Origin of the sequence: Arcicella rigui (assembly GCF_034929435.1) — a bacterium.
Taxonomy (GTDB): Bacteria; Bacteroidota; Bacteroidia; order Cytophagales; family Spirosomataceae; genus Arcicella; species Arcicella rigui.
Genome location: NZ_JAYFUM010000021.1, coordinates 57672 through 141418 on the forward strand (window position 1 = coordinate 57672; position 83747 = coordinate 141418).

The 83747-nt window shown below is 35.9% G+C and carries 72 protein-coding genes and 1 tRNA gene (1 of these 73 only partly in view); 47 read left to right on the forward strand and 26 right to left on the reverse strand.

The features are described from left to right. The 7 genes from VB248_RS16925 to VB248_RS16955 all read left to right on the forward strand — a co-directional run. A protein-coding gene (locus VB248_RS16925) for a winged helix-turn-helix domain-containing protein (RefSeq protein ID WP_323297993.1) crosses the window boundary here: on the forward strand, positions 1–25 show its 3' end. Its footprint begins 275 nt before the window's first position; only the last 25 of its 300 coding nucleotides appear in the window; its start codon lies beyond the left edge, outside the window; it ends in the stop codon at positions 23–25. 94 nt (positions 26–119) lie between these two features. After that, on the forward strand, positions 120–1541 hold the full coding sequence (creD, locus tag VB248_RS16930; RefSeq protein WP_323297994.1) for a cell envelope integrity protein CreD: 1422 nt from the start codon (positions 120–122) through the stop codon (positions 1539–1541). Between the two features lie 139 nt (positions 1542–1680). Next, positions 1681–2331: a DUF1361 domain-containing protein gene (locus VB248_RS16935; RefSeq protein WP_323297995.1), complete on the forward strand. Its 651-nt coding sequence runs from the start codon at positions 1681–1683 to the stop codon at positions 2329–2331. A gap of 16 nt (positions 2332–2347) precedes the next feature. After that, complete coding sequence (locus VB248_RS16940; protein WP_323297996.1) at positions 2348–2710, forward strand: diacylglycerol kinase family protein; 363 nt, start codon at positions 2348–2350, stop codon at positions 2708–2710. 114 nt (positions 2711–2824) lie between these two features. Beyond that, positions 2825–3574, forward strand: a complete 750-nt coding sequence (locus VB248_RS16945; protein ID WP_323297997.1) for a DUF4290 domain-containing protein — start codon at positions 2825–2827, stop codon at positions 3572–3574. A 65-nt stretch (positions 3575–3639) separates the two neighbouring features. Next, entirely contained in the window at positions 3640–4947 is a 1308-nt protein-coding gene (gene murA / locus VB248_RS16950) for a UDP-N-acetylglucosamine 1-carboxyvinyltransferase (RefSeq protein WP_323297998.1), read from the forward strand. 223 nt (positions 4948–5170) lie between these two features. Then, positions 5171–5962, forward strand: coding sequence for a sterol desaturase family protein (locus VB248_RS16955; protein ID WP_323297999.1), 792 nt, complete (start codon positions 5171–5173; stop codon positions 5960–5962). 129 nt (positions 5963–6091) lie between these two features. On the opposite strand, the gene VB248_RS16960 is transcribed toward VB248_RS16955, so the two are convergent. Beyond that, positions 6092–6727, reverse strand: coding sequence for a LolA family protein (locus tag VB248_RS16960; protein ID WP_323298000.1), 636 nt, complete (start codon positions 6725–6727; stop codon positions 6092–6094). A 251-nt stretch (positions 6728–6978) separates the two neighbouring features. On the opposite strand from VB248_RS16960, the gene VB248_RS16965 reads away from it, so the two are divergent. The 3 genes from VB248_RS16965 to VB248_RS16975 all read left to right on the forward strand — a co-directional run bounded on the left by VB248_RS16965 (position 6979) and on the right by VB248_RS16975 (position 10493). Further along, the gene (locus VB248_RS16965) at positions 6979–9423 is read left to right on the forward strand and encodes a hypothetical protein (RefSeq protein ID WP_323298001.1); all 2445 of its coding nucleotides are present in this window, start codon (positions 6979–6981) and stop codon (positions 9421–9423) included. A gap of 63 nt (positions 9424–9486) precedes the next feature. After that, on the forward strand, positions 9487–10293 hold the full coding sequence (locus VB248_RS16970) for an inositol monophosphatase family protein (protein ID WP_323298002.1): 807 nt from the start codon (positions 9487–9489) through the stop codon (positions 10291–10293). A gap of 23 nt (positions 10294–10316) precedes the next feature. Then, positions 10317–10493 (forward strand): FeoB-associated Cys-rich membrane protein, encoded by a 177-nt coding sequence (locus VB248_RS16975; protein WP_323298003.1) that lies wholly within the window; start codon positions 10317–10319, stop codon positions 10491–10493. 69 nt (positions 10494–10562) lie between these two features. Here VB248_RS16975 and VB248_RS16980 read toward each other — a convergent pair whose 3' ends face one another. The 3 genes from VB248_RS16980 to VB248_RS16990 all read right to left on the reverse strand — a co-directional run bounded on the left by VB248_RS16980 (position 10563) and on the right by VB248_RS16990 (position 14492). Then, positions 10563–12719, reverse strand: a complete 2157-nt coding sequence (locus tag VB248_RS16980) for a carboxy terminal-processing peptidase (protein ID WP_323298004.1) — start codon at positions 12717–12719, stop codon at positions 10563–10565. A 4-nt stretch (positions 12720–12723) separates the two neighbouring features. Next, positions 12724–13479, reverse strand: a complete 756-nt coding sequence (locus VB248_RS16985; protein ID WP_323298005.1) for an FKBP-type peptidyl-prolyl cis-trans isomerase — start codon at positions 13477–13479, stop codon at positions 12724–12726. Between the two features lie 170 nt (positions 13480–13649). Then, complete coding sequence (locus tag VB248_RS16990; RefSeq protein WP_323298007.1) at positions 13650–14492, reverse strand: MBL fold metallo-hydrolase; 843 nt, start codon at positions 14490–14492, stop codon at positions 13650–13652. Positions 14493–14612: 120 nt separating this feature from the next. On the opposite strand from VB248_RS16990, the gene VB248_RS16995 reads away from it, so the two are divergent. From VB248_RS16995 to VB248_RS17010, 4 genes are all read left to right on the forward strand, one after another. Further along, positions 14613–15359 carry a patatin-like phospholipase family protein gene (locus VB248_RS16995; RefSeq protein ID WP_323298008.1) on the forward strand — a complete coding sequence of 249 codons (747 nt, stop codon included), beginning with the start codon at positions 14613–14615 and terminating at the stop codon, positions 15357–15359. A gap of 629 nt (positions 15360–15988) precedes the next feature. Further along, complete coding sequence (locus tag VB248_RS17000; RefSeq protein ID WP_323298009.1) at positions 15989–19273, forward strand: SusC/RagA family TonB-linked outer membrane protein; 3285 nt, start codon at positions 15989–15991, stop codon at positions 19271–19273. Positions 19274–19336: 63 nt separating this feature from the next. Continuing rightward, positions 19337–21022, forward strand: a complete 1686-nt coding sequence (locus VB248_RS17005) for a SusD/RagB family nutrient-binding outer membrane lipoprotein (RefSeq protein ID WP_323298010.1) — start codon at positions 19337–19339, stop codon at positions 21020–21022. An 89-nt stretch (positions 21023–21111) separates the two neighbouring features. Further along, positions 21112–21798 carry a hypothetical protein gene (locus tag VB248_RS17010; RefSeq protein ID WP_323298011.1) on the forward strand — a complete coding sequence of 229 codons (687 nt, stop codon included), beginning with the start codon at positions 21112–21114 and terminating at the stop codon, positions 21796–21798. Between the two features lie 155 nt (positions 21799–21953). Here VB248_RS17010 and VB248_RS17015 read toward each other — a convergent pair whose 3' ends face one another. From VB248_RS17015 to VB248_RS17030, 4 genes are all read right to left on the reverse strand, one after another. Further along, the gene (locus tag VB248_RS17015) at positions 21954–23216 is read right to left on the reverse strand and encodes a monooxygenase (protein ID WP_323298012.1); all 1263 of its coding nucleotides are present in this window, start codon (positions 23214–23216) and stop codon (positions 21954–21956) included. Positions 23217–23218: 2 nt separating this feature from the next. Beyond that, positions 23219–23818, reverse strand: coding sequence for a thioredoxin domain-containing protein (locus tag VB248_RS17020; RefSeq protein WP_323298013.1), 600 nt, complete (start codon positions 23816–23818; stop codon positions 23219–23221). Between the two features lie 181 nt (positions 23819–23999). Then, positions 24000–24350, reverse strand: coding sequence for a LytR/AlgR family response regulator transcription factor (locus VB248_RS17025; protein ID WP_323298014.1), 351 nt, complete (start codon positions 24348–24350; stop codon positions 24000–24002). A gap of 134 nt (positions 24351–24484) precedes the next feature. Next, positions 24485–26650 carry a helix-turn-helix domain-containing protein gene (locus VB248_RS17030; RefSeq protein WP_323298015.1) on the reverse strand — a complete coding sequence of 722 codons (2166 nt, stop codon included), beginning with the start codon at positions 26648–26650 and terminating at the stop codon, positions 24485–24487. Between the two features lie 235 nt (positions 26651–26885). Here VB248_RS17030 and VB248_RS17035 point away from each other — a divergent pair, with 235 nt between their 5' ends. Then, positions 26886–27572, forward strand: coding sequence for a helix-turn-helix transcriptional regulator (locus VB248_RS17035; RefSeq protein WP_323298016.1), 687 nt, complete (start codon positions 26886–26888; stop codon positions 27570–27572). Between the two features lie 76 nt (positions 27573–27648). Continuing rightward, positions 27649–28152 carry a DinB family protein gene (locus VB248_RS17040; protein ID WP_323298017.1) on the forward strand — a complete coding sequence of 168 codons (504 nt, stop codon included), beginning with the start codon at positions 27649–27651 and terminating at the stop codon, positions 28150–28152. A gap of 43 nt (positions 28153–28195) precedes the next feature. Here VB248_RS17040 and VB248_RS17045 read toward each other — a convergent pair. Continuing rightward, positions 28196–28269: transfer RNA gene (locus tag VB248_RS17045), tRNA-Ile, on the reverse strand. Positions 28270–28419: 150 nt separating this feature from the next. Here VB248_RS17045 and VB248_RS17050 point away from each other — a divergent pair. From VB248_RS17050 to VB248_RS17105, 12 genes are all read left to right on the forward strand, one after another. Next, on the forward strand, positions 28420–28836 hold the full coding sequence (locus VB248_RS17050) for a hypothetical protein (RefSeq protein ID WP_323298018.1): 417 nt from the start codon (positions 28420–28422) through the stop codon (positions 28834–28836). Between the two features lie 172 nt (positions 28837–29008). Beyond that, entirely contained in the window at positions 29009–30241 is a 1233-nt protein-coding gene (locus VB248_RS17055) for an HD domain-containing protein (protein WP_323298019.1), read from the forward strand. A gap of 54 nt (positions 30242–30295) precedes the next feature. Beyond that, positions 30296–31330 carry a UDP-3-O-(3-hydroxymyristoyl)glucosamine N-acyltransferase gene (gene lpxD, locus VB248_RS17060; RefSeq protein WP_323298020.1) on the forward strand — a complete coding sequence of 345 codons (1035 nt, stop codon included), beginning with the start codon at positions 30296–30298 and terminating at the stop codon, positions 31328–31330. Next, positions 31323–32717, forward strand: coding sequence for a bifunctional UDP-3-O-[3-hydroxymyristoyl] N-acetylglucosamine deacetylase/3-hydroxyacyl-ACP dehydratase (locus VB248_RS17065; protein WP_323298021.1), 1395 nt, complete (start codon positions 31323–31325; stop codon positions 32715–32717). Before lpxD ends, VB248_RS17065 begins: the two co-directional genes overlap by 8 nt. A gap of 108 nt (positions 32718–32825) precedes the next feature. Further along, a complete protein-coding gene (gene lpxA, locus VB248_RS17070; protein ID WP_323298022.1) occupies positions 32826–33602 on the forward strand; it encodes an acyl-ACP--UDP-N-acetylglucosamine O-acyltransferase in 777 nt (258 codons plus the stop codon). A 63-nt stretch (positions 33603–33665) separates the two neighbouring features. After that, the gene (locus VB248_RS17075) at positions 33666–34286 is read left to right on the forward strand and encodes an ABC transporter ATP-binding protein (protein WP_323298023.1); all 621 of its coding nucleotides are present in this window, start codon (positions 33666–33668) and stop codon (positions 34284–34286) included. A 111-nt stretch (positions 34287–34397) separates the two neighbouring features. Continuing rightward, positions 34398–34787: an SMU1112c/YaeR family gloxylase I-like metalloprotein gene (gene gloA2, locus VB248_RS17080; RefSeq protein WP_323298024.1), complete on the forward strand. Its 390-nt coding sequence runs from the start codon at positions 34398–34400 to the stop codon at positions 34785–34787. A 117-nt stretch (positions 34788–34904) separates the two neighbouring features. Continuing rightward, positions 34905–35684: a DUF3298 and DUF4163 domain-containing protein gene (locus VB248_RS17085; protein WP_323298025.1), complete on the forward strand. Its 780-nt coding sequence runs from the start codon at positions 34905–34907 to the stop codon at positions 35682–35684. Between the two features lie 404 nt (positions 35685–36088). Continuing rightward, on the forward strand, positions 36089–36427 hold the full coding sequence (locus tag VB248_RS17090) for a tRNA-binding protein (RefSeq protein WP_323298026.1): 339 nt from the start codon (positions 36089–36091) through the stop codon (positions 36425–36427). A gap of 87 nt (positions 36428–36514) precedes the next feature. Next, positions 36515–36835, forward strand: a complete 321-nt coding sequence (locus tag VB248_RS17095) for a hypothetical protein (protein ID WP_323298027.1) — start codon at positions 36515–36517, stop codon at positions 36833–36835. A 47-nt stretch (positions 36836–36882) separates the two neighbouring features. Next, entirely contained in the window at positions 36883–37317 is a 435-nt protein-coding gene (locus tag VB248_RS17100) for an SRPBCC family protein (protein ID WP_323298028.1), read from the forward strand. 125 nt (positions 37318–37442) lie between these two features. Continuing rightward, the gene (locus tag VB248_RS17105; RefSeq protein ID WP_323298029.1) at positions 37443–38675 is read left to right on the forward strand and encodes a dicarboxylate/amino acid:cation symporter; all 1233 of its coding nucleotides are present in this window, start codon (positions 37443–37445) and stop codon (positions 38673–38675) included. 61 nt (positions 38676–38736) lie between these two features. Here the strand turns inward: VB248_RS17105 and VB248_RS17110 are convergent, their stop codons facing one another. Both VB248_RS17110 and rbfA read right to left on the reverse strand, forming a co-directional pair. Next, on the reverse strand, positions 38737–39957 hold the full coding sequence (locus VB248_RS17110) for an ABC transporter permease (protein WP_323298030.1): 1221 nt from the start codon (positions 39955–39957) through the stop codon (positions 38737–38739). 66 nt (positions 39958–40023) lie between these two features. Then, the gene (gene rbfA / locus VB248_RS17115; RefSeq protein ID WP_323298031.1) at positions 40024–40407 is read right to left on the reverse strand and encodes a 30S ribosome-binding factor RbfA; all 384 of its coding nucleotides are present in this window, start codon (positions 40405–40407) and stop codon (positions 40024–40026) included. A 146-nt stretch (positions 40408–40553) separates the two neighbouring features. Between rbfA and VB248_RS17120 the strand changes: the two genes are divergently transcribed. Further along, positions 40554–41960 (forward strand): hypothetical protein, encoded by a 1407-nt coding sequence (locus VB248_RS17120; RefSeq protein ID WP_323298032.1) that lies wholly within the window; start codon positions 40554–40556, stop codon positions 41958–41960. A gap of 214 nt (positions 41961–42174) precedes the next feature. On the opposite strand, the gene rpiB is transcribed toward VB248_RS17120, so the two are convergent. Then, positions 42175–42615 (reverse strand): ribose 5-phosphate isomerase B, encoded by a 441-nt coding sequence (rpiB, locus tag VB248_RS17125; protein WP_323298033.1) that lies wholly within the window; start codon positions 42613–42615, stop codon positions 42175–42177. Positions 42616–42720: 105 nt separating this feature from the next. On the opposite strand from rpiB, the gene VB248_RS17130 reads away from it, so the two are divergent. From VB248_RS17130 to VB248_RS17155, 6 genes are all read left to right on the forward strand, one after another. Beyond that, positions 42721–43452, forward strand: coding sequence for an LOG family protein (locus VB248_RS17130; protein WP_323298034.1), 732 nt, complete (start codon positions 42721–42723; stop codon positions 43450–43452). A gap of 352 nt (positions 43453–43804) precedes the next feature. Continuing rightward, positions 43805–46219, forward strand: a complete 2415-nt coding sequence (locus VB248_RS17135) for a TonB-dependent receptor (protein ID WP_323298035.1) — start codon at positions 43805–43807, stop codon at positions 46217–46219. Between the two features lie 24 nt (positions 46220–46243). Next, positions 46244–47167 carry a DUF4249 domain-containing protein gene (locus VB248_RS17140; protein ID WP_323298036.1) on the forward strand — a complete coding sequence of 308 codons (924 nt, stop codon included), beginning with the start codon at positions 46244–46246 and terminating at the stop codon, positions 47165–47167. A 147-nt stretch (positions 47168–47314) separates the two neighbouring features. After that, the gene (locus tag VB248_RS17145) at positions 47315–47572 is read left to right on the forward strand and encodes a VF530 family protein (protein WP_323298037.1); all 258 of its coding nucleotides are present in this window, start codon (positions 47315–47317) and stop codon (positions 47570–47572) included. 218 nt (positions 47573–47790) lie between these two features. Beyond that, entirely contained in the window at positions 47791–48960 is a 1170-nt protein-coding gene (locus tag VB248_RS17150) for a glutathionylspermidine synthase family protein (protein ID WP_323298038.1), read from the forward strand. Positions 48961–48973: 13 nt separating this feature from the next. After that, complete coding sequence (locus VB248_RS17155) at positions 48974–50005, forward strand: YheT family hydrolase (protein WP_323298039.1); 1032 nt, start codon at positions 48974–48976, stop codon at positions 50003–50005. 120 nt (positions 50006–50125) lie between these two features. Here the strand turns inward: VB248_RS17155 and VB248_RS17160 are convergent, their stop codons facing one another. From VB248_RS17160 to VB248_RS17190, 7 genes are all read right to left on the reverse strand, one after another. Beyond that, positions 50126–52327: a B12-binding domain-containing radical SAM protein gene (locus VB248_RS17160; protein ID WP_323298040.1), complete on the reverse strand. Its 2202-nt coding sequence runs from the start codon at positions 52325–52327 to the stop codon at positions 50126–50128. Between the two features lie 39 nt (positions 52328–52366). Beyond that, positions 52367–53011, reverse strand: coding sequence for a hypothetical protein (locus VB248_RS17165; RefSeq protein ID WP_323298041.1), 645 nt, complete (start codon positions 53009–53011; stop codon positions 52367–52369). Between the two features lie 13 nt (positions 53012–53024). After that, positions 53025–54488, reverse strand: coding sequence for an AAA family ATPase (locus VB248_RS17170; RefSeq protein ID WP_323298042.1), 1464 nt, complete (start codon positions 54486–54488; stop codon positions 53025–53027). Between the two features lie 83 nt (positions 54489–54571). Beyond that, on the reverse strand, positions 54572–55894 hold the full coding sequence (locus VB248_RS17175; RefSeq protein WP_323298043.1) for a DEAD/DEAH box helicase: 1323 nt from the start codon (positions 55892–55894) through the stop codon (positions 54572–54574). A gap of 134 nt (positions 55895–56028) precedes the next feature. After that, positions 56029–58371, reverse strand: a complete 2343-nt coding sequence (locus VB248_RS17180; protein ID WP_323298044.1) for a M1 family metallopeptidase — start codon at positions 58369–58371, stop codon at positions 56029–56031. 54 nt (positions 58372–58425) lie between these two features. Continuing rightward, positions 58426–59346, reverse strand: coding sequence for an HNH endonuclease family protein (locus tag VB248_RS17185; RefSeq protein WP_323298045.1), 921 nt, complete (start codon positions 59344–59346; stop codon positions 58426–58428). Between the two features lie 2 nt (positions 59347–59348). Next, complete coding sequence (locus tag VB248_RS17190) at positions 59349–60455, reverse strand: AAA family ATPase (protein WP_323298046.1); 1107 nt, start codon at positions 60453–60455, stop codon at positions 59349–59351. A 136-nt stretch (positions 60456–60591) separates the two neighbouring features. Between VB248_RS17190 and VB248_RS17195 the strand changes: the two genes are divergently transcribed. Then, entirely contained in the window at positions 60592–61080 is a 489-nt protein-coding gene (locus VB248_RS17195) for a hypothetical protein (protein ID WP_323298047.1), read from the forward strand. 153 nt (positions 61081–61233) lie between these two features. Next, entirely contained in the window at positions 61234–61833 is a 600-nt protein-coding gene (locus VB248_RS17200; protein WP_323298048.1) for a HupE/UreJ family protein, read from the forward strand. Positions 61834–61917: 84 nt separating this feature from the next. Here the strand turns inward: VB248_RS17200 and VB248_RS17205 are convergent, their stop codons facing one another. Then, complete coding sequence (locus VB248_RS17205) at positions 61918–62982, reverse strand: phosphotransferase family protein (RefSeq protein WP_323298049.1); 1065 nt, start codon at positions 62980–62982, stop codon at positions 61918–61920. Between the two features lie 310 nt (positions 62983–63292). On the opposite strand from VB248_RS17205, the gene gcvP reads away from it, so the two are divergent. Beyond that, positions 63293–66178, forward strand: coding sequence for an aminomethyl-transferring glycine dehydrogenase (gcvP, locus tag VB248_RS17210; protein WP_323298050.1), 2886 nt, complete (start codon positions 63293–63295; stop codon positions 66176–66178). A 143-nt stretch (positions 66179–66321) separates the two neighbouring features. Here the strand turns inward: gcvP and VB248_RS17215 are convergent, their stop codons facing one another. The 5 genes from VB248_RS17215 to VB248_RS17235 form a co-directional block, all read right to left on the reverse strand. Beyond that, complete coding sequence (locus VB248_RS17215; protein WP_323298051.1) at positions 66322–67881, reverse strand: ADP-ribosylglycohydrolase family protein; 1560 nt, start codon at positions 67879–67881, stop codon at positions 66322–66324. Positions 67882–67932: 51 nt separating this feature from the next. Then, positions 67933–68835, reverse strand: coding sequence for a ribokinase (gene rbsK / locus VB248_RS17220; RefSeq protein ID WP_323298052.1), 903 nt, complete (start codon positions 68833–68835; stop codon positions 67933–67935). 132 nt (positions 68836–68967) lie between these two features. Continuing rightward, entirely contained in the window at positions 68968–69363 is a 396-nt protein-coding gene (locus VB248_RS17225) for a DUF1398 domain-containing protein (RefSeq protein WP_323298053.1), read from the reverse strand. Between the two features lie 103 nt (positions 69364–69466). Further along, positions 69467–70231: a helix-turn-helix domain-containing protein gene (locus VB248_RS17230; protein WP_323298054.1), complete on the reverse strand. Its 765-nt coding sequence runs from the start codon at positions 70229–70231 to the stop codon at positions 69467–69469. 33 nt (positions 70232–70264) lie between these two features. Then, on the reverse strand, positions 70265–72211 hold the full coding sequence (locus VB248_RS17235) for a tetratricopeptide repeat-containing sensor histidine kinase (protein WP_323298055.1): 1947 nt from the start codon (positions 72209–72211) through the stop codon (positions 70265–70267). 228 nt (positions 72212–72439) lie between these two features. Between VB248_RS17235 and VB248_RS17240 the strand changes: the two genes are divergently transcribed. From VB248_RS17240 to VB248_RS17275, 8 genes are all read left to right on the forward strand, one after another. Next, a complete protein-coding gene (locus VB248_RS17240) occupies positions 72440–73039 on the forward strand; it encodes a hypothetical protein (RefSeq protein ID WP_323298056.1) in 600 nt (199 codons plus the stop codon). 10 nt (positions 73040–73049) lie between these two features. After that, a complete protein-coding gene (locus VB248_RS17245; RefSeq protein WP_323298057.1) occupies positions 73050–73319 on the forward strand; it encodes a hypothetical protein in 270 nt (89 codons plus the stop codon). Between the two features lie 170 nt (positions 73320–73489). Next, the gene (locus tag VB248_RS17250) at positions 73490–74479 is read left to right on the forward strand and encodes a sensor histidine kinase (protein ID WP_323298058.1); all 990 of its coding nucleotides are present in this window, start codon (positions 73490–73492) and stop codon (positions 74477–74479) included. Continuing rightward, positions 74476–75234, forward strand: a complete 759-nt coding sequence (locus VB248_RS17255) for a LytR/AlgR family response regulator transcription factor (protein WP_323298059.1) — start codon at positions 74476–74478, stop codon at positions 75232–75234. Before VB248_RS17250 ends, VB248_RS17255 begins: the two co-directional genes overlap by 4 nt. A 147-nt stretch (positions 75235–75381) precedes the next feature. Then, positions 75382–76779 carry a DUF3500 domain-containing protein gene (locus VB248_RS17260; RefSeq protein ID WP_323298060.1) on the forward strand — a complete coding sequence of 466 codons (1398 nt, stop codon included), beginning with the start codon at positions 75382–75384 and terminating at the stop codon, positions 76777–76779. 241 nt (positions 76780–77020) lie between these two features. Beyond that, positions 77021–78556, forward strand: coding sequence for a subtype B tannase (locus VB248_RS17265; RefSeq protein ID WP_323298061.1), 1536 nt, complete (start codon positions 77021–77023; stop codon positions 78554–78556). 114 nt (positions 78557–78670) lie between these two features. Beyond that, positions 78671–79840 carry a dipeptidase gene (locus tag VB248_RS17270; RefSeq protein ID WP_323298062.1) on the forward strand — a complete coding sequence of 390 codons (1170 nt, stop codon included), beginning with the start codon at positions 78671–78673 and terminating at the stop codon, positions 79838–79840. A 40-nt stretch (positions 79841–79880) separates the two neighbouring features. Then, on the forward strand, positions 79881–81059 hold the full coding sequence (locus tag VB248_RS17275) for a HupE/UreJ family protein (RefSeq protein ID WP_323298063.1): 1179 nt from the start codon (positions 79881–79883) through the stop codon (positions 81057–81059). Positions 81060–81167: 108 nt separating this feature from the next. Here the strand turns inward: VB248_RS17275 and VB248_RS17280 are convergent, their stop codons facing one another. Further along, positions 81168–81506, reverse strand: coding sequence for a zinc ribbon domain-containing protein YjdM (locus VB248_RS17280; protein WP_323298064.1), 339 nt, complete (start codon positions 81504–81506; stop codon positions 81168–81170). 448 nt (positions 81507–81954) lie between these two features. Between VB248_RS17280 and VB248_RS17285 the strand changes: the two genes are divergently transcribed. Next, entirely contained in the window at positions 81955–83610 is a 1656-nt protein-coding gene (locus VB248_RS17285; RefSeq protein WP_323298065.1) for a carboxylesterase/lipase family protein, read from the forward strand. The last annotated feature ends 137 nt before the right edge of the window (positions 83611–83747 follow it).

Genomic DNA, 83747 nt, shown 5'->3' on the forward strand with positions numbered 1-83747 from the left:
AGCACTTATTAAAGGTACTTTATAAAGTCATTCAACGAATTTTGAGATTCGTTTTTTAAATCAATTTTAACTTTGAATTTCAAAGTAATTTGCAAGTAAAATCAAATAATATAATAATTATGGAAACAACTGAAAAAACATCGCTCATTGAACGCTTTAATAATTGGATTAAAAGCTCAGTTATGCTAAAGCTTATTACCATTTTTTTCCTCATTTTGCTACTGATGATTCCTTCATCAATGCTACAAAGTTTGGTATTTGAACGCCAAGCCACCAGAGATAATGCCGTAGAAGAAATTACTTCTAAATGGGGAGGTAACCAAACCATTGGTGGAGCGGTAATAACGATTCCATACACGGTTATTGAAGAGGATGACAATGGGAAAAAATCAACGGTGATTAAGTATGCCCACTTTTTGCCTGAGCAGCTTAACATTACTGGAAAACTAATTCCAGAAAAAAGATACAGAGGAATTTATGTAGTAATGCTTTACAACGCACAACTACACTTGCAAGGTTTATTCAAAAAGCCTGATGTTACGCTGTTGAAAATTCCCAAAGAAAGATTTTTGTTTTCAGAAGCTTTTATCTCATTTGGCATTTCAGATATGAAGGGGATTAAAGAAGCCATTCAACTGAAAATCAACGGAGTAAATACTGAAATGAATTCTGGAATTGAATCGAACGATTTATTTATTTCGGGTGTCAGTTGTCCAATCAATTTAGCGGCTGAAACTATCAATTTTGATGCTTTAATCAACCTAAACGGTAGCAAAGAAATTGATTTTTTACCTTTCGGCAAAACGACTAAAGTATCGCTCGAATCAGCTTGGGGAACACCAAGTTTTGTTGGAGCGTCCTTGCCAGACGAGCGAGAGGTAACTGAAAAAGGTTTTAAAGCTATTTGGAATGAATTGCACCTTAATAGAAATTATCCACACCAAGGTGTAGGTGATTTCATTGGTTTGAAACGGAATGTTGTAAAAAATCTTCCAAACGACCGCTCAGACCTGACCTATACTGATGGTGAAGTTGTAAGAAGTGTTGCCGAAGAGCAAAGTTCATTTGGAGTAAAACTGCTTTTGCCTGTTGATGAATACCAAAAAACAATGCGTTCGACTAAGTATAATTTGATGTTTATCGTCATCACTTTTATTGCTTTTTTCTTTGTTGAAATCCTTAATCGAAAACGCCTCCATCCTATTCAATACCTTTTGGTTGGCTTTGCTATTTGTCTTTTTTATGTGCTTTTGTTGGCTATTTCAGAGCATCTTTCATTCAATTTCGCCTATCTTATCGGATGTGTTTCTATTCTCACCTTAGTTACTTTCTACACCATTGGCATCTTTAAAAATACTCGTACTACACTGATATTCAACGGAATTCTCACCTTACTTTATGGTTTCTTCTACTCTATATTACAACTGGAAGATTATTCTTTATTGCTCGGAAGTATCGGTTTATTGATCATCTTGGCGGTTGTCATGTACCTAACACGCAATATCGACTGGTATCGTGCTTATAATGGTAAAGAAGAATAATTTAAACATTAAGAGTTAGTAAAAATGTAGCTTTTGGATTTGTGATTTCGGATTTAAAAAATTTACGAAATCCAAAATCATAAATCCCAAAAAGCCTTTAACTCTTCATTCAACAGCCTGTTTATAATCCCCCAAAAACATGAAAGCATATTTATTTTCAAACAATCGTAACAAAGTACTTTTTACTTGTGGCATGATGTCGGCTTTGGCTTTTGCTCTGTTTCTTTTTGAAGCTGTTTTTTTGCATAATTTATCTTCATTTGGGTTGAACTGGAATTTATTTCTGGCTTGGATTCCTGTTTTCATTGTTCTGTACATGAATACACAAAACATATTTCTTTCAAAAAAGAAAACCCTGATTTATAGTTTATTATGGCTTTTGTTTTTCCCGAATGCACCCTATATCATTACAGATTTAGTACACCTTTCTCCCTACAAGGGCAATTCTTATTGGCATCATCAAATCATGATTTATACTTATGCCTTCGTAAGTTTGATTTGTGGTTTACTTTCTTTGTATTGGATTCAGAAAATCTGGACTCGTACTTTCAATCCCCGTTGGAGTATATTTTTTACGCTCAGTTCTATTCTATTATCGGGTTATGGCGTATTTTTGGGCAGAATTGAACGATTTAATTCTTGGGATTTTTTTACTCATCCTATGGCTTTACTAAAATATGTTTTACATTCGTTTAGTAATTCCACTGCAATTTTAATGACGGTTGAATTTTCTGTTTTTATTGGCATTGCATACACGATACTTTACAGTCTGATTCATTTAAACGACTAATCTTTTTAAATAAAATATGATTGATTTTCAGAAATTTATCAAAAGTACCACTTTCGCCATTAAAGGAATTGGCTCGATGATAAAGTCTGAAAACAACGCAAGGATTCACCTGCTGGCAAGTGTTTTGGTCATTTCAGCAGGTTTTTATTTTCAACTTAATCTTCAAGAATGGCTTTGGATTTCGCTTGCTATCACTTTAGTTTGGATTTTAGAAGCCCTCAACACTGCCATTGAAGCCATTATTGATTTAGTTTCGCCCGAATTTCACCCATTAGCGGGTAAAGCGAAAGACATAGCCGCAGGAGCAGTTTTAATCGCTTCTATTTTTGCCCTAATCGTCGGTACAATTATCTTTTTGCCAAAAGTATTACTCTTATGAAGCTTCTTTCTGAAAGTTTTGGGGCTTTCAGATATTCATTGAATAAATATTCCTATTTTTGCCTTTTAGCAAGAGCCATTCGAGACGAAAACCGAAATCGTCGTATTACATAACATGAAAGAATACGGAACCAACGTCCAGAAATTAGTGAACCACATTCTTACGGTTCAAGACAGGGAAAAAAGAACAAAATATGCGTATTTGTTGGTAGAACTGATGCGTCAGGTTCACCCAAATATGCGTGATTCGCAAGATTATACCAACAAGCTTTGGGATGATTTGTACATCATGTCTAAATTCAAATTGGATGTTGATAGTCCATTCCCTCCGCCATCGCCCGATGCTGTCGGAAAACTACCCAAACCAGTTCCTTACAATACTCATCAATTGCGTTACCGTTATTACGGACGCAATGTAGAATTGTTGATTGCAAGAGCTATCGCAGAAACTGACGATAATGAAAAGCGTATTTTGGTAGCTCATATCGCTCGTTTGATGAAAACTTTTTATCAAAACTGGAATCGTGAGGTTGTGGACGATGAAGTAATTTGGGGGCATATCTTAGAAATCTCAAACAATAGCCTTTCGTCGGTTGTTCAAGCTATCTCTGGTAATTCTTCTTTGGGTAATTTACGTAATGCCAACAATCGCCCAACTACGCCAAATATGAACAGCAACGGAGGCAACGGCAGAAACGATAGTCGTAATAATAACGGCGGTCGCCAAAACTTCGGCAGTAGAAATGACGGCAGTCGTGGTGGCAACGATAACCGCAACAACAACGGAAGAAACGATAATCGTAATAACAATAACGGCAGAAACGATAATCGCAACAATAATAACAATAACCGAAATAGAAGATAGTTTTTGATTTAGATAAATCCAAAATACTTATCTCAAACTATAAATAGACAATTTAAGGTTTAAACATGGCATCATTCAAAGTAACAGGTAGTCGCCAAATGAAAGGCGAAATCATCCCACAAGGAGCAAAAAACGAAGCTTTACAAATTCTATGTGCGGTTGTCTTGACCAAAGACCCCGTAACGATTCATAACATTCCTAACATCAGAGACGTAAATCAATTGATTGATTTATTGGGTGATATGGGCGTTCGTTGTACAAGAATTGCGGAATCTTCTGTAAAATTTGATGCCTCAGAAGTAAATTTAGATTACTTAAATTCTGAAACTTACAAGAAAAAAGCCGCTGCTCTTCGTGGTTCGGTAATGTTACTTGGGCCTACTTTGGCACGCTTCAAAAAAGGAAGAATTCCTTCACCGGGCGGCGATAAAATTGGTCGCCGTAGATTAGATACACACTTCTACGGTTTTATGAAATTGGGTGCAAAATTCAATTATAGCCAAGAAGACGGAGGAATTTACGAAGTAGATGCTTCACAACTAAAAGGTACTTATATGCTTTTAGACGAAGCTTCTGTAACAGGTACAGCCAATATCGTAATGGCGGCAGTGTTGGCAGAAGGCACTACTACCATTTATAATGCAGCTTGCGAACCCTACCTACAACAGCTTTGTAAAATGTTGAACAGAATGGGAGCGAAAATTTCGGGTGTTGGTTCAAACTTATTGACGATTGAAGGTGTAGAATCTTTGACGGGTACAGAACACACAATGCTTCCAGATATGATTGAAATTGGTTCATTTATCGGAATGGCAGCCATGACTCAGTCGGAAATCACTATTAAAAACTGTTCAGTACCTGATTTAGGAATTATTCCTTTAGTGTTCCAAAAATTAGGGATTAAATTAGAAATCAGAGGCGACGATATTTATGTGCCTTCACAAGAACATTACGAATTAGATACTTTTATTGATGGGTCGATGCTAACGGTTTCAGACCATCCTTGGCCGGGTTTCACGCCAGATTTACTAAGTATCGTTTTGGTGACGGCAATTCAGGCAAAAGGAACGGTATTGATTCATCAAAAAATGTTTGAAAGCCGTTTGTTCTTTGTAGATAAATTAATTGAAATGGGTGCTCAGATTATCCTTTGCGACCCACACCGTGCAACAGTAGTTGGTTTGAATCGCCAGCAACAATTAAGAGGTATCAGAATGACTTCACCAGATATTCGTGCAGGGGTTTCACTTTTGATTGCCGCAATGTCTGCAAAAGGTACTTCAATCATTGAAAACATCGAGCAAATTGATAGAGGTTATCAAAACATTGATACTCGTTTGAATGCTATCGGTGCTGAGATTGTAAGACTTTAGCGTGAGGAGTTTTGAGTGCGGAGTGCTGAATTGAGAATTATGAATATAAAAAATCTCATAGCTCATCGCTTTAAGCTTATAGCTTTTTAAAACATTTTCGGTTCAGTAAAGTTGATTGTATTAAGCATACGTAAAATATGGAGTGACAAAATTGAAATTAATATATTGATATTCAATTATTTAAATTCATAATTCACCACTCGTAATTCATAATTCTTACTACATGATACCAAATGTATTTAATTTCGACTTTACTGAACCGATTGTTTTTTTCTGGCTTACCGTTTCGATTTTTGCCATTGTTGTCTTTCGCTACTTTTTGTTAGCAAGTATTTTTCACCTGTATTTTTATGTGTGGAAATCAAAAGAATGGGAAAAACGAAAACTGAATAAAAAACAATATCCCCCAAAACAATTCAGAGAAGAAATGTTTTGGTCGATGCTGACAGCTTTGATTTTTTCAGTGATTGGCTCTTTGGCAGCGATACTTTGGCAAAAAGGTTTCACTCGCATTTATCTTGATGTCAACGAATTTCCGATTTGGTGGATTCCTGTCAGTATTATTGTTTCAATGTTTATTCACGAAACGTATTATTATTGGCTTCATCGTTGGATGCACCAACCCAAGATTTACAAAATTGTACACCATGTTCACCACGAAAGTAAAATTACTTCTGCTTGGACAGCCTTTTCTTTTCATCCTATCGAAGGAGTATTAGAAGCTCTGATTATGCCCGCTATCGTTATGGTACTTCCCATGCACATTTATGCAATTGTGATTCACCTAACCATTATGACCATCACAGCGGCAATCAATCATTTAGATATAGAAATTTATCCGAAAAATTTTTTCGGAAATCTTGTTGGGAAATACATGATCGGAGCTACTCATCATAGCCATCATCACAAGTATTATCGCTACAATTACGGACTTTACTTCACTTTTTGGGATAAATTAGGCAAAACCGAAAGCCCAAATTTTGTAAAAGAGTTTGAGGAGAGAAAAGAGATATAAACAAAAAGAGTAAAGGTTTAAATTTGAAAGAATAATCTATTCAAATTTAAACCTTTACTCTTTTTATACTTTTATTCTATACTTTTATCTTGAATCTTGTTTCTTGTATCTTTCTACTCCTCTCAAAATCTATCTCAAATCATTCACTTCAACACCCGGATATTTACTTTTGTCGAATACAAAGAATTTATCATCTACTGGCACGTTGGCTACAAATTTACTTACTTTAAAAGTCTGACGTTTTCCGTTTTTATCAGTGATTGTCCAGCTTTTTACAGATTTATCAGCTTTTCCCAATTTGATTTTAATTTTTGAAACCTGAGTACCCTTTTTTTCTGGCGAAAGTTCAATTACTTCACAAACTTCGTTACCTTCTTTTACTTCTTGAACGAAAGTATAGCGGAAACCTTTTTTATCAAAACTATAAATTTTAGAAGGATTCAAATCGCTTTCAGAAGCTTCATAATCTGAAATATTTACTTCATTCGTTTCTTTGATATAAGTAGAAATTTCTTTGCCGTTATTAAATATTTCTTGTCCTCCAGTTTTCAAACGATACTTCTGTCCTTTTACCGTAATGCTTCCTTGAATTGCTTGACTTGAACCATCAGCACCATACGAAAACGATGCACTAAAAGCTTTCATACCTTTGTATTTTTTCTGCATGGCATCAATAATTGCTCCCGCTTTTGCGTCTTGAGCTTTCGCACTTACAACACTTACCACTAAAGCGATGGCAAGCAACAAAATGTTTTTGTTCATCATTATATAATCTATTTAATTAGTATGTCGTTTTGAAAAGGATTAAAGATTATTTTCAACAACCATTACAAAACACAAAGTTGCTCAAAAAGTTCGTGATTTCCATAAAACCAACTTTGAAATGGCAAATTAGCTTCTTAATTCTTGAATCATTCCTATTTTCAAGTCGAGGATGTGTCTTTCATGCAAAATTTCAATTTAGAAACTTTATCTTTGCAAACGAGCAAATCTAAGTCAAAATCTCACAAACAACTATGCAGTTTTCATTCAAAAAGTTCCTTCCGCATTTATTCGCAGTACTTGCGTTTGTAGTGCTTGCAGGAATTTATGCAGCCCCTGCCCTTCAAGGAAAAAAATTACAACAACACGACATCACGATGTCGTTGGCTTCCTCTCATGAATCTACCGAATTTACAAAAGCGACAGGTACTGTACCGTGGTGGACAAACTCAATGTTTGGAGGAATGCCAGCCTACATGATTCACGGTGCTTATCCTAATAGTATTGGTTCTACAATCGGTGGAAATATCATGGGAGTTTTACCTACTCCAATTAACATGATTTTCTTAATGATGTTGGGAATGTACATTTTGTTAATAACCTTTGGAGCAAATACTTGGCAAGCCATTTTAGGGGCCATCGCATACGCATTTTGTTCTTGGAACATGGTTATTATTCCTGCGGGACACACTTCTAAAGTATTAGCTTTGGCTTATGCTCCAATGGTGGCAGCAGGTGCAGCTTTATGTTTTAGAGGAAAATATATGCTCGGAACTGCTCTAACGGCTTTGTTCATGAGTCTTGAAATATATGCCAATCACATCCAAATAACATATTATTTCGGCTTATTCTTAGGAGGTTATATAGTAATAAAAACCATAGAAAAGATAAAAGCAGGCGAATTTAAACCTTTAGTTTTTGCACTCATGGCTTTTGGTGGTGGTGCATTAATTGGTTTAGGAAACCATACTATGCGTTTGTGGAATAACGCTGTTTATTCTGCCGAAACCATCAGGGGAAAATCTGAATTGACTACTAATACTCAGTCGAAAGGTGGCTTAGACCGTGACTATGCCTACAATTGGAGTTACGGAATTGGAGAATCTGGAACACTTTTGATTCCTAATTTTTATGGTGGCTCTTCTGGTGGAACTTTAGGTGGAAAGAAATCTGCAACATTAAAAGTAATGGTTGAGGCAGGTATTCCAGAAGAAAGTGCTTTAGGGTTTGTAGAACATGGCCCTGCTTATTGGGGTGACCAACCAAGCACAGGTGGTCCAGCGTATGCGGGTGCAATTATCATTTTCTTATTTGTTTTAGGTGCATTTTTAGTAAAGGGAGGAATAAAATGGTGGCTTGTAGCTTCTGCAATAATTTTCACAATGCTGTCTTGGGGTAAAAATTTTCCTGCACTGAACTACCTGATGTTTGATTATTTCCCGATGTTCAATAAATTCCGTGCCGTTACCATGATTTTATCGCTTACTCAGTTGGCAATGGTAATACTTGGCATATTAGCACTGAAACAAATTGCGGATAATAAATTAAAGTTTGAAGAACTTAAAAAACCTTTAACATACAGTTTAGCGTTAACCGCTGGTTTATGCCTTATTTTTGCACTTGTACCAAGTTTGTTTTTCAGCTTTAAATCGGCTAACGACGCTGCAATGCAAATCACTGGCGACAAAGGTGTGGATGCTCAAATTCTTAGGGCTATCGTACAAGACCGTGAGTCGTTGATGCGTTCGGATGCTTTCCGTTCGTTGGTATTTATTTTATTAGCGACTGGTCTTTTGTGGGCTTGGGTTTCTGGGAAAATCAAAGAAGCGGTTTTTTATCCAATCATTACTTTGTTGATTGTAGTTGATTTATTTGGTGTGGATAAAAGATATTTTAACAACGACAATTTTGTATCGAGTTCAGAATACGAGGAAACCTTTACTCCTACGCCTGCCGACCAAGAGATTTTGAAAGATAAAAGTATTTATAGAGTATTCGACGCCGCAGCACAAGGAGGCTTTAGCAGCGATGCCAAAGCGTCTTACTATCATCAGTCTATTGGTGGTTATCATGGAGCTAAACTTCGTCGTTATTCAGAAATCATTGAAAACCAAATTGCTAAAAACAATATTCAAGTACTGAATATGTTGAATACGAAGTATTTCATTATGCCAAATCAACAAGGCGGACAACCTATTGCACAGCAAAATCCAGATGCTTGTGGTAATGCTTGGTTTGTGAAATCATTCCAAATCGTTGAAAATGCAGATGCTGAAATGAAAGCTTTGGATAAGTTTAATCCTAAAGATGTAGCATTTATAGACAAGCGTTTCGCCGACCAAGTAGCAAATTTGAAAATTCAACCAGATAGTCTTTCAAATAAAATAGTATTGACTTCTTATAAACCAAACGACTTGGTGTACCAGTCTGAGGCTAAAACTGAACAATTAGCGATTTTCTCAGAGATTTTCTATCGTGGAAATCAAGATTGGAAAGCTTATATCGACGGGCAATATAAACCTCATTTAAGAGCCAATTATATTTTGAGAGCGATGGTAATTCCTGCAGGAAAACACACAATTGAGTTCAAATTTGAACCTGAGTCTGTTGTGAAAGGAACAAAAGTAGATTTGATTATGTCTATTGTATTAGTAGGCTTTTTGGGTTTAGCTATCTTTTTTGAAGTAAAGAAAAAATAGATTTTGGATTTCTGGTATCGGAATTCAGTTTTCTGATTTTATATACTAATCAACAATTACGTTTTGAATTTAGAACAATTAACCTCAGAAGTAGCAAATTTAGCCCGTCAGACGGGAGAGTTTGTTAGAAAAGTAACCTCAGAATTCAGTAAAGAGAGTATTGAATATAAAGGATTGAATGATTTGGTTTCTTATGTAGATAAGCAAACTGAAGAAAAATTAGTAGCAGGACTTGCAGCCATTCTTCCAGAAGCTGGTTTTATCGCAGAAGAAGGAACAGCAGAACAAGCCGAAAACCACGAACTGGCTTGGATTATCGACCCTGTGGACGGAACAACCAATTATATTCATGGAGTACCCGTTTTTGCTATTTCGATTGCCCTTATCAAAGAAAGTAAAATTGTTTTGGGCGTTGTATATGAAATTAATCGTGACGAATGCTTCTCGGCTTGGCTTGGTGGTGGTGCGTACCTCAACGGAAATGCCATTAAAGTTTCTTCTGCAAAAACACTTGGAGAAAGTTTAATTGCCACAGGTTTTCCTTATTATGATTTTGAATTGATGGAAAACTACATCAATATTCTAAAAGAATTAATGCAAAAGTCACACGGATTGCGTCGTTTTGGTGCAGCAGCCGTAGATTTAGTTTACACAGCTTGTGGTCGTTTCGATGGTTTCTTTGAGTACAACCTCAAACCTTGGGATGTAGCGGCTGGTACTTTAATCGTACAAGAAGCTGGTGGCTTTGTTTCTGATTTTAGAAAAGGAGATGATTTCGTATTCGGTCGTGAACTTATTGCAGGCTGTGGAATGTTTCCAGAATTACAGGAGGTAATTATCCGAAACTGGAATCAAGGAAAAGCTCTTTAAGGATTTCTTAACTATTGAATATCATGGAAAATGTCATTATTGCTTGTATTTTTTTAGGAGCAGTCATTTACTTAGGTAATATTGTTCGTAAAAATTTTAGCCTCAAAAATAAAGCGGGTTGTTCAAAAGGATGTGGCTCTTGTGGTGCAATAGATTTTGATAAAATCTCAGCCCAAATAGATGCTCAGAACCACGCTTAATAATTGAATTTCCATAAAAAAGCCTTCGATTTAGTAAATCGAAGGCTTTTTTTATGGATGAAAGAATGGCTACTTTTTATTCTCAACCTGAGTAACTTTTACTTGATTGCTTGAATTCAACAAGATATAATCTGTAAGAATACGCTCGCATTCTTTTAGATAAACATCTTTACTTCTTCTTTCTTTTAAAATTTTCAATTTTGCTTGAGCAATACTTGTAGAATCCGTAGCAACTTTTTCTGGTTCTTTCGTTTCGTTTGCTAAATCATCGCCAAGTTCTGCGATATTCTTTTTCTTTTGCTCATCTATTTCTTTACGTCTTTTGTCTTCTTGCAAAGAAATCGTCTTTTTCTCTTTAGACTTCTTGATAAAATTAATGTCAGCAACTAATTTTTTCAGTTCTGCATCAGATTTCAAACGGTCTTGATACAAAGCACGTAATTTCGTCAATTCATTATCCTTAATGTCTGAAGTAGGAGAATATTTAGTTGAAGCAATCATATCCCAAGGCAAAGCACTTGGTTGAGAGCTTTCGCCAAATTCAGAAGCACTGAACGATGATGGCAATTCAATATCTGGCGTTACACCTTTGTGCTGAGTACTACTTCCTGTAATACGATAGAATTTCTCCATCGTGATTTTCAATTGTCCTACTCCTTCGGGTTCGCCTTTCAAGAAACGGTCTAAGTCAACTAAACTTTGAACAGTACCTTTTCCATAAGTTTGTTCACCGATGATTAAGCCACGTTTGTAATCTTGAATAGCACCTGCAAAAATTTCAGAAGCAGAAGCAGAAAAACGGTTTACCAATACTGAAACTGGGCCATCATAAGTAACAGATGGGTCTCTGTCATTTTCAACACTAATTTCTCCATCAGACTGGCGACGTTGTACCACTGGCCCCTGTGAAATAAACAAACCTGTTAAACTAACAGCTTCTGTCAAAGAACCTCCACCATTATTTCTAAGGTCAACAATTACGCCATCTACTTTTTCGGCTTTCAATTCATTTAAGAATTTCTTCACGTCTGCAGTAGTACTTTTATAACCTTGCTCGCCATTTCTTGCTCCTTCAAAATCACGATAGAAAAGAGGAATCGTAATTAAACCTAATTTGTATTCTTTTCCGTCTTTATTGAAATTGAGTACTTCTTTTTTAGCTGTACCTTCTTCCAACTTGATTTTTTCACGAACCAAACGTACTTCTTTCGGAACTGAACCCACAGGAGCATTTGAAGGTAAAATTTTCAAACGAACTACAGTATTTTTAGGACCTTTTATCAATTTTACGGCATCATCAGTAAACCAACCAACGATGTCTTGGTAAGGCTTATCGTCGCCTTGTGCCACAGCAACAATTCTATCTTTCGGATTCAATTGTTTACTTCTGAAAGCAGGTCCACCTACAATACAATCCACAATCATCACATAGTCACCTTCATTTCTTAAAGTAGCACCAATCCCTTCAAAAGATTGTGCCATTTCTTGATTGAAAGTAGAAGCAGTTTTAGGAATGAAGTAAGTTGTATGAGGGTCAACACTTTCAGTGAATGAATTCATAAATTGCTGAAATACATCCTCACTTTTAGTCTTATCGAAATATTTCTCGGTACGTTTATAGCGTTCTCTCAAATCTTTGATAGCCGAAGTATCAGCTTTACCACTAATTTTCCAGTCGAGCAAAGTACTTTTTACAGCTTTTCTCCAGATGTTATCCAATTCATCTTTCGACTTCGCCCAAGAAGCATTTTCACGGTCAGGAGTATAAGTTTCATCTGCTTTGAAATCAACAGGCTTTGATAACATCGAAGCCACAAAAGCAAAACGTTCTTTTGCACGATTTCTGAAAACATTATAAATCTGATATGCGGCCGTTAGTTCACCATTTTTCAATTGGTCATCCAATTCAAAACGGTATTTTTCAAAATTCTCTATATCAGTACTTGTGAAATTCATTTTATTGAAATCCAACTCTTTGATATAATTATCAAAAATTTTAGATGAGAGAGAATCATTCAAAGGCACACGACGATAATGATAGTTACTTAGGATTTCAGTAACTAAGTTTTCGACTTTCTTTTGCGTAGCAGTTGGTTGAAGGTCATCTGCTGCAAATTTATAATCAGCACTCGCAGTGCCGCTATGCGAGAAAGATTGCAAACCAAAAAACGCAAGTAGCGAAATTGGCACAAGAGCAAGAATGTATTTCATCATCTTATTTTTCATTATACTATTGTTCTATACCCAACAATTCTACTTCAAAAACTAAAGTAGAGTATGGTTTGATAGCACCACCGCTACCACGTGTTCCGTAAGCTAATTCATAAGGAATAAACAATTTCCATTTAGAACCCACTGGCATAAGTTGAAGTGCCTCAACCCAACCCGGAATTACACCTGTGACTGGAAACGAAATTGGTTCACCACGCTGTACTGAACTATCAAACACAGTTCCATCAATCAATGTTCCGTGATAGTGCGTTTTTACTTTATCACTTGCTTTTGGAATTGGTCCATCACCTTTTTTAATAATACTATATTGTAATCCACTTGGAAGAGTAATCACTCCTTCTTTTTTCTTATTCTCTGCTAAAAACTTCTCACCAGCTATTCTGTTTGGTTCAAACTGTTTCGACTGCTCTTTTTGTAAATATTTTTGAAGTACTTGGTTGGCTTGAATATCACTAATCAATGTACTTGTTCCGTTCAAAACTTCACTACAAGCTTTTTGTAATAAATCTACATTTATATCAATGTTCTGCATTTTAAAGTTCTGAGCCACCAAAATTCCTAAACTATAACTGGCAGAGTCTTTCAAAGAAGTAAGTGCTACGGCTGGCTTATTTACAGCAACAGCAGCAGGTTTTACAGCACTTTTAGTTGGGCTTGAAACTTTCTTGACAGTAGCTGAGGGCTTAGTTTGTGCATCTGCTAAAAAGGGAACTAAAACAATACTTGTGGAAAGGATGATATTCTTTAATTTCATTGTATATATAGAACGAATCAAAATTGAAAATTTAAAATATCTTCACAACGATTCGTTCTTTAGTTCTGAAGATATTTTATAAATAGTATAAAAGAATTAAAATTTTACAATTCTTAAAGTTAAGAACGAAAATTGATGCTACAAAATTATTTGTCTTTGGTATTTCCAATTCAGACAAAACTCTTGAGCGTTCCTTTATCTTTTACTTTTATTCCCTTATCTGTTAGTTGAACATTGGCACATTCAAACTGCGGGTCATGGTCGAAAAACAAAAGCCAATCTTTTTCTATGGCTTGTGTAAGTAACGAGGCCTTTTCTTCCATCGTCTGCAATGGACGAACATCATAGCCCATTACATAAGGCACAGGAATATGAGCATGTGAGGGAATAGTATCAGCGATAAATAGGATTTCTTTTTCTTTGTACGACACCAAAGGCATTAGCATCTTTTCTGTATGACCATCCGCCGTAAGAATCTGAATATTTTCAAAAGGTTTTTCTACTTTATCAACAAAGTATAATTGACCAGCTTCTTGCATTGGAAGAATATTTTCTTTGAAAAATGTTGCCTTTTCACGTTGATTAGGTTTCAAAGCAATTTCTAAATGAGCAGAGTGAGTCCAGTAGCGAGCATTCGGAAAAGTCATTTCAAATTTTGTTCGGTCGCTGTTCCATTTTACGGCACCTCCACAATGGTCAAAGTGTAAATGACTTAAAATTACGTCCGTCACATCATTTTCAGAATACCCTTTCTCTCGAATAGATTTCACCAATTCGCCCTCGCCGTGTCGATAGTAATAACTTTGCCATTTTGCTTCTTGCTTGTTACCCATTCCGGTATCAATAAGAATTAATCGGTTACCGTCTTCTATTAAAAGACATCGCATTGCCCACGAACATAGATTGTTCTCATCGGCAGGATTCATTTTGTTCCAGAAACTTTTTGGCACTACGCCAAACATAGCACCGCCGTCTAATTTAAAATTTCCAGCATCTATTGTATGTAATTGCATGGTTTGATGGTTTTGTTTTGTTAAATTATTGCAAGTTATTAGAAGTTGTGTACTTTGAGAAGTTTTCGAGATATATTCATTTGTAAAAAACATTGAAGAATAAAGCTAAACGATATTTATATGAAAGCAGCGATTGTTTTATCAGGTGGAGCGGCCAGAGGAATTGCCCATTTAGGAGTACTCAAAGCCCTTCAAGAACAAAAAGTAGAAATTACTGCTATTTCAGGTTGTAGTGCGGGAGCAATAGTTGGAGCAATGTTTGCCGCAGGATATTCACCTGAGCATATTTTTGAGATTGTAGTTTCCACAAATACCTTACGAGCTTTGCGACCAGCTTGGAGTAGAGTTGGCTTACTCAACATGAAAAAAGCAGAAGAAATATACTCTGTTTATTTACCGCACAACTCCTTTGAAAACCTAAAAATTCCTCTAACAGTAAATGCTACCGACTTGTACAATGGCGAAATTATCTATTTTTCAACAGGCGAATTACTAAAACCAGTCATGGCATCATGTTGTATTCCCGGTCTTTTTGAGCCTATTATACACAATCACAAGACCTTAGTAGATGGTGGAGTATTGAATAATATGCCAATAGAGCCACTTTTAAATCAAAATGAGTTTATTATTGGTAGTCATTGTAATCCCTATGGACTATCCAAATCGCCAAAATCAATGGCAAGTCTTGTACAAAAAGCCCTGTTCTTAGCAATAAATAATAACTCACAAAGTAGAATTAAACAATGCAATTTAGTTATCGAGCCACCACTTCTAAAGAACTTCGACCCATTAGACATTAGAAAAGCTAAAGAAATTTTCAAGGTTGGTTACGAATTTGCCAAAACACTAAAAGTGGGCGAAAACTAAAAATAAATACGTGATTTCTCGAAAAAATACTATTTATCTAAAACCAAGTAAATATACGTAATAGCTTCATTTCCTTTAAATAAAGCCAAATAATCAATTAACCAAATCAACAATATACGTAAACATTGTAAATACTCTATATAAATGGTCTCAATTATCAATGAAAAGGCCTTAATATGTATTAAAAGCATCGTTTATCACAAAATAAATGAAATGATATTAAAGTTCGTATATTATCATATCTAAGAATTTTGCACAAACATCAATTAGAAAGATTTAAAAATAAATTAGAATATTTATATTTTTAAATTAATTTTAAACTAAGTAATTTTTCGTACCATATTTTTGTGTAAAACATCTAAAAAAACACATCAGTCGTCGAATTTTCTCTTCTAATCTAAATAAAGGCAATATGGCTTTTTACCTATTAAAAGAACAGTAATGATAAAAAAATCAGAATAAAATATTGCCAAATACCCATGTTGACATGAATTTTATTCTGATTTTTGACAAAAATTAAATTTTAATTAAATTTTATTTTGATTGCCTGTTACAATTTTTTAAATTCATCAGTGTTTAACACGATTAAACTTTCATTAAACAAATTTCAACCAAAACTAAATTAGTACATGAACAAAAAATTACTAACAGTTTTCCTGTTTACTATGTCTTTTTGTATGAGTATTTTTGCTCAAGACAGAAAACTTACGGGGAAAGTGACCTCAGCCGAGGATGGTTCAGGTCTTCCAGGTGTATCGGTACAATTGAAAGGTAGTACAAAAGGGACTACAACTGATGCAAGTGGAAATTATTCACTTATATTACCTTCTCAAGGAGGTGTAGTTGTCTTTTCATTCGTAGGGATGACCACTCAAGAAGTTTCAGTTGGTACAAAATCGGTAATTGATGTTAAATTAGGAGCCGACACCAAACAACTATCAGAAATCGTTGTTACAGCGATTGGTATCCAGCGTGATAAAAAAGCCTTAGCTTATGCTGTTTCTTCTGTAAAAGGTGATGCTTTGGCTCAAAGATCAGAACCTGATGCCCTACGTTCTTTGAATGGTAAAGTTCCAGGAGTAAACATTATCAGTGGTGGTGGAGCTCCAGGACAAGGAACTAAAATTACCATTAGAGGTAACAATTCATTTACTGGTAATAACCAGCCTTTATTTGTTGTTGATGGTATTCCGTTTGATAACTCTGTTAATGCTACTGACGGTTACAACAATAATACGGTAACTTCAAACAGAGCTTACGATATTGACCCTAACAACATCGAATCAATGACTGTTTTAAAAGGGGCTGCTGCTGCTGCACTTTATGGGTCAAGAGCATCAAATGGTGTAGTGGTTATCACTACAAAATCTGGTAGTAAATCTGTGAAGAAAGGCTTGGAAGTAACTGTCAACTCTTCAGCTTCAATTGAAAATCTTTCTACTGTTCCAGACTATCAAAATGTTTATACTCAAGGTTCGAACCAAATCTACAATGGTGGATTTATCGGAAACTGGGGTACAGTTTTCCCTTCGGAAGTAGATAGAATTAATGCTCAGTTAGGCTTTGAACGTTATTCAAAAACTATCGTTAGTGGTTATCCAGAAGGAACAGTACCTCATCCATTGGTAGGTGTTGCTTATGGTGCTGCAAGATATAAGTCTGTTTTCCCTGAATTACTTGATGCAAATGGTAATGCCATTGCTGTTCCATTACAATCTTATGACATTGTGGGAGGATTCTTCAAGCAAGGGAAAGTAATTGAAAACGGTATCAATATCTCTTCGACTGGTGACAAAACTTCATTAAACGCAGGTATTTCAAGAATGCAAAATGATGGTATTGTACCAAACTCAAATACTTCACGTACAAGTTTGAACTTTGGTGGAAATGCTACATTAACTAATGGCTTAATTGTGAGTGGTAACGTAAACTACGTTTTAACTACTCAGCAAAGTCCTCAATCTGGTGCTTCATTCTTCAGTGATTATGGTAGTGGTTCAACTGGTTCGATTTATGACCGTCTTTTCTATCTCCCAAGAAACTACAATTTGAATGGTTACCCATTTGAAAACCCAGTGGATGGAACAAACGTTTTTTATCGTGCATTGGATAACCCTTTAAGAGTTGTAAAGTACAACCTATACAATAGTACTGTAAACCGTGTGTATGGAAACATGGCTCTAAGTTATGACGTTACTCCATGGTTAAACTTATTGGCAAAAGGTGGTATTAACACTTACTCTGAAGCAAGAAGTAATGTGATTCGTCCGGGTGGTGTTGCTTATATCAATGGTCAGGTATCAAAATCAAACTTAGTAAATACAGAAACAGATTTTACATTTTTAGCTACGGTAAATCATGATATTAATGAAAAAATTGGTCTGAAATTCTTAGTTGGTTTTAATGCTAACGAAAGAGAATTTAGCAGAGTAAGTACAACAGGTCAGAATGTTATTGACCCTAACTTATTAACGCTTTCAGGTACTAAACAACAATCAAGTAGCCAGTACAACTCTTTAAGAAGACTATATGGTATTTTTGGAGAGGCAACAATTTCTTATAACAACTATGCTTATCTGACTGCCAGCGTAAGAAATGACCACTCTTCAACACTTCCTGTTGCTAACAATAGTTATATGTATCCAGCTGTTAGTGGTTCATTTGTATTTACAGATGCTTTCAACCTACCTAAAAATGTATTGAATTTTGGTAAGATTCGTGCAAACTATGCTACGGTTGGTAAAGATGCTTCTCCATATTCTGTTAATACAGTTTATAACCTTGGAACAACTTATATCCAAGACAACGCTATCGCTCTTGCCAATATCTCAAGTACTTTGAATAACGTCAATTTAAAACCTGAGTTTACAACCGAAACTGAAATTGGAACTGAACTTCAATTCTTCAATAACCGTATCGGTGTTGACCTTGCTTACTTTAACAGAAACTCAACTGATTTGATTGTATTAACAAGAGTTCCTTCTTCATCAGGTTTTTCTTATAGAAACATCAACGCAGGTAAAATCAACAACAACGGTATTGAGTTAGGTTTAACATTAGTTCCGATTAAAACTAAAAGTGGATTTACATGGACTTCTTTTGCCGCATTTACCAGACTACGCTCTAAAGTAGTTGATGCTGGACCTGCTGGAGAAATTTACTTGGGGGGAACAGGCTCATCTAACTTGGGAACTATGCACAGAAATGGTGAACCTTTTGGTATGATTTACGGTAGCCAATATGCTCGTGATTCTAATGGAAATTTATTGATTAATGAAAGTACTGGTAAACCAATTTATCAGCCTCAATCAACATTATTAGGAAACCCTGCTCCTGACTATACTTTAGGTTGGACAAACACTTTCACTTATAAAAACTTTACTTTATCTGCCTTGTTGGATTACAGAAAAGGTGGAAAAATGTATTCTGTGACTGCTGCTTCATTGTTATTACGTGGTCAATTGAAAGGAAGTGAAGACAGAGAAGGTTTACGTGTAATTCCAGGTGTTTACGGAGACCCGCAAACTTATGAACCAATCTTGGATTCAGAAGGAAAAGTAATTCGTAATACTACTGCAATGTCTGCTTTTGAATACCACTTCTCAGATGGATTCGGTGCTTATGGAGCAGATGAAACGAATGTTTATGATATTACTACAATTAGAGTAAGAGAAGTAACCTTAGGATACACTGTTCCTAAAGCATTCTTAAACAAAAATCTTGGCTTTATCGGTTCTCTTAGAATTTCAATGTCTGGTCGTAACCTTTGGTTTTATGCACCAAACATGTTAAAAGGCTTGAACTTTGACCCTGAAGTACTTTCAAGCTTTCCTGATTCAAACGTTCAAGGCTTTGACTTAGGTGCAGCACCTTCAACTCGTCGTTTTGGGGTAAATATTTCAGCAACATTCTAATTCAACTCTTTTTCTTGATTAATAAAGCAAGTTGTCTTTTTATCATTAAAAAATACGATTCTTATGAAACATACATATAAAATAATTAAAAGGCTTATTTGGGGAATTGCACTCGTTACTTCTGTTGGTTCTTGTAGTATTACAGAATTAGACATAAATAATGACCCTAATAACCCTGTCCAAGCAACCCCGGATTTGTTACTTCCAAATGCTGAATTAGCAGCAATTAACAATATTGATATTTACAATACCGCTGGATTTGCTGGACAGTTAAACAGTGCTGATGACTTCAACTTAAACAACAGTTCATACAACGGTACTTGGAACTTCTTTTATCAGTCAACTCAAAATATTGAAGGGTTGATAAATGCAACAAAAGATGTTAATAGTCCACATTACTTGGGTATAGCACAAACGTTAAAAGCATTTGCGGTTGGCAACTTTGTGGATACATTTGGTGATATTCCATATACTCAGGCTTGGTTAGGAAATAGTGCTGATCCAAATTTTGCACCGGTATTTGATAAGGATAGCGATGTATATGAAGCTTTAATCAAATTGTGTGATGCAGCAATTGCCAACTTTGCAAAATCAAGCCCTGTAACTGTAAAAAATGATATTATTTACAGCGGTAGTATTACAAAATGGGTAAAATTGGCAAAGTCTGTTAAATTGAGACTTTTACTAAACTCACGCAAAGGTAGAGCAACAGGCAACAGCGATTTGATTGCAGCTTTTAACGCTGGAGGATATATTACTTCTTCAGCAGATGATTTTACATTCAAATACGGTTCTCAGTTAAATGCTGATGGTAGTGATGGCAGACATCCATGGTTTCAAAATGCGTACTTAGGAGACAACGGCTTTAGTTATATTTCGCATCAATTGATGTCTGAAATGATTCTCAACAAAGACCCTCGTTTACCTTTCTATTTTTATCGTCAAACTTCTACCGTTTTAGACCCTGCTAACCCTACTGATAGAGGTACTATTCCGTATGGTGGAACATACTTAGCTCTAAAAACAACTTTCTTAAACAACTACAAGAAAGTTTATGGTACTTTGACAAGTGCAGATTTGGCTTATATTGCTGGTTTCTTTGGTAGAGATCGTGGAGATAACACTGGTGCTCCACAAGATGGTGCTTTACGTACTGCTCCAGGATGTTACCCTGCTGGAGGTTTATACTCTGGTCGTGAAATTGCTGCAAAAGCTTTAACGGGTGGTACTAAAGGTGGCAATGGTATTTTACCATTAATCACAAGTAATGATATTAAATTCTATCAAATTGAAGCTATCTTAGACGCTGGTCTTACTGGCGATGCCCGCTCAATCTTTGAAGCGGCTATTCGTGAACATATTACCCGTGTTGTTAATTTAGGTTTAACAGTTGACCCTACTAATGCTAAAGCACCAGCAAGTACAGATATAACTGATTATGTTAATTCTTGGTTAGCTCAATATGATGCAGCTCCAACTAATACTGCTAAATTGAATATCGTAATGAAACAAGCTTGGTTCTGCCGTTGGGGACAAGGAACGGAAACATGGAATGGACTCAGAAGATTAGGCTATCCAACTGCTATACAGAATCCAATTCTTAAACCAATCCGTCAGTTTGCATTACGTAAACCTTATCCATCACAAGAAGGTAACTTAAACCCTAATGCTGTCGATAAAGTAACTAATGTTATTTTTGACCGTGACCCTATCTTCTGGGATAAAGTAAAATTGAAGTGGGAATTTTAAGCTGAATTGTTATTTTTATTGGTGTTATTATAGTGCATCAATTAATATGAAGTACTGTATAATCATCTTTCAACAAAAAAAAAGAGAATATGAAAAAATTAGTAACATATTTATTCGTACTTGGTTTGCTTTCAGTAATTTATGCTTGTAGAGATGAAAGTCTAAACCCCGTACCACAATGGGAATATGCTGTCCATGGTTTTACAGTTTTTGATGGCATTGCATTTAACGGCAATATCAATAGTAGACCACAAAAGTATGAGTCGGATTACGCAGTAAACTTCCCAGCAAGTGGTCAAGATAATGCAAAAATTAATTTTAAAACTCGTTGGGTTTCACTTGACAATAAACTCACTGTAAATAAAATTGAGTTATACATTAATTTCACAGAAGACTATACAGACCCTGATGGTAACCCTAAAACTGCTGATTTAGGAAGTGGTGTAGGTAAATTATTAGCTACCATTTCAAATGTACAGGGAAATCGTGTTTGGAATTCATATAGTGTAACTCCTAAGCAAATTTATGACCTTTATAAAGATGCAACAGTTAAATATGATAAAGTTAATGCTGTAAAGGTATTCAGTAACCCATCACACCCACGTCCAACAGGAAAATGGTTTGATGGTAATACTGATAACTTTATTTTGACTTGGAGACTTTATACTACCGACGGGAAAGTATTCAAAACTTGGAATCAAGCTTCTGTTTGTGCAGATTTAACATCTGTATCAGAAGCAAACTCGAATTGCCAATTAGTTTGGTCTGTAAACTAATTGCACATATTTGGTGAATGCTACTAATTGCTTTAAAACCCATAAGAGTCAAAATAGACTTTTATGGGTTTTTTATTTTAGCAATTTGTATTTTGTTGTGTGTATTACAAAATCTGTTAATTGTTATTTCAGAACGAACTTTTAAAAAGTAGTTCTTAAAAAGTATATTGAAAAATCACATTCATCATTTCCTGTGTTGAATTCCAGCCATAAGTAATTTTTTGAGGAGGATTAAATCTATTTTCGGGATTTTTAGAAGTATTGTCATAAGTAGCCTCGGCATATATTACCGACTCTGCAGGAATTAGTAAAGGTTCTTTATACTGATAGGTCATCTGCCAGTTAAAATCCCATTTTGAAATTTTAATAAGTGGAATCATTTCTCCATTAGGGGTAATTGCAAAACATCGCAATGACTTGCCCAACAAATGTAAATGTGGTTGAACTGAAAGTAAATGTATTGGATAAGGTATCTTTTGTGATTTTGCAAAAAATGTAATAACAGTATCAGGAGCTATCTCAAAAGGTTTATTGGTTATGTCTTCTTCATGTAAAATGAAGGTCTGAATCTTTTTTTCAATTGTATCTTTTGCAAAATACAAATTGACTACTGAGCTATCTTGCTCATTTTCAAGATTGTTAGGAGCATAATGAACATTTAGAAGTAAATCACTTCCCGCCTTTAAAAACTTTGCAGTCCCTTTAGGATACTCTATCGGAGTATTTCCGGGAACCCAACCTACCCAAAACTCTTCTTTCATCCTAACTTTAGCAAAGTCAGCAATACTTGGATCATCAATTGATTTTGCATCTGTTTGTCTCATTAATTGTGTTGTATCCACAGAAAGACGTGCATGATGAACATATTTCTTGTTACCAGCACGAAACTCAATTGATTTTATAAAAGTGTCTTCTTTTAAATTAGTAGGTAATGAAAATAAAATATAGTCCTCTTTGTTCTGAGAAGACAATGTAAACTTCTTGTTCCAACTTAGTACCAAATCAGGTTTTTTGTTCAATTGGCTGTTTTCTTCAAAAATAGGTAATTGAAATTTTTCTTTAGGACCTTCAGGCATACCGTCTTGAATCCAGACTTTAATGGTAGCAATTTGCCCAACCGTTAATCTTCTTACATTTTTAAATTCACCAAATCCATGATCTGCTTTCCAAGGAGGCATATATCGCATCTCTGTTACTTTTAATATGAATTGTGCTCTTTTAACAACATCACCGTAAGTAAGCAAAGAAAAAGGAGCAGATTCACCTTTTCGGTGGCAAGGACTACAATTTTGATGAATTATAGGAGCAATGTGTTCAGTGAAGTTTATTTTTTGTGATAACACCAAACAAGAATTACTCAAGACTAATAGTATAATAAACACTACTCTTTGTACATCATTATTCAATAAAGCTTTCATAATTATCTTTCAATATCACAGCCAACGGCTTTTGTTAGATTGGGATCTACTTTCTTCTTATTAAATACAGATAAAATTGCATTTTTTAGATATAAACTATCGGCTTTAGCTCTGGCTTTGCCAAGTTGATAATACCAATTATCTATCGCTCCTTGGTATTCTAATTTTCCTGAGTGATTAACTACAAATACTTCTGGAGTAATTGTAGCATTAAACATATTCGCAAATAGATGATGGCTATCTAACAATGAAGGATAATTCAAGTGAAACTTGTCATTAAAAGCTCGTATCTCAGTTGAAGTAGCACCTTTAGTAGGAAAAACTGTATAGAAAGCAATACTTTTCGGATATAAATAATCAAGCTCATTTTTAATTTTCACCAAAGTACTTGTGTATCTTTGACTAATAGGGCATTCTGTATCTAAAAAAATAAATACATTCAGCTTATTCTGTTTGACCTGATAGTTTTTTTTATCAATGTCCGTAAAATTTAATGATGACCTGATTATTACCTTTTGCCCATACAAACTATTGGCACTCAGAATTGAGAATAATAAAATCAACCGAAAAAAAATCATACTGCTTTTCATAAATTTTGTCATTAATTTCACTTTAGTCGATATAGTGTAACACATAAATATAAACTAAAATGATACAAAAAAAAAATCGTCTGCAAATTGAACATTTGCAGACGATTTCATAGGTTTTAGAAGGTCTTTGGGTGATGTGTTAGTGATGAAAGTGGTAAGATATTCTATCTGAAGTCTTCGGAAAGATTATAAATCACTTACTTCTTAATAATGTCGCTTTGGGAGATTTACGAATTAATTCTCTGATTACTCCTACTCTTCTTCGTGAAACGTGAAATTCTTGACCATCATTTAATCTGACTATCAATCTTCTATCGTCTTTTCTACAAGAGATAATGAAAGATAAATTTACTAAGTGACTGTTGCTGATACGAATAAACGACTGCTCGTTGATTCTGTTTTCCATAACACCTAAAGTTCTCGAAACTACTAATCGTTCACGATTGATGGTATGAATGGCGGTATAATTCACATCACTTTGTAGATAAAGAATTTCATCTAATGCTATTTCATCATTTCTATTGATGGATATTTTTTTTACCATTTGATGCATTATTACTAATACAAAAATGCACGAATAAAGTCTTTTCTATTTGCTTAAAATCGACAAAAATTTGTTCATTTAAGACAAAATAACAAAAAAATACAAATTTCAGATGCAATCAACTACAAAAAACACTATTTTTCTTGTTTGAGATAGTCGGATGGTGCTATTCCATAATATTCTTGAAATACTTTGGTGAAGTAAGATAAACTTTCAAAACCCACACCAAAGGCTACGTCTGAAACATTGCCAGAGCCTGATTTCAATAGTTCGGCTGCTTTTTTCAATCTAAAATTACGTATATACTCAACTGTTGTTTGATTCGTTATTGATTTAATTTTACGCCTTAACTGAACTGTACTCATATTCATTTCTTCGGCTAAATGTCCAATCGAAAAGGAACTATCATACAAACGCTTTTCAATTATCTCATCAAGTTTTTGAATAAAAAGTATTTCGCCCTTATTTAATTTTGTCTCTTCTGCCACAGGTACTTTTATAGTAGGTACTTGGGGCAAAATTTGCTCAAAATCTTCTACTACTTCTACTTGTCTATCGATGATGAGAATTTGGCTGTCTAATCGTGAGGCTTCAAGCCAATAATCAAAACTTACAGGTATAGTCAATTTAAAACTTTGTGAAGACAGTAATCCTTCTGAAAATTCAAGTTTTGCCCTGAGTGATGCCAACAGTTCTTTCAAGAAAAAAAGTCCAAGCCGCTTTTCATCGTAATCATTCCACTGTTTATCATAAAAGCCTGTCTTAGTTTTGTCGGAGTTAATATCTATTGGAGGTTTACTCTCAATTTGAATTGCGACTATTCCCAATTTTTCATCATAAAAAACATTACAAATAATCGTTTCGAGCCCTTTCTTTTTATTGGTTTCGTAAAGTGTGTTGATAATTTTACTTAATTTTTCTTCATCAACAAAGCCATGATATACTTCTCGATTTTGATTTAGTTCAACAATCACATTTTCGTTATGTAGCATAAAATCAGTGCTTTGTGCTTGTAAATAGGTCACTAATTCTATTGCCTGAATCTGTACTTTTTTTCCTTCAATTTCAGTCACTTCGTTTAACCCAGAGTTTTTCAAAAGTAACTTTGTAGCCAAAACTCTCTCCTTTTCATAATTCAGAATTACTCTATAAACCAAGAACACGAATAGTACAATTTTTAATACTTCACAAAAATTCAAATAAAGATTTACCCAATCATAATCAATAAGTTGTAAAAGCCGCAACTGTAAAAATACAAATCCAATAAAACTTGAAATGAAGGAAAGGGCAATCAGATAATCGAAGTAAATTTTCCTGATGAGTGCGTAAATAAAAAGTCCCAAAATTGAAAACTCTATTACGAGCGTATTCTCAACGGTGAGTTTCAATATCAGCCAGTCATAATGAATGATTAATGCGATAATTAAGCTGATGGCTGTAAGTATATTTATTCCTAAAAACCATCTTACCCAAATCGGATACATACTTTTGATGGGCAGAAGATGGAACGTTACGAAAATACAAGAAAGTGGCAGTAAGCGATAAGGTAAGTTATTAATCAAGGAAGCATATTCTGGGATTTGGGTAAAGGAAGTACCAAAAGGTAGATGGTAGCTTAAAACAACAATTGTAGTGAGGCACGAGTGCAATGAAAATACAATAAAGGTAGTTTTGCGAATCAGAAAAAATGAAATAATTAACAATAGTACATCCACGAGCATCAACATTCCGTTGAATATCCATTTTGAACGTTCATTTTTATTGAATTTTTCTTCAAAAAGTTTGAGTGGCAATAATGAAAATTTAGAATAAAAACCTCTTTCACTTTGAATCCTGATTAAAATGGTTTGTGGAGTATTTTTTTCAAGTGAAAAGTTGAAATTAGGATTTTCGGTATGATAATTTCTCTTGGCGGGTGCTACAAAACTACCGCCTGTCAAATGTTTGGATACAGTATTTTTATTGAGAAAAAAGACATCAATTTTTTCGATTAATGGGTTTCCGCAGTCTAAAACCCACTCCGACTTCTCATTTGCTTGAACGTTGATTCTCAGCCAATGAGTAGCATCTGTAAATTCAAAATGAACAGCCTTCTTGTTGTAAGGAGTGAATCTTTTTAATTGTATCTCTTCGGGTTTTTCTGAGCAACCAGAAGTTTTGTAATACTCAAAAGAAGTCAAGGTATAAACCTCTGTATTCTTTAAATGAGTAATCGTTTGGGAATAAGTAAAACACTGCGTCCCTGAGAAAAATAGAACTACGGTCAGTACAATTCTTCTCAAATACTGAGTAAACAACATTTAGGATATATTTTTGCTTAGAGATTTGTTTTCAAGATATTTTGGGTGAATTATTAGATTATGAATAATAAAATTCAAAATATTACTATAAAAAAGGTAAATATAGACAAAGAAAAAGTCTAAACAATAATGACGATTGAAAAAAATAAAGGTCAAGAAATAAAAACTTATAGATGAACGATTAATTTATTTTTTTTATCAATAAATGTCTTAAACCTAAAATCTAAACATAACTATGAATCGAATTGATAGACTTTTTGGCATTTTCACTTTACTTCAATCCAATAAATATGTCTCGGCTGAAAAAATTGCGGAGAAGTTCAATATCAGTATTCGTACTGTGTATCGAGATTTAAAAGCAATGGATGAGTCGGGGATTCCTTTGGGTTTCGAGAGTAACAAAGGCTACTTTATTGTTCAAGGATATTTTTTGCCTCCAATTTCACTGAGTAGCGAAGAAGCCAATGCACTTTTATTGATGGAATCAATCGTGTATCGTTTTTCTGACAAATCAATCCAAAAACATTATTCAAATGCCCTAAATAAAGTAAAAGCGGTGCTGCCCAATGCCCAAAAAGAAAAAATCAATTCGCTGGCAGAAAGTATTAAATTTCAAGGGCCTACACAAGAACAAAGTTTTGAATACTTATCCACTCTTCAGCAATGTATTTCAGCCAAAAGTATTATTGAGTTTGAATATAAAAATAACAAAGAAGAGATAAGCGAACGGAAAGCAGAGCCCATCGGTCTGATTTTTTATGCCTTCAATTGGCATTTAATTGCTTGGTGCTATAAACGTAATGAGTATCGGGATTTCAGGGTTTCTCGCATACTCAATGTAAAAGATACGCATTCGCCTTTTTTACAAAAAAATCATCCTCCATTAAGTGAGTTCATGAAAATATTGCCCGTAAAATATTAAAATTTGAAAAGTACTGACATAGGGTTGTCAGTGAGGCATTGTTGTTTTGTAGAATCAAACCAAAAAACTTACGACAATGATTAATGTGTTTTTGAAAGAATTAGACCAAGAGGCAGTAAGTACCCGAAAAATGCTTGCTATTATCCCTGATAATAAATTCGATTGGCAGCCACACCCCAAAAGTATGACTATCAGAGCTTTATCAACGCATATTGCGGAACTTCCCTCATGGATTACGCTTGCTTTAACAACTGATGAACTTGATTTTGCAGAAAATACTTATAATCCTGAGAAAGTAAATGCTACGGCTGAAATCTTAGCACTATTTGAAAAGTCATTAGAAGAAAGTAAAATTCATTTATTGAATGCCAAAGAAGAACAGCTTGATGAAATGTGGACTTTGAGAAGTGGTGATACTATTTATAGTTCTACTCCCAAAAGTGAAACCATTCGTCATGCTTTTTCACAAATGGTTCATCATAGAGCTCAGTTGGGCGTTTTTCTAAGATTATTAGATATTCCGATTCCGGGTTGTTATGGGCCAAGTGCCGACGAGATGGGTTTATTTAAGGAACGATAAAACAAAAAGCCTCATAATCAATTGATTATGAGGCTTTTTTATGTGGGCCCACTTGGAATCGAACCAAGCACCTACTGATTATGAGTCAGTTGCTCTAACCGAATGAGCTATAGGCCCTACAAAGCTATTTTCGTCTTTGTGTCGCAAAATTAGACTTTTTAAAGTATTTATACAAAATATCTTTTTAAAAATTCTTTTAAACCTTTTTGTTTGTGAAGTATCTAACCGGCGATTTAAGTATTTTTTCAACATTTAATCATTAAAAAAATGAAAACTAAAATAACCTCAGTCATGTACTTATTTATCGCCGTTTGTATGATAAGTATTCAGAATCTATCTGCACAAAGTTCTAAACCACAAAAGGTTAGTCCTGACGAGAAAAATCCAACACAAAGGATAGACAAGCAACTTGAACGCCTACAAAAAGAGCTGGAACTTAGCCCAGAACAAGTAAATCAAATTAAACCTTTGATTGAAGAAAGAGTAAAAAAAAGAGAATCAATTAGAGAAGCTAATGATAAACTACACGACCAAATGGATGATTTGAGAGAGTTATCAAAAGCACAAGATGAAAAACTGAAAACAATCCTAAGCCCAGAGCAATTTGCCAAGTACAATAGTAGAAAAGAAGAGTTAAAAGATAGATTCAGACACAGAAACCGAAGAGGCGACAGACGAAGATAAATTTAAAAGCGATGCAAAGTTGATTTGCATCGCTTTTTTTGTAGTAAATTGGATAGTATTCACATAATGTTTTGATTGCCGATTACATTTGAGAACTTGTGAAAAATAATGCACCTTTAAATATAAAATAGTAAAGAAAAAATTGTAATTTTCAACTAATGAAAAATATCAAATGAATAAGCGTAAAATTGTAAATGACCCAGTTTATGGATTTATCAATATTCCAACAGAACTGATTTTTGATTTGATTGAACATCCCTATTATCAGCGTTTACGAAGAATCAAGCAATTAGGAATGGCCGAATATGTGTATCCTGGAGCTTTGCATACTCGGTTTCATCATGCTTTGGGGGCAATGCACCTGATGAATGAAGCTCTCATCACACTCAGGAGTAGAGGTCACGAGATTTCGAATGAAGAGTTGGAGGCAGCTCAAATTGCGATTTTATTACACGATGTCGGACACGGCCCATTTTCTCATGTCTTAGAGTCAATCATACTCAACCAAGTCCCGCATGAGCATATTTCATTTTTGATGATGGAAGAACTCAATAAAGAATTGGGGGGAGCTTTGACTTTGGCTATCGAAATGTTTACAGGTAAGTACGAGCGAAAGTTTTTTACGCAACTTATTTCGAGCCAATTGGATGTTGATAGAATGGACTATTTGAACCGAGATAGTTTTTTTACAGGAGTTCGAGAAGGCTTTATCGGTGCTGATAGAATTTTGAAAATGCTCGATATTGTGGACAACCAATTGGTAGTAGAACAAAAAGGAATTTACTCTATCGAAAATTTCCTGACAGCACGCAGACTGATGTACTGGCAAGTGTATTTGCACAAAACATCTATCTGTGCTGAAACCATGTTAATTCAGATTATCAGAAGAGCCAGAGAACTAATCAGAGCAGGCGAAACAGTATTTGCCACACCTGCATTTAAGCTTTTTTTAGAAAATGATGTAAGCCTTGATGATTTCATGGGAGACATAAAATACTTAAAAGCTTTTGCCGAAATGGACGATTATGATATTTGGGCTTGCGTAAAAATTTGGGCAAAACATCCTGATAAATTACTCTCGAATATTAGTAATATGTTGTTGGAAAGAAAATTGTATAAAATAATTATCCAAGACACTCCATTTGAATCATCTTTTCTTGAAAAAATTCAAATTGATTTATTAGCCCAATCAGGAGTTGAAAAAGAAGATTTGTCATATTTGATGATACAGGGAAACACATCAAATGCAGCCTATCTATCTGGAAAACAAAACATTAACATCCTAACAAAAGACAAAAGAGTATTGGATATTGCTGAGGCTTCAGATTTACCAACGATAAAGGCATTGAGCAACATCGTCAAAAAATATTATATATGTTGGGCAAAGAATGTATATTTGCGGTAAAATAAGTTAGGCGAAACAGTCCAAAAACAACCACCAACGACCACAAACCCACGAATGGAATTTACCGTTGAACAAATTGCTCAGATGCTGAATGGAGAAGTTAGAGGAGACAAAACCCTGAAAGTAAACCAATTAGCTAAAATAGAAGAAGGAACAGAAGGCTGTATTTCATTCTTGTCTAACCTTAAATATGAGCATTTTTTATATACTACAAAAGCATCAGCCGTAATTGTAGATAAAACATTTGAACCAAAAAAAGATAATTATCCAACCTTAATCTTGGTTGATAACGCCTATTCAGCTTTTACAACACTCCTCCAAGAGTATCAAAAATTCCTTCAAAATCAAAAAAAAGGGATAGAACAGCCTACTTATATTAGCTCTTCTGCTACTATTGGCGAAGATGTTTATATAGGAGCTTTCAGCTATATTGCTGATGGTTGCAAAATCGGGAATCATGTAAAAATTTACCCGAATGTATGTATTTTGGATGCAACGGTCATCGGTGATTATACCACGATTTATCCCGGCGTAAAGATATATTCAAACACCATTATTGGCAGTAATTGTACTATTCACGCAAATGCGGTAATCGGAGCAGATGGCTTTGGTTTCGCCCCACAAGCTGACGGTACTTATAAAACAATTCCGCAACTGGGGAATGTAATTTTAGAAAACCATGTAAGTATCGGAGCAAATGCTACTATTGACCGTGCTACGATGGGTTCGACTGTCATTAGAGAAGGAGTAAAAATTGATAACTTAGTACAAATTGCCCACAATGTTGAAATTGGCAATAATACCGTAATAGCCGCCCAAACTGGCGTAGCGGGTTCGGCAAAAGTGGGGTCAAATTGTATGATAGGTGGTCAGGTTGGTGTAAATGGACACATCAACGTTCCGAACAAAACCATCGTTTTAGGACAATCTGGGGTTACAAAAACTTTCCATAAGGAAGGTTTAATTCTGGCAGGAAAACCAGCAACTGAAAATTTAGACTACTTAAAAGCACAAGCTCTTCTTCGTAAACTACCAAGTACCGAAAAGCGTCTGAGAGAATTAGAAAATAAGTTTAAAAGCAATGAATAACAAACAGCATACTATCAAACAATCTGTTACAATGTCGGGCGTAGGTTTGCATACTGGCGTTGTTGCCAATATGACGTTTTTACCTGCTCCACCTAACCACGGGTACAAATTTCAGCGTGTAGATTTACCAAATCAGCCTATCGCTGATGCCGACGTAGATCACGTTGTAGATGTATCCAGAGGTACTACTATCGAACACAATGGTGCAAGAATCAATACCGTAGAACACGTATTGGCGGCAATGGTAGGTTGTCAGATTGACAATGTTTTGATACAATTGGATGGACCAGAACCACCCATTATGGACGGTAGTTCAATCAAGTTTGTTGAGGCGATTCTTGAAGTAGGTTTAGAAGAACAAGATGCTCATCGTAAATTCTTTGAAATTCCATCTGAAATCAGATATAAAGATGCTGAAAGAGGGGTTGAATTAGCGGCTTTACCTTTGAATGATTATCGCCTAACGGCGATGGTTGACTATAATTCAAAGTTTTTGACAAGCCAGCACGCTAATCTAACTTCGATGAGTCAATTCAATGAAAGCTTTGCTAAATGCCGTACTTTCTGTTTTGTTCATGAATTAGAAGCACTTTATAAAGCTGATTTGATTAAAGGTGGCGATTTATCGAATGCAATCGTGATTGCTGACCGTGATTATTCAGAAGAAGAATTGAACCACTTAGCTATGGTTTTAGGAAAACCAAAAGTAAGTGTTTCAAAAGAAAAAGGTATCTTGAATAATTTAGAATTATATTATAATAATGAAATGGCTCGCCATAAATTATTAGATATGATTGGAGATTTAGCCTTGGTTGGTCGCCCAATTAAAGCTCAGATTTTGGCAGCTCGTCCGGGTCATGCGGCAAACGTTGAGTTGGCGAAGAAAATCAAAAAATTGATGTTGGAAACTGAGAAAAACAAAGTACCTCAGTACGATCCAAAACAACCTCCTATTTTTACTTTCGACCGTATCTATCAATTGTTACCTCACCGTTATCCTTTCCAAATGGTTGATAAAATCATTTATTTAGATGACCAAAGCGTAGTAGGTATCAAAAACGTTACGATGAACGAAAATTACTTTATGGGGCATTTTCCAAACAACCCCGTAATGCCAGGCGTAATGCAAGTAGAAGCGATGGCTCAAACAGGCGGAATTTTAGTACTTAGCTCTGTGCCAGACCCAGAAAACTATTGGCCATATTTAGTAGGTATCGAAAATTGTAGATTCAGAAAAAGCGTTGTTCCAGGCGATACAGTAGTCTTTAAATGTGACTTATTAGCTCCCATCCGTAGAGGAATTGCAAAAATGCACGGAGTAGCTTACGTTGGCGGACAAGTAGTATGCGAAGCTGATATGACAGCAAGTTTGGTAAGAAAGAGTTAATTATCACGAATAATTATTATTGTTAGCATCAAAGAAAACATTTCTGTATTTTCGATAAAATATGATAATACATAATAATTATTCGTTGTTATCTATTCATAAATTAATATGACACAACCTTTAGCATACATACATCCCGAGGCCAAAATCGGTCAAAATGTGGTCGTTGACCCTTTTACCGTGATACATCACAATGTCGAAATTGGTGAAGGAAGTTGGATTGGCTCAAACGTAACAATTTTTCCCGGTGCAAGAATTGGTAAAAATTGTAGAATTTTTCCGGGTGCTGTAATTTCAGCAATTCCGCAAGATTTGAAATTTCAAGGAGAAGAAACCTTGGCAATTGTTGGCGATAACACTACCATTCGTGAATGTGTAACGCTGAACAGAGGTACTGTTGATAAATATAAAACTGAAGTCGGTAAAAACTGCTTAATTATGGCTTATTGCCATATCGCTCACGACTGTATCATCGGAAACAATGTTATCATTGCTAATAATGTACAAATGGCTGGCCATGTTGAAGTAGGCGACAATGCCCGATTCGGCGGTACAGCAGCAGTACACCAATTTGTAAAAATTGGTAAGCATGTAATGATTGCAGGTGGTGCTTTGGTTAGAAAAGACGTTCCTCCTTATACAAAGTCGGCTCGTGAGCCACTTAGTTATGTGGGCGTAAATTCTGTTGGACTAAAAAGAAGTGGTTTCTCTGACGAACAAATTGCAAATATTCAAGAAGCATACAGATATGTTTATTTAAAAAACTTAAATACATCTGATGCCCTTAACCAAATTGAAACAAACCTTCCAGCTTCTGAAGAGCGTGATGAAATCTTAAACTTCATCAAGAACTCTGAAAGAGGTATCATGAAAGGTCTATCGTAAAACATTAAATTGTTGAGTATTAAGTTAAAATCTTAATACTCAACATCAATTGAAGAATCTATTTTGGAAATTGTAGCACAAAACCTCGGTAAAAAATTTAGAAATGAATGGATTTTCAGAAACTTCTCTCAGAATTTTCATGCTGGAGAATCCTACACTTTTACTGGAGCAAACGGTAGTGGAAAATCTACACTGCTACAAGTACTTTCTGGATTTATGCCACATTCAGAAGGAAATCTCACTTATCAAACCAATCATCAAAGTATAGAAATTGATAACTTCTACAAACATATTACCATTGCAGCTCCTTACTTAGAACTCATCGAAGACTTTACGCTTGCTGAATTACTGCAATTTCATCTCAAATTCAAGCCTTTCAAAAATCAACTCTCAGTACAGGATTTCATTGAATTTATAGAATTACCACAAGCAAAAAATAAAGAAATTAAGTTTTTCTCTTCTGGAATGAAACAAAGAGTAAAACTTGGACTTGCTTTTTTGTCGGACTGCGAAATATTAATGTTAGACGAACCAACGTCGAATCTTGATGCTACTGCTACCAATTGGTACTTAGAAAACGTTCAAAAGCATTCAGTAAATCGTATGTTGTTTATTTGCTCAAATCAACCTTCTGAATATGAATTTTGTAAAAACATTTTCAATATTCATGATTTCAAACCCTAAAAGCAGAAGTATTGATAAATATTTCTACCCAAGCGTATCCACAGATAAAAAAAAATTGTACTTTCACCTACACAAGCCTTTCTATTTCCTCAAGATTTATTTTCAAAAACCATGTTGAACATTAATAAAATTCATCACATCGCTATCATTTGTGCTGATTACGCAGTTTCTAAAAAATTCTATACAGAAATTTTAGGCTTCAAAATCGAAAATGAAGTATTCAGAGCCGAACGAAATTCTTATAAATTAGATTTATCCGTGAACGGACATTACCAAATTGAACTATTCTCATTTCCAAATCCTCCCTCTCGCCCTTCTCGCCCAGAAGCTTGCGGACTAAGACATTTGGCTTTTGAAGTAAACGACATCCAACAAACTCATCAATACTTGTCAGAAGCAAAGGTTGACTGTGAAGCCATCAGAATTGATGAATTTACAGATAAAAAATTCTTTTTCATTAGCGACCCCGACGACCTCCCGATAGAATTTTATGAAAAATAAGTAAGTGGGCAGCATGAGCTTAAACTCTTATGAAATAACGGTAAAACGTAATCCTTAGATTGACATTCAGCACTCCTACTTAACAGCCCAAACAACTCAAAAATTGATACTTATACTATGAAAAAGCTCATTTATCTATTCGCTTTTATTATTGCAATTAGCACAAATTCCCTGCAAGCCAAAACTTTCTTTAGTGATACTTTAAAATACAAGTACCAAACTTTTGAAAAACACAGTAAAAATTGTGTGAAAATAGATTCTATATGTGCCGTTTTCAAAGTGAAGTATCCTGTTTTTGAAAACGCCGAATTCAATGCTACAATCCAAAAAGAAATGCTCAAAATCTTTCAAGAAAACAATCAGGATGTTCAAAAACTGAAAAGTTTGGAGGAAGCGTCAAAAGTATTTTTGGGCGAATACGACCAAGGTATCAATGAACAATTGAAAGATGGGACAGAGTTAAATCCAATCCCGTGGACAATGGAAACTACCACGCAAGTAGCCAAGCAAAAAGGAAAATACATTATGATTTCTATTTTCACGGATTGGTTTACTGGTGGAGCTCATCCAGTGGGTATGAACTATAATTTAGCATACGAGGCTCAAACTTTGAAAAGAATAGCACTGAAAGATATTTTCAAACAAGGCTACGAACCACGCCTTTTGAAAATGGCTGAAACGATTTTTAGAAAGCAAGAAAGCCTAAAATTATCGGATAAATTAGATGAAAGTAATGGTTACTTTTTCGAGAATGGGAAGTTCAAATTAAATGACAATTTCATTATTACAGATAAAAGTATTGATTTCTTTTATAATGTTTATGAAATTAAACCTTATGCAGCTGGGCCTACTCTTTTATCTATTCCATTGAGTCTGATTAAACCCTTATTAAAATAAAATGGTGCTATTCCGCCATAGCACCATTTCGATAAAGGGGTAGAGGTAAGATGTAAAGAAAAAACTATTAATTTGCCAGTGGAGATGCTAAATAGGTGATGTATCTTTGAAATCTTAACATTTAAGATTTATGATATTCATCTTTTAATTTTTGTGGGTTAGCGTTGAAATAGATTTTTATCTGTTGACTTTTGAATGAAGTTTGTACTTTATTTCCATAACATCAAACAATAAATATAAACCTAAAGCAAAAAGACTAATTACTAAGATTAAAATGAAAATTGCCATTTCTTTTGTTTTTTACAATGCAAAATACGACAGTATTTTCCACATATTTTAGCGTAGAAATACCTGTTTTTTCGTAAATTTTGAAAAAATATCCTTATTATTTTAAATTATTAGAGATGGAAACAATTTCTTGGCAAGATTTTGAAAAAGTAAAATTACAAGCGGGTACAATTATAGATGTGCAGGACTTTCCGAAAGCAAAAAAACCTGCTTATCAATTAAAAATTGATTTAGGCGAAGAAATTGGCATTAAACAGTCTTCGGCACAGCTTACGAAACTATATTCAAAAGAAGATTTATTGGGCAGACAAGTAATTTGTGTAACGAATTTTCCTCCTCGTCAAATCGCTAATTTTTTTTCTGAAGTTTTAGTGACAGGTTTTATTTTGGAAGATGGCGAAGTAGTTTTAGCGGCTCTCGAACGCCCCGTTCCAAATGGAAGTAGATTAGCCTAAACAATTCATAATATTTTTATGTTTGTGTAAATAAAGATTGATTCCTTTTGTAAATTGCAGAGTATTTAACCTCAACGCATCAAGAACATGAAAAAGCTTTTCGTCCTCTTTTTTTCAGTACTTATATTGATAACCTCATCAGGTTTTGGTCTGATTGGCTCATCTACGATTGTTCCTACGCAACTTCACCAAAAGGCCTCAAAGTCAGAGTCTGACAAAATGAAGAAAAATCAAAACGCAAATATCCAAGAAAAGAAAAATACCGAAAAAAATCAGCAAAATCAGGTAGCTCAATCACTGATACAATGGATTGCTGATGGCATAAAAAGTACTTTGGCTTCGATGGCTGAAGTTTTATCAAATGTTGGAAAAACGATTTTAACAAGTATCCTACACTTGTTTCATTGATTTTGCTCCCAGAACCTTCTGAAAAAAGCTTTGTAGCTTTTATATTCATGAAAATATTGATTACTACCAAAGTAAATCAGAGCCTTCCCAAAGTATGGGAAGGCTTTAATTTGGAATTATTTAAGGTACTCTCCCCTCCTTTCCCACCTGTTGAAATCAAAGAATTTGGAGGCTGTATGAAAGGCGATAAAGTACATCTCAGACTAAATTTCATACTTTTCAAGCAAGATTGGATTTCGGACATTATCGAACAAGAAAGTAGTGAAAACACTATTTATTTTATCGACAAAGGCACTACTTTACCTTTTTTTCTAAAATTATGGCATCATAAACATTGTTTGATTCGTAGTGAAAACGGAACGATAATTCAAGATGATATAGATTTCAAAACGCCCTTTATTCTAACTGACTTTTTGATGTATCCATTGATGTATCTTCAATTTTTATATAGAAAACCCATTTACAAACGTATTTTTCAATAAAGCAAAAACCGCTCTCATTTGCAAAGAGCGGTTTTTTTGTGTTAATTCGTTTTAGAAAAACCCATTTAAAGAGATAGAATTGTATTTCTATACATTCCAGACTAATCAAACAAACTAAAATGTCAATGAAGCTAACCATTACGACTAAAATTATTATCGGTTTTATCATCGGAATAATTGTTGGACAAATTATGCACACTCAACTGAGTGAAACACAAATAGCCGATGCCAGCAAAAACATTAAATTATTAGGCGACATCTTTCTTAGAAGTATTCACTTAATCGTTGGTCCACTGATTTTTTGTACATTATCCGTTGGTGTAGCAAAATTGGGCGACTTCCGTTTAGTGGGTAGAATCGGACTAAAAACTTTGGCGTACTTCTATTTTGCCACTATTTTATCGCTTGTGGTTGGTTTACTCTTCGTAAATATAACTCGTCCGGGAGAGTTTGGTACTTGGAAATTGCCAGCCGCTGGGGTTGAAACGGGTGTGGCAACAAAATCTTTAAAAACTTTCAAAGACTTTTTATTCGAGCTTTTTCCAGATAATATCATCCAAGTTTTTGCTGAAAACAAAACGCTGGGCATCATTATGTTTTCTATTGTTTTCGGTATTGCTTTGGCAACAATGGGCGAACACGGAAAGAAAATTTCAAAAGGAATAGACTGGATTGGCGAAGCAATTTTTAAAATTGTAGCTTATATCATGCTTTTAGCTCCATTTGCTGTTTTTGCCTCAATGACCAATGTGATTGCTCAAAATGGCTTAGGTGTTTTGGTATCTTATGCTTATTTAATTGTTTGCTTTTTCGCCGCTTTATTATTCTTCATTTTTGTAGTACTCTGGTTGATTTGCTTCGCTTTGAAAATCCCTTACTGGCGTTTGATGGCTGCCATGAAAGACGCTATTTTACTTTCATTCAGTACGGCAAGCTCTGAGGCTTCAATGCCAAAACAAATTGAATCTTTAAAAGGATTAGGTATCAGTGAAAGAATCATCGGTTTTGTACTGCCATTGGGTTATAGTTTCAATCTTGATGGCTCGATGATGTACATGACTTTTGCTACTGGTTTTATTGCTCAGGCTTACGGAATGCCTTTGAACATCGACCAACAAATTACGATGTTATTAACTCTCTTGTTGGCAAGTAAAGGTATTGCTGGTGTACCACGAGCAAGTTTGGTGGTTATTATGGGAACAATGACGCTCTTTGGGCTTCCTCAAGAAGGTTTGGTACTTCTTTTGGGCGTTGACCCTTTCTTGGATATGGGGCGTTCGGCAACTTCTGTTGTGGGAAATGCTGTGGCTACGGTAGTAGTTAGTAAATGGGAAGGAGAAAAACTTTCAGTGGAATAACTTTCAATAAAAATCATCACTAAAAAAGTCCCACAAAATTGGTTTTGTGGGACTTTTCATTTTACACAATCTCAATATTTGCGGCTCGTTTGGCTGGGAAATATGATGCCATTAAAGTAATAATAACAACAACTATGGCTGTGAAAAGAAAATCTAAGAATTGCATTTTTACAGGATAAGCGTCTATCATTGCCCCTACAATTCCCATTGAAATAAAACCAAAAGTTTGTTGTAACCAACAAAGTGTAAAGCCTAAGAGTAAACCTATGATTGCTCCTGTAAAAGCTACGATTGCCCCTTCTAACAAGAAAATCTTCTGAATTACTATGGTATCAGCCCCCATCGCATAGAGTGTTTTCACATCTTCTTTCTTTTCAATGGCTAACATAGATAAAGAAAAGAAAATATTAAAACTGGCAATGCCAATAATAAAACTAAGGGTTAGGAAAACAAATAGTTTTTCAATTTTTATGGCTCTCAGTAAACTGGCGTGCTGTTCATCTTGATTTTGAACGATAAAATTTTGTCCCAAAATCCGTTTTACAGCTTCTTGAATATCCGCTGCATTGGCTTGGTTAGTTACTTTTATTTCTAAAGAAGTACGCTGATTTTGAAAATTCAATAAATTCTGTGCAAAAGAAAGCGGTGCAAAAATATAATTGTCATCATACTGCTGCTCAATTGAAAATACACCCGTTGGATTCAGACTCAGTTTATTGAACGCATCTGTTGCATACAAATCAAGTGTTTTTGAATTGGTGTTTCGTGGATACCAAACATCTAAAGGCGTAAAAAAAGCTTCAATGTCAATATTCAATTTAACGGCAACGCCCGCCCCTACAATGGCATTGGCTACTCCGTTTTCGTGAAGGATGGGTTTGCCATCAATCATCATTTCTTTCAAACGATTTTGCTTTAAAAAATTATCATCAACGCCTTTGAGGTTTACCACCATTTGGGCATCACGATAGCGAAGCAATACGTTTTCTTCAATGACTTGCGTGATACTTCCTACGCCTTCTACTTTTTGTATTTTCTGAACAAGTGAGGGAGGGCATTCAAAGTACTTACCTTTGGCTGGACTCACTTTGAGGTCGGCATCAAAACTTTTGTAGAGTCCTCTTTGAAAATCTTCCAAACCATTAAACACCGACAAAACCACAACCAATGCCATTGTTCCCACGCCTACTCCCAACATCGAAATCATCGAAATCAAGGAAATAAAGGAGGTTTTTTTGCGTGCAAAAAAATATCGTTTAGCAATAAAGAAGGGAAAATTCATCTGCGTTTTTCAGTGATTGGCGATTGGTAATTAGCACTGATTTTACTAATTACCAATCACAAAAAATTAATCCAATTCGATTTCTTCGCCTTCTTTCAAAGGAGGAATGTCTAATCCAGAAATCAAGGCATCCATCTGAGCGGCATACTCTGCGGTATCGTCAATGAAAAATTCTAAGTTCGGGATAATCCTTGCTTGGTTACGAATTCTATTGCCAAGAATACCTCTGATATGCTTTGTTTTTTCACGAATATCCTGTAATAAGCCTTGCTTATCTTTCGCTAACATAAAACTAAGATATACTCTGGCAATGGCTAAGTCGGGGGTCATTTTTACATCCGTAATCGTTACAAAGGCATTGCCTAAAGTATTACGCATATCTTTTTGAAAAATATCGCTCAAATCTTGTTGAATTAATTTAGCGAACTGTTGTTGTCTCTTCGATTCCATTTGTATTTGTCTTTCGGTTACTCAATGCCTTTATCTTCCCAGAAAACCGAGTTTGGAAGGGCTATCTTTTCAATAATCTCACAAATTTCGGAATAATTCTTGGATTCACCGTAAATTCGTAAAAAACTTGAATACCTTACTGCATTATGCTTAGTTTCTTTAGAGTAAACGCTGTTTACCAAATTTTTAGTTTGTTGATTTTACTCATCCTTATCCGAATGCCTGTGTATTTGGTAGGATTACCCCAATTAATTCCAGAATTACAGTGGATGTTGGTCGGCGAACAAATTAATAAAGGTTTTGTGATGTATTCTGATATTTGGGATAATACCGCTCCTTTGTCGTCTTTGGTATATGCTGGGGTGGATGGTATTTTTGGGCGTTCGCAAGCGGCTTATCAAATTATTGCCCTGTTGGTTACTTATTTCCAAACTTTGTACTTTACAATAATGGTAAACAATCGAGATATTTTCGTAAAAAGAAATTATCTGCCCGGTTTGTTTTACTTGTTATTTATGAATATTTCGTTCGACTGCTGTACGCTTTCGCCTGTGCTGATGGCTACTACTTTTGTACTGTTGGCGTTTGGTACTTTGGTAAAACAGATGAGTAGATTAGAGGCTACGGATGAAGTTTTTGAGATTGGTTTTTTTATCGGAATTGCCACGCTATTGTATCCACCAACGGGGATTTTTATTTTGTGGGCAACGGCTTCTCTCCTATTTTTTAGTGGTGCAAACCTCCGCCAGCACTCACTTTCAATTTTTGGTTTTTTATTTCCTTTGCTTCTTACGGCTTTGTTTTTTTACTTAAATGGTACTTACGAAGCATTTTACCGCAATTTTATTTCTTCGGTAATTCAAATCAGACAGTATAACTTGAATGATTTCCGTACTTTATTGGCTACTTTATTATTGCCAATGGGCTTTGGCATTTTTGGCTTTTTACGCTTGGTAAATGCCGTTGGTTTCAATAACTACCAAGTACGATGCCAACAAGTAATGATGCTCTGGGGCATTACGGGGATTGTTTCTATTGGTTTAATGCCCTTTTTAGCTCCTATGCAGTTTATTATTTTTGTGCCACCTTTTGCTTTTTTTACGGTTAGTTATTTTAATAATTACAAAAAAGCTTGGCTTGCCGAAATCATTTGTTTACTCTTATTCGCTGGAGTATTATTGATTCACTACCAAGCGGTATATTTCAAAGGCGTAGAGACGCTGGTACAATTGAAAAATCTGAAATTAAAAGAGGAAGACGAAGATGCAGCAATTCAGAATAAGAAAATTTTAGTTTTGGGCGAAGGTATGGAAGAGTACAAAAATAATTATGTAGCTACGCCTTATATCAACTGGAGTTTGGCAAAATATGAATTAGAGAATTTAGATAATTACGATAACGTGATAAGTATTCTTAGGAATTTCGAGAAAGATGCTCCAGAAATTATCATCGACAAAGTAAATCTCACGCCAAAATTATTCAAGCGAATTCCTGCTTTGGCAAGAAAGTATCACCCAGTCGGAAAAGGAATTTATGCTTTGGAACAAAAATAAAAAAAGCTCGTGTGAAGGAATTTCATACGAGCTTTTTATTTGGTAATAAGTATTAATTAGTGCAGTTAGCTGTAAGCTTTAGGCGAAAGGCAAAATATTTATTTTTTTAGGATAAAAAGTATTTTGCTTACTGCCTATTTCCTAAAGCAATACAATTAATTTAATGCTGCATCATTACATTATGAAAATCTAATCACTAATTACAAATCACAACTTAACAAGGAATTTTATTGACTCTCAATTGGTGTCTTCCACCTTCAAATGCTGTTGTTAAAAATATCTTTGTAATTTCAATTGCTTCTTCTAAAGTAACAAAACGAGCAGGAATACATAAAACGTTGGCATCGTTGTGCAAACGAACCAATGAAGAAACTTCTGCATTCCAAGCCAAACCTGCACGGATTCCTTGGTGTTTATTGGCAGTAATGGCTACGCCATTGGCACTTCCGCACAACAAAATACCAAAAGTATTTTCTTTGCTTTCTACCGACGAAGCTAAGGGATGTGCAAAGTCTGCGTAGTCGCAAGAGGCATTGCTGTATGGCCCAAAATCTTGTACTTCATAGCCCTCAGCACTTAAATATTTAATCAATTCGGTTTTGTATTCAAACCCTGCGTGGTCGCCACCGATGGCGATTTTTTTAATAAATTCCATAAAAATTTATGTATTTTAAATATCAAACGATTTTTTTCGTTACTTCAACCTATTCATTGACAAATGTACGGACTATTATAATATTTAAAACGAAAATTTAAAGCTATGGCAGAGAGAGAAAATGAAAAACAAAGAACGTATGATGAAAAAATAAAAAAGGCATTTACCGACCACACTTGGGCTGAAATTCACTCGGAAGAATCTTGGAGAACTTTCAAAATCATGGCTGAGTTTGTAGAAGGCATCGACAAATTGGCAAAAATTGGCCCTTGTGTTTCTATTTTTGGTTCGGCACGCACCAAGCCTGATAGTCCTTATTATCAGATGGCTGAGGAAATTGCTTCAAAATTAGTCCGTCATGGCTACGGAGTTATTACGGGTGGCGGGCCGGGAATTATGGAAGCGGGCAACAAAGGAGCTAAACTGCAAGGTGGCAAATCTGTTGGATTGAACATTGAATTGCCTTTTGAACAAAAACCAAACGACTACATCGACCGTGACAAAAGTATCGACTTCGAGTACTTTTTTGTAAGAAAAGTAATGTTTGTGAAGTACTCGCAGGGTTTTATTATCATGCCGGGTGGTTTTGGTACTTTAGATGAAATGTTTGAATCAATCACTTTGATGCAAACACAAAAAATTGGTCGCTTTCCTGTGGTTTTGGTTGGAAAAAAATACTGGGGTGGCTTATTTGAATGGATTAAAGAAACCATGATTTCAGAAGGCACAATCAGTCCAGATGATTTAGATTTAGTGTCTTTGGTAGATAACCCGACTGATGCTGTGAAAGTAATTGATGATTTTTATGGCAAATACTTACTAAAACCCAACTTTTAGTAAGCTGCGTTTGTTGGCATTACAAAGCCAAGCCTTCTATCACTTTAGAAAGCTTGGCTTTGTCTTTGATAGGGGGCGAATAGTTTTCAACTGTCAAAGAAAAAAACTACCATTCATCACATACTTTTGTTTGGTTCAGCAATAACTAAAGTAAATTTGTACAATTCTAATACTTCTCGAAGTTTTTAGCATAAAATGAGTAAGCAATTATCACATCAAAATAAATTATTTCAGTAAAATCATGCTCAAATTTCCAAAACAATCTTCCTTATTTATTTACAATTCATAACTAAATGAGTCTTTTCAGGTTCTTATTTTTAGTAATCCCAATTTCATTCAAAATTTTTAATTTATGAAAAACCTTATTCCTAAATCCTTACTTGTGTTAATTCTTTTCTTGCCACTGGGTGTGTTCGCTCAAGCCGACAAGCTTACGGTGAGTGGGTATATAAAAGATAACAAAAATGGCGAAGGACTCATCGGAGCTTCTGTTTTTGTAAAAGAATTACTAACAGGTACAACTACCAATACTTATGGTTTTTACTCGCTGACTTTACCAAAAGGAAAATACACACTTGTTATTAGCTCGGTCGGTTACCGAAAATCAATCAAAGAAGTAAAACTAAATGACCAAAATGTTACGCTGAATGTTGAAGTACAAGAAGACGGTCAAGAATTGGCGGAAGTAATTGTTTCTGCCAAAAGAGAAGACGACAACGTTCAAAAAGTGGAAATGTCGGTCAATAAAGTAGAAATGAAAACCATCAAAAAAATTCCTGCTTTGTTGGGTGAAGTAGATTTGGTGCGTGCTATTCAATTGTTGCCGGGCGTTTCAACCGTTGGTGAAGGAGCAAGTGGCTTCAATGTTCGTGGCGGTAGCGTTGACCAAAACTTAATTCTCTTAGATGACGCTCCAGTGTACAACTCTTCTCACCTTTTTGGGTTTTTCTCTATTTTCAATCCTGATGCTGTAAAAGACGTAAAACTCATCAAAGGCGGTATTCCTGCCCAATACGGCGGACGTGGTGCATCTATTTTGGATGTAAGAATGAAAGAAGGAAATGCAAAAAAATTAGAAATCAATGGCGGTATTGGAGCAATTTTTAGCCGTATTTCTATCGAAGCCCCGATTGTAAAAGATAAGGCTTCGTTTATCGTTGCGGCTCGTCGTTCATACATTGATATTCTGGCAAAACCATTTTTGACAGGCGACAACGCCAACTCAAAATTCAATTTTTATGATTTAACTGCCAAAGTAAATTATAATATCGACCAAAATAATACTGTGTTTTTATCGGGATACTTTGGTAGAGATGTATTCGGAAATCAGTTTGGTTTCAATTGGGGAAACAGTACTCTTTCGGCTCGTTGGAATCATGTATTTAGCTCGAAATTATTCTTGAACTCTACGGCTTTTTATAGTAATTACGACTATTTGCTGGATTCAGACTTAGAAAACAAACGCCCAAACAATGCTTTCAGATGGACTTCAAACATCGAAAACCTAAGTTTCAAGCCTGACTTTACTTATTATATCAATCCAGAAAATACTTTAACTTTTGGTGGACAAATTTTGAATTATGACTTTACGCCGGGTTCTGCTTCGGCAAGTTCAAATGGCGATGTTCGTACTTTTGGTTCTGCTCCTAAAAATGCCGTAGAGTACTCGGCTTATGTGGGTAATGAAATGAAAGTATCTTCAAAGCTTTCTTTACAATATGGCGTTCGTTTTTCAAGATACGATTATACCAGTAAAGAAGATTTTTATTACGAGCGTTTCAAAGTGGGCATTTCGGATGAATTTCCTTCGGGCTACGACATCCTTACAAAAGCCAACAACAAAAATAAAGTATTGCAGACGTACCAAAACTTTGAACCAAGATTCAGTCTGAAATTAGAAACAGGCGAAAACAGTTCGTTTAAAGCAAGTTACAACCGCATGGCTCAGTACATTCACTTGATGTCGAACACGGCAGCCTCTACGCCTCTGGATGTTTGGACTTCAAGTACCAACAATATCAAACCTCAATTAATCGACCAAGTGGCTTTAGGTTTCTTTAAAAATCTAAATAATAATGCTTACGAAACATCGGTAGAAATTTATTACAAAGAATTACAAAACCAAATTGACTACGCCGACCGTGCAGATTTATTCTTGAACCCTGAATTTGAAAAAGACTTGATGTTCGGAAAAGGACGTGCCTACGGTTTGGAATTATACGGTAAGAAAAACAAAGGTAAACTTACGGGTTGGGTAAGTTATACTTTGGCTCGTACCGAACGTAAAGTTGAAGGCTTGAACAATGGCAATTGGTATCTGAATCGCTACGACCGTACACATACACTGAATGTAGTAGCACAATACGAATTGAATAAAAAATGGAGCTTCGGCGGTAATTTTGCCTTTATCACGGGTGTTCCTTACTCTTTGGGCAAAGCTCAGGGCTATTACGAAGGATTGGCTTTTGGAATTACAGACAATGGTGTTAGAGGAAACGTAAGAGTCCCGTCGTATCACCGTTTGGATATTTCGGCTACAAAAAAGAACAAAAAAGCACTCTTTGGCAAAGGCGAATCTGAATGGGTATTTTCTGTGTATAACTTATACAATCGTAGAAATCCATTCTCGATTTATACACAACCAAAAGACCAGACCGTTACGGGAACTGGTGTACAACAAGGCGTAGGATTAGTACAAAACGAAGCTGTACGATTGTCAATCATTGGTTCATTTATTCCAGCCATTACCTATAATTTCAAATTCTAAAATCAGTTTCAACGATTATCAATTATGAAATCATTCATCAAACATATAGGTTCTTTACTACTCGGTTTATCTTTAATGAGTTGTGAAGATGTTATTCAGTTAGACGTTCCAGAAACAGAAAAGTACTTGGTGGTAGAAGGTACAATTACTGACCAAGCTGGCGAACAAATTATTAAACTTAGTGAATCGCAAGCTTTATTAAGTAGCGATATGCCCAAAGCTATTACCAACGCCGTTGTGAAAGTAACCGACAATACGGGTAAAGTATATGAGTTTAAGGACACGCAAAATCAAGGAATTTATAAATGGACACCAAGTTCAGCCAACGACATCATGGGTAAAATTGGTAATACTTATACCCTGCAAGTTACCAGTGCTGGCGAAACATTTAAGGCTATATCAGAATTGAGAAGAGTACCTAAAATTGATTCGATTGTCTATAAATACGAAGATAGTCCATCGCCAAATCAAACAGGCGACGACAAACCTAAAGAAGGCTACGAAGCTAATTTTTATGCCAACGATTTTGTAGGAGTTGGCGATTGTTACCGCATTAAAGTTTATAAAAATGGAAAACTTTTCAGTGGAGCAGAAAATATCGTTATTGCTTATGATGCCATCGCCAACAAAAGTAAAGTAGGCGACGGTCTGATGTTTATTTTACCACTTCGCCGTGCTATCAGCCCAGAATTGTATCAAGAAAACGATAAAGTAAAAGTTGAACTCAATTCCATTACAGAAGCTCATTTTGATTTCTGGACACAGCTACGCACCGAACTCAATAACACAGGTTTGTTTGCAACGCCATCTGCCCGAATTCCTTGTAATGTGATAAATACCAATCCGAACTCAAGCAAAAAAGCAGCAGGCTGGTTTGGTACTTCTGCCGTAACGTCATTGGAAGTAACCATTGATAAAAATAAAGCAGTAGCTGAATTTAATGATTAGATTTGTGGAATAATATGGCTTTGGCTGTTAGTAGCCAGCTTTCGGATTGCGGTTCTCGGCTATTGACTATAATATTAGCTTTGTGTTGTTTTTACTATTACCGAAAGCAGACATCCGATAGCCGACTACCAACCAAAAAATAAAAATATGGAAACCAAACAAAAAAATAATCCATTGCATGGAGTAACCTTAGAAAATATCGTGAACCATTTAGTGGCTTATTACGGTTGGCAAAAATTAGGTGAGTTAATTAATATTCGTTGCTTTAATTACGACCCAAACGTAAAATCAAGTTTATCTTTTTTAAGAAAAACGCCTTGGGCAAGAACGAAAGTAGAGCTTTTGTATTTGAAAAGTTTGAGAGATATTGCCAAAGCAGAAAAGGCTTCAAAGGCTAATACTTAAAAAATCTTCAAATCTTTTTAAATTTGATAAATAAAGTACAATTTTGTAAAGTCATCGCTATTGTAGCGATGACTTTACATTTTAATGACAGACACCGACAAAATTCAGTAATTGAAAATTACAAAAAGACAATCACGTGGACGAAATCAAAACGCCACTCCTTCGTTATTACAAAAACACATAGCAAAAAAAGTAACTAAAACTTACGGCTATTTACGATGAATCTCAAAAAACTCAATATTTCACCTACACAAACGCTACAAAATGCTGGTTGGGAATGGATGCTTGGCGAAAACACATTGCCTTATATTACTGATGAAATGATTATTGTTTCTGAACAAGAAGCTGAAAATTACTTTAATGCCGTTAATCAATTGTATGAAATGTATATTGAGGCGGCTCAATACGTAGTTGAAAATGAACTTTTTGAGGAACTGGGCATTCCGCAGAACCTTGTAAAATTGGTCAAGTATTCTTGGGAAAATGATAATCACTGGCATCTTTACGGTCGCTTCGACTTGAGCGGTGGCTTAGATGGAAAACCCATCAAATTAATTGAATTTAATGCCGATACTGCCACTTGCATTCCAGAAACAGCCGTGGTGCAATGGGCTTCGCTAAAAGCCAATGGCTTAGATGAAAGTTCACAATTCAATACTTTATATGAAGCTTTGGTTGAACAACTAAAAGAAGTAAAACGCCAAAATCCGGTACTTACGCCTACTTTGCTAATATCTACGATGGAAGGATTTCCGGAAGACGATACCAATATGCAAGTACTGGGCGAAGCAGCCTTGGAAGCAGGTTTTGAAGTAGCTTTTGAAAACATAGAAAATGTAGAATTTTCGCCGCTTGAAGGTATTTTCAAACAAAGTGAGTATGATGGTAGCTTTACGAGATACGATTTCTGGTTTAAGCTCGTTCCTTGGGAATACATTGGTTGGGACGAACCCGAATTGACAGAAATACTCACAAAATTGGTTTACGATAAAAAAGTAATTATTCTAAATCCTGCTTATACTTTGCTTTTTCAATCGAAAGGAATTTTAAAAATACTTTGGCAATTATTCCCCAATCATCCTTTGTTGTTGGCAACAGACAACAAACCTTTGGCGAACAAAACTTGCGTACAAAAAGTACTTTTCGGCAGAGAAGGAGCTAATGTAAAAATCCTTTCTGAAGTTGGAAATACCATTGAAGCCAAAGAAGGAGAATATTTTGAACAAGCCTCAGTTTATCAAGAATTCACCGAATTTTTGAGCGACCCCCAAGGTAATTATTATCAAGCAGGCGTATTTTTTGCAGGTGAAGCTTGTGGTTTAGGTTTTAGAAAAGGAGGAAAAATCATCGACAATACTGCTCAATTTTGTGGGCATATTGTAGCATAAAAAATTGTCAACAATGCCCATTATTCAAACTTGTTATAAACCTTCGCACATCTGGAAAGATGCTCATTTTTCAACCATTTACCCAAGTACGCTTAGAAAAGTAACGGGTATCCAATACAAACGAGAAAGAATAGAACTTTGGGATGGTGATTTTTTGGATTTAGATTGGTCGTTTGCAGGCAGTACGCCTCCCAATCCTCCAAAATCAAAAAAGAAAAAAACTGCGGCACAGCCTGCTACCGTTCTGGCAAGTAAATCTTTGGCAATACTTTCACATGGCTTTTTGGGGAATAGCTCTCGCCCCTATTTACTGGGTGGCGTTAAGGCCTTCAATGCTATCGGTTGGGATGCTTTGGCATGGAATCATCGTGGACTCAGTGGCGTAAACAATCGCTTGGAACGCATCACCATTCATGGTGGAAGCGACGACTTAGAAGCCGTGATTAATCATGCTTTATCGAAAGGTACTTATGAAGAAATCGCTTTGGTTGGTTATAGCAAAGGAGCAAACATTTCACTAAAATATGCAGGTGAAAAAGGTGTAGATATTCCGAAAGAAATCAAAAAAATCATTGGCATTTCGTCCCCGACAGATTTACAAGGAAGCGTGGATGCCATGGGAAAATCTGGGTTTTATGCTGAAAGATTCAAAAGTAAACTTTTGAAATTTCTGAAAAATAGATGGGAACTTATTGATAGCCAAATGTTTAAAGAATTTGAAAAATATAAATTCTTAGACGATTTTACCAATTATTATATTGCTCCACTTCATGGAATGAAAGATGCCGAAGAGTATTATGAACAATGTGCGGCTGCTCCTTATGTGCCAAAAATCAGAGTACCATCTTTGATTTTAAATGCTAAAAACGACCCAGTTTTATCAGAAAGTTGTGCGATGTTGGAAGTAGCAAAAGACTCCGATTATATTTATTCAGAGTATCCAAATTATGGAGGACATTGCGGTTTTTATCTTTCAAATGCCGACAGTTTGTACTACGGCGACAAGCGAATGATTGAGTTTGTACAGAATAAAATTGTAGTATAATCTTTGAACCTTTCAGCCATAGGCTGTATGCAATAGTCCATTTATTTCTCTTTTGAGAAAATTTTAAACTATTGCATATAGCCTATGGCTTACAGCATAAGTATTTTATCTCGGTATGAGTTATAAAGTCAACAAACCAAAATCCTGCAAAGTATTCACGGGTTTATTGAACCAGAATAATTCAAAGTCTTCCAATCCAGCTTTTTCGTAATGCGTTTTTACTTCTTGGAAAGTATAAACTTTGTTATTTGAAACAGAAATTTCTTTCAAAATTTCAACCAGCCATTCGCCCTGTTTTTGTTCTACCGAAATGTTAAAACTTTCTTTTTTATCGTGAAAAGATAAGTTGAGCAGATTCAATACTCTCCCTTTTTGATTTTTCGTAATCAGTTTCGTAAAAGGTTTTGTTCCCAACCAAACGATTTTACTGTTTGGCTTTAAACTATAATCATCTTCCCGATTGATGGCTTGCTCAATATAATTTCTTGGAATTTTTGTTTTTGGTACTTTAAAGTCAAACCACTGGCTCAGGTTCATATCGAAGCCAATGCCGTGCATGAAATTAAAGAGTGATTTCTTCAATCCATCACTAAACAAACTATGGTCTGTTCCCGTTGGGTCGAGGTGAAAAATATCGTTATTGGCAAAAGTACCAATTTTAGCACTTTCTTTTTGTACTTTAAATTGCTCTGGATACATCCCGACGGGACTGTGAGCCGTCATCGCAAACTGATGCCAAAAGCCCGATTGTAAAATGCCCAATTCAAACATTTGGCGTACCATTTCCAAAGAATCAATCGTTTCCTGAGCCGTTTGTGTGGGAAATCCGTACATCAAATATGAATGTACCATAATTCCTGCCTCGGTAAAATTGAGAGTCACTCTGGCTACTTGTGCAACGGTTACACCTTTTTGAATCAATTCCAAAAGTCTGTCAGAAGCTACTTCCAATCCGCCAGAAACGGCTATACATCCCGATGCTTTCAGTAACAAACATAAGTCTGCGGTAAAACTTTTTTCAAAACGAATATTTGTCCACCAAGTAACAGTCAATTTTCTTCTAAGAATCTCCAAAGCCAAGGAACGCATCAAAGCAGGCGGTGCGGCTTCATCCACAAAATGAAAACCATTTTGTCCCGTTTGAGCCATCATTTCTTCCATTCTATCACAAAGAATTTTGGCAGAAATCGGTTCATACAGTTTGATATAATCTAAAGAAATATCACAAAAAGTACATTTTCCCCAATAGCAGCCATGAGCCATCGTGAGCTTATTCCAACGCCCATCACTCCACATTCTGTGCATCGGATTCACAATTTCAATCACAGAAATGTATTGGTCTAAAGGCAAATCAGCATAATCTGGCGTACCTACTGCCGACTGTTTATAATCGTGCGTTTGGCTATTATTGATGTATTTTACTTGGTTTTCGACCAAAGTAAAAGTACGTTTTAGTTCTTCCAGTTTTCGCTTTCCCTCCAAATGTTCAAGCAAATTTTCGAGCGGAGCTTCACCATCATCTAAAGTGATAAAATCAAAAAACTCAAATACTCTTTCATCAGAAAGTGACCGTAATTCTGTATTCGGAAAACCTCCGCCCATTGCTACTTTTACTGCTGGAAAATGTTTTTTAATCCATTGTCCACAACGAAAAGCACTGTATAAATTGCCTGGAAAAGGAACAGTAATTGCCACCAAAGTAGGATTTACTTCCTGCATTTTAGCAACTAAAATCTTGATGAGTAATTCATCAATAAAAGTATAATCTTGAGATAAAGCTTCATACAATTCATCAAAACTATTGGCAGAACGTCCCAAACGCTCGGCGTAGCGACTAAAGCCAAAATGAGAATCGACGCACTCGACGATAAGGTCAGAAATATCTTCAAGATAAAGCGTAGCGAGGTGCTTGGCTTTGTCTTGTGTTCCCATCGTTCCGAAAGCCCAATCCAATTCTTCTAATTGAGCAAAGCGACTGGCTTCTGGCAAAAAATCTTCCTGACAAATCAGATGCGATAAAGTAGGATTTTTGCCTTGTAAGAAAAGCATCACCGCATCAATGGTATGAATATAATGTTCTTTGAGAGCTACAATTCTTTTGGCGTTATCTGATAATTCTGATTCCTGACTTTCAATTTGGGCAAATAAATTCAGAAGTCCTTCTTTAGAAAAAAGGCTCAAAATTACTTCAATTCCCAAATCAGCCTGATAGGAGAGTATATTTTTAGTATTCAAGAACCCCTTGATATAAGCCGTAGCTGGATACGGCGTATTCAGTTGCGTAAATGGAGGGGTTATTAAAAAGACTTTTTGAGTGTTCAAGATTAGGGGATATTTAGGAGATAATCAGAAGCTTTGACTTTATCTCTTTTCTAAAAAATTCGATATGGTTATTTTCAAATCTTCTTCAAACCTGTTGAAGGCTTCGAGATTTCTTAATGGGCTAAAATCCTCGATATATTCGGCTACAAGATGAACAGCTTGATTAACATTAAACTTTTGTAAATTTCTACCTTTAAGACCGCTAACTTCCTTTAAGAGATTATGAAGTAACTCTTTGGGCTGTTTTTCTTTTTCTATCTTATTAATAGAAGGTAGATTTATATTTTTATTATAATTCCTGTTTCCTGCTGCCTTTTTAATTGCTTCAGTATTGAAAAGCAACCATGCTTCCATCATTTTAACTGGAACTACGCATACAGTTTTTTCTTTTTCTTCGTCACTTAACTGCTTCATTACTTCAACAACTCTGAAATCTAATATCTGTTTAGTATCAGTAGATTCGGCATCTCGATGAACGAAAAGAATATCAAATGGATAGTAATGATAAGCATCTCTTATTTTATCTTTTAAATTTTTAGGAGGTTTTTGTAAACTTCTAAAATCAGCAAAAACACCAGTATTGATACAATTTGGATACAAATCATCCATCGACCACTGGATAATACGCATAAGTGTAGCATCTGAACTACCATCAGCAATGAGTGTGAATCTTAATTCTCTCATGTTCTAAAAAGGCTTAAAACTCCAATTTTAATTGTTGAATATTCTCTGCTACTGTGAATTTTCTTTTTTCCTTAGAATTACTTAGCATTACTTCTTCATGACCATTAGAGGTATCATAACTTTTATCAAGGTATGAGGTTATTTCACCTAAAGTTGTTTCTTCTACTAATCCATTATTTGTTTTCCACGTATTTTTCAGTGCTGAAAAGCCTGTTCTTTTTACTTTCTTAGAAAAACTCTCAATAATACACTCCTTACTTTTCGCCAAATAAAGGCTTTCATCTGGGACAGTACTTACTACAATTGGCGAATGTGTGTTAATGATTACTTGTCTTAATGGATTATCATCTCCTACTTCATACTCGGTATCAGTTGCCATACCTTTAAGTAATTCCACCATTTCATGAACCTTTTTAGGGTTAATCCCATTTTCAGGTTCTTCTAAGCAAATCAGTCCACTACTCATACTATCTTGCTCAATTACTGCAAGACCAAGAAATCTTAAAGTGCCATCTGAAAGTGATTGAGCAGGTAGTAAAAGTCCATTTTTGAATCCTAATTGGAGCGTTAGCAAATCTCTCTTTTCATCTTTGTCAACAGTAATTTCATTAACATCTTCTACTAATTCTTTCAATTTATTAGTCAGTCTTTGATAAATATCAATATCTTTTTTATCTGACTGTAATCTGTATAAAGTTGCTGGGAGATTATGTCCATTCGCTGTGATTTCAGCATTTTTTACTTCATATATAGAATTCGGTTGTCTTAAAGCACTTGGTTCAAATTGCAACATCATCCAATTACGCATTTCTTGGCGAGCTAAAAAGGCTGTCGGCGACTCTGCTGTGACCGTTGAAAGTAAGGTTCTTGGCATTTTTTGTGCAATAAATTCAGTAGTTCGTCCTCCTCTTTTTTTCATATTAGTATCAGAATGCAGTTTTATTATCTCTCCATCTGTTGAAATAAAAGGAATACTGGTTGAACGTCTTCCTGCCAAAACAGAAGCTACCCATTCTTTACTCGGGTCAAAATGAAGCATTTTTTTTGTATCTCCTAAAGTTATAGGCGACAACTCTTCTTTGACAATTTCAATAGGTTCTTTTTCGCTTAATTCATCATTTAGTTTTAATATAAGTGTATAACGTAAGCTTGTAATTGTTGCTTTAGCTACTTGTCCTAAGTCATCTTCTGCCTCAGAAGGTACAATCATATCTACTTCAAAAGACATTTTATCAAGATACTCTTCACCATTTCTAAAAAAAATATCTTTAATATTAGCGTGTTTTTGACTTTCACTTCTAACTGTTTTAGCAGCAAAAAGTGTCGTATTATCTGAAAGTTTAGAAAGAAAACTCAGAGCATCAAAGAAATTAGATTTCCCTATTGCATTAGCTCCAGCGATACAAGTGAATGGACCAAAATATAATTCAGTATCTATTAAACTCTTAAAGCCATTTATTTTAATTCTGATTATCATAATTTTAGTTTTAAACGAATGGAATACTTAATGAAAGTTAGTCATTTATAATATATTCTCATCTCACTACTACCTACAAAAACCTATCTCGCCACTTCAATTTTATACTTCTTTCCTTTCATTTTTTCATCACGAATGGTCTGGAGTAATTCTTTTACTTTTTCTTTTTTTACGGCAGCGAATGAAGTGAAATCTTTTACTTCTATCAGTCCTAAATCGCCTTTTTCGAGTTTGCCTTTTTGCGAGAAAAAACCTACAATGTCAACTTTATTCAACTTGTTTTTCTTTCCTCCACTAATGTAAATCGTTAAAAACTCTGGAGCTTTTGGCAATGGAAGGTTTTCTGCAACTTCCAATTCTTCTAAATTATCTTCTACATAAGCTGGACGATGTTCGTTGCGATGAAAAATCAAGTACGATGTTCCTTCTGCATTCATACGTGCGGTTCTACCGTTTCTATGAATAAATTCATGTGCTTGTAATGGCAAATGATAATGAATTACGTGCTTCATTTCTGGAATATCCAAACCACGAGCAGCCAAATCTGTTGTAACTAAGTAACGAACACTCCCATTTCTGAACTGAATCAAAGCACGTTCTCGGTCATCTTGATCCATTCCACCATGATAGAAAATCGCATAAATGCCCATTTCTTGTAACAATTCACAAGTACGTTCTGCGGCCTCTCTGTGGTTCAGGAAAATGATAGCAGATTCTGAATTTAATGAACAAATCAAATTAAATAAAGCGTCTATTTTATCTTTTTGTTCTGAAATCACCACTTTCATTACCAAGCCTTCGGCTACTTTATCTTCTGGAATAAAATTCAATAAAGTTGGCGAAGAAACGCCTGTAAAATCTGGAATTTTGATGCCTTTGGTCGCAGAAACCAATACTCTTTTGTTGAGTTTGCGTAAACCGCCAATGATAAACGACATTTGGTCGTGAAAACCAAGGTCGAGAGATTTGTCAAATTCATCCAATACCAAAGTTTTGATTCCATCCAAGTTAAATGACCTACGAGTAATATGGTCGGCAATTCGTCCGGGTGTACCAATAAGTACTGCTGGCGGATTGCTTAGATTTTTGATTTCAGTAGCCACATCATGCCCGCCATAGCATACATTTACTTTATAACCTGTGGACATTTTCTTCCAAACTTGTTCGATTTGTGAAGCCAATTCACGAGAAGGCGTAAGAATTAAACATTGTACAAAAGGTACATCGGGTTTTAATAATTGTAAAATAGGCAATAAAAAACCAATGGTTTTTCCTGAACCCGTTGGCGAAACTAAAAGTACATTTCTATCGTTTAAGATGGCTTTCTGAGCCGCCTCTTGCATCGGATTTAAAGTGTCAATCCCTAAATTTTGAAGGATTTGTGCTGTTGTTTGATTACTTTCCATATTACAAAGGTAAAACAAAATATCTGTTTAATTGGGGAAGTATCAAAAGCAAAAAGAAATGGATGGCACATAAAAAAAGCGACTCAACGAAATATCATTGAGTCGCTTGCAAATCTATATTAATACTATGCGTCTTAGTTTTTAGCTCCTTGTACAGCACCAGCTTTTTGCTGTTGTTGCATTGGGTTTGGCTGTGGCTGACGCTGTGCTTTGAATACTTGGAAACGACTTGGTTGCTCTGGTTCTCTTGGGAAAACATTGTCTTCTGTTTCGATATCAGCAATTTCCAAGAATGGGTCTAATGTCCATTTACTTACTTTTTTATCAGTAGGAATTACCTTTTTAATTTCCTTGTCGTTCAAACGCCAGATTTCAGCAGGGTATCTGAAAACTTCGCTTGTTCCGTCTTCGTAATTTGCTTTTACAATTACAGGCATTGGTAAACCTCCTTTATTTTTTACATTCAATACGTAGAAGTTTTTGTTTGAATTCACCAATTTCTTTTCGTCTTCCGAAAGTGAAGCCATTGTTTGCTCAAATTTCTTTTTATCAGCTTCAGAAGTAGCAAAACGGTCGTAAGAGTTATAAAAGTCTCTCATGTCTGGATTTTCTTCTACTACTGTTTTCGGAATATCAGTTTTGTTACGAATGTTACTCATCGTTTGGCGTTTTGCTTCTGCTTCTTTTTTAGCTGCTTCGCTTTTTGCCACAGGGTCAACGTTATCAATACCAAACCATTCTACGGTTTCAAGTGATTGGTTTACAGGCTCAACACCATAGAACCAACCTTTCCAGAACCAGTCTAAGTCAACGCCAGAAGCATCTTCCATAGTACGGAAGAAATCCGCAGGATAAGGCTGTTTGAATGCCCAACGACGAGCGTACTCTTTGAAAGCATGGTCGAATAATTCACGTCCCATTACTGTTTCACGCAAAATATTCAAAGCTGTGGCTGGTTTTGCATAAGCATTCGGACCAAAAGCCATGATATTTTCTGAGTTCGTCATAATAGGTACTTGTTGCGTTGGGTCAGTTTTCATGTAAGGAACAATGTACTGAGCTTCGCCACGGCGAGAAGGGAAATCTCTATCCCATTCTTGTTCTGCTAAATACTGACAGAAAGTATTCAAACCTTCGTCCATCCATGACCATTGACGCTCGTCTGAGTTGATAATCATAGGGAAGAAGTTATGACCAACCTCGTGAATAATTACGCCAATCATACCAGCTTTTACTTGTTCAGAATAAGTACCATCAGCTTCTGGGCGACCACCGTTGAATGAAATCATTGGATACTCCATACCGCCACCCGAAGTAGAATGACAAGAATATGCCACAGGATAAGGATATGCTACGGTATGTTTTGAATACGAACGAAGCGTATGAGCTACCACCATCGTAGAGTATTGTCCCCAAAGTGGGTTTCCTTCTTTTGGATATAAAGACATCGCCCACACTTTTTTGCCTTCAACATCTACTTGCATGGCATCCCAAATAAATTTACGAGAACTTGCAAAAGCAAAGTCACGAACATTATCCGCTTTGAAAATCCAAGTTTTCTTGCCTGTTGGTTTGCCTTTTTCAGCCTTTTCAGCTTCTTCTTGCGAAACAATTAACACTGGACGAGTAGCAGTTTTTGCTTTTTCCAAACGTTTTAATTGTTCAGCCGAAAGTACTTGTGCAGGGTTTTGTAATTCTCCCGAAGCACCTACCACGTGGTCGTTTGGTACAGTTAAAGCCACTTTATAGTTTCCGAAAGTAAGGGTAAATTCACCTTGACCTAAAAACTGTTTGTGTTGCCAGCCGTAAACGTCATTGTAAACCGCCATGCGTGGAAACCAGTGAGCGATGAAGTAATTTACATTACCATCTTTGGCAAAAAACTCATAACCCGAACGACCGTAATATTCAGTAATTAAATAATTCCAGTCGATAGAGAACGAAACCGAAGCCCCTGATTTTAAAGGAGTAGGCAAATCAATTCTCATCATCGTATGGTTAATTGTATGCTTCAAAGGATTTCCTTTGGCATCTTTCACCGATAAAATATTGTACCCATACTGTTTTGTATCAGTTAAATCCTTGAATTGTTGGAAAGACGCTTGCCCTGCAATTCCACCAGTTCTTGTATTTGCTCCGATAGCATCTTTTTTAAATAAATTTTGGTCTAATTGTAACCATAAGTACGGCAATTCATCAGGTGATTGGTTGTAATAAGTAATGGTTTCAGTACCCGTAATTTTGCGTTCTACATCATCCAATTCCGCTTTGATGTCATAATCAGCACGTTGTTGCCAATATTCTTTTCCGGGGCTACCCGAAGCAGTACGATAAGTGTTTGGAGTAGGCAAAATTGTTTCTAATTGTTCAAAACGTTTGTTGCCATTGTAAGGGTTGGTGGGTGCTTGTTGAGCCGTTGCCATTTGTGAACAAGCAGCAACCAACAAACCAGTAATGAGCTTTAAGCTACCTCTCATGTTGATTTTTAGATTGAAGTGAATAGATTTACTGTACGAATTTAGTGAAAAAACTTACAAATCGCCATTTTTATAGGCTTGGAAATAAGCAAGGACAATTTCTTGCTCTTTTATTGGTAAATTCGGAATGACAAGTTTTTGGAAATTTTCAATACTTTCCATTACAAACCACCTTAGTAGCGTAAACGTTTTTGTAGCATCTGCTTTTCCTTTGTCTAAATCTTCAAAAAGTTCTTTCATTTCTGCCTTGAATATTTCTTTTGAAATACTCCCTTTGGAATATTTTCCTAATATCTTTTTGATACTATTACTTACAAAGTCATTTATATAGTCTAATCTGTTCAATAAAAGAGGTGTACGATTCAGATTACAAATATTAACTGTACTAAATCCTCTTCCATTTATTCCATCAAGTCCTAGCATTAAAATCCCTTTTTTATTTGGCTCTATTTCAAAAGCCAAAAAATTTTTGGGTTCATCTATTTCTGGATGAAGTAAAAAAGGAGCTTCATGTTGGTTTAAATAAGTAGCTTTTACTTTGGCAGCATCTAACTTTTGATTTGTATTACAGTCTTCAAACGTGAAATGTTTATTCTTTACAGGAAATTGGTCTGCTTTACCTCCACCAATTTTATTGCATTCATGGCAAGTGGGTAGTAGGTTTGTCCATTCATAACATAACCAATAATATCCTCCATGATTAGTCTTTATTACTCTACCTTTTGGGCGATAATGTTCAATGTAAATTGAAGTTCGTTCTTCACAATAGGCACATTTCCCATGATAGATTTCATCCAATTTTTCTACCACAGCATCTCCTTTACTTCCGTCTGTTTTAAGATATTTTCCTCTATAAATATCAGATTTAATAAAGTCTTTATCTTTTGTGTCAATAATGGTTTGTAAACTATCAATAGCATCTTGACTGACCAATGGTGTAGGTATGTTTTCTAAGTCTTTAACTACTTTCCGCATTGTTATTTCACTTTTAATAGGTCTAACAATTCTTGTTTATTTTCTTCGGTCAAAAACTCATCTATCTGTTTATCTAACTGGTCGTGAAATAATACTTCTTTATAAGTATCCTCCGTCCTAATCATCTTATCATTGCTTTTACTATCAGGAATTAAGTCTTGAAAACCAAAAATTGGCGAGCTTAAAATCGTATTGGGTGTAAGTACACTAAAGTCTATATCTAATAATTCAGCTTTGATGCCTTCTTCTTTTGTTCGGGAAACATTGATAATGACAGAATTTTTGGGTGCTCCCAACAAAGGAATTGGACTATGGGTTGAAACAATAAACTGAATTTTAGGAAATAATTCCGTGAGTTTCTCTACAAATAGTTTTTGGTATTTGGGGTGCAGATGTAGTTCTATTTCGTCGATTAGGACAATGCCTTCTAAATCTTTGTAGTCTTCAACATCTTGTTCTAAGGAAAGTCTAAATATCATATCCCCAATCATACCGATAATATTTCTGTAACCAGCCGCTAATTGGTCAAAAGGAACACCTTCGTTATAACTATAACCTTCTCCATCTTTTTCATAATACTTTACCTCTAATAGTTTGTTCGTGTTATTAAATTCTACTTCAATTGAGTTTACATTCGGTAGTAATGTTTTAAAAATAAGTTCTAACCTCTGTTTTCCTTCTGGATATTCCTTATACCAATTTTTAAATAACATATCCATCCTAAACAATGTTGTTGTAGAAAATAATGAGGAATATCCGCCATACTGTAAGACATCTTTTTCATCATCACTTGATTTCAGTCTTGCAGAGCCATATCCTACTATTGATTTTTTAAAAACTGCCTCTGTTTTTCCTTCTTTTAAGTTAAGAAAAGGAGAGTTACCATTTTCAAAAGGGAAACTATTATGAGTGTAAACGACTTTATTTTCTTGTAAAAATTTAGAAGGCAAAAAACCTTGAGCCAAAGCCTGCAAAACCGAAGTCTTTCCAAATCCATTTTCACCTGTTAAAAAAATCCATTGTGTATTATCAGGAATATTATCAATTTGTGTATCAATAATTCCTCTGTAATTTTTAATATGAAATGATTTTAATGCGATTGGTAGCATGGTTATAGATTTTTGTTTTACCGAAATTACAAATTTAAAAGCAAGTCTAAAACAAATTTCTTGTACGATAGGTTATCCTCGCATTAGAAATTGTTTATCTTAGAATAGATTTTAACAAAATTAAAAACATATCAACATGGCACACGCAAATGCAGAATTAATCAATGCTCTTCGTAGAACGGCTGAGAAGTTGGCGAAGGGTGCAGCTTATCAATGGGGACACATGGGTAGTTGTAATTGCGGAAATTTAGCTCAGGAACTTACTAAACTTACCAAAGCAGAAATCCACCAATTTGCGATGCAAGGACGTGGTGACTGGCGTGAACAGGTAGAAGAGTTTTGCCCTACAAGTGGTTTGCCTATGGATTTACTCATCGCTGATTTACTGAATTATGGTTTAACAACAAGTGATTTGCAAAACTTGGAACGCCTTTCTGATAAAAGAGTATTGGATAGAATTCCTGTGGAGAAGCGTTATGAATTACGCCATAATGTGCGGGCTGACGTAGTTTTGTATATGAACGAATGGGCAAGATTGTTGGAAGATGAATTATTGCCTCAAGTGAAAATTGATTTATCGTTTATGAAAACAGAAGAAACGTCTGTTTTCGCTCATCAGGTGTAGTCCATATCCCGAATTAGCACAGACTTTAAGAGCATTTTCAATATTTTTTTGTAAAATTGTAGCGTTAAGAATTTTCTTATTCTTCAAAAATGAGAAAGTTCTTGACGCTTTTTTTATAAAAACCACTATAATATTCTCTTAAATTCTTACAAAATGTCTGATTTTTTCACTTTTTTTCAACTCGGTTTTCAACATATTACCGATGTTAATGGCTACGACCATATACTGTTTGTAGTAGCCCTGTGTGCCATCTTCCGACTGAAAGACCTTAAAAAGGTAGCTTATTTAGTCACCGCTTTTACGATTGGACACTCCCTTACGCTTGCCTTAGCTACCCTTCAATTAATCACTTATAGTACAAAATTCATCGAGTTCCTGATTCCTATCACTATCTTCTTCACTTGTATCATCAATCTTTTTCATAAATCTGCCGAACGCTCGTCTCAAAAAGAACAATCTTCTTCGCTTCGTTATCCAATGGCAATGATTTTTGGACTCATTCATGGAATGGGCTTTTCAAATTACCTGAGAAGTTTATTGGGCAAAGAGGAAAGTATCTGGCAACCGCTTCTTTCTTTTAATTTGGGTTTGGAAGTTGGTCAACTCCTGATTGTAGCGGCTTCGTTATTGCTTAGTTCTTTGATGTTGGATTTACTCAATGTTAAAAAACATGATTGGAATTTGATTCTCTCAAGTGCGGTGGCAGGTATTTCGCTTACACTCATCTTTAGTGCTGAATTTTTGAAGGCTTAATTTTATAAAAATTTCATTCCGAAATTATCATGTAGCGGTAACTGCAAAAGCTACCGCTATAAGTTTTTTCTATTTACCTACTGGTTAAAAACCAGTGTTACTGAGTGCCTTAGTTGCCATTTTTTGTAATTCTTCTATGCCAAAAATCAGTTTCCCAAAACGTGCGTCTTTGCTAATGCCTGCTTTCCAGCGTGCATAAATTTGTTGCATAATCACGATGTTTTTGTATAAACCAAAAACGTAATAAAAAAGTATTTGCGATACATCTCGCCCAGTTTTCAAAGCGTATCTTTCTACTACTTCTTGTCTGCTGAGGTTTCCTTCGAGCCAAGTAATATTGAAAGATTTCAGAAAATCGCCATCTTTGGCTTCGCTCCAATACGCGAGACTTGCTCCTAAATCCATCAGCGGGTCGCCGACTGTTGCCATTTCCCAGTCCAATACTGCCATAATTTCTGTTAGGTTTTGTGGATTCAGCAACACATTATCGTACTTATAATCATTATGTAAAAAGGCTGGTGGCTGTTCTTTCGGGAAATTTTGTTGAAGCCATGTAGCAATTTCTTCCATTTGTGGTACTTCTGCGGTTTTGGCTTTTTCATAACGCTGAATCCAACCTTCTACTTGTCGGCGAACGTAACCTTCTGGTTTCCCGAGTTGAATCAATCCTGTTTTTTCAATGTCTAAAAGGTGTAAGTTTGCCAAATTATCAATTAGGTTTTCAGACAATTTTCGCATTTGTACTTCTGTCAAAAGATTTTTCTGGGCATCTTTTCCTCTGAAAATTACGCCTTCAATTTTTTCCATTAAATAAAAAGGCGAGCCAATAATACTTTCGTCATCGCAGAAATGTATCACCGAAGGTACTTTGTCGTAATGTGGTTTGAGCAAGGACAAAACCTTAAATTCTCGGGACATATCGTGGGCAGATTTGATACTTGCTCCCACAGGCGGACGACGCAAAACGTAGTCGGCTTGAGTTGTTTTCAATAAATAAGTAAGATTTGAAAAACCGCCGGGGAATTGTTTTATCTCAAGAATACCGTCAATATTCAGTTTTTGATTACTTAAATAAGCAGAGAGTTTGCCAAGATGTATTTCTTCGCCCGCACGAATTTGGGCGGCTTGGTCGATGATAATTTCAGACATTTGTTGAGATGTTTTTCTTACAATTTATAGAAAAAACTACATAGTTCAACATTATCTTTAAATATTAATACTTATACTTTTTAAGAAAAGAAGAAAACACTTTTTGTACAATTCAAAGATTATCTTTTCATTAATTCGTTCATAATTCGGTTTAAAACAATTTTCTTCAACGCTCTGTTTGTCAGAGTATTCATCCAAGCATATTCCTAATTGTTAATTTATTCAAGCAACATTTATCATTCGTGTTTCCAATAAATAATCATTAAATTTGCGACATCATTAAAGTAAAAAGACTACTTTCCTTCCAAAAATGAAAATAAACTTTCAGTATCAAGAAAAATTCGAGAATCGTCACAACAATTCTAATGTAGCTGACCGTCAAGCAATGCTTAATATTATTGGGGTAGATTCTATCGAAACACTCATCAATCAAACTGTTCCTGCTGCCATTCATTTACCCCGTCCATTGAATCTTCCACAGGCGAAATCAGAAGCCAAATTTTTGAAAGATTTCAAGAAACTGTCGCAATTGAACGACACTTACAAGTCCCATATTGGTATGGGCTATTACGATACTCATACGCCAGCGGTTATTTTAAGAAATATTCTTGAAAACCCTGCTTGGTACACTGCTTACACGCCTTATCAAGCGGAAATCGCTCAAGGTCGTTTAGAAATGTTGTTGAATTACCAAACCATGATCATGGATTTGACTGGAATGGAAATCGCCAACGCTTCTTTATTAGACGAAGGTACGGCTGCGGCAGAAGCGATGACGATGCTCCACGGACAAAGAAAAGGTTTGAAGAAAAAATCAGAAACGATTTTTGTTTCAGAACACTGTCATCCACAAACGATTGATGTGCTTAAAACCAGAGCTTTGCCTTTGGGAATCAAAGTATTAATCGGCGACCACCGCACGGTTGACTTAACACAAGAAGAAATCTATGCTTTAGTACTCCAATATCCTGCTACTGATGGACAGATTTTTGATTATACCGACCTCATTGCTTCGGCACATGAATTAGGCATTAATGTAGTAGTAGCGGCAGATTTGTTGGCACTTACTTTATTGAAGTCGCCGGGCGAAATGGGTGCTGATGTAGTAATTGGTACTTCTCAGCGTTTTGGCGTTCCGATGGGCTTTGGTGGACCACACGCTGCTTTCTTTGCCACGAAAGATGATTTCAAACGTCAGATTCCGGGTCGTATCATCGGCGTATCGGTTGATGCGGAAGGAAATCGTGCTTTAAGAATGGCTTTACAAACTCGTGAACAGCATATTCGTCGTGAAAAAGCTACTTCAAATATTTGTACAGCACAAGTATTATTATCAGTAATGGCTTCGGCTTATGCGATTTATCACGGGCCAGAAGGCTTGAAAGCCATTGCAGAAAGAGTACACGGATTAACGAAATTGACCGCTTTAGCTTTAGAAAAATTGGGTTATGAAATCGAAACAGATTCATACTTCGATACCATCAAAGTAAAAGTAGGCGATAACGAAAAACGTTTGAAAATGGAAGCCGTAGCCAATGGCGTGAACTTCCGTTATTATGAAGATTATAATTACATCGGAATCTCGTTAGACGAAACTTGCACGGTTGAAGACGTAGAAACGATTATTTATATTTTTGAAAAAATCGGTAGAAAAGAAGTAGAATTATCTTCACTTTTCGACCAAGTAGATTATGCTTTCCCTGAATCGCTCAAGCGTAGTTCTACTTTCTTGACGCATCCAGTTTTCAACAGCTACCATTCAGAACATGAAATGCTTCGTTATTTGAAAGCATTAGAAAACAAAGATTTATCAATGGTTCATTCGATGATTGCTTTGGGTTCTTGTACGATGAAATTGAATGCTACAACCGAAATGATTCCAGTTACTTGGGCAGAGTTTGGCAATGTTCATCCATTCGCTCCAAAAAATCAAGTAAGTGGCTATTTGCAAATGATTAAAGATTTGAACGAATGGCTTTGCGAAATCACTGGATTCTCGGCAATGTCGTTCCAACCAAATTCTGGAGCTCAGGGCGAATATGCAGGTTTGATGGTCATTCGTGCTTATCACGAATCTCGTGGCGATGCTCATAGAAACATTGCTTTAATTCCATCGTCGGCACACGGAACTAATCCAGCGTCGGCGGTAATGGCAGGGATGAAAGTAGTGGTTACGAAATGTGATGAAAATGGAAATATCGACCTTGCAGATTTAAGAGAAAAAGCTGAACAATACGCTGAAAACCTTTCTTGTTTGATGGTAACGTACCCATCTACACACGGTGTTTTTGAAGAATCAATCAAAGAAATTTGTGCGATGATTCACGAATTTGGTGGACAAGTATATATGGACGGTGCAAACATGAACGCACAAGTAGGTTTAACTTCGCCTGCAACAATCGGTGCTGACGTTTGTCACTTAAACCTTCATAAAACATTCTGTATTCCTCACGGTGGTGGTGGTCCGGGAATGGGACCAATTGGTGTGGCGAAACAATTAGCACCTTTCTTACCAAGTCATGCCGTAGTAAAAGATACTGGTGGTGAATTAGGTATTTCTGCGGTTTCAGCGGCTCAATTTGGCTCGGCTTCAATCCTTACTATTTCTTATGCTTATATTGCCATGATGGGCGGTGACGGTTTAAGACGTGCTACGGAAACAGCCATTTTGAATGCCAATTATATCAAAGCACGTTTAGAAGGACATTATCCAGTACTTTATACAGGTTCAGAAGGACGTTGTGCCCATGAAATGATTTTGGATTGTCGTCCATTAAAAATTTCAGCAGGTGTCGAGGCAGAAGACATTGCCAAACGTTTGATGGATTATGGTTTCCACGCTCCAACGCTTTCTTTCCCAGTAGCAGGAACGTTGATGATTGAACCAACAGAATCAGAATCTAAAGCAGAATTAGACCGTTTCTGTGATGCCATGATTTCAATTCGTGAAGAAATTCGTGAAGTAGAAAACGGTGTTGCTGATAAAGTAAACAATGTTTTAAAACACGCTCCGCATACGCAATCAGTAGTTTTATCAGAAGAATGGAACAGACCTTACTCTCGTGAGAAAGCAGTTTTCCCACTTCCTTACGTAAAAGCTGCTAAATTCTGGCCAGCGGTTTCAAGAATTGATTCTGCTTTTGGTGATAGAAACTTAGTTTGTAGCTGTTTGCCAATTGAAGAGTATGCTTCTTAGCTGTAAGCAGTGAGCCTTGAGCTGTGAGTTATGAGCCTTGATTTTTTTAAGAAAAATAATCAATAAGCTTAAAAACTCAAAGCTCAAGGCTCATAGCTAAAGCATTTTGCTAAAAAAAGCTCAAGGCTCAAAGCTTAATAAGCTTATTTCCTAACAGGCTGCCCAAATCTAAAAACAGTTTCATTCGCTGCTCCATTTGGTTGGTCGTTGTAAATCAAAATATCTGTCATTCTACAATCGTGTTCAGTACTTGGGTTAAGCAATTTTAGTTTTACAGTATGCTTTCCTTTGGTCAATAAATATTTCCAAGTAAGTTCATGTCGGCGAGTTGTAAATGAAGTAGGTAACTTCGCTGTTTCAAACAATTTGCCATCTACCCAAACTTCCATTTCAAACTGAAAAGTACTCGTTGAAGCCCATTTTGCTGTTTCTCCTTTTACCACAAAACCTGTTCCTTCAAAATCAAAAGTATATTCATCTTTCAAAGACTGATACACGTACTTTCTATCAACAGGATAAGTATTTTCAAAACTTTTTTCGTACTTCACTGCCACAGGCGTTTGTAAAGGAATAATGACAGATTCTTTCAAAACCTTTCCGCCATTGCGTTCTATATTTTGTAAAGCTTGCTGAAAACCTACTTCATACACCTTGTTCAAAGAAGTAGAAGTATATTTAAAATCAATAGATTCAGCTTCTTTTAAACCCATTTTCCAATAAGCGGGAATGGCATCATAGCCCAACATTGTCCCTAAAATTCCACCAGCCGACGACGGATTACAGTCTGCATCTTGTCCGCAACGAGTAGTTATTTCCATTGTTTTGGTAAAATCTCCGTTACCATACAGCAAACCCACTACCACATAAGCCGAATTGATGGTTGCATCAATATTAAAAGGAGCGAAAACGCCATCAGGACAACCAATATCTTGCGACCACTTGTTCTGGATTTCGTACCAAGTTTTCTTCCAATCGTTCGGGTACATTTTATGCCATTTAATTACGTCGGCAATACATTTATAATAATTACTTTCTTTAGGAATCGTTTTCAAAGCTTCTTGAACAATGTAGCGAATGTCTTTTGAAACAAAAGCCAAAGTATAGCACGCTCCTAAATATACTCCCCCATAATATCCATCGCCATAATTCATAATATGACCGATTTTATCTGAAATCTTTGAAGCTGCATTAGGCATTGCAGGCGACATCAAACCTGCAAAATCACATTCAATTTGGTAGTCGATGCAATCAGCATGAGGATTATTTTCCCAATAACCCGAAGCAGGAGGCATCATGCCATTCAAAATATTATTTCTTCCTACTTGGTTGGCGTGCCAAAGGGCATAACCTGCATTGGCATAAGCTTTGGCATGAGAAGCCACCGGAGCATCTAAACCTTCTCTTTCAAATACTTCTACAAAGGTTAAATCCATGTACAAATCATCGTACAAACCGGGATTTTCCAACATGGTTTTCTTTAAATAACCATCGTACCAAGGCACTGGCTGATACTCGTTGATGATTGTTCCGTTGTACTTAAATTCCATCGGGCCGCCAAAAGTTACGCCAATGGTTTGTCCTGCCCAACCGCCTTTAATTCTGTTTTGTAATTCTGTTTTACTGAAAGTAATCGTTTTGGAGTTTTGAGCAAAAGCTACGCTCACACTTGCGATGAAGCATAGTAATAAAATTATTCTTTTCATTGTTTTTGGTTTATTTTCAAGCGTTAAATTATTGGCAAACAATCCTTTGAATCATATATCTAACTCTCTTCGGTAAGGAATCGACGACTGAGCACCCATTTTCTGCACCGCCAAAGCTGCCGCTTTATTGGCAAATTCAACGGCACTTTTTAAAGTTTTTTGTTCAAGCAGAGCCACGGCTAATGCTCCATTAAAACAATCGCCAGCGGCGGTAGTGTCCACAGCTTTTACTTTCTGTGCAGGAACTATTCCTTCAAATTCATCCGATAACACATAAGCTCCTTTTGCCCCCCTTGTTATTACCACATTTTTTATTCCTGTTTCTTTCAGCGTCGAAGCGGCTTCTCGCAAACCTTCTTCTGTTTGTACACAAACCCCCGTAATGGTTTCTACTTCTGTTTCGTTGGGAGTAATGATAGTAATATTCCGTAAAGTTTCAATATTGATTTGTGTGGCAGGAGCAGGATTTAGCATAATAGTAGCACCCGTTTTATGAAATTTATTTACTACATACTCTATCGTTTGTAATGGTATTTCCAATTGCATCAAAATAATATCATCACTTCCAAAAACAGCGGCGGCTTTGTCAATATCCGCAGGCAAAAGCGAAGCATTTGCTCCAGAAGCTACCGAAATACAATTTTCTCCTCGCCTATCTACATTGATTAATGCTACGCCCGAAGGATGTTGGCTATCAGTAAAAACAAAGTCAGTTTGAATACCTTCTTTGTCAAACTGTTCTAAAGCCATTCTACCGAAAACATCCTCCCCTACTTTACTAATAAACACAGTCGGACAAGCTAATCTTGCCGTTGTAACAGCTTGGTTTGCCCCTTTGCCACCAAGATTCATCAAAAAATCCCCTCCTAAAACCGTTTCACCCGGTAAAGGTAGTTTAGGGACTCTGACAACCATATCCGTATTTGAACTGCCTATTACAATAATCTTACGCATTTTCGCTGTTTTTATACAAAAATAACCTTCAATAATTCTATTCAATTTACTCCGAAAAAACGATAAAATAAAAAAGCGTTTCTTGATTGAAATGTATTCTTCAAGAAACGCTCGTGGTCGAGGCAGACTAATTTATGCCATTGGGATATTTTCTACTAAAATTTCATTCCCAGCTTTATCAAAATAAGTACAAGTCATGGCATCAATAGATACTTCCCATTTTTTTATGCCTGTGATGGCACAGTGTAAACAGAAAGTTGGATAATCGGTTTCGCCTGCTTGATGGGCTTTTAAATATGCTATAAACTCTTTGGGCTTACTTTCCTCTGCAATTGGCATAACTTCATATTTTTTGCCGGAAGCGACAGAAGTACCTTCGGCATTTTTATAAACAGTATGCCCGTCTGAAACATAAGCTTCATAAGTACGCACGCCTAATTGTGCCAATGCTTGAATGTACTTTGGAAAATCTGCTCCAGATTTCACTTTTGAGTGTGCTTCTTTGATTTGTTCGATTGTAAACATCATGGTTGAATGTGAATTTAGGTTTGTTAAAGACCGACAAATGTTGTCTTTAATGATGTTACAAAACTGCAAAGAACTAAAGGCTTGAAATTGTAAAAAATCGTTTTTATGATTTTTTTTTGAAATGTTCAGGACTTTCTCCTGTAAATACTTTGAAGTCTTTAATGAAGTGGGCTTGGTCGAAAAAGTTATTTTCGTAAGCAATTTCTGTGAGTGTTTTTGGCGTATTCAAATCATCAAGAACAGCATAAAAACGGACGATGGAAGCAAATTTTTTGGGCGAAGTACCTATTAATTTTCTAAATCTCTTTTCAAATGGACTTTGGCTGATGGCTAATTTTTCATTGATTTCTTGAATCTTGATTGTGCCTTTAGAAGCATAAATAAGTTTTAATGCCTCTATTATCAATAAATCTTCTTTTCTTTCTTTGATTTCGTTTAATAAAAACTTTTCTACAATCTTTATTCTTGCTGCATCGGTCAGGGCATTGGCTAATCTGTCTTCCGTTTCGGCTACTTTGTTTTTGTCGAACAAATAATCCAATGCAATACTTTGGTTGAAAAGCTCATTTACAGGACAATCTGTAAAATAAGAAATGCCAACTTCGGTAAAATAAACCAATATTGAACCAACATTTGAAGTATTTTTAAAAACCTTAAAAGTATTTTGTAAACCCGTAATGCCCGCAGTCGCCAAAGGATTGGTGTCCTCGGCATTACAAATAAGTAATTTACCTTTATACTGAAAACCCATTACCAAAGCCGTAGAAGGAAAAACTTTGTACTGCTGTTCTTCCTGAGCTTCGGAAATTACCAAATATTTAATGTATGGTTGAAGCTTATCAATGGGGGTTATTTTTTCAAAACGCATTTACTTGTTCAATTTTCAATGAATTTTATAAGGCTATTTCATAAATTCAACGATAAAAACTGTTCCTTCTTTTTCTTTACTTTCAACGGTAATTGTGGCGTGATTGAGTTCCACAAACTTTTTTACCAACATCAAACCAATCCCAATTCCTTTTTCTTTTCTTGTGCCGTAAGTTGATATACTTTTACCAGACTCTTGAAAAATGAGTTTTAATTTATCTTCCGACATCCCTACACCGTTGTCTTTTACCAATACTTTTACGGATTTGTCCGTTTCTAAATAACTAATAAAGATTTCGCCATTGGGCTTGGTGAATTTTATGGCATTTGCTACAAGATTTCTAAACACTACGTGCATTTGGTCTTGGTCGGCATTGATACTTACGGGGCTATCAAAAACATGCGTCAATACAATATTTTTTTCAATGGCTACATTTTTGAAAATCGCTAATATTTCATTGATGAGGTCGGTTAATACCAATGGTTCGATATTGGTTTTCAAACCTTCTCGCTGACTGTTGGCCCAAGACAATAGGTTTTCGAGCATCGCCGAAGTAACCGTCATTTGTTCCAATACTCTATCGAGCATCATTTGCTTTTCGTCTTCATCAAACATTCCCGAATTGAAGAGTTCCAAAGCTCCACGCATAGAAGCAAAGGGACTTCGTAAATCATGCCCGATGATTGAAAATAATCTATCTTTGGTCTGATTAGATTCATTCAAAGCATCATTTTTTTGTTCAATCAATTCGTTCTGAGTACTAATATACTCCGTTTTTCGCTGAAGAATTTTATACAGTCTTTTGATACGTTCGGCATTTCTATAAGTCGTAATGGCAATAATCATTAATAAAATCGCAATTAATACAATCACCACAATCAGCATTCTTTGGCTGGCTTCTTTTTCTTCGGCAATCTGATTTTTCTTTTTTAATACTTCGTTTTCAGCCTGTTTTTGTTTTAAATAAAGAGCGTTGATTTCTTTTTCTTTTGATTCATTGAAAAGACTATCACTATAAATTTTATCTAATAAAAGATACTTGTAGGCATTTTTCGAGTCACCCACTGCACTATATGACAAATACAAAACGCCCAAAGCTTGCTCTATGTCCCATTTTGTGTTACTCTTTTTGGCTAATAAATATCCTTTCTGACTATGGTCGATTGCTTCGTTGTAATTGCCTTTGGCATAATAACATTTCGCTAAACCTGTATGTGCAAAGCTATCTTCCCAATCGTTTTGATAATTACGATTTTCTAAAATAGACGAGTAAAACGAAATGGCAGTATTGAGTTTTCCTTTTTGTAAATAATATTCGCCAAGATGATTGTTCGCCATGGCTACCAAGTGTTGGTCTGGAATTTTGATACTAATTTCTCTGGAAAGTAAAAAATAATGAATAGCACTGTCGGATTTCATTTCTAAATAACACAAGCCGACATTGAAATAATTGCCAGATAGCCCTGTTTGGTTCTTTAAAGTAGTATTCAAAGTGGCGGCTTTCATCAATTCCTGCAATGCTAAAGCGTATTTTTTTTGAGCAATGTGAATAACGCCCATAGTATTATGTGCGTAAGCAATACCCGTTTTGTAGTCGATATGGCTACTAATGCCCAAAGCCGTAAGGGCATAACTCAACGAAAGGTCGTAGTTACCTTTGGTATAATGAATTTTAGCAATATAAGCATAAGCTGTTGCTTTCCCTTTTTCGTATTTTAGGGCTTTAGACATACTCAGTGCTTTTTGGGCAAAGTAAAAAGCACTATCAGAAGCTGTGTGCATGTAGTCTAAAGTGATATCGTTGAGTAAATTAACAACAGAAGTATCGGGTTTGGCTGGTTTAGTTTGTGTGTATTTCTCCCACTTCGTCAAAAGTTGACTTAGGCTTACTTGTTGTGAAAAAACCGAAATTGGAGATAAACTAATAAAAACAGCGAATAGAAAAACTCTTGCAACCATAACTTTATACCTTCTTTCCATAGTCTTAAATGTTTAGGTATCTCCCACTGAAACGAGCCAATACTAATCTCGTATAAAGATAATTGTTTATCTGAAAATTGTATCTACCGTTTTATTATTTATTGGCTTTAAATTATCTAATAAAAAATAAAAAAAATTAAATACAACTCCTATTCTTTGATTAATATCAATACATTTGATTGAAAATTTTCCTAAGTGATTTTAATATTTTTTTCCTACAAAATGTCTATGAAAACTAACGTTTTAATTTTCGTTCTTGGTATAATACTTAGCTCCTGTGCCAAAGTTCCTATCTCTTCTATCAATTTAATGAACACCATTCAGCTCGAAGGCAAACGAATGCACGAACTCAACACTTTGTTTGTCAACAAAATGTTTGATGAAAAAAGGAATAGAATTGATACTTTTATCATCAAGCAATACACGCCTGTATTGATAGAAAATTTCGTCAAAAAAATTCCAGAAGGGATTGATTATAAAAGTAATCTTCCTAAAATTATTGCCAGTATTATCCCCAAAATCAATGCCCGAAGAGATTCGATGCAAAACGTACTTGAAAGCAATCGAATTAAAATTATTGATAAATTAAATACCGATTATTTCGAGTACGACAATGCTTGTGTGCAGATGACCGCACTGCTTTCTTCGGCTGCTAAACTGGAAGATGAACGCAAAAGAGCTATCGGTCAGCTTGCGAATATTAGCAAAAATAAAATTGATTTTGAAAGATTAGGTAATACACTCGACGGCTTCATTCAAGACGCTGGCAGTGTAGCAAAAAGTACCAGCAATTTGAATACAAGTATCAACGAAATATTAAAAAAATAGCATTTTCACCATGTCAGAAATCAATTGGGACGACCTTGCCAATCAGGCAGCTACCGCAACCGACGCACATTTTGCCAATCAAATTTCAAGTTTAACCCGACTCAATGATGCTGAAATTCAACATATTATTTTTGAAACAGGCATTAGTCAGAAAGATTTGGCAGACATCATCAAGGAAATTAAAAACGCCACAAAATCCAACGAAGCCAAAGCAACTGCTATCAAAAATATCAGTAAAGGAATGGATGTTTTGGTGGCTTTAGCAAGTAAATTGGTATAAGGCAAATATAAAAGGGAAAATTCTGCCCTCGGTACGGAGGAATTTTCCCTAAAAATTAGGCTCAAAAACTTCAAGAAAAGATTCAAAGGACAATTTTGCCAGTTCACTTCAATTTTCAATGGGCAATTCATAGAAAAGACTATATTTGACGCATTTTTAAATCTTTCAAAATGCTTATAAATCCTTCAATAAGAAAATTCGTTTGGGGCGTTTCTTTTTTAGTCGCTCTTTTCGTCAATTTCCCCATTATTTTTCTAAACCTTCCCAGAATCACAAAATCCAATTTAGCCATTGCGGATGTTACACTTCAATTACTACTTTGTTTTGTGTATTCGATGGCACTTATTCATTTTTTGTATCGCTCTTCTCATGCCAATATCACCAAAAGCAAACAATATACTTATGCTTTTTTGATTTTTCTTGGCTTTGTTTTAATCCTGTCGGCGGTGAATATAAGTATCATTCAACTAAGCCCGATGACGACTTCTACCGTAGTAGTGCGTGGCGTTTTGATTGCCCTTATCGACTATTTTTTCAGTAGATTCTTAACCGAAACCGACCGAAAAAATGAAGTATTATTGGAAAACGAACAACTGAAACAAGAAAACTTGATGAATCAATTATCGGCACTGAAAAACCAATTGAATCCTCATTTTTTATTTAATTCCTTGAATACGCTGAGTTGGTTAATCAACGAAGACAAAGCCAAAAGCCAATTGTATCTTCAAAAATTATCGCAAGTATTGCGTTATTCATTGAGTATGCAAGAACAGACGATGGTGAATTTGAAAGATGAATTGATTTTGATGGACAATTATATTTTTTTGTTACAAATGCGATTTGGTGAAAACCTAAAAATTACCCAAAAACTTGAAGGCAAAGAAAAATTCAGGATTCCTCCGCATTCTTTACAATTACTTATCGAAAATGCCATCAAGCACAATGTAATTTCTTCAAATTCGCCTTTAAAGATTACTATCAAAATAAAACCAGACGAAGAAATCATCATCGTCAGTAACACCATTCACACAAAAGCCAATTCAGCAGGTACAGGCATTGGGCTGGTGAACCTTAGTGAAAGATTTAGATTGTTGGTCGGACGTGAAATTGAAATTTTACAAGACAAAGCATTTACCGTGATTTTACCCTTGATTCCATGAAAATAGTTATTATTGAAGACGAACCCGCAGCCGCTAATCAGTTGAAATTTATGTTGAATCAACTGAATATTAACCATGAAATACTTGCTACGATTGAAAGTGTAGAAGAAGGCATTGAATGGTTTAAACAAAACGAAAGTCCAGAATTGATTTTCTCGGATATTCAGTTGGCGGATGGCATTTCATTTGAAATTTATGAACAAATTCAACTGAAAGCTCCAATTATTTTTACCACCGCTTTTGACGAGTACGCCATTCGTGCTTTTAAATTAAACAGTGTAGATTATTTACTAAAACCCATTGATGCGGATGCTTTGCAATTTGCCATTGAGAAGTATCATGGGCAACAATTATTCAAGGAAGAATTATTGAATGAACTGATTCAGCAACAAGCTTTTTTACAGAAAACCTATCGAAAAAGCTTTTTGGTAAGATTCAGAGGGAAACTCTTGCCCATCAAAAGCGAAGATTTTGCCTACTTTTTTATAGAAAATGGATTAGTTTACGGGCAGTTGTTTGATGGAAGAAAATTTGTGATGGATTTTAAATTAGATGATATTGAAACGCAACTTAATCCCGAAGATTTTATCAGAGCCAACAGACAATATATTCTTTCCAGAGAAAGTATTACCGAAATACAATCTTATATCAATAGTCGAGTAAAAGTAAAAACCCAACCTATTGCCTCCACTGACGTTATCATCAGCAAAGAAAAAGTAACGCCATTCAAAAAGTGGTTTCAAAATTTGCCTTAATCCTAAATACTTCAAATTATTTCCTCAGTTTTAGACGTTTCATTTGGCTTTTTTTCCTGTTCACTGCTAAAGTAGCCCAAATTTTCAATACAAAGATTCTCTTGAGCGTATTCTTAGAAAGTAATGGAAATTAAAATAAACCAAAAAATGAATCTAAAACTTTCAATCTTTAGTGTTGTATTTGTTACAGTACTTTTAATCTTTGGTTGCGAAACTACTGATGTTACCACAGAAACTACGGCATCAGTCACCGCATTGAATTGTACTTCGGCTACTTTTTCGAGTACAGCTACTGCTGGCACAGCTTATACAGGTACGGCAACTGTACCTTATACAGGAGGTAACGGAGGCGTTTACACCACTGGTACTGCTGTTTCGTCGTCGGGAGTAACGGGGCTTACGGCTACGCTTACGGCAGGTACTTTGGCATCGGGCGATGGCTCTGTTACTTTTGCCATTACAGGTACACCAAATGCCAGCGGAACAGCAAGCTTTGCCATTTCGGTTGGTGGTCAGTCTTGTACTTTGTCCTTGACGGTGACGGCGGCTGGTTCTGGTACAGGTGGTACAAGTACGAGTGCTTCGGCTTGGTCGATAGACAGCGACATTAGCAACATTGTAGCCATGGCAGAAGCATTTAAGGCTACACTTACTACTACACAGGTTACGGCTCTTCAAGACAGCTACAACAAAGCTCATGCCCAAAAATGGTCGAATTTGCCAGAAGGATTATACCGAGGCAGAGTTGGTTTACAGACAAGTACTTTCTCTACGGCACAATGGACGGCATTTTACAACCTTTTAAAAGCAGCGACAAGCTCAATTACCAACGAAGGAAATGCTGAGTACTTAGGTATTTTAGCCGCAGACGATTACTTGAATTCTATTGGCGGTGGTTCTGACTACGGTTCGGGAAATTATTATATTGCCTTCATTGGTACGCCAAGTACAACAGGCTTGTGGTGCTTACAAATTGGTGGGCATCATGGCACTATCATTCATACTTATAGCGGAGGAAAAATGACGGGTGGAACACCTTCGTTCCGTTCAACAGAGCCATTCCCTACTTATACTTACAAAGGAGTAACTTACAATCCTATTCAACAAGAACATGTAGCTTTGTCTGCTATGTTGAAAGGCTTGAGTTCGTCTGAACTAAGTACTGCCAAACGTTCATCTGCACAAAATGATTTAATTGCTGGCCCGCAAAAAGACAGTAGCTTCCCTACAACCAAAACGGGTGTGAAAGTGGGAAATCTGACACAAGCTCAAAAAGATTTAGTATTGGCTGCTATCAAAACTTATACCGACGATTTGGATGATAAAGCCGCCGCCGCCGTTTATGCTAAATACAAGGCTGATATTGATAATACTTATATCTCTTACTATGGCTCAACAGACTTAACCGCTTCTGGTGATTATGTATTGATTGATGGTCCAAATGTATGGATTGAATTTTCGATGCAAGGAGGTATTATCGTAAGAAATGCGAATCACCCACACTCTGTTTGGAGAGATAGACTTTCAGACTACGGAGCGAATTAAATCGGGCTTCGGAAGTCGGACTTCGGAAGTCGGATTTCAGGTGTCGGATTTCGGATTTATTAAATGTTTTCATTTGAAGTACCTTATTAAAATAAGGTCATTTTTTAAAAATCAGAAATCCCAAATCCAAAATAGCTTTCAATATCATTTCTTTAAAAACGTATTTACAAACAGGTTGAATCATAAGTATTCAACCTGTTTGTATTCTTCATTACCATAAATTTTTCTAATAACTCACAACATGAAATCAAATCTCAAAAGCTTTTGTATCATACTAAGTTTGGCTCTTTGTTCTTTTACTTCCCCAAAGCCAGACCTTAGTTTTCAAGCACAAAAATATGTTTCACAAACGCTTACTTTTGAAGGAAAAACCTTTATTGTAAGAGCGTATGAAAATATCATTTATGTTGAAAATCCAGTAGATACGTTATATCAAAAAATGAATATTTACATTCCAGAAGAGTACTTCACAGGAAAAAAAGTAAATGCTTATACCGCCGCCACAGCTCCGATTTTCTTCCCCAATAAAGTAGGCGGTTATATGCCTGCACAGCCTGCTACCCTCAAAGAAACGCCAATGGGAATGGGTGGAAATCGCCCTCCTATGAATGGAATGCCACCAATGGGCGACAGAAGACCCGAAGGAATGCCAGCCATGCCACAAGCAAAGCCTTCAACAGTAGTTGCCGCTTTGGCAAAAGGCTATGTAGTAGCTTCGGCTGGTGCAAGAGGACGCACTTTGAAAGGAAGTAACGGTGAATACACGGGCAAAGCTCCTGCGGGCATTGTAGATTTAAAGGCAGCAGTACGATATTTGAAATTCAATGACAAACTGATGCCGGGAGATGCTAATAAAATCATTTCAAATGGTACAAGTGCAGGCGGTGCTATGTCAACTTTAATTGGAGCAACGGGTAATAATCCAGATTATGAACCCTATTTAAAAGCACTGGGTGCTGCCAATGCAACAGATGATATTTTTGCCGTTTCTGCTTATTGCCCAATTACCAATTTAGACCACGCTGACATGGCTTATGAATGGCAGTTCAACGGCATCAATACTTATAAAAAAGGTTGGCCAGCTCCTGCAAAAAGTAGCGATGCTCCTTCGGTGTTGAACGACGAACAAATCAAAGCATCAGCACAATTAAAAACACTTTTTCCTGCTTATGTTAATAGTTTGAATTTAAAAGATACGAAGGGAAAAACCTTGACTTTGGATGCTGAGGGAAATGGAAGTTTTAAAGATTTAGTCATCAATTACGTAATTGCATCGGCACAAAAAGTCTTGAATGAAGGAAAAGATATGTCAGGCTATTCGTTCTTGAAAATTACAGATAACAAAGTAACAGCTTTAGATTTTGGAGCTTATCTCAATTATTTGGAGCGAATGAAAACACCTCCAGCTTTCGATGCTTTAGACCTTTCAACTGGAGAAAATATGTTATTTGGTTCAGCTACGATTGATAAACAACATTTTACAGAATTCGCTCAAAAAAACTCAAGTATTGAGGCTTCAAGCGTAGATGAGTTATTGGTGAAAATGATGAATCCCATGTATTATTTGGGACAAAAAAATACGACAAATGCTAAACACTGGCGTATTAGACATGGCTCTAAAGACAAAGATACTTCGCTCGCTATCTCAGTGATATTAACTACGGCATTACAAAATAATAGTATTGATGCCAATCTGGAATTTCCGTGGGATAAACCGCATAGTGGCGATTATGACCTCAATGAACTATTTGCTTGGATAGACGGACTTTGCAAATAAACAATGTGAAAATGTTCATAAGTAGTTTTCGGACGTACAGCGAAATATCTGTATGCGACGGACTTAATTTTTTAGATTTAGTTAAAATTTTAAATCCCTTAAAAAATTAAAAATATGGCAAATTCACAAGAAGAATGGTCACGCAGAAAGTTTATAGCTACTTTGGCTGGCGTAGGCACTACGATGATGTTGAGTCCGCTTTTATCTTGGGCAGAGGATGAAATTGGCCCACGTATCGCCAAAATTGTAGCAAAAACCATCGGCGTAGATACACATAATCATATTGATGTGCCACTTTCGGGCGACTTACCTTATCCCGCAATTGATTTAGCAGGTGATTTGCAAAAATCTGGTTTATCGGCTATTTGTATGACTTTTGCCGTTGATTATCAAAAACTTGTAAATCCAGACGACGGCTATAAAAGATTTATTAATGGTTTAAACGCCATGGATGATGCCTTGAAAAGTAATAAAATGAAACGCTCGCTGAATCTTTCAGATTTGAAAACAGCCCATAAAAAGCATCAAGCTACCGTTATTCAATCAGTAGAAGGGGGGCATTTTCTGGAAGGAAAAATTGAACGTTTGGAAGAAGCCTATCAGCGTGGCTTGCGTCATCTTGGACTTTTACACGACAACGATGCCTCTGTGCCTTTGGGTGATATTTTTACGAATCCTGTAAAATGGGGTGGACTTACTCCTTTTGGTGAAGAAGTAATCAAAGAAGCCAATCGTTTGGGCATCATGATAGACCTTGCTCATTGTACCAATGATGCCGTAAACGCAGCGTTAAAAATCTCGACCAAACCTGTGATTATTTCACATACTGGACTTGATACGCAGTTAGGCTCAAATGCGAACTTCGCTAAAATGATGAAACCACGACTCATAAGTAAAGAACAAGCAAAAATTGTGGCTGAAGCTGGCGGAGTAATTGGCGTTTGGACGCATCTCTCAGATTCGCCGATGGAGTACGTCCAAAATGTAAGGGCTTTGGTTGATATTGTAGGCATCGACCACGTTTGTATTGGTACTGATACCAAACTAACGCCAGCATACAGACCGCCAGCACCTAACCAAGGGAAAGAAAATACTCCTCCGAAAGAAAAACCCAAAGCTCGTGTCGGCGAAAGAACCAACGAAGCTTGGCAAGACCAAAAAGTAGGTTTTTATTATGCCGTTGTTGATGCGATGTTAAAAACAGGTTTCAACGAAGACGAAATCATCAAATTTGGCGGAGGAAATTTTTGTAGAATTTTCGATGCAGCAACGACTGGAAAGTAAATATTAAATAGAGTATCACTACTTGTGCAAAACAACATTAATGAAAAAATATAAATTTCTTTTTTTACTCGTTCTGTTATTACAGGTCGCCCAGTGGCAAGACTTGCAGGCTCATCCAATGCCTAATTCGATGGTAATTTTGAAAATCCATGAAAAAAATATTTCAGGAGAAATTCAGATTCCATTGAATGAATTACAATCTGCCATTGGTTTGGGAGTAAACGACCATTCAGAAAAATTAGTAGAGCGTTTGGGCGATACTTTGAAAGCCTATTTGCTACAACATATTCGCCCAAAAACATTTGATGGAAAACCATGGTCGGTAACATTGGATACGATGAAAGTATATGCGATACAGAGTCGTCTTTCGGGAAATTATAAAGAATTGATTGTCGAGTTTTCGATGAGTCCGCCTAAGTATTATGACTTACGAAACTTCTATTTTGATTACGATGTTGTTTTGCACCAAGTGGCAAGCCACAAAATTTTAGTTGCTGTAAAGCAAGATTGGCAAAGGGGAATTTTATCAGAAGATGCTACTTATCAAAGTGTTGGCGTGATTGACTTGGACGTTCCGACGGGTAAAATCAAACCTTTTCAAATCAGTTTGCAACAAGGAAGTATTTGGCAAGGACTACAAAATATGATTTTGTTGGGTGTCAAACACATTCAAGAAGGTACAGACCACATACTTTTTATTCTTACTTTACTCTTACCTGCTATGCTTTTGGTAGAGAATAAACAATGGGGAAAAGCCGATAATTATCAAGCAAGCTTACTGAATTTACTCAGGATTGTCACGGCTTTTACCATTGGACATTCGCTTACTTTATTTTTGGGAACGGTACAATGGATTCAGTTGCCCGTTAAGCCAATTGAAGTACTAATAGCAGTGACGATTTTAATTTCAGCTTTTCATGCTTATCGCCCTATTTATCCTAAAAGAGAAGTATTAATTGCAGGAAGTTTCGGATTAATTCACGGATTGGCTTTTGCTGAGACTTTGACGAATTTACAGCTTTCAACTCAACAAATGATATTGAGTATTCTGGGCTTCAATTTGGGCATAGAACTTATGCAATTATTTATTATTGTCTTGGCTTTTCCTGTTTTACTTTTTCTTTCAAAAACAGCTTATTATCCAATTATTCGTAAAACTGGAGCAATTGTAATGATGATTTTAGCTTCTGGGTGGATGATAGAGCGTATAAAGCTTTGAGCTACGAGCCTTGAGCTATGAGCTATGAGCAATGAGCCAAAAAGTTTCACATAGCATTTTGGATTAAAAAAGGCTCATAGCTCACAGCTCAAAGCTCATAGCTTAAAACTACGCCTTCCTAACAAATTCAGATTTCAGAGCCATTGCACCGAAACCGTCAATTTTGCAGTCAATATTATGGTCGCCATCAGTTAGGCGAATATTTTTTACTTTCGTACCTGCTTTAATGGCTTTCGGAGCACCTTTTACGGGTAAATCTTTGATAACAACTACGGTGTCGCCATCTTTCAATTCATTTCCATTCGAATCCAAAATTTTTGAACCCGCTTCTTCGGCTTCTACTTCATCAGGATTCCATTCATAAAAACATTCAGGACACACTAATAGCGAATCGCTTGGATAGGTGAACTCACTATTACATTTGGGACAAGGGGCAAATTCAGACATGAAATTATTTTAATAAAATGACAATTTTAGTGCGTTAGGACAATCTAACAGTCCGCAAATTAAGCATATTTCATGAATAAACCCGAAACGACTCCCATAACTCATCATTTGTACTGTGCGAAGGATTGTGAAAATGATTGATTTCGGATTTCGGGTGTCGGATTTCGGCTTCCTCAAAAACGATTTTTTAGAAGTATTTTATAAAACAAAGTCATTTTATCCAATTTCCGAAATTAGAAATCCCAAATCCAAAATAATATTTGAATAACTCATCATTCATAATTCACAAATTGGCTTAACATTTAGCTATCTGGTCGCATACCAGATAAAAATATTAATATTTTTTCTTTAATTGAGAAAAAATAGCATTATTCCTCAATAAGTCAAATGTCAAAATTTGGCTAAAACATTTTTCTAAATTTTTAACCTTTCAAATATTAAAAAAACTATGAAACCAACAAGACGTAATTTTATTCAATCGTTGGGTGTCGGAGTAGCAGGCTTGGGAATTTCGCAACAAGCCGTAGCGAATGCAAGCGAAACAAAATCAGCCAAACCTGCGGCTGATGACCAAGTGTTATTCGTAGGCGATAATATTGCCATTGCGAGTACAGAGCATGGGAAAGTACGTGGTTTTATCCTTCGGGGCATTCATCAGTTTTTGGGTATTCCTTATGGAGCTGATACTTCGGGCAAAAACCGTTTTATGCCTCCTCAAAAACCAACCGCATGGACAGACATTCGTCCAGCACTTTGGTGGGGAAATACCGCTCCGCAAATCATGGAAAAACGTTATTCCAATACTTATGCTTCATTTGTTGACCATTGGAACTACGATGACGTTTCGGAAGATTGTTTAAAATTAAATGTTTGGACACCCGCTTTGGATTCACAAAAACGCCCTGTAATCGTTTGGTTGCATGGAGGAGGTTTTACCAATGGCAACGCAATTGAGCAAGACGGTTATCATGGCGAAAACATTGCTCGACTCGGTAATGTAGTTTTTTGTTCAATCAATCACCGACTTGGCCCATTTGGTTATAGTCATCTCAAAGCCGCAGGCGGACACCCAGCTTCTGGAAATGTTGGCAGTTTAGATATGGTAGCAGCTTTGGAATGGGTAAAAAATAACATCGCCAATTTCGGTGGCGACCCAAACAATGTTACGATTATTGGACAGTCGGGCGGAGGAGCAAAAGTTACTTGTTTGATGAATATGCCTTCAGCAAAAGGCTTGTTTCATAAAGCAGTGGCTTTGAGCGGTAGTTCTTTGGCAGGTTCAAACAAAGAGTATGCTGAAAAATTAGGCTTGGAAATTATGGAGGAAGCAGGTTTGAAGCCGGGAGAAATTGAAAAATTACAACAAATTCCGTGGAGAGAGTACATTGACATTGCCAATAGAGCCGTAGAAAGAATGAGTAATGAAGCCAAACGCTTGAATATACAAAGAGGAGGTTACTCGCCTGTGGCAGATGGAGAGTATTTGAACGGCGAAGCATTTTTTAGCGACCCCAATCATTTTTCAAGTAATATTCCATTGATGATTTGTTCAACTTTTAACGAGCAAAGCCCAAGCCGAACGGATGCCGCTTTAGAAAAGATTACTTTAGCAGAAGTAAAAGCGAAAATTGAACCTCGTTTTGGGGCAAAATCAGGGGAAATCGTGGAGGCTTTTGCGAAAAACTTTCCGAAGGCTCGTCCAATCGAAATCTGGTCATTGATTCTTTCAAACCGAAAAAATGCTGTTGCCACTGCCGATGCAAAAGTATCGCAACAGAAAGCTCCCGTTTATTTGGCTTGGTTTGGCTGGCAACCTCCACTTTTTGATGGTAGAATGCGTGCCTTTCACTGCGACGATATTTGCTTCTGGTTTTACAATACCGATTTGATGCTGACCCATACAGGCGGAGGAAAACGTCCGAGAGCATTGTCGGAAAAAATGGCAAAATCTTTCTTGAATTTTGTAAAAACAGGAAATCCAAACGGTGGCGGATTGCCCACTTGGAAACCTTACACAACACAAAATGGCGAAACGATGATTCTGGACGACACGCCTGCCTTAGTGAATAATCCAGACGGAGAAGCGAGAAAAGCTTTAGCATAAATTTTATTGTAAAATACAAACATGAGTCATCCCGAATTTTGGGTATGACTTGACAAATAAAAACCTCCTTGTTTATTTTGTGAATTACGACAAACACAAAAAACAGGAGGTTTTATTATGCCCAAGGCACATCTACA

What these genes read in the sequence shown, in the direction of transcription:
- creD (WP_323297994.1), top strand. Translation starts at nt 120, where the DNA reads ATGGAAACAACTGAAAAAACATCGCTCATTGAACGCTTTAATAATTGG.
- VB248_RS16935 (WP_323297995.1), top strand. Translation starts at nt 1,681, where the DNA reads ATGAAAGCATATTTATTTTCAAACAATCGTAACAAAGTACTTTTTACT.
- VB248_RS16940 (WP_323297996.1), top strand. Translation starts at nt 2,348, where the DNA reads ATGATTGATTTTCAGAAATTTATCAAAAGTACCACTTTCGCCATTAAA.
- VB248_RS16945 (WP_323297997.1), top strand. Translation starts at nt 2,825, where the DNA reads ATGAAAGAATACGGAACCAACGTCCAGAAATTAGTGAACCACATTCTT.
- murA (WP_323297998.1), top strand. Translation starts at nt 3,640, where the DNA reads ATGGCATCATTCAAAGTAACAGGTAGTCGCCAAATGAAAGGCGAAATC.
- VB248_RS16955 (WP_323297999.1), top strand. Translation starts at nt 5,171, where the DNA reads ATGATACCAAATGTATTTAATTTCGACTTTACTGAACCGATTGTTTTT.
- VB248_RS16960 (WP_323298000.1), bottom strand. Translation starts at nt 6,727, where the DNA reads ATGATGAACAAAAACATTTTGTTGCTTGCCATCGCTTTAGTGGTAAGT.
- VB248_RS16965 (WP_323298001.1), top strand. Translation starts at nt 6,979, where the DNA reads ATGCAGTTTTCATTCAAAAAGTTCCTTCCGCATTTATTCGCAGTACTT.
- VB248_RS16975 (WP_323298003.1), top strand. Translation starts at nt 10,317, where the DNA reads ATGGAAAATGTCATTATTGCTTGTATTTTTTTAGGAGCAGTCATTTAC.
- VB248_RS16980 (WP_323298004.1), bottom strand. Translation starts at nt 12,719, where the DNA reads ATGAAAAATAAGATGATGAAATACATTCTTGCTCTTGTGCCAATTTCG.
- VB248_RS16985 (WP_323298005.1), bottom strand. Translation starts at nt 13,479, where the DNA reads ATGAAATTAAAGAATATCATCCTTTCCACAAGTATTGTTTTAGTTCCC.
- VB248_RS16990 (WP_323298007.1), bottom strand. Translation starts at nt 14,492, where the DNA reads ATGCAATTACATACAATAGATGCTGGAAATTTTAAATTAGACGGCGGT.
- VB248_RS16995 (WP_323298008.1), top strand. Translation starts at nt 14,613, where the DNA reads ATGAAAGCAGCGATTGTTTTATCAGGTGGAGCGGCCAGAGGAATTGCC.
- VB248_RS17000 (WP_323298009.1), top strand. Translation starts at nt 15,989, where the DNA reads ATGAACAAAAAATTACTAACAGTTTTCCTGTTTACTATGTCTTTTTGT.
- VB248_RS17005 (WP_323298010.1), top strand. Translation starts at nt 19,337, where the DNA reads ATGAAACATACATATAAAATAATTAAAAGGCTTATTTGGGGAATTGCA.
- VB248_RS17010 (WP_323298011.1), top strand. Translation starts at nt 21,112, where the DNA reads ATGAAAAAATTAGTAACATATTTATTCGTACTTGGTTTGCTTTCAGTA.
- VB248_RS17015 (WP_323298012.1), bottom strand. Translation starts at nt 23,216, where the DNA reads ATGAAAGCTTTATTGAATAATGATGTACAAAGAGTAGTGTTTATTATA.
- VB248_RS17020 (WP_323298013.1), bottom strand. Translation starts at nt 23,818, where the DNA reads ATGACAAAATTTATGAAAAGCAGTATGATTTTTTTTCGGTTGATTTTA.
- VB248_RS17025 (WP_323298014.1), bottom strand. Translation starts at nt 24,350, where the DNA reads ATGGTAAAAAAAATATCCATCAATAGAAATGATGAAATAGCATTAGAT.
- VB248_RS17030 (WP_323298015.1), bottom strand. Translation starts at nt 26,650, where the DNA reads ATGTTGTTTACTCAGTATTTGAGAAGAATTGTACTGACCGTAGTTCTA.
- VB248_RS17035 (WP_323298016.1), top strand. Translation starts at nt 26,886, where the DNA reads ATGAATCGAATTGATAGACTTTTTGGCATTTTCACTTTACTTCAATCC.
- VB248_RS17040 (WP_323298017.1), top strand. Translation starts at nt 27,649, where the DNA reads ATGATTAATGTGTTTTTGAAAGAATTAGACCAAGAGGCAGTAAGTACC.
- VB248_RS17050 (WP_323298018.1), top strand. Translation starts at nt 28,420, where the DNA reads ATGAAAACTAAAATAACCTCAGTCATGTACTTATTTATCGCCGTTTGT.
- VB248_RS17055 (WP_323298019.1), top strand. Translation starts at nt 29,009, where the DNA reads ATGAATAAGCGTAAAATTGTAAATGACCCAGTTTATGGATTTATCAAT.
- lpxD (WP_323298020.1), top strand. Translation starts at nt 30,296, where the DNA reads ATGGAATTTACCGTTGAACAAATTGCTCAGATGCTGAATGGAGAAGTT.
- VB248_RS17065 (WP_323298021.1), top strand. Translation starts at nt 31,323, where the DNA reads ATGAATAACAAACAGCATACTATCAAACAATCTGTTACAATGTCGGGC.
- lpxA (WP_323298022.1), top strand. Translation starts at nt 32,826, where the DNA reads ATGACACAACCTTTAGCATACATACATCCCGAGGCCAAAATCGGTCAA.
- gloA2 (WP_323298024.1), top strand. Translation starts at nt 34,398, where the DNA reads ATGTTGAACATTAATAAAATTCATCACATCGCTATCATTTGTGCTGAT.
- VB248_RS17085 (WP_323298025.1), top strand. Translation starts at nt 34,905, where the DNA reads ATGAAAAAGCTCATTTATCTATTCGCTTTTATTATTGCAATTAGCACA.
- VB248_RS17090 (WP_323298026.1), top strand. Translation starts at nt 36,089, where the DNA reads ATGGAAACAATTTCTTGGCAAGATTTTGAAAAAGTAAAATTACAAGCG.
- VB248_RS17095 (WP_323298027.1), top strand. Translation starts at nt 36,515, where the DNA reads ATGAAAAAGCTTTTCGTCCTCTTTTTTTCAGTACTTATATTGATAACC.
- VB248_RS17100 (WP_323298028.1), top strand. Translation starts at nt 36,883, where the DNA reads ATGAAAATATTGATTACTACCAAAGTAAATCAGAGCCTTCCCAAAGTA.
- VB248_RS17105 (WP_323298029.1), top strand. Translation starts at nt 37,443, where the DNA reads ATGAAGCTAACCATTACGACTAAAATTATTATCGGTTTTATCATCGGA.
- VB248_RS17110 (WP_323298030.1), bottom strand. Translation starts at nt 39,957, where the DNA reads ATGAATTTTCCCTTCTTTATTGCTAAACGATATTTTTTTGCACGCAAA.
- rbfA (WP_323298031.1), bottom strand. Translation starts at nt 40,407, where the DNA reads ATGGAATCGAAGAGACAACAACAGTTCGCTAAATTAATTCAACAAGAT.
- VB248_RS17120 (WP_323298032.1), top strand. Translation starts at nt 40,554, where the DNA reads ATGCTTAGTTTCTTTAGAGTAAACGCTGTTTACCAAATTTTTAGTTTG.
- rpiB (WP_323298033.1), bottom strand. Translation starts at nt 42,615, where the DNA reads ATGGAATTTATTAAAAAAATCGCCATCGGTGGCGACCACGCAGGGTTT.
- VB248_RS17130 (WP_323298034.1), top strand. Translation starts at nt 42,721, where the DNA reads ATGGCAGAGAGAGAAAATGAAAAACAAAGAACGTATGATGAAAAAATA.
- VB248_RS17135 (WP_323298035.1), top strand. Translation starts at nt 43,805, where the DNA reads ATGAAAAACCTTATTCCTAAATCCTTACTTGTGTTAATTCTTTTCTTG.
- VB248_RS17140 (WP_323298036.1), top strand. Translation starts at nt 46,244, where the DNA reads ATGAAATCATTCATCAAACATATAGGTTCTTTACTACTCGGTTTATCT.
- VB248_RS17145 (WP_323298037.1), top strand. Translation starts at nt 47,315, where the DNA reads ATGGAAACCAAACAAAAAAATAATCCATTGCATGGAGTAACCTTAGAA.
- VB248_RS17150 (WP_323298038.1), top strand. Translation starts at nt 47,791, where the DNA reads ATGAATCTCAAAAAACTCAATATTTCACCTACACAAACGCTACAAAAT.
- VB248_RS17155 (WP_323298039.1), top strand. Translation starts at nt 48,974, where the DNA reads ATGCCCATTATTCAAACTTGTTATAAACCTTCGCACATCTGGAAAGAT.
- VB248_RS17165 (WP_323298041.1), bottom strand. Translation starts at nt 53,011, where the DNA reads ATGAGAGAATTAAGATTCACACTCATTGCTGATGGTAGTTCAGATGCT.
- VB248_RS17170 (WP_323298042.1), bottom strand. Translation starts at nt 54,488, where the DNA reads ATGATAATCAGAATTAAAATAAATGGCTTTAAGAGTTTAATAGATACT.
- VB248_RS17175 (WP_323298043.1), bottom strand. Translation starts at nt 55,894, where the DNA reads ATGGAAAGTAATCAAACAACAGCACAAATCCTTCAAAATTTAGGGATT.
- VB248_RS17180 (WP_323298044.1), bottom strand. Translation starts at nt 58,371, where the DNA reads ATGAGAGGTAGCTTAAAGCTCATTACTGGTTTGTTGGTTGCTGCTTGT.
- VB248_RS17185 (WP_323298045.1), bottom strand. Translation starts at nt 59,346, where the DNA reads ATGCGGAAAGTAGTTAAAGACTTAGAAAACATACCTACACCATTGGTC.
- VB248_RS17190 (WP_323298046.1), bottom strand. Translation starts at nt 60,455, where the DNA reads ATGCTACCAATCGCATTAAAATCATTTCATATTAAAAATTACAGAGGA.
- VB248_RS17195 (WP_323298047.1), top strand. Translation starts at nt 60,592, where the DNA reads ATGGCACACGCAAATGCAGAATTAATCAATGCTCTTCGTAGAACGGCT.
- VB248_RS17200 (WP_323298048.1), top strand. Translation starts at nt 61,234, where the DNA reads ATGTCTGATTTTTTCACTTTTTTTCAACTCGGTTTTCAACATATTACC.
- VB248_RS17205 (WP_323298049.1), bottom strand. Translation starts at nt 62,982, where the DNA reads ATGTCTGAAATTATCATCGACCAAGCCGCCCAAATTCGTGCGGGCGAA.
- gcvP (WP_323298050.1), top strand. Translation starts at nt 63,293, where the DNA reads ATGAAAATAAACTTTCAGTATCAAGAAAAATTCGAGAATCGTCACAAC.
- VB248_RS17215 (WP_323298051.1), bottom strand. Translation starts at nt 67,881, where the DNA reads ATGAAAAGAATAATTTTATTACTATGCTTCATCGCAAGTGTGAGCGTA.
- rbsK (WP_323298052.1), bottom strand. Translation starts at nt 68,835, where the DNA reads ATGCGTAAGATTATTGTAATAGGCAGTTCAAATACGGATATGGTTGTC.
- VB248_RS17225 (WP_323298053.1), bottom strand. Translation starts at nt 69,363, where the DNA reads ATGATGTTTACAATCGAACAAATCAAAGAAGCACACTCAAAAGTGAAA.
- VB248_RS17230 (WP_323298054.1), bottom strand. Translation starts at nt 70,231, where the DNA reads ATGCGTTTTGAAAAAATAACCCCCATTGATAAGCTTCAACCATACATT.
- VB248_RS17235 (WP_323298055.1), bottom strand. Translation starts at nt 72,211, where the DNA reads ATGGAAAGAAGGTATAAAGTTATGGTTGCAAGAGTTTTTCTATTCGCT.
- VB248_RS17240 (WP_323298056.1), top strand. Translation starts at nt 72,440, where the DNA reads ATGAAAACTAACGTTTTAATTTTCGTTCTTGGTATAATACTTAGCTCC.
- VB248_RS17245 (WP_323298057.1), top strand. Translation starts at nt 73,050, where the DNA reads ATGTCAGAAATCAATTGGGACGACCTTGCCAATCAGGCAGCTACCGCA.
- VB248_RS17250 (WP_323298058.1), top strand. Translation starts at nt 73,490, where the DNA reads ATGCTTATAAATCCTTCAATAAGAAAATTCGTTTGGGGCGTTTCTTTT.
- VB248_RS17255 (WP_323298059.1), top strand. Translation starts at nt 74,476, where the DNA reads ATGAAAATAGTTATTATTGAAGACGAACCCGCAGCCGCTAATCAGTTG.
- VB248_RS17260 (WP_323298060.1), top strand. Translation starts at nt 75,382, where the DNA reads ATGAATCTAAAACTTTCAATCTTTAGTGTTGTATTTGTTACAGTACTT.
- VB248_RS17265 (WP_323298061.1), top strand. Translation starts at nt 77,021, where the DNA reads ATGAAATCAAATCTCAAAAGCTTTTGTATCATACTAAGTTTGGCTCTT.
- VB248_RS17270 (WP_323298062.1), top strand. Translation starts at nt 78,671, where the DNA reads ATGGCAAATTCACAAGAAGAATGGTCACGCAGAAAGTTTATAGCTACT.
- VB248_RS17275 (WP_323298063.1), top strand. Translation starts at nt 79,881, where the DNA reads ATGAAAAAATATAAATTTCTTTTTTTACTCGTTCTGTTATTACAGGTC.
- VB248_RS17280 (WP_323298064.1), bottom strand. Translation starts at nt 81,506, where the DNA reads ATGTCTGAATTTGCCCCTTGTCCCAAATGTAATAGTGAGTTCACCTAT.
- VB248_RS17285 (WP_323298065.1), top strand. Translation starts at nt 81,955, where the DNA reads ATGAAACCAACAAGACGTAATTTTATTCAATCGTTGGGTGTCGGAGTA.